The sequence below is a fragment of the Armatimonadota bacterium genome (genome assembly GCA_029907255.1).
Classification (GTDB): Bacteria; Armatimonadota; UBA5829; order DTJY01; family DTJY01; genus JAIMAU01.
In genome coordinates this window covers 230,687-344,568 of the sequence record JARYMF010000002.1, presented here as the reverse complement: position 1 = coordinate 344,568, position 113,882 = coordinate 230,687, and the positions used below count along the sequence as shown (strand labels likewise).

Below are 113,882 nucleotides of genomic sequence, written 5' to 3'. Positions count from 1 at the left end.
GATCCTGTGCAGTATGTATGGCTGATAGGATGCCTGATGGTTGCGGGATTTTTCTGGTGGCGTCGGAAGGAGATTGGGAAGGGACCGGTTGCGGCGATAGTTTTCTTTGTTGCTGTGCTATCTCCGATGCTTGGATTTTTCTCGCTTTACACGTTTAGGTATACGTTTGTAGCGGACCATTACCAATATTTAGCTTGTTTAGGGCCAATAAGTTTGGTAGGTTGGGTGTTGGCGGTTCGTTGGGGGAAGCTTTCTTTTGCAAGGCATTTGATTTCTGCGGTGATTCTTGTTGTGCTTGCGTTTCTAACATGGCGCCAGGGACATATATACAAGGATTCTGAAACACTTTGGCGTGATAACCTGGCAAAAAACCCTGCCTCCTGGATGGCATACAACAATCTTGCTTCTGTTCTTCTCGAACGCGGGGATGCGGAAAAATCACTGGAATACCATACAAAAGCCCTAGAGATATATGAGAGCCCCGAAGCTCATATTGGGATGGGCGCTGCTCTCACACAGTTGGGGCGCCCACAAGAATCATTACCCCATTATAGGAAGGCTCTTAATCTTAGGCCAAACGATCCCGATACATACTACAATATGGGCATTGCTTTTGCCGCGATGGGGAATCTAGCAGAGGCAATTGAAAACTATATGAAAGCGCTGGAGATCAACCCACATCATGTAAAGGCTAGAAACAACCTGGGAAGTGCTTTGGCAGCTCAAGGGAATTTCGAGGGTGCAGCCATTCAATATATTAAAATTCTTAATGATAACCCAAACGACGACCGAGCACATACAAATTTGGCTAACGTTCTTGCAGAAATAGGCAAACTTGATGAAGCCGAGCAACATTATCGCACGGCGCTCGCACTCAACGCCAGCAATGAGGCGGCACATTACAATTTGGCTAGGCTCCTGGCAATGAAGGGAAACCTTACAGAAGCAATCCAACATTATCAGAAATCAATTATTCTAAAGCCCGACAATGCTGACGCTCATTACAATCTTGCTGGCGTTCTCGGTGCGCGAAACTTGATTGACGAAGCGATAGATGAGTATCGAAAGGCAATCCAAATCAAGCCCGATTTTGCCGACGCCCATAACAATTTGGCAGTCATGCTTTATTTGAAGGGCGACTACGCTGGAGCATGGAAGGAAATTGCGCTTGCAAAAAAGTATGGCGGCAAGCCACACCCCCAATTTCTCAAGGCTCTGACGCAGAAGATGCCGCCGTAACGAAAACTCTAATCTAGTGCTGTAAAATGGCTAACAAGAAAGCAAAACAAAGGCAAAGTCATGCAAGCAACCAATTCTATGCCGCCATGGCAATTGTCGCAATTACATTCCTCACTTACATCCCCTCAATCAATAATGGCTTCATATGGGATGACATCGCATGGATTATTAAGAGCCCCATTATAAACACCAAAGATGCGCTTTACCGCTATTGGTGCACTATGCAGTCGCCGGACTATTTTCCTTTCGTGCATACCCTTTTCTGGATTGAATGGAAACTTTGGGGAGCTAGCAACGTTTGTTGGCATATTTTCAGTATATTTCTTCATGCTTGTACTGCCGTTCTCGCATGGTTGACATTGCGAAAGCTTAGAATTCCCGGCGCCTGGCTTACTGCAGTCATTTTTGCCGTTCATCCAGTAAATGTAGAAACCGCCGGTTGGGTATATCAACAGCGTACCATCCTACCAATGCTGCTTATGCTTGCCAGCATACTTGCTTATCTCCGATTTGAGACAGAAAACCGACGCTTCTGGTACTGCCTAGCGTTATTACTATTCATACTCGCACTCCTGAGCAAAATTTCAGTTATGATGCTTCCCGCTGTTGTTCTGCTAATCACTTGGTGGAAGCGAGGCAAGATTGAGCGGCATGATATAGTGCGCATGCTCCCGTTTATTGCGGCTTCTATAATCTCAGGCTTGCTAACAGCTTACGTCCAAACTCATCGAAACATTGGTGAAGATATCGTTCGTACTGATAGCTTCTTTGCAAGGCTTGCCGGCGCCGGCTGGGTAGTCTGGTTCTACCTTTACAAAGACCTTTTCCCGACAAACCTTCTCTTTGTCTATCCGCGATGGGAAATCAACCCATCATCGATAGTTGCCTGGATACCTCTCGCAACCTTGCTGGGTTGCTTTGCAATATTTTGGTTATTTAGACAGTCCTGGGGACGACCATTTTTGGCAGCGCTTGGATATTTTGTGTTAATGCTTTTCCCCGTGCTCGGTTTTGTGAATATCTACTTTATGCGCTATTCCTTGGTTGCCGACCACTGGCAGTATTCAGCGATGCTAGGAATTGTCGCTCTTGTTGTGGCAGGGATTTGCCGCGTTATAGAACGCCATGGAATAGTCAAACCAAGCATATTCTCTGCCGTTGTAGTCGTTCTCATCCTTGCCTGCCTAAGCTGGAATCAACAGCGAATTTATAAAGACGAAGAAACCCTTTGGAGTAATACGATTTCAAGGAATCCACACGCATGGTCGGCCCACGTTAACTTGGGCGTTGTCCTTGCAGAAAAAGGGGAAATTGATAAGGCGATATCACACTATACTGCCGCTTTACAAATTAACCCAAATTGCCCTGAAGCACACAATTCAATCGCAGCAGCCCTCATTCAAAAAGGTAAGTACAATGAAGCACTGAACCACTTAGCGAAAGCTATACATTTGAAACCAAAAAGCGCACGCGCCCACTATAATTTAGGGCGAGTATATACTGCGCAAGGAAGAATCCACGAAGCAGCTGAAGAATATGCAAAGTCACTAGAGCTGAATCCATACTTTGCAGAAGCATATACGAATTTTGGAGCCATACTCATAGATTTCGGAAGAGCAGACGAGGCGGTTGAATATCACATGCGAGCACTCAGCCTAAACCCTGATTTACCAGAAGCCCACAATAATCTGGGCGTTGCTCTGGCTGAAATGGGCAGGTTAGATGAAGCAGAGCATGAGTTTAGGAAAGCTGTTCGGCTTAACCCTGAATATGCAGCAGCAAGAAGGAATCTAAATGAGATTCTCGCCATGCGTAAAAGGCGGGGAGATTATGAAAAACACACTCGCTAGCTTGCTTATTTCACTATTATTAATTCTAACGATTACACAAACAGGAGAAGCTATGTGGAAAGATGATTTGAAAGATTTGTCAGCATGGTCACTGTCATACCTAGTTGATGAGAAAGAAATAGGCAAAGGTATTATCCGAGCAGACGGCATCCTGCATATCCCAATGGATTTTAGGGATGCTACTACCAATCGCCTGAGCCGAGATATTAACCTTATGCGTCCCAGATGGATATCATTCAAGCTCAGGACGACAAGAAACATCTCTCCTAAGAATCTAAAGCTCCGATTATGCCTCAAATCGCCTGATGCTCCGTTTTCTTTCTTTCCAAAGGTCAAGCAAACTTACAATGAGTGGACCGAGTTTGAGGCGGACATCAATCAGCCAGACTCGCTTGTGAATGTTTGGCGTTTCTACGGTCTGCGCCGACTATCCCAACTATCGTTGAGCATCGAGAAACCCCCTGGGGACTCAACCTTTGAGCTACAACTAGCCGACTTAACGTTTCGGTACGGCGAAGACATTGTCGAGAACTACAAGCCGAAAAAGATTAACCTCAAGCCAACGCAGCCGCCGACAATTGCGTTATGCTTGAACCGCGCGGGTGAATATTACCAAGCCGAGGAAATTTTCAGAATCCATTTTCCAGCTGCTAGGCTTTCAACCCATGCATTTAGGGGTCCTCACATGCCGCTAGACAACTGGCCGCCCAATCTCAGCCAACTATCGCTAGTGGTGATGGTAGACACAGATACCTACGTTCTATCCGACCAAGAGCTTGCCAACTTAGCTGACTACGTTCACAGCGGTGGCTCTCTCTTAATCTTCGCTGGGCCTAACAGCGTCAATGCCAGCCTCGACGGCCGCCCCTTGGCAAAAGACATTCTTCCAGCACTCCCTGAGAAACATACAAATGTTAGGAGTGAATTGCCTATAGTTGCTTCAAAAATAATACCTGCTGAAGAGAATAAACTAGGATATCCCGGGCCATTGCAGGAGGTTAGCCTAAAACCTGACTCGGAAGTAATACTTGAGGATGCAGGAGGCAGACCTGTTATTATCGTTCGCCCATTTGGTAATGGAAAGGTCGCGCTAGTTACTTGCTGGCCTGATCCGAGCATTGACCGAGGTAAATCTTTATATTGGTCTCAAGAATATACAAAAGTTATTTCATCCTTAATTTCTCATCTGACAAACCTTAGGACTGAACATGAGAAGGAGACGACTATTTTTCAACCGTCTGTTAGGGTCGAATTCCCATGCCACAAACGTGTGTTCAAGCCGCTAGGCGCCTTCGAGTTTACTGTTCATGGACCTGCAGGGGCAAATGTTCGGGCGTCGCTTAGAGATACTTGCGCGAGAGAAGTTTGGCAAGCGGCTGGCACACTTGACGCAACTGGTTCATTGAAAATCCGAGATATACTTCCCGACCTTGCCGACGGCGAGTATACCTTATCCGTTCAATCAAACGAGACATCAACAAATGCGCCGATTGCCATAGCCTCACCTCTTGATATGACCTGCTTTTACCCTATCATTGCCCGAGTCCCAGTCCAGCAAGGTGGTCACTGGCTTGGGCCTAAGACGCTAAAGTGGATGGTAGAGGATGTCGCCGCCCACGGAATCAACACTATCGCCATCCCGGTTCTCGATGCCATAGCGCGCGAGCCGCAGGGATTTGCTGCAGAAATGGCAGGCTTACTTGAATTTTATGCCCAACAGCAAGGAATGGCGATTATGTATGACTATGCACACTTACCGATATTTGCTCACAAAACCCGCCCGCCCATTGACGTGCGGTCTCCGAATGCTGAAAGTAAAGCTGCGGAATTGCTAAAACCTTGGATAGAAGTGGCAGACCTTGTCCCACGATTATTCGCTGTGAAGCATATTGATGAGCCTGTCGCAAACTATGCGAATCTTAATCTCGATTTCGACGGCGGCAGAGAATATCTTGAGAAATGTGGTTTTGATGTGCCCGATGCCGAACAAGAAGCGGCTTTGTGCGGCGAAAATCGGCTGAAACACTGGGTTTTTGTTGGGGATTATGCACGCCGCCAATTCCAACTCTCATATGACATCTGTCGAAAGCAAGAAAAACCCTGGGGATTGCTTCATACTTTCATGGAGCCAGGATTTGGGAGCGAATCTCCTCAGCGAAGGTTTGAGGACGTCTTCCGCTGGGGTGGCATGGCAGACTATCTCGACTTCGACATATACCCATACTGGTATCCACAATCGCATAAACGCCGCTTTGCAAAGGTTCACTACGGATTTGCTTTCCAACGTTGTGTTGCACAGTTTTATGGAAAGCCAATGGGGTTCTATGTTGAGCTGGACGATAGGAACTGGCCATTTCAACAAAACCCAAAGGAGGCAACCGGCGAGCTAGCATATACTGCTGTCGGTGAAGGCTGCCATTATTTGAATACATTTATCTACGGCGTTTTTGGCGCAGGGAATATGGCTCGACCTGAACGTTGGGAGGATGGCGGCGCAGACCTTCGCGCGATTGCGAAAACCACGCCATTTTTGCTGTCAACTGAGCGCGCTAAAGCCCACATAGCCCTCTACTTTCCATATCGCCAATGGATTATAAACGGAGCTTATTACCCAACGTTTGGCTTAGAATTATTCCGCCGCGAGTTTGGCGAGTGCGACATCCTCCACGAAGAAATTGCCCTCGACCGCGGATTCGAACCTTACCAAGCAGTCATACTTCTTCAAACCGATATACTACCGCAAAAAGTGGAATTGGCTCTAATTGAATTCGTCAGGTCCGGCGGAATCCTTATGCTCGACCACTGCCCATCAACCACCCCCGAAGGGACACCCCTCACTCAATTAAAGGCACTTGTCGGCGAGATACCGCCTGCTGAACCATGGCGTGCGGAAACAATTCAGATTGGAAAGGGCTATATAATCAAAGTTCTCGAGGGTTTGGATAATACTTACCGCTTAGCAGTAGAACATGATGATGTGAAAACCGCGGAAATGCTCGAATCTTGGGCTCGGGAAGTCTTCACCAATTATGGGATTCTACCATGGGCAAAATGCTCGGATGACGAGTTTGAAGCTAGCCTCCTGATTGGCAAAAATGCCTCGGCAGTCGTTGTGGTAAACCACCGACCAGAAACCGCAACTGCAAACATTAGCGTGAACCCAAGCCATAAAGTGGGATACATATGCGACCTAGCCACAGGCAAAGCATTTGAATTCCAAGAAGCCGGCGAAAATATAACCATTCCTGTTCGGCTAACCCAGCGACAAGGCGTCATACTTTGTCTATATCCGAAAAAACCAGAAAGACCCGAATTCGACGTTCAAGCAGCAAACGGCGAGTTTATTATAAAGCTCTCTGAACCAAGTGGATGTCCAATTCCCATTTTTATCGAAGCCATTCGCCCAGATGGCCGCCGAAGTTTTCGACACACGCGGGAAATCTTGCTAACTGGCACAGCCGAACTTCGGATACCTGCGGCGTTAAATGACCCTGCGGGGGACTGGAAATTCCGCGCTGTTATTCCAACGCTTGCAACTGAGATTGACAAAACTGTAAAATTGACGGCTCTGGATTAACGATTATCTGCAAACCAAGCGCTAGCCATTGATAATTCGCGCAAATGTGGTAAAATAATTTCGGAGTAAGCTGGATGATCGCCTCGAGTAATCGGGGAGGAAAGTCCGGGCTCCGCAGGGCACGATGCTCGCTAACAGCGAGGGGGAGCAATCCCACGGAAAGTGCCACAGAAAAGAAAACGCCCCACCTTCGGGTGGAGCAAAGCTGAAACGGTGGTGTAAGAGACCACCAGCTCCGCAGTGATGCGGAGGCTTGGTAAACCCCATCGGGAGCAAGGCCGAATAGGAAGGGGAAGAAGCTGCCCGCTGACCCTTCGGGTAAAGGCCGCTTGAGGCTCGGGGCAACCCGCGCCCTAGAGAGATGATCATCCTCGACAGAACCCGGCTTATAGGCTTACTCCAAAAATTTAAAAAGAAAGATGGCGAGCTGTGGCAAGAAAGCTCGCTATCTCATTATTGCATTTCCATTCTACTCGCGTAGCACCAATTATAGAACAGAACTTTAAAGTTTCGTTTTTCTCGTCCGAAAATTGGTGTTTTTGCCCTCGCTTTATTCGCTTGGTGATAGTTTTTCTAAGTCTCTTCTTGCAAATTACTCGGTTCAGCCGAACTCAGCGGCAGTTTGTTTTTAAACTCTCTAATATATTTTGGAAAAACCTTTTGGAATAACATCGTCTTTTCGTACAACTGCCTCAGTTTGAACAAGCTTAATATCTGCGCCAATTTCTTCGCCTAATAAACCAAGTATTTTCGCAGAGCCAAACCGAATTTCCATTCAGTATAGGGCTATCAAATAAAACAAGCAAGAAAAAAACAAAAAAACCGCCTTGGCCAAAATAAAGCTCGAGGCGGAATAATTGAAAAACTGGCGGAGCGAGTGGGATTCGAACCCACGAGCGGGATTTGTGTCCCGCTACACGATTTCCAGTCGTGCTCCTTCGACCAAGCTCGGACATCGCTCCGCGTTTTCTGATGCCAAAAAATTCTACCATGATGAGAACAAACTGTCAATGAAACAAAAAAGCCGCACTTTAATTTGTATAAGCGTGCGGCTTTCAAAATAGCAAGCAATTACTAATACTCAAATTTCAATCTGAAAAACGTGCACTATCTTTCTGGCGGCCAGCCGATATCCAAAGCAGCTATTCGCTTTCTGCCTTCTTTATCCCAGAACCAACGCACTGTTACCTTAGTCTTTGGCGTCAACGTTACCAGCTTGTTGACAATCACCGGGTCAGGAACCCATTTCCCTTCAATCAATACAAATCTCGGATTCATAGTTACCGTCCCTGGCTCATCTTTGGGCCGAATAACAAGCTGGTTTCGCGACGATGATACAACTACTCCACTTGTGGTACCCTCAAGAGCACTTATTATCTGGATAGCGTCGACTCTCCTCTTGCCCTCGACATCCATGGTCCAAGTAACACGCACTCTTTCTCCCGACTCGAGGCACGGAAATACCGTCTTTGCTGGGCCGGATGGAACCCAGTTGGTCCCATTGAAAACGTAATAAGGATTAAACGAAAGCGGCTTATTATCGGGAGTTCGGATGTAGAGGGTCCATTCCTGTACTGTAATCACCATGCCCTCAGAGACAACCGACGCGCCTGCTTCTGCAAGGATTACGCACATCAGCATGGTCATTGCAAGTAAAATAACGATTTGGCGAAAATTCCTCATTTTTAACCTCCTGCTAAGCTATTTGTTGCCCTACCATTTAATGGATGGGCGACCTTATTTTTTTTGACGAATCTTCATTAACATATGTTCAGTTCATTAGCTGTGCTGTTGATAATTTCAGTATACGAAATGGCGCTTGTCTGACGTACTATCATCTGCTAGAATACCAATCGAAACATAATATTTGGAGGGCTGCAACATGGGAAAAGCGATTGGATTGCCTGATGACGTTCGCAAATTGGAGAAAAATACGCCAGTAATTGGGGTATTCTGCGCTGGCGATCCTCGAATAGATGCCGAAAGCCGACAAAGATGCAGAAACATTGTAAAAATGACTGCGGATATTCTAGCCGATAGGGTCAAATTGCCCAACGGCTCCCCGGCGAAGGTTGTCTATGCCCCCATACTTGTTGATGGTGAAGCCCAAGCGGACATAGTGGCAAAGCAGTTCCAAGATGCTGGAGTGAAGGTGTTGGTTTGCACGCCAGACACTTGGGCATTTCCTCAGCTGAGCGTAATCTCACTTCTCCAGCAGTTCCCCCCCGACACGCCGATAAACTTCACATGTGGAAACAGCGGCCCGAAGCCGGGCGTTGTTTTCGCTCACGCAGTAAATGGTGCTTTGGCGCAATATGGAAGGCTTTCACACCTAAATGTGGGCACATGGCCAGATACAGGCATGGAACCGGTAATGACGGAAGAAACTGCTCAAGCCTTAGTAGACTGGGCGTTTGCGGCTGTTACAACGCAAGCGCTAAAAGGCAGCAGGGTTGTAATCTTTGGCCACGACTCAATGGGGATGGAAACCGCTCTGGCGCATATTCTGCCTACACGCCGACAGTTTGGTATCGAGATAACACGGCTTGACATGAAGCTACTTGCAGATATGCTTCAGAAAAAAGCCTATGACGCTGAAGAACTCAAGGCATTCCGTGCATTCATAGATAAACACCTCGGCAGTCGGCTGGAAATAAGAAACGAAGCTGATTCCGAGCGGTTCAACCAGAGCCTAGCGCTATATCTCATTACGCGCGATTTGATGGAAGATTTGAACGCTGTTGGCGGTGGATTTATGAGTCAACTTGAGTGGGGCTCAGACAAACGAGGCATACCTCTGCCAGTAGCCGACGCAATGGAGTCGTTCTTCAATTCGACATTCGACCACAATGGGCGAAAGGTGCCCATTCCATTCGCAACCGAAGCCGACGTCCAGGGCCTTCTCACCATGCTTTTCATGAGCGCATTAACTGGTGGAAATCCACCGCTGTTCATGGACTTCCGCAAGGTCTGGGAGCGATGGGAACTCGAGGCTCTTGCACAAAAAATAGGAGTGAGTCTTCCTGAAGACGAACTATGGGCACAGAAGGGCCTAGTAGATGGCGACAATTCCGGCAGTGCTTCGCTTGATTGGGCCGCAAAGCCTGGCGCAAGCATAGAGGAGATAATGTCAAAGGTTTCGATGCCGCTTGCAGATGAAGGATATTTCCCAGGCTTGGGTAATTCTGTAACTTTCGTCTCGCCTGGCGGGCTTGATGGCATTGCAGGACGGCTTATGTACAGCAGTCTGTCTGGCATATTCAGCATGAGTTGGGATGAGGCGACAACAGCCGAGGTGCCCGAAAAGCTTGCAAAGGCACTAGGTGAGTGCACAACACCAACGTGGCCGCATACGTTCGTGGTGCCAAAGTATGCAAGCATGTATGAATATAAACATTATCCGCCCGCAAACCATTTCCATATGATTCAGGGCTTATCGCCTGCAAGACTTGAATACTGGATGGACTTGAACAATGTATTATCGCAGGCAAACTGGTCGGCTCGCCCGAAGTTTATCGAGGGAGTAGACCGGCCGATTCCACTGCTTTATCTGGCAAACGGAGGAGAAGACAACGCAAAACTAATGCGACTCAGGGGCCAGTGAAAACCTAGTAATTGTAGTAAAACTCCGCCCCGCACAACCCTGCGAGGCGGAGTTTTTATTTTTTAAACCTCTGCTATTTAAATTGGCACTATAAAGTATGGAGGAAGGTTGCTGGCCTATTTTCTTCGCCGGGCCGCGCCTATCAGCGTTAATACTCCCATGCTGAGCGCCAAAATGCTTGCTGGCTCTGGAATGATTGTGTAGTTAATTGTCAATTTTGGTCGGACTCCCAGTGAACCCTCCTTGGTTGCGAACACTACAACATCGCTGCCGCCATCTTGGCTGTAAGCGCGCATCAACCAACCATTATTTGGCTTGCCTTCTTCCACCCACTTCTTTACGCTGTTAGTAACATTCCAGTTATAGTAAATACCAGTGGGCATGCCGTAATAGAAATAAACTAGCGAATCGGGATCCGCATATCTATCCCAAGTTGTATTCTCGCATCCAGGCGAAGCCCAATAAGTTGACCCTTTAAAAACATTCCAGTTCGCCTGACTTTCAACCCAATCTTTGTAATCTCTTATCATATATGGGCCAATGTACATCCAATCGCCAGATGTGAAATTTTCTAAGCGGACGAGATATAGCGAAAGCGTAGCACTAGTTATACGCAGCCAAGGATCATTTGGGAGCTGACCAGTGAGGTCAAACTTGATGAGGCCGCTATTCCTCGGGCTACTTGAGAACATCTTGACATTCATCTCGGTTGACGAACCATAGTTCGTGCTTGGATTGGAATAGTCAATCCATGTGTCAGTAGTACCATAATAACCGCCTGAGCCATGCTTAAGCACAATCTGTCCGTCGGTTTGGGCTTGTGCGGGGAGTATGAAGCAGAGGGAAGCGGCAAAAACCGCCAAAAAAATGTGCAACCTCCTCATCCCATCTCTCTCCTTTCCTTACCTTTAACCAAAGCTCAGCTTGAATTTCTAACGCCAGCTTCAATAACAGCGCCGACGCCACTTTTAAATACACTAACCCAGCTTATTGGAATAATATCTCAGAAAGGGCTAGGTGTCAAGCCAGTAAATTTACCAGTTTTTATTAAAAAATTGCAAGCTTTCCGCTTGCTTAAAGAATCTAACGAATATTACCAAACTTTTTCACTTTTCGGGAAGTCTTGGGTAGGAAAAACAGCCAATATGTGTAACTTTAGGGTATGGACTGGATAGATTTCCCCAATGATGGCTTCAACGTACACGGTCTACCATGGTTTGAAGAAGACCGGCCGGTTTTGAGACGCCTTCCTGAGCGACTAAAAGACACTTTTCGTCCGGCCGTGTGGGAGCTTGCACAATGTCCTGCAGGCGGTAGAATCCTCTTCAAGACTGACTCATGTCAGGTTGGCCTTCGTGCAAAGGTCTCGGATAATGCAGTTATGAACCACATTACCCGAATCGGGCAGAGTGGCTTCGATATTTACGTAGACGGCTTTTTCATGGGTAGCGTTTCCCCTGACGCCGCCGGAAATATAGAAGCGCAGTGGAACATCCAAAAGTCCCCAAAGCTTCGGGACATAGTAATCCACATGCCGCTATACAAGCCTGTTGAGCTCAGGCAAATCGGGCTAGACGAGGGTTCTGCCATCAAAGAACACAAGCCCTTTGCAATCAAGAAACCAGTCGTTTTCTATGGAACTAGCATTACACAAGGCGGGTGCGCCTCGACGCCGGGAACAACTTATCAAGACTTTATCTCCCGCTGGCTGAATGTGGATTTTGTGAACCTGGGGTTTTCTGGCAATGGTCATGGAGATGTTGAAGTGGCAAGGGCTATTGGCGAGATTGAATGCGCCTGCATAGTCGTTGACCATTGGGCGAATATGGGGTTGAATTATCGAGAAAATTTGCCGCTTTTCGTTGGCGAACTTAGAAAATCGCATAAACTTGTGCCAATTATCGTCATCGGACCATTCTATTACTGCCGAGACGATATTGATGACTCACTTCACGTCGAGCAACGAAAGGCAGGCGAAGAGTTCGTTAAGAAAATGAACCGCGAAGGCGACCAGAATATACACTTCTTCGACGGGCGGAAGATGATCTCTAAGGAAACTAGTTTTGGACTAGTGGACGGGGTTCATCCAAATTCTCTCGGCTTCTATCTTATTGCCAAAGGTTTCACCCCATTTTTAAAGCGGGTCCTTGGATTAAAATAAACTCTACTGCATCATCTCAACAACCTCCCGCCGCTTTTCCTGCAGGCGTTTGTTTTTTGGGTCAAGTTTGATTGCGCGGTCGAGAAGGTCAAGTATAGGAGCGAAGTCCTGCGGCGTAAACACCGATTGCCGACGCATGACCTCTGATAAAAGGATGTCTGCCTCTAACTCCAACGATTGTACGTTTGGTTTGATTTGGACCGCAGAATGTGCCGCCCGCAAAGCTGCTAATGGCTCGGTTGAGCTCAATGCTTTCGCATATTCAATAAGCATTTCAGCATCATTCGGCCATTCCATTAAATAATGTTTTAACAGCGCAAGAAGTAGAGCTAGGTGTTTCATGCGCGAATCAAGACATGCTTTAATTAGCGACCGATAATCTTCTTTACTAAGTTTACGAAAGCGCATATACCGCACGCTGAACAAGTTCTCATTACCCCATTTTCGCTCGTCATTGCTGTTCATGCATTCGGCGACTTCACCAATATAGTATGAGCGCGGCGCCTGGTATTCTAGCACGGGGAAGTCATCACAATTCACCATGCCCATGCCTGCCACCTCTTCCGCGGTCTCCGCTGACATCGTTTGCCGCGAGAGAAGGGCTATTAAAGAAGTTATTGAAATCCTCTGGAGATCTCGTTTGACGGAATCAAGTGCTATTCGCTTTTCCATCGCCTCAAAGTTAGGTGATATAGGATCGCGTGAAGCCAAAAGTATGTAATCGTTCGCTTGGGTTTCGAAGATATACACATAGGGAAAGACCTGCCTCACTGTGCGAATAATTATTGCTACAAGTTCATCTGACATTTCATAGCTATGAAACCATTGCGCTAGTATACCCCCAGGGTTGAGAATTCTGTCGAGTGACTGGAAAAACTCAATCGTGAAGAGGTTGCCCACTCCCGCCATCCAAGGATTGCTCGGCTCGCTAATTACAACATCGTATTTTTTCTGCGTAACCGCGGCCACCGTCCTCGCATCCTCGATGATTAAGTTAAACCGTGGATTTTTCCTTACCATCCAGTTTACATCATCAAAATACCGCAAAGCCCTCGCAACAGCAGGTGATATCTCAACACAATCCACAATGGTATTCGGATGTGTAAGAACGCTCCCGGCAGTAGCACCTGTGCCTAAACCGATAACCAAAACATTTCTTGCATCTGGTTTGAAGAACATAGGGATTTGACCAAGCAGCACCTGGGTCGGCATATCTCCCCATGATGTGCCATCAGGCTTGCCATTGATTGTAAGTAGTTTGTCATATCGTCCTTTCAAATTTTCAGCAGAAATAACCGCGACTCTGGCGCTTCCGTCTTCACCTACATAAAAAACCCTTATCTCCGACAGTAAAGAGCGGAAGGCACGCCAAGTTTCAGGTGGAGGAAGCATTCTCACTCGAAATGTACCTCGGCTAAAACTTGCTGGATGCCACTGGGGCAACGAGAAAAGGAGCACTGCAATTGCTACTGATGCTCCACCAGCAAAGACCCATTTGCGAGGCAACTTAGAAACCGCAAGCAAAAGTGCGCCCACAATCATATTAAGCGCAACAGCAACTTGGAGAGATCCTCGAAGGCCAAGTATAGGAATAAGAACAATGCCTGCCAGAAACGACCCAGCAAGAGTGCCGACTGTATTCGCACCGTAAACTAGTCCGCTATCTCTACCAATGTCCTCATCCCTTCGCGCAACCGCCTTTATCGCCAAAGGGAGTGTCATCCCAAAAAAGAATGTCGGCACCAACATTACAATAAAACACAGCGTATATTTCAATAGGTTAAACATTCCTAAAGTTTGTTCGGTCGGGAATAAAAGGAAGGACCATCGCCAAAAGACGTACGGCAATCTTTCATAATAAGGAATACTTATAGCCACTGAAAAAGCGATAGCTATTTCGGCAAAAGCAAACGCTGAAAGTGCCTGTGAGTTAAGGCGGCAAAGTCCCACTGCGAGGCTTCCTAGTGCCAAACCTGTAATGAATGCCGCCAACATAAGCGTAAATGAGTAGGTGGAGCTGCCAAGAGTAATGCCAAACATACATATCCAAACCAGTTCGTAAATCATTGCAGTCGCCCCTGACAAAGCGGCTGCAGTGCAGATGGGAATAACGAGGGGATGCCTTGCCGCACTTCCACTTTTTGCTAGTTCTCTAGCAGAGCATGAAGTAACATCGCACAACATGCCGAGCATCACAGCAACTAACCCCAAAGCAATATTTGCTGCTCCAATGGTCGTCATGGTCATGCGCATGCCAAGTGTCGGTATCAGCATAAAGCCTGCAAGAAGCGTTCCACCGACCGCACCGACACAGTTCGCTAGGTAAAGCCACTCAGCCTTATCATCCTTTTGCTCAGACTCTGGCTGGAAGTGCTTCATCAACACAGGAAATGTGCCGCCCATGAGAAACGTCGGCAGAATCAGCGCACCAATTGACACCGCAAGCTTCACTGCAAGCGCAACCGGACTGCCAAAGTCAGTTCTGGCCGTCGCCACAAGCGCCAAAGACTGAATAGGATGGATTATTAAAGGAAATATGATTGCATATAGACCAATTGCTGTCTCAAGCCACCCATACACTGCAAGCGGACGACGAAACTGGCGTGTCGCCGCCCCAATAACAAAGCTACCGAGTGCAAGGCCGCCCATGAATCCAGCCAATACGCACATGTGGGCTAGCGTCGTGTTGCCAATGAACAACGAAAGGTATCTTGCCCAGGTAACCTCATACACTAAGCCCCAAGCACCCGAGGCTATGAAAAGCAGATAGGGTAGAACTCGAACCGATTTGGGCATCTCGTTTGCTACCATAGCTCCTTTCGAAATTGTATGGCAAAATAGTACCTGAATTGGAAAAGCAGTGCAACCCTATGACTTGCTTTCTGCTGGGTAACCTGTTATAATCCATTGTCTCAGTCAAGAACCTTCGCGCCTAAACGGCGTGAGTATGCCTTAAACCTAATTCTTTATTGAAATTTGGGGGTGAAATCATTTGCCGAACATCAAATCGGTAATTAAAGACGTAAAGAAATCCCGCGAGCGGCATCTTCGGAATGTCGCAGAGAAGTCAAAAATCAAAACCTTTGTAAAGAAAGCTAGAGCTTCCATTGAGTCCGGCGATAAAGAGGCGATTCAGCAAGCAATCTCAGCGGCTACGAGCGTTATCGACAAAGCCGCAGAGAAGGGCATAATTCACAAAAACGCTGCTGCACGCCGCAAATCGAGGCTAATGAAAGCAGCAAACAAGGCACTACAACTAAAATAGCTATGAGCAAGGTCTTTTTTGCTTCTACACGCATGAGCGAGCTTACCTGGAAGCAAACATTGCCGGGTAAGCTCGATATAATCCTAGAGCGCCTCGACTTCGCCGGAAAGCTCAAAGACAAAAAAGTCTGCGTGAAAATGCATCTTGGCGGGAACGTAGGCTACTCGACTATCCATCCGGTATTCGTGCGCCGTGTCATCTCTTTCATAAAAGCTGCAGGCGGCAAGCCATTTATTACAGACAACCTCCATTGGGTGCTCACTGCTGCTGAAAGAGGATACACACCTGAAGTGCTTGGCTGCCCGATTATTCCAGAGGCTGGCTTGAATGACAAATATGTTTACACCCACAAGGTCAATTACAAGAATTTAGAGGAATTCCAAATCGCAGGTGAAATATGGGATTCTGATTTCTTAGTTTGCCTTGCCCACGCAAAAGGACATGGAAACAGCGGATACGGCGGAAGCATCAAGAACATTGCGCTTGGTTCAATGGTAGCAAAATCACGCCACTGCATGCATATGGTCCAGCATGCCGAGACATACTGGGATGCCAATAAGTGTACTCATTATATCGATGGCTGCAACCTGTGTGTAGAAAACTGCAAAGTCAAATGCATGCGTTTTGCAGATGACAAGAAGCTGCACGTGGGATTCCACGAATGCAACTTTTGCTTGGAATGCAACGAAATATGTCCCCAAGGTGCCCTAAGCATCCGCGAAGAAATCGCCCATGATTTTCAAGAGGTCATGGCAATTGCAACCGAAATTGTCCTAAGTAGGTTTCCCAATGGAAACGCTACATTTATTAACTTTGCAATAGATATTACACCATTGTGCGATTGCGCAGGCATGACAACGCCAAGTCTGGTTCCTGACATAGGAATTTTTGCCTCGAACGACATAGTGGCAGTCGAGAAGGCAACTCTGGACAGTATTGATTATCGCAACTTGCTACTTAACACAATTATCCCCTGGTTGATTTTGCGCAATATCGAAGGCCACTTGTTCAAGAAGATACACGGCGTTGACCCCTATGTTCAGGTTTATGCCTGCGAGCGCCGAGGCTTGGGAAGCACTAACTATGAAATAGAAGAAATATAAAAGCAAAAGCTTGCAATAGGTTTTTTCAATACCAAGTCCAACTTAAAAACAATAAAGGGAACTCCATGGGATGAGTTCCCTTTATTATTCCATCTAACCTACTCCAGCGAACCACGGCAAAGTATTATTTTAAATCAGCAGTCATAAAGCTCATCAAGCGCTAGCTAATATCAGCCAATCACTGAATTGACCTTAACGCAAAACAAAACTTATAATGAATCAAATGACTAATCTGTTTAATGGCATACGTGCTGCGCTTTTTGATTTAGACGGCACACTTATCGAGACAAACATAGATTTCGCTCGCATGCGTCGCGAGCTCATTGCCCTAGCCAGCAGGCACGGAATCTCGGAACATGAGGTTTCTGGTCTAGACCTGCTTGCCATTGTAGATTATGTCATTGCCCATTCGTATGCCCCAGCAGAAGCCATTCGCTCCGAAGCATTTAAAAAGCTTGAGGAAATAGAACTTGCACGAATAGACGAAGCCAAGGAAATACCTGGAGCCCGAGAACTCATTCAATTTTTGCAGAAAGAGCGCGTCGGTGTTGGAATTGTCACGCGAAACTCTCGGCGAGCGGTAGAGATATCCCTTGTCAAAGCTGGTATATCGGTAGATGTCCTGCTCACACGCGATGACGTTAAGAATGCCAAACCGCATCCAGACCATCTACTCCAAGCACTCAATGCCCTTGGTACCAAGCCCTCAGAAGCTGTGATGATTGGCGACCATTGGATGGATATCCAAGGGGGCAAAGCAGCTGGCACGCTTACTGTCGGCTTTCTCCGCCAAGACCGACCCGACGACTTCTTTGACAAGGAAAAACCAGACCTCATCGTTCGAAGCCTCTCGGAACTTTTGGCGTATTTTCAACGTTTCTTTAAATAGCTATCTTCTATGGATTTGTCAATTGTTATTGTGAATTGGAACACAAGAGACTATCTAGAGCGCTGTTTGAAATCGCTCTACACTTACCCACCGCACGCCAAGTTTGAGATATTGGTAGTAGATAATGCTTCAACTGATGGAAGCGCACAAATGGTCAGAGAAAAGTTTCCCACAGTCACTTTGCTAGCCAACTCGGAGAACGTAGGCTACGCTCAAGGAAACAATCAGGCGATTGAATCGGCACAGGGTGAATTCATACTCCTTCTTAATCCAGACGTCGAAGTTAAAAACGGAGCACTCGATAATCTTCTAGAATTCGGACGAGCCCACCCTGAAGCAGCAGCTGTGGGGTGCCGACTGGTTCACCCAAATGGAAAAGTCCAGCGTTCATGTAGGTCCTTCCCCGAGCCTCTTGGTCTGTTATTTGAATACACCGGCATAAGCAAACTATTTCCCAGAAGCAAACTTTTCGGTTCCTACCGAATGAGATATTTTGACTATGCGCATGAGGCTGAAGTAGACCAACCAATGGGCTCCTGCCTCCTGCTTTCTCGCCGGGCGATTGAGGATGTTGGAGAGTTTGATAATCAATTTCCAATATTCTTCAACGAAGTTGACTGGTGCTACCGCGCGAAAGAAAAAGGATGGAAGATATATTTCACTCCGCTAGCCGAGGTTATTCACCACGGCGGTGCAAGCACAAGTCAAGCACCAGCTCAAATGGCAGTAGAATCACATAGGGCGCTAAAACGCTTCTATGCAAAGCACTATAGAAATAAACTGCCTATAGTTGTGTATTGGTTCATAATGCTAGCAATCACTGTAAACTCGTTTTTTGTAGCTAGAATGCGCTCCATTGGAAGAGAGAAAAAATAGAATGCAGATAGACTTGTCAGTTGTCATAGTAAATTGGAATACTTGCTCTTACTTGCGGAAATGTCTTGCATCTGTTGAGCTCGATAGAATTTCAGCCATGGAGGTTATCGTAGTTGATAATGCATCTGTCGACGGCAGCCAAGAAATGGTGGAGCGTGAATTTCCTCAAGTAAAACTGATTAAAAACACCAGCAACTTAGGTTTCTCACGCGCTGCTAATATTGGAATTAAAGCAAGCAAGGGACGATATATCTTGCTTCTTAACCCTGATTCTGAAGTCCAGCCTGGCGCACTTTCTGTATTAGTAAAATTCGCCGATTCAAATCCCAGAGCAGGCTTGTTTGGCCCAAAGATACTAAACGCTGACGGGTCCCTCCAAAGTTCAGCAAGACGCTTCCCCACCCCGCTAGCTGCGTTATTCCGAAACACTTTCCTAGGAAGGCTATTTCCAAACAACCAGTATGTTAAGCAATACCTAATGGCAGATTGGGACCATAGCTCTCCACGCGAAGTTGACTGGCTTTCAGGTGCAGCGCTTATGCTCCGACGAGAAATGTTGGACGAGATTGGCTTGCTTGACGAACGCTTTTTCATGTATTGCGAGGATGTGGATATTGCATATCGGGCAAAACAAAAAGGATGGAAGGCAATCTACTTCCCCGAGGCTAAAATAGTCCATTTCCTAGCAAAAAGCAGTGACCAAGCGCCAAACAAGATGATATTAACATTTCATCAAAGCATGTATGCATTCTACAAAAAACACTATGCTGATAGGTGGTCGCTGCCAATCCGAGTGATTATCCCGGTGGGAATTTTCGCACGAGCTGCTCTATTCATAGCTAACAACTATATCCAGACATTTTTAAGGCTTCTGACTCTTAGAGGTAGAAGGGAAGCTACGAAAAAGGAGCAAAGTAGTGAGCCCAAAGCCAATGCCAAAGAATGAACAGCAAGACTATCTGCTGATTTGCCAAGTGTGGATTCTTGCCATAATTGCATTTCTCGCTCCCTTAATTGGGGGCAAGCTCGACCCATTTGGCACAGGGATACTGAGAATACTTGCCCTCTTTACAGGCATGATACTTTTGGCAAGGGTGTTAAAGAATTCTGCAGAAATAAGAAAAGGCGCTGTGCTTTGGCTCTCTATCATCTTATTTGCTCTAGGACTGCTTTCATTTGCAAACACAGTATCTATTCACAAAACTCTTTTTTCGGTCCTGAACTTGATGGCATATTTACTGGTATTTACAGCTACCGCAAGCCTTCCCGACCACCGCATGGCGCTTGGAATACTTGCATCCCTTTTGGCATCCGCATTCATTGTGTCAACACTCGGTGTTAGAGAATACCTTTTATCCGCAAAATCAGATTGGCGAACTTTTGCAACTTTTTTTAACCCAGATTTCCTAGCTGGCTTTATGTCCATGGTCTTACCAATAATGCTGACGTGGTATCTTTCACAAAACCGAAAAGGTATTTCTCTAGCGGCAGGAGTCGGGTTTCTTGGCATTTTAGGAGCGATATTACTTACAGGTTCGAGGCTCGGCACGCTCTGCGCAATTGGCGGGGTTGTTTTTTGCCTATTATTCGCGCTAGCTGGCAGATCTTTCAAAAAAACCCAAGCTGCAAGGCTCGTAGCGCTCATTCTACCGTCGCTGTTGGTCCTGACTTTCTTCTCAAAACCCCTCACTAGCCGCGTCTCTTCACTGCGGTCGGAGTCCTACTCAGGCGCATTTCGCGTCGAAACATGGAAAGGCACGATTCGGATTATAAAGGCACACCCAGTTACCGGCACGGGACTTGGAACATTTGAGCTGATATATCCCAAATACGCGCACGTCGGATTTACGAAGATGGCACATAATAGCTATCTCCAGCTCGCCTCTGAATCTGGCGCGGCTGCTCCCATAGTTTTAGTGCTACTTATTGGAACTGTTTCCCTCTCTCTAATGACCGCCGGGTTAAGACAACGGCAGAGGGATGAATTGACCTGTGATGATTGGCTACCGGACAAGCAATTGATGCTTTGTGGCATATTGGGCGGTGTTGCCGCGTCAGTCGCAAGGAATCTTGTTGATTCTGATTGGTATATTTCAGCAATTGGTTTCTCATTCGCAGCGATACTTGGCATCGGATTTTCGTTGGCATCAGAACCTTCTTATACTTCCTCAGGCACCAAGACGCCCAAAGCTGTGGCAGTTATTTTGTTTTGTCTCACCATCTGTGGCATTATTTTGTCGCTACTCGCCATTACGGCACATCAATTTGAGCTTAGAGGAAATGCTTTGGTGAAAAACGGCAATCTTGACGAAGCAATTTGCGCCTACCGAACCGCAATGAGTCTTGACTACCTTAACAGTGAGCACATGAGCGCACTTGGGCAAGCATACGCCGTCCGTGCGAGTATTCGGCATGATGCAAGCGACCTTCTAAAAGCAGAACAATTCTTATTGTTAGCTACCAAACAAACACCAACATCAGCTAAAAGTTATTATCAACTTGGAAAGCTATATGAGTTTGCCGGCAAAGACAAAGAGGCGTTGAATGCATACCATAAAGCGCTAGCATGGGACAAGAATGCCGTTCAAGTTCTTTACGCCAAAGCAAAACTTTGCGAACGCATGGGTCGTCCAGACGAAGCTTTAAAGACCTACCGTCGAATGGTAGAAATTGAAAACAGCCCCTACGAGCAAATTAGAGCAATGCCAGAGTTTGTTGAAACTGCGTATGTCTTCGCTCACTATGCCATTGCAAAACAACTTGAAAAAGAAGGCAACCTTGTGGGAGCCGTTCAAGAATACAAACTTTCGCTAGATAGAATAGAACGCTTTGAAAAATCGCTAAAGGAAGTCGGCGATATCCTAGAAGCAAGCGGCAAACGAGACTTTCAGCGCGAGACAGAAATTAGGGAGATTGCTTTAGATTCTCGACGGCGCCTTGATAAACTGAGCAAAGTCATTATACAATCACCAAGTCACTAGGTCAGTGAACATGCATGCCGAGACTTGATACCACTTTGCTAAAAACAATCATCGAGGCAAAACCTAAGCCAAGATATATAAAAATTGATATTTTTTCATGAGCAAACATCTCTTTGATGAGAGCAAACCCGACCGTATACAGGAAGCTCCCAGCCACGAAGCCAAGAATAACGGCTAAGAGCGTTTGCTGTACTTCAAAGAAAAGTAATAGCCCAATGAATGCCCCGAGAACGGTTGTAAGTTCTATAAGAAGCGTTACGAAAATTGCCTTTGCCCGCCCATAACCTGAAAGCCGTGCCACACTCACAAGCGCAAGACCTTCGGGGACCTTATGGTACGAGACCGCCAACAGAATCATTATTCCCACTACGGAAAATGTCCTTGACCCAGCACTAATTGCCAAGCCATCAACAGTGCTGTGGATACTCATGGAAATCATTAGGAGTATCCCCAGCCTCAAGTATCCGGTTTCATGTTCGCTTGCCGACGCAGCGCAAGCTGGGCATATAAAATATATGTACTTTCCAATAGCTGCGAATAAGAGATATCCTGCAACAAGACTCACTAGCGAAGGCCAGGCGCCAAGAATTTCAAACGTCTCAGGTATGATATGCAACACGGTAACCCCAAGAAGTGCACCAGCAGCAAGGCTAACCATGCCACACAACACTTTATGGCTGACTCGGTTCCAGGCAATGCCTATCAAACCACCAAGCGAGGCAGCAGACATCGCAACTACCGCCCGCAGGGCAATTGCATGACTAGGATCTAATAACGATTGATCATGCATTGGTTTATCGAAATCTCAATAAGCGCATGCCGTTTGCAATGACTAGCAGCGCACTTCCCTCATGGCCAAAGACCCCGAGCGAAAGTTTTAACCACCCTAAGAGTGCGGTACAAACGAGAACAACAATCACCAACAAAGAAAATGCTATGTTTTCTTTTATAGTAGCAAGCGTTCGCTTGCTCAAGCGCATTGCAAATGGAAGACGACTCAAATCTTCGGACATCAAAGCAATGTCAGCGGTTTCCAAAGCAATCGGCGACCCTGCCGCACCCATTGCGACACCAAGACTTGCCACTGCCATCGCTGGTGCATCATTCACACCATCGCCAACGACTGCAACTTTATGAAATCTTTCAACGAGCAAACGAACAATATCAACTTTGTCCTGAGGCAGAAGCTCTGCATAGTACTCGTCTACCCCCAAGTCCCTCGCCACTGCGCGAGCAGTAGCATCATTGTCGCCGGTAATCATCAAAATGCGCTCAACCCCTGCTCTTCTCAAGTCCTCGAATGCTTGCCTAGCTGATTCCCGCACAGTATCCGACAAAGCAATAATTCCCGCAAGCGTTCGATTATAGGCAATCATTACAACAGTCTTGCCATCTTGTTGAAGAGTCCTGACTTTATCCGTATATTCAGTATACTCTATGCCGAATTGATCCATTAATCGAGTATTACCAATAATGCATACATCGCCATTTAACTTTGCCGCAGCACCCATTCCGGTCAGCGCTTCGAAATCTGTAACCTCATGGGGCTTTATATTCTCCTTACGAGCCTCATGCAAGATCGCCTGTGCCAACGGATGCTCCGACCTTGACTCCACACCCGCTGCAAGAGACAACACCTGTTCGCGCGTGAAGTTGCCCGCTGGGATAATATCAGTCACCCTAGCCTCTCCAGTAGTTAGCGTGCCGGTTTTATCAAACGCCACCACTCGGATTCCACCGGCAGCCTCCAAATGCGTTCCGCCTTTAATCAAGATGCCTTTTTTTGCGGCATTTCCAATCGCCGAGACTATTGCCACAGGAGTAGAAATAACTAGCGCACAAGGACAAGCCACAACAAGAAGAGTTAACGCTCTGTAGAGCCAATCTCGAAACATTGCGTTATAAAAGAGTGGTGGAACAAGAGCAATGACAACTGCCAGCCCAACAACTACCGGAGTATAATACCTGCCAAACAATTCTGCAAATCGCTGAGTTGGTGCTTTTTCTGCCTGAGCCTCTTCAACTAGATGCAGGATTCTCGCCAGCGTATTGTCTTCAGCGGTGGCAACTGCACGAGCTTCCAATGAACCTCTTTGGTTAATTGTACCGGCAAACACCAAGTCCCCAATAGTCTTCTCCACTGGGGTAGACTCGCCAGTAATAGGCGACTGATCTACCGTGGAGCTGCCCGATATTACCTCGCAATCGGTCGGTATTTTCTCACCAGGCCTTATGATTAGAATGTCACCAACCTTAACTAAGCTTATATCTACTTGCTCCTCACCACCATTTCGCTTGACAGTCGCCTTGGTTGGGAAAAGATTAATTAATGAACGTATCGAATCACGCGCTCGTTCAATAGTTCGCGCCTCTAGCGTATTTCCAAGCGAGAAGAGAAACATCACCATTGCGGCATCAAACCATTCGCCAATGATAATTGCGCCGATTGCCGCAATTGTCATTAAAAAGTTCATGTCCAACACGAAGGAGCGCAGGCTATAGAGGGCGCCCCGAGCCGCGTAGTATCCTCCTACCACCACAGAAGCTGCATATAAAATCCGAGCGAGAATGAGCTGATTAGCTGTGGAAAGAGCAAGTGCAATTACCAACAGAAACCCCGCAATAAATGTTATCGCAACGTGTTTTGTGAAAATTACTTGCTCCGGTGCTATAATCTCGCGTTGCTCACGCTGAGGCTGTCCAGCAAGCTCAGCCTCTGCTTCCCGAACATCGTAACCTAGCTGTCGGATTTTTTTTGCAATGTCTGACGCATTCACAATCTGAGGCTCATATTCCACGGATAGTTTGGATGCAGCAAAGTTCGTTGAAGCCCAGAGAACGCCACTCATGCGGCCAACATTTTTCTCCAGCTTTATGGCACAATCAGGACAGTCAAGGCCAACAAGCGTAAGTGTCAGGTGCTCAAATCGCTCTCCGATTTCCACACCTATGTGCTTCGCCCGCCGCTCAACATCCTCCATTCTTGCTAGATGAGGGTCATAAACAAGGGTGAGTGTTGAGTTTTCCCTGTCCACCTCAACAGATAAAATGCCTTCTATTTGCAAAAGGGAATCGCGCAACCTGCCCACGCACCGGTCACATTCTTCATATCCCGGCGGCAGCAAGACAGGCAGACTTAGCACTTTTTTTTCAGCCATGGATTATCAGACTGCCCCTACGATAGATTACCAAGGCTAAGCACCTGATATTCATATCAAATGCTTAGCCTTAGCACTAATTGAGAAAGCGAATTTGATATTAGAGTGTAATGTTGAACACCCGGGTTGCATTCTTATAAAGTATCTTCTCTTTCTCTTCGAGTGTCAAACCAGCTTCTTCATAGATTCCTGCAATAAAGCCCGGGTGGATGAGGTCGAGGTCGCTACCAAAGAGGATTTTGTCTACGCCTGCAATGTCTATGGAACGTCGGACTTTGTTGTGCTCAAGCACGCTACTGCAAAACTCCATATAAAGGTTTTCCGTACGTCGGGCAGCCTCGGCTGCTTCGCGCCATGCATCTGCACCTCCATGACCCATAATAATCGGCCGGTCAGGACAGTGTTGTGCAAGCTCTTCCGCCTGACTTGGCATCCCCGCCCCATAAGTATGAATGAGGAGGGGCAGGCCAAATTCCTGGATTTTGCGCACCATTGCTTTGGTTTTAGGGGAGTTGATGCTGATGCGGCAATAAGCAGGATGAATCTTGGCGCCGACAAAATTGGGTTTCTTGGCGTATTTTTCCAGTTCACGGCATGACGCATCGAAATAGTTTGGGTTTACAGTAATATAGCCTAGAAGCTCTGGATAACCTTCAATTGCCTTTTCCATCTGTGCATTGCCCTCAACAAAGTCATAGACAATAGCATAGCTTGATGAAAGAATGACCTTCGAAATTCCGCGCCTGCGCATTAGGTCAAGGGTGAAATCTACGCCAGTACCCTTCATTGGGAACGGCCACTTGCCATAATGGGCGTGAACGTCAATAATAGGCGTGTCTTCGAATGGCTTATCAAGGTTAAGGCTAATCCCATTTCTCGCAGGAAGCTCAGGGAAGAGCCTCCGAGCATTTCCAGCGAAAATCAACGCTTTCTGTAAATCTGTAAGATATGCCTCGTTGACAGCGTTTAGCGAAGCTCTCATCGAACATGAAGGGTGGTTCGAGCCAAACAAAAATCGCTCTGCGCCGATAGCTTCAACACCGACTTTGAGGGCATCGGGTGTGTCTATAATCTGAGCTTCGATGTAAAGTTGAGGATGTTCGGCACAAACAGCCAGCGCCTCTGCAAGGTTGAAGTAACCAATGCCACACATTATCACAGGGATAGTCGTCCCTTGGACTGCCTGAAGAATTTCAGTAGGAGTTCCACTTCCCGCACCACTCACAATCAGGGGCATCTGGAGGCTTTCTAGTGTTCGAAGAATCGGACGGAACATTGCCGATGAAATTCTCCAACCCTGGGCTTCGGGGAAAACTCGCAGAGCCACAAACCCCTGCTTCTTTCGCTTCTCGATTTCCTCAATGACGCCAATATGCCTGCGAGGATCAACGGTTGCAACTGGCACAAGCTCAGGATGTGCTTGTGCTACTGTATAAGTTTCATCGTTTCCCTCCTCCGCATCATAACTAACCCCTTTAAGCGAATAGGTCAAGGCAGCAGACACACCGAATTTTCGAAGAGAGTTTAGAAGCGTACCTAGCGATACGTCAGTATCGCGATATGGCAGGAACCCAAAATGGGTGTTTATATCCACAACCGAGAAATTCATGACTTCCTCCCAGCATAATACCTGGCAACTTTATTGATTGCATGGCCAACATCTTGAATATCTTGCTCGCTAAAGAACTCGTTGCAACCCATGGTGATAATACTCCTAAGGATTTCGACTGTATTCGGGCAGTCTTCCTCACGATACTGCCTCGGGTTTGCATTAGGGCACGTGAACGGGCATCCGGATGTCCCATAGGTCATGCGTTCTTGGAAAACCGGCGACATGTATATTGGCTTGCCGATATACCCAACGCCAGCTGGCACACCTTCTGCCGTCAAAGCTTTGCAAAACTCCTGAGGGGTAACGTTAAGAATCTTCTCATTAATAGTGAAAGGATACAGCCACCACGAATGCTTGCATCCTTCACGAACAACAGGAGGATTAACACCAGGGGCATCAACAATAAGTTGAGTTATTCCTTCCGCAACTTTGCGCCTTCGCTCAACAATGTCTTTTACTTTCTCCACCTGAGCGCAAGCCACTGCTCCAGATAGCTCATTCATGCGGTAGTTAATGCCAAGAAACATGTAGTCTCGCGCACCTGGTTCGCGTGGCCAACCCTTATCCATAAAGAGCCTTGCACGATTAGCAAGATTATCATCATTTGTAATGGTAATCCCGCCGTCACCAGCAGTCATGTGCTTTGACTGTTGAAGGCTGAAGCAGCCAATGTCGCCCATAGTTCCCGCTAGGTGCCCTTTGTACTCAGCCAAGTAAGCCTGGCAGCAATCTTCAATCACCTTCAAGCCATGCTTTTTTGCTATTTCCAAGATGGGATCCATATCGCACATTTGGCCGAACAAATGAACAGGTATAATAGCCTTAGTCTTGCTTGTGATACATGCCTCAACGCTTTCTGGTAGGAGGGTGTATGTTTCTGGATCAAGGTCAGCAAAAACAGGAATGGCGTTTTGAAATAAAATTCCAATCAGCGTCCCCATATCAGTTATTGGGGATGTTATGATTTCATCGCCAGGGTTGGGATTAATACTAGCGACTGCGATGTGGATTGCTGCCGTGCCAGAAGTAGAAGCAATGCCGTGTCTTACTCCCAACATCTCGGCAAATACTTTTTCAAATTGGTCAACAAACTTGCCTCCATAGCGGAAGAGACTACCGGAATTTATCACTTCCGTAAGATTTGCGATCTCTTCCCTGCCCATATCTCGGCCCGATTTATTGCCAACACTGGGCAGTGGAGTTGTTCGCACAGGGGTTCCGCCTTCAATCGCCAGCTTTTCAGTACTCAAGACTTTTCCATCTCCTTTTCAGCAGAATAACGGTAATAGTAAAATAATCAAGTGCTTGGATTTGTAATTTTCTCAATATCCACTATATGAAGTTTAAACGCGTTACCACCCTTAACCTGCAAAATCAAATGAAATATGTCCTTAAAAATGGAAATAGCCCGGTCTTATTAAAGATTACCCCGGGCAAATTAAGCGGTGGCCTTTTCCATTTGACGGTAATTTGAAGTTATCCTTTGGTTATCTTGCTGATTTTACTCTCAGCATTTTCTATTAGCTTTGCTAGGCGTTCGGAACTAACCGCACCACCACAGAGGCTCTGAAGCGCCTCATTGAGTGGCTTGCCCAGAACTTTCCGCGCAACTTCATCCATGAGCTTTACTCCCATTTCCTCACGGCTGATATTTGGGCTATAGACGAATGGGTCGGTCTTTTTGGTTCCCGTTCTTGTCTGAGTCAAAATGCCCTTTCTGGAGAGCTTCGCCATAGTAAGCATAATAGTAGAATACGAGAGCTCACGGCGCGGATACATTATCTTGAAGACCTGGCTTGAAGTAACAGGAGGTTCAAGATTCCAAACAATATCCATTATCTGGGCTTCCAACTCGCCTAGCGAACCTCCGCCTAGACTGCGTCGTATGCCGACGTAGTCGCGGGCGCCTTCGTTGCTACTCATTAGTACCTCCTTTCTCCTACCGCGGAAACCGGCACACCGCCGGTCTTCGGATAAATTGCCTTAGTAGTATATATAAAGTTAGAAGCTTTGTCAAGGAGCAATTCGATTATGCTTTATATAATCTTTGCACTGTAAGGGCTTTTATACCTCTAAATGTCCTTATGCTTTCTTAAAAGGGAGCAAGCTTTTGGAGAGGAATTTGCCAAACAATCAGCGATTGGGTGGTACTTAACGCTTAGCCATTTATAAGCAAAAAGGGCGTCCATTTTATAGGAACGCCCTAACGATTGCCTGTAAATTTAAAGCAGAATTATGCCACCTTTTTTACCTCGAACCGCGGCTTATAGTTGCTACATTTGTACGACTTTGAATCCTCCCGAGGTGACTCTGCCTCGGATAAATAAACATAATCTTGAGTTATCGAACACCGCTGATAGGTCTTATCGTAATTCCCACAATCAATGCACCGGCGCAAAACACTCCAACAAACGCTACACTTGAGACTCCCTATCAATTCGATTCTGCCGCAAAGCGGACAATGAATATAAACTTCTTTAAAGCCATCCTGTCTTTTTTGAAGTGTAACTCTTAGCCTATTCACAAACTTCTCTAATTCATCCAAACATGTAGCACAGCTACTAAGCAGCTGATTCATTGTCTCCACTTTTAGAAATTCAAACAATCGTTCATCCAGCAATGAGCAAAGCTGATTAGCTGTTTTCTCTAAACTTGCCAAATGTTGTTCTGCAGTCTGTGGTTTGAAGGGTTTGGCTTTCCGATGGGCTTTCCCGATTTGCTTTAAGATTTCCTCTGTAACCCTAAGCGGCACTCGAAGGAATGCTTCTTTTTTCTCAGGGACGTTGCGTATTGCATCTATCAAGCGCTGAGTCTCATTGACCGAAAGGCCCTCGTTTTTTATTTTTTCAACTAGCCGCTGCTGAGTAACAGGGTCGGAGTTAAGAGCGCGCAAGACCCGCGCATGCGCTTCCGTAAAGCCACTGCAAGAATTCTTATCCCATGAAGCAACCAATTCATGCTGAACAGCTTCTGGTAGCTCAAGCAATTCAAGGTGGCGACGAAGTGTGCTCTCGCTTACTCCAAGCGTTTTAGCACATTTCTCCCAAGTCATGAAACTAAGAAGCGATTCAATTGCATGTGCGCGATCAATAGGGTTTAAGTCTTCACGCTGAAAGTTTTCAAGCAAAGCATCCGTGGATGCATCTTCATCACTTACTTCGCGGACAATGGCGGGTATCTCTGTTAAGCCTGCAATCTTACTAGCTCTATATCTCCGCTCGCCCATAATTATCTCATACTTTCCGTCCTTCGGGCGAACCACAATTGGCTCCAGCACACCTCGTTCCTTAATGGACCTGGCAAGCTCTTCCAGACTGTGGTCATAAAAAGTCCTTCGAGGTTGTTTGGCATTCGCCACGATATCTTCAAGCTTTATCAGTTGCATGTGTTTCCCCTCTGCAAGCCGGCCGTCGAATCGTCTCCTATCACAAATTATTGTCATTTTAATGCTACAAATCGAGTGTCTAGAGGCTAAAACAAGCATTTGTACGGGCAAATCTCTTGCGGTTGACAGTATTTGCAAGCAATGCTAGACTCATCTCAATCATCGGTCCAGACATAATCAGTATGCGGAGTCATTTTCACCCCTTAAAATAATTGGCGCAAAGAAAGCGAGGAATCTATGCCACGAAATAAACTAATCCCCGCAATCTTTCTCACATTCTTAATCGCAATCATAACTACAGGTTGCGGCGGAAGCAGTGGTTGTGGAACCGGCAATATTACCGAAAAATGGACATTCCTAGTTTACATGTGCGCAGATAATGACCTTGAAAGGTACGCTCTTCAGGACCTTAATGAACTAGAAACAATTGGCTCGAATAAAAATGTTGCCATCGTCGTTCAGATTGACCGATCATCTGGATTTGATTCAAGCGATGGCAATTGGACAACTACACGCCGATACTATATCACCAAAGATTCCGATACTTCACACATTGGTTCCGTACTTTTGGATGACATGGGCGAGCTTGACATGTCGTCAGAATCCGTTCTCGGAGATTTTATCCGCTGGGGTTCAGAAAACTATCCAGCAGATCATTTTGTGCTAGTACTATGGAATCACGGAAGAGGCTGGCAAACCCGCGCCACAATGTTAACCCCAGAATCTTCAATCAAAGCCATCAATTACGACCAATCGTCTATGAGGGAAATGAACCTCGAACAGCTTCACTTGGCTCTTGTTGCAGGTCCTAGATTTGACATTGTATTATTCGATGCATGTCTTATGGGTATGCTAGAGGTTGCCTATGCAATCGATGACAATGCCGACATCATGATTGCATCAGAAGATAATATACCAGCTGCGGGCCAACCTTACCATTTGCTTCTCTCAGCCCTACAATCGAAGCCTGGAATGACGCCTTACGAATTCAGCACTTTAATTGTGAACAATTTCGTTGACTATTATATCAATCGCACCTCAGGTCCTATTACTGCCTCAGCTATTGAGCTTTCAGCAATTAAAGAATTGGCCAATGCAACTGACCACCTTGGAAGCGCCATTCTGCAGAACTTGGACAATGAGCGCTCGGTCGTCAGGAGCGTGCAACAAACCGTGCAATATTTCGATAGTGAGAGAATGTACTACAACGATTATAAGGATCTCTATAATTTTGCTTACCTACTGAGCACTCAAGCAACTACTGAACAGGTCCGTACGATTGCGAAAGAAGTAACAAATGCTGTTGAAAATGCAATTATCGCAGAGAGGCATGCAGGCAATCAGGTAGCAAACGCACGCGGCATTTCAATTTATATTTCCGACCCAGGAGCTTTTTCTGCAAAATATTCACAAATCGCTTTCGCACAAGATACAAGTTGGGACGAATTTCTAATGCAGTATTAGTGCAAAGAGTATACTTTTTACTACCTAAGATCTTTTATGAAAGAATAGACTTTGCATTCACTAGGAGTTATTTTTAGGCGTATGGCACCACCATGATCCGTCCTGTAGACTTTAACTCCTACCACCTCAAGGCGGCGTAGCACATTGCCTGATGGATGGCCGAACGGATTGTTTCGACCTGCACTTATCACAGCAACTTTTGGCGAAACCGCCCGAACCCATTCTTCGCTAGTTGCATTTTCGCTTCCATGGTGCGCAACCTTAAGCACTGTACTTTTTAGCGGCAGACCAGCTGATATCATGCTTTTCTCAGCCTCAATGCCTGCGTCACCGGCAAGAAGGACGCTTTGGTGGCCGTATGTAAGACGAAGAACAATCGAGTTATTGTTTAAATCATCTCCGGTTCCTTCAAAATGTAGCTTTGGCGGATTAAGAATTTTTGCTTGCACACCGTCGCCAAAGTCTATCGTTTGTCCTCGCAACGCTTTGCGATAATCAATTTTCCTTGAGCTGATTACATTTAGGAAAGTCGTGTATGCCTGAGACGGATGAGGTACTGCGAGGTCAAGTACCATTCCAATTTCAAAATCCTTTAGAACCCTGATTAATCCCTGCACATGATCCTCATGGGGATGTGTAAGCACTACTATGTCAATCCGGTTGAGCCCGACGCTTCGAATAAAAGGAGTGACCACCCGAAGGCCAATCGTTTCGTCCTCAGGTATATCAGCTCGCCCTCCGCCATCTACTAGCATTGTACGCCCACTGGGAGTCCGAACGAAAATACAATCACCTTGGCCAACATCTAGAAAAGTTACCTCCAGCACCTTTTCTCGCGGCGACAGTGCGAGCAACCAAATCCCAAGGATAACCACTGCCACACTAAGTAAGGTTATGGCTCTTCTGTATGCGTAAAACATTCTTGTGTGCATTTTCGAGGACCCCTAACAGCACAGCATAGTACAGTGCAATTATCAATAGAGGTGGCGAACTTACTGAAACTGACGACCATGAACGTCCACCAAGTTCACCAACTACCCCCAGCGTGGCCGCCGCTATCCAGCTAGGCAAAACTGCCGCAATGTGACCAAGTGGTGGAATTAGAAAGCCAATTAAAAGCGCTGCTACACTACTAGCGGTTAGTATTAAAACTAAAATTGCAATAAAGGCATTTGCAATAAGAGAAACAAGAGAAAAATAATTGAAATAATAAGCTGTAATCGGCATAGTTCCTAAAGTAGCAGCTATAGACAGAAAAACGGCCCCACCGATGCTTTTTGCACCCAAAACCACAATCCTGTCCAAGAAAGTCCCGCGGATGACATTGCGGGTTTTTGGGCTACCGAGGACACTCTCTCCCATTGGCTCAAGCAACGGCATAACGAGTATAATTGCAATCACTGCAGCAAAAGAAAGTTGAAAATCTACATGGTAGAGGCTTAGCGGATTCAAACCCGTTACGATTAAACAAGCTAGCATTACAGCATTCGGCAGGTCGGTTGATCTCCAAAATAAATATGATGACAAATGGGCTGTTACCATAACCGCAGCTCTCACAATTGATGGACTTGCTCCTACGAGAAGAGTAAAAGCCCAAACTGAAGCTATCAAGATTAAATGCCGCCAAAACCTGGGTATCGTGAGCCGAAGCACTATCCAACCTAAGATTGTGATAATAACCACGCAATTGTACCCGGATGGGGCGAAAAGATGCATAGTTCCGCTACGCATAAACACCGTCTGTATATCCAGCGGCAAGAGTGAATAGTTGCCAAGCAGTATCCCAAGCAGGAGTTGTCCTTGTACTTGGGGAAACATTTCGGTTGTTTTGGACATTAACGCATCTTTGAACCGAGCTATAACCACCGCCAAACCGCCGGTATTTTGTTTGTTGATGGTGATGTTATCGTAATAAGTTGAAAGGCTTGAGTAAATACGCAATCTTGCCAGATAGCTGCGGTAGTCAACAGCCCCTGGATTCGAAGGTGGAGGCGGGTGGCGCAACCTACCGTATATGGTAACCATATTGCCAAAGAAGGGCACCTGCTGAGGCTTAGGCACATATTTAGTACTGTAAACGGTCACCATGATTCTCCCACGTACTGGAAACTCGCCTGCATAAGTCTTTATCCTGCTTGCTTCCAAGATAAAGCGCACTCTGTCTCCACGTGGTTCCGGGTCCGAAACTACCCTGCCCGTAACACGAACTAGCCTGCCATTAGCAAACAACGATACATCGTTATTGGGGATTCTTAGATAAAGAGAGGTTCGAATGAATCCGACAGTAAATAACAATAGCCCTAGAATAAGCGCATAGGGAGGGAAAGGCCTTTTAATGAAAGAAAACCCCAGCAACAAGATGCATACACAAATCCAGAAACCGGCTGAGCAAATCATATGCGCTTGAACAGCGCAAATAATGCCTGCAATATAAGTAATCGTAAAAATAAAAAGTGGGCGTTTATGTAAGCTCATTCGGCCTCACAAAGACACGAAAGGCCGAAGCTTCTCAAGTTTTTTAGGGCCTATTCCGCTGACCTCATTAAGCTCATCAATTGACTGGAAACGCCCATGCTCAGCCCGATAATCTAAGATTCTCTGTGCCATAGCTGGACCTATGCCCGGGAGGCGTTGAAGTTCCTCAAAACCTGCAGTGTTGAGATTTACGGTTCCCTCCCCTGGCGTTGTTAGTTTTTGTGGACCCTTCTTTTCAGCGCTTTCAGTCCTGCTGCCGACTGAAGTACTTTGTTTTGTAACTTTACCACTGCGGACGATGGAAATCTTTGGGGCGGGAATCTCGCCTTTCGCCGCAAGATACAACTGCTGGCCATCTTGAAGCTTCTCGGCGAGGTTTATGCTATCAAGGTCCGCTTTCCCAACAGGACCGCCGGCTGCTTTGATTGCATCATTAACTCTGCTGTCTGGTTTCAGGAAATAAACGCCTGGTTTCTTTACATTACCGGCGACATGAACGCATATTTTGGCGCTAACAGGGAGTTCGGGCTTAATATTCTCGCTAGGTTCTGCTGTTTTCGACCCAGCTTCGATAAATTTAATTCCTTCGTTTGAACTAAACGTTCCCGACCTCGCCACGAGAATGCCTGTACCCAAAAGTGCAAGTCCCACGATTAAATACGCAGCAACAAGCTGGCCCCTGCTGAAGTTGAACACGGATTGCCCCTCTCCTTTCAACCTTGCCAATGGCTAAAATTATACCAGATTCTATTGCAGACTGCTTGAACTTACTGACCAGGAACAGGAATCGGAGGCAATGAAGTCGGCTCGTTAGGAATTTGCGTCTGAGTCCTTGCGCCGGGAAGCCTTCGAGAGAAATTTTCCCAGAACTTCGAATTCTGCTCTGGCTTGAGGAGCTTTTCGAACGCAGTCCATGTATCAACTTCGATTAACAGAATTGTCTCCTCTTGCTTTGCAATTGCTGTTGCTAATGTTTTTACTCTTGTCGCATCGGTCGAATCAGCCTTCAACTCATTCACTAAAGCAGACATCTGAGTTCCAGACTGGGTGATTTGTTGGATTTTCTGCTGTGCAGACTTGAAAAGCTCTTCGGTTTTTCGCAATTGGTCTTCGTCGAGGTTGAGCTCCTCACCAAGTCTCTGGAGAGACTGCAGAGAAGGTAGTGAGAATACCCTGACAGGGCATGGCCCACCTTGGAGAACCGAACGGTCGAGAGGCAGAATAGGCGGAGCAGACTGAACTCCTGGTTTATTTCTAACCTGAGCAAGAACAGAAGAAGCGATGATAACAAGAGCCGCAATAGAGACTAATACAATCACAAGCAAAGCAAACCTTTTTCGCAACATAGTTATTCCCCCTTTTGAGCTCACATTGCTAACGCTGACTTCAATAATACACTAGGATAAAAAATGAGTCCAGGACGAAGGTTAACTTTCACCCTCGCCCTGGACCAGAAGATTAAAAATTGATGCTTTAATTCAAACTAGGGCTTTGCAGGAGGTTGAGGCGCACCTGGCGCTGGCGGTCGCGGACCTCCTATCTCTCTCTGCACTTTCTGATGTAAATACTGCGCGAAGCCTTGCTGCTGCTGAGCATTCAGTATGCCCCTAAATGCCAACCAGAAATCAAACTCAGCATCTAGAATAGCGTTCTCTGCCTGAGAAACCTTATTCGCAGCCGCATTCAGCGCGCCCTTGTTCGGCGATGGACTCTGCAGTATGTCTAACACTTCTTTCGTTCCGGCTGCTTTCTGTTCAAGTAAGGGTCTAACCTTTTCCATGAACTGCTTGCAGAGCTCAAGAATTTTCTGCTTCTGCTCCTCGGTCAACCCTATGGTAACAGCGAGCTTTTCAATCTCGCCTCTTCCGGGCGGTAGCAGATACCTCTGAAGGTAGACATTGCGATAGAACCAATAAGTTTTATCCATGGGTCTCCGCCCTATAAGACCCTGCGGACCAGCAAATCCGCTTACAACCGGCTTCTGTTTCGCTGGCTTGACCTGCGGCTGATTCTGGGCATATGCCATCAATGCAAACACAAAAACCAGAACCAAAGCTACTGCAACCACTTTTCTAACCATTAGTTTTATCCTCCTTTCATTGGATTATGTCGTTCGGAATGTGCTGTGCTCAGCAAATTCCAAACGCTTTAGACGGAGATTTTGGAAAATTGTTCATTTGAATCGCCATTTTGCATATGATAAAGTAATATAACAATACGCTTTTTATGGGAAGGCAGAATTGTTTATGAAACGAAAGCCAGACTTTGAACAATTCCTAAAAGTCCTCCGCAGACAAGGAAAACCCAATCACCTACCATTTTACGAGCACATCGCTAGTCCAGGGTTCATTACTAGAAGAACCGGAAAGCCGTTCGACAAAATGAACCTCGATGACACAGAGTACTGGCGTACTTATGTTGATTTCTGGCTTGGAATGGGTTTCGACTGCATCCCAATGGAAATCAGCCTTAATTGCCCCCTTCCCTCCACAGGCGGTGGGCTGTCGCATGGAAGCGAGGCACAAGTGGTCATACGTACACTTGAAGACTATGAGAAATACCCATGGCCTGAAGAATCGCACCCGATTGAGTTCAAATATTTCGAGACAGTGGCCAGCTTACTTCCAGATGGAGTTAAAATTGTCGGCGGAGTTTGCGCAGGCCCCTATGAGTGGGTATCTAGGATGATGGGCACAATCGGATTATCGTATGCGCTTGCAGATAATCCTGAACTTGTTGCGATGGTTTTCCAAAGGATAGGACGACTCCATATTAGCGCCGTCCGCCAGCTTGCTACTTTGGATGCAATAGGCGCACTCCGTCAAGGTGATGACCTTGGTTTCAAAACATCAACGTTCCTGAGCCCAGCCGACCTCCGCCGCTTTGTATTTCCCATCTATAAGCAAATGGTCGAAGAAGCACATAAAGCTGGCAAGCCGTTTATACTTCACTCTTGCGGCAATTTATCGGAAGTTTACGAAGACCTAATTGAATATTGCCGAATAGATGCCAAGCACTCATTCGAAGATGCCATTATGCCTGTCCAGGAATTCAAGCGAAAGTATGGAAGAAGGGTTACTCCCCTGGGGGGGCTTGATGTAGACGTCATCTGCCGAAGCTCAGAGGAAGACCTTCGCACATATGCTAGGCGAATGATAGAGGAATGCTTCTACGATGGCTACTGGGCTCTTGGCACCGGCAATTCTTTAACCGACTACATGCCGGTCGAAAACTACCTAGCTGTCCTTGATGAAGGCATTCGCATAGCTGGCTGAAAATTCGGCGCCAAGCTATTTAAAACTACACCTTGCATCTGACATCCCCAAAAATGCCCTCTTGCTGAGAATTAAAGGCTTTCCGCATGCCCTATGGCTTGCTTTAGGCAATTGGTTCCAATGGTAAATGGAGTCAATATGCTACAGGCACAATTTGTCTACAACTCAATTGTCTGCTCTCGGCTGGGACCAACGCTGATGAGGCTAACCGGAACGCCGACTAATCGCTCGATATGTTGAATGTATCCCTTCGCGTTTGCCGGAAGGTCATCAAAATGAGTGATTCTTGAGATATCCTCCGTCCAGCCAGGAAGTTCATCGTAGACTGGCACACATTCGCGTATAGATTCCCAGTCGCTGGGAAGCCGATCAGTCTCAGAGCCATCGCAAAGATAGGCACGGCAAATCTTCAAAGTTTCAAGCCCGGTCAGCACATCCAAAAGAGTAATTGCAAGATCGGTAAAGCCGTTCACCATTGCTGAGTATCTGATTGCCACGGTGTCACACCAGCCGCACCTTCTTGGTCTGCCTGTGGTCGTGCCATATTCGTTTCCCCGCTCCCGAATATATTCACCTGTCGCATCGAGCAATTCCGTAGGGAAAACGCCAGCGCCAACACGTGTTGTATACGCCTTAGCAACACCAACTATCCTATCGAATGCACGCGGCCCAACCCCAGTACCAAGCGACGCTGCACCTGCTACCGTGTGGGATGATGTGACGAAAGGATATGTGCCATAGTCTATATCCAGGAGGGTACCCTGAGCCCCCTCGAATAATAACCTAGCTCCTTTTTGCGCCGCCTCTGCTACAAGGTAATTCGTATCGGTTACGTAAGGCCTAATACGGTCTGCGTACACAAGATACTCTTCGAGGATTGCATCCAAAGGGAAGCCCTCTGCTTCGTAAATTTTGGTAATAATTGCATTTTTTAGCTTGAGGTTTTCGGATAATCGGCTGCGAAAACGCCCGGGGTCTATGAATTCGGCCATGCGAATGCCTATCCTCGACGCTTTGTCTGCATATGCTGGTCCTATGCCGCGAGCTGTGGTACCTAGTGCATTTCTGCCCTTTCGCTCTTCTTCAAGGCGGTCAAGAAGAACATGATACGGCATAATGACATGGGCATTCATGCTGACTTTTAAGTTTTTTGTAGATATCCCTCGCCGCTCGAGTTCATCCAATTCACTTACCAATACACCTGGGTCAACAACCTCGCCATCACCTATAACAGAAACAACATTACTCCGAAGTATACCGCAAGGGATAAGGTGAAATTTATAAACCTCAGACCCTATGACAACGGTGTGGCCAGCATTGTTTCCGCCATTGTAGCGAATAACATAATCAGCATCTGCGGCAAGGACATCCACAACCTTGCCTTTTGCTTCGTCGCCCCATTGGGCACCCACGACAACCGTATTTGCCATCTCCTCGTTCCCTCTTCATTGTTCACAAAATAAGGAAGTGGATAGCCTTATTGCTATCCACTTTTCCTAAACTCCAAGCTCAGCCAGTATACCAACCGACAAGCCATTTTGTCAAGAAATGCCGTGCATGTTTTTAGCGTTGGAATAGCAAAGCATGCCAAGCCCAGTTTTTTAGCAAAAGCAAACTTTACATTAGTAGACGCCAAGTTTATCAACGAGTCTTCGCAGGGCTTGGTGTCCTGGGAGGCTGATATCCCGCGCCCTCGATGCGGCCATCCTTGCGGAGTCTTATCACCTGCGGCGGCTGGCCTTCAATCAGGATATGACGGCGACATTCCAACACGACGGCGCTATCTGGGGTTTTTGGCGATGGCGGGTAATAGATGTAACTGCTCTCGCCTGAATGCGCTTTGTCCGATGGACAGTAAAGAATCTTTTTGTCCTCCAAATAGTCTGGATAGAGTTCGCCCAGCGAAGAAGGATATTTGCCATTCTTTGCATAATATCTCTCTAACGCTCTGTGAAGCTCCTGAAGCTGTACTGTACATTGTGCCATTGCTTTTGCTTCCTCTATCCCCTTCTTGAAAGCAGGATTGCTTGCAATAACCCTATACAGCCAATAACTTCCAACTATTATTACAAAAACAAGCACCAAACACGAAATGGCTCCTATCTTCAGGCAGCTCATTTTTCTTTCTGGCCTTGGTGGAGGATATTGGGATTCCTGGTTGAACATGACTATTCACCCCTAAAATTGTCTTGCGATTTCACCCATATTATCTACTTTAATGCCAGGAGTCAAGCAATCAACCTGAGTTGCTATCTTATATGGCGTCTGGTATAATCTGCGCATGCGAATATTAAACACTGAAAACTGCAAACCGGAAGAATTATCAACAATCCTAGATAAACCGCTTCTTCAGGAAAACCCTGAGGTTGAAGCCACCGTTCGTGCAATAATCGCCGATGTAAAAGCTAGGGGCGACGAAGCAGTACTAGAGTACACGAGAAAGTTTGACTGGCCAAACGCAAATACAATTGCCATTCCACAAAGTGAGGTCAATAGCCTAGCTGCTCAGGTTCCAAGCAAACTTATTTCTGCAATCAGGGTTGCAAAAGAAAATATAGAGCGATTTCACCTCAAGCAAGTTCAGACCACATGGTTCGATAGCGAGCGGCCTGGGATTCTCCTTGGGCAAATAGTAAACCCTGTAGAAAGAGCTGGGATACACGTTCCCGCCTTCGCCGCGCCTCTCCCAAGTTCGCTCTTGATGTCGGCAATCCCAGCAAAAGTTGCCGGCGTACGGGAGGTCTATGTCGCCACCCCGCCAAGAAAAGACGGAACAATACACCCTGCTGTTGCGGCGGCAGCGGTCGAGGCAGGAGTTGACGGCATATTCAGAATGGGCGGTGCACAGGCGGTCGCAGCGCTTGCGTATGGCACACAAACCGTTCCCAAGGTGGACGTAATTGTCGGGCCTGGAAACATATACGCAACAATGGCAAAGCGCTTTGTCTTTGGCGAAGTAGGCATTGACATGCTAGCTGGACCAAGTGAAGTGCTTGTGATTGCAGACGAAACCGCCAACCCATGCTATGTGGCGGCGGACATGCTTTCGCAAGCAGAGCACCAAACCGATGCCCGGGCCATTCTAGTCACCACTTCGGCTCTCATTGCAAATGAAGTCAAAGCCGAACTTGAAAAACAACTAAACTTGCTCTCCAGAAGCGAAACGGCACGCAAAAGCATCGAAGAAAACGGTTTAATAATCATAGTTCCGGATATCGAAAAAGCAATCGAGATTGCAAATAGAGTCGCTCCCGAACACCTAGAACTTATGGTTAAAGATGCCCGCCAATACCTAAAATCAATCAAGAACGCTGGGGCGATATTCCTTGGTGAATACTCCACCGAGCCGATTGGAGATTACATCGCCGGGCCAAGCCACGTACTGCCTACCAGCGGAACAGCTCGCTTCTCTTCACCGCTAACCGTAGCCGATTTTACCAAGGTTTCGAGCGTAATCATGTATTCTAAAGAAAGCTTGGAAGCCGAAGGACCAACCGCTGTTGAACTTGCCGAAGCGGAGGGCCTTGATGCACACGCAAATGCTATTCGACAAAGACTTAAAAACGACTGACAGTGATTCTCAATCAGAGGTGATTATTGAAACTGGTGATTGACAACAGAACAAGCAAGGTAATTGGAGACTATAAAATAATTGGAACAAAGGCTGGAGAAACGCTAATCCATCATGACTCAGTGAAATATTTATCAAGTATAGATGGGATTATTTTCGACGTAGACGGGGTGCTCATAGATGTAAGAGAATCTATCCAGCTAGCGCACGGAAGAGTCGCTGAGATTTACTTTGGCATGCTTGGTTGGACCGATTGCGAAGGCATGATTACCCCAGAAGATGTGGATGCCTTTAAACTCGCTCGCGGTTTCAACAGCGACTGGGATCTTGCCACAGCGTGGGTATTGCTTTACCTACTAAAAAGCGTGCGATATTCGAGCACTAAGGGGTCTGAACTAAGAAGCAAGCCGCCAACAATTATGGATTTCACTGCATGTGTGGCAAAACTTGGCGGCGGATTGGAAAATGCTCGAAAGGTATTACAAAAACTTGCCTCGCAAGAGGAATGGGATGTGCTTTCGGCTTGGTCTGACAGAAAGCTACTTGAAAAGGTATTCCAGGAAACCTACTCTGGTGATCTCTGTCCAGAGGTATACGGATACAAAGCAACGATAGTCGAAGGATTGGGATTGATTCACCGTGACCGGTGCATTCTAAATAAACAGCTAGTGCCAAATGGGTTAAAGCTGGGGATTGCTACTGGGCGTACCCTTGGCGAAACTATCACGGGACTTCGGCTGATGGGCCTGTCCGATTTGTTTCCGCCTGCAGTGCTCGTAACAGAGGACGACCACCTTTGGAAGCCCAATCCCGAAGTACTCAGGCTTGCAGTCGAACGTACAGGCTGCAAACTTCCAATGTACGTAGGCGACACTCCAGACGACTTGGCTACCGTTCGCAACTATAAAGATTTGGGTTATGAAATAGCATCTTGCGCGGTGCTGACGGGTTTGAGTGACCCAAACTTGCGTGAAGTTTTCATCAGCCAAAGGGCCGATATGGTAGCAGATAACGTGAACGCCGCCCTCTTGGCATTAAGCATGTTACTATAGGAGGTGCATCATGCCCAGCCGAAAAGCAGAGTTGGAGCGGAAAACAAAAGAAACTGAGATCAAGGTAAGCCTAGACCTTGATGGTAGCGGAGAATCAAACATCCACACAGGGATAGGATTTTTTGACCACATGCTTACAGCACTGGCAAAACATGGCTTATTTGATTTGCAAGTACAAGCAAAGGGCGACCTAGAAATTGACCCGCACCACACAATCGAAGACGTTGGTATCCTTATTGGGAAAGCCATAGACAAGGCGCTCGGCAATAAGGTTGGAATAGCAAGATACGGCTGGGCGATCGTGCCAATGGACGAAGCCCTGGTGCTAACATCCATTGACCTAAGCGGGCGTGGCCTCTTATGTTATGATGTTGTCATTGAGCAAGAAAAAATTGGCACGATGGATTCAATCTTAATTCCCGAATTTTTTGAGTCAGTCGCTCGCAATGCCGGCATAACTTTGCACATTCGCAAGCTTTCCGGTGAAGACCCACACCACACAGCCGAAGCAGTTTTTAAGTCTTTTGCCAAAGCGCTTGAAGCCGCGACACGAATCAGCGAGCGAATCCATGGGGTGCCTTCAACAAAAGGCGTGCTATAGATTCAATCGAAGGAACAAAGGCTAAACTACTTGCACTCGTCACTGGGAGCTTCTAATGATTATTATTCCTGCCGTCGACATACGAAATGGAAAGTGCGTAAGGCTTCTTCAAGGAGATTTCGACCGTGAGACAGTGTTTTCGGATGACCCAATAGCGATGGCTGAGCACTGGGCATCTCTCGGGGCCGAGCGCTTGCATGTTGTTGATTTGGACGGCGCAAGAACCGGCAGTCCGCAAAATGTCGAGGTTATCGCCCGCATTGTTCGAACGTTGAAAATTCCAGTTCAACTAGGTGGCGGCATTCGAACTTTTGAAATTGCGCGCAAAATGCTCGACCTTGGTCTTGACCGCATTATAATCGGCACTACCGCGGCGCTTGACAGCAACCTTGCAGAGGAAATGTTCCGCAAATTTGGAGAACGTGCAATCCTCGGCTTGGACGCCCGCGATGGCTATGTCGCTACTCATGGATGGCAGGGTAGTACAAACCTAAAAGCTGTCGAATTTGCTAGGCATATGGAATCGCTGGGCGCACGGCGGATTATTTATACCGATATCAAGCGCGACGGGATGCTTGAGGGCGTAAATATAACTGCAATGGAAGAAATGGCTCGAGCAGTTAGCATACCCGTCATTGCATCTGGCGGCGTCTCAAGCATTGCCGATATTAAGCAACTCAAAAACCTCGAATCCATCGGCATCGAGGGCGTTATTGTTGGCAAGGCGCTATATACTGGTGCGATTGACCTAAGGAAAGCTATTGCCGTTGCCAAGTCGGGCTAATGACGTCATGCTTTACGGCTTATTTGACTCCTCCATGCAGCAACAACACCACGCTGGGCCGCGCCTTGCTATTCGTGGTGCACCAACTCTGTGAATGTTCACACCATTGCACTTTGGACACCCATCGGGCTTTGGCGTTCCAAAAGGAACTTCCCATACATAACCGCAGTCTACACATTTAAACTCGCGCTTTGCCATTTCGTACACGCCTCCCCGGATTACAATACTTTTCCCGCTCACAAGTGCATCTGCAACTTTTGCTCTGGCCGATTCAACAATACGCCCGAACGTCTGGCGGGAGACTCTCATAGCACCAGCGGCTTCTTCGTGTGTCTTGCCTTCAAGATCTGCAAGCCTGAGGGCCTCAAGCTCCTCCACTCCGAGAATTACTTGCCCGCTGGACGGCCTCCCGCAGGGGTGAAAATGGTCTACAATCGGAAGCGCTCGAACACATCTGCAAATTCTTGGCCTAGGCATTTGCTTTCTCCATTATGAGCATATGCCCATAATATCACTCAGAGAAAACCTTATCAAGCAAATTTTACTCTCGAATAAGAATGCGCAAGTCAATGACAAGCCGGATTATGGTTGTTCGACGGCAGCGACGTACCTTCGCAGGTTCTCAAGGCCAATTTCTAGGGCAAGGTGATTATCTTCCATACCCTCAAATTCAATCGAAAGGTAGCCATCGTACCCAGCCGATTTAAGAGCAGCAATACACCCGCGGACATCTATATTTCCATGGCCAATTATTGCGCCCCGATATAGATCGCCTCCTCGCGAGCGTCCCCACCCTCGGCCAGGGTCTTCATATCCAGGCTTTCTATGAAAATCCTTGGCGTGAACATGGAATGCATAGGGAGACATCCGAGTGACTGCACGCACGGGGTCATCGTCAGCGCAAATAAAGTTCCCGATATCTACAAGCGCACCAAAGTTAGGATGATTAACAGCAATCATTAGCGCCTCACACCGATCGCTATCCTGCACAAACCGTCCATGGTTCTCAACCATCGTCTTGATACCCTTATCCGCCGCGTATTCGGTAACGGCTCTGCAACCTCTCTCAAGAATTGGAAGCACCTGGAAAAAGTCCCATGTGCTTAAACGCTCAGGCGCAGGTCCGCGCGTGGCATCATGTCGCATGCGAGGTGCGCCAAGGACGGCGGCAATATCCACTTCGCCCTTCAACCGCTCGACCTCTGCTTCCCAACCGCCCTGTGCATTTAAAAAGTCCGCGCCAATTGTGTAGCTTATGATAGGAAGCCCTGCCTCAGCGCAAGCTTCTTTGATTTTTTTTGCAAAATCCACAAGGTCAGTAGTTCCCTCCGGCGCATTAAGCCCTGAGAACTCAATGCCATCGAACCCCATTGCGGCAGTTTCCTTAATGACGCCAAAAATATCCAGCTTGCCCTCTCTAAGATAGCGCGCCCAGCTGTATGAACTAACCCCAATTTTCATTGCTCTGCCTCCTTTACTTTTCCTGATTATCCCACTTCACGCATAACTTGGTCAAGGATTTGCCGCAAGCGAACTAACGTAGAATTTGAGCGTCTATTGCATTGGTAGCCATTTTTGGCTATCCTGAGAAAGGTCTTAGAAAGCCAAGGAGGACAAACCATTATGGCGGAAAACGCAATGAACAGGCGCGAATTTTTGAAAATCGCAGGTATAGGTGCGGCAGCACTTGCTCTACCAAGCTGGCTTCCAAATACGGCTGTGGGAGACAATAAACCAAACATAATTGTAATTGTCTCCGATGACCAGGGCTATGCCGAATTGGGATGTCAGGGATGCAAAGATATCCCTACGCCAAACATTGACTCCATTGCGAAAAATGGGGTCCGCTTCACCAACGGATACGTCTCATGTCCAGTCTGCAGTCCCACTAGGGCGGGGCTACTCACAGGAAGGTATCAACAAAGATTCGGGCATGAATTTAATCCAGGTCCGGCTAACGTAGCAGACGCCCAATTTGGGCTTCCTCTTACTGAAACCACTTTGGCTGCACGGCTCAAGACTGCCGGCTACAAAACAGGAATCGTCGGGAAATGGCACCTCGGCTACAATGAACCTTATTGGCCGATAAACAGAGGATTTGACGAGTTTTTTGGATTTCTTGGTGGTGCTCACCAATACTTCGGCGAGGGCAAAGAGGCTCGGAACCGCATAATGCGGGGAAAAGAACCAGTGGAAGAGAAAGAATACCTAACCGATGCTTTTGCCCGCGAGGCAGTTTCGTTTATTAATAGGCATAGCAAAGAAAAATTTTTCCTCTATCTAGCGTTCAACGCAGTACATTCGCCTCTGCAGGCACCCGAAAAATACCTTAGCCGTTTCGCCTCAATCACCGATAAAAAGCGCCGGACATTTGCTGCAATGCTTTCGGCGATGGACGATGCGGTTGGAAAGGTTCTCGACGCTCTTCGGAAAAATGAGATTGAGGAAAATACGCTGATCTTCTTCATAAGCGATAACGGCGGGCCAACGCTAAATACAACTTCGAGAAACGACCCGCTAAGGGGGTATAAAGGCCAAGTTTATGAAGGCGGAATTCGCGTGCCCTATTTGGTTCAATGGAAAGGCGTGATTCCCGCAGGTAAGGTTTACGACAAGCCAGTCATATCGCTAGATATTGCGCCAACCGCGTGTGCGGTAGCGGGCGCCGACACAAAAGGAGCCAAGTTCGACGGTGTTAACCTGCTTCCGTTCCTGACAGGCAAATCGAAAGACAATCCCCATGATGTTTTATACTGGCGATTTGGTGCTCAATCAGCAATTCGAAAAGGCAATTGGAAGCTTGTGAAATTGGAGGATGGCTACACCGAACTTTATAACTTGGAAGAAGATATCGGTGAGAAGAATAATCTCAATTCAAAGAACCAAGAGAAAGTAAAGGAACTTAGTGATTTGCTGGCGAAATGGGATTCTGAGCTTGCCGAGCCCTTATGGAAAGGGCGCGGAGCAACTAAAAAACGCATGGCAAAACAAAGAAGAAAAGCCGCAAATCAATAAAGTTTTAAATTAAAATATGGACAGACTATCTAGGAGGATAGATGGGTGGAAGTTAGAGTTGTACAAGGGTCTATTACTGAAATACCTAGCGATGCATTAATAGTAAACCTTTTTGAGGGCGTCACCGCTCCCGGCGGTGCGACTGGGGCGGTAGATCGTGCACTTGATGGAGCTATCAGCGAGCTGATCGCCGCAGGTGAAATCAAAGGCAAAATTTGTGAGACTACGCTCATTCATACGCATGGGAAGATTGCACCGAAACGGGTTCTGGTGGTTGGCCTTGGGAAGACCGATGAATTCGACTTGTATGCCGTCCGTAAAGCTGCTGGCGCCGCAATCCGCTTCTTGAAAGGCAAAAGCTTGCGGAGCGTCACTACAATAGTCCATGGAGCAGGTATTGGTGGACTTAACCCCGCCGAAGCAGCGCGGGCCACCATAGAGGCTACAATCCTTGGCATGTATGAACCTGATCTTTACAAGAAAGAAAAATCCCAACGGATTGAGACCTTTACATTAGTCGAACGAGACCCCCAGAAGGCTTCCGAGTTCGAGGCAGCTGCAGCCGAGGGACAAATTCTCGCCGAAGCAACCAACTACGCACGTGACCTGGCAAACGAGCCAGCGAACAAGATGACGCCAACTATACTAGCCGAGAAGGCACAGGAGATAGCACAAGAATATGGTCTGGAGATAGACATTCTAGATGAGAACCGCATGAATAATTTAGGCATGGGAGCAATCCTTGCAGTCGCTCAAGGTAGCGCGCAACCGCCAAGGTTAATTGTCATGCGATATCAAGCTGGCGACGACAAGCCGACAATCGCATTTATTGGCAAAGGGCTGACCTTCGACAGCGGCGGCATTTCCATAAAGCCAAGCGAAAACATGCGTGACATGAAGTTCGACATGGCCGGCGGTGCCGCAGTACTCGGCGCCATGAAGGCTATTGCTCAGCTTAAACCAGCAATCAACGTTCTGGGTGTTGTTCCTGCATCAGAGAATCTTCCCGACGGGAAAGCATATAAGCCTGGCGATGTGATTACCTGCATGAGTGGCAAAACTGTGGAGATTATCACAACCGACGCCGAAGGGCGAATGCTTCTTGCAGATGCAATTACTTACGCAAAACAGCTGGGCGCAGACTACCTGGTGGATATCGCCACGCTGACCGGTTCATGTGTGATAGCCCTTGGGATTGAAATTACGGGTCTCTTCGGAAACAACCGCAAGCTGATTGAGTATGTTCTCGACGCTTCAAAGTCTGCAGGCGAAAAAATGTGGGAACTTCCACTCGAAAAGGATTACATGCGGCAACTCAAAAGCGATATCGCCGATATTGAAAACGCTGGCGGCAGGTTTGGCGGTGCAATCACTGGCGCCCTTTTCCTGAAGGAGTTCGCTGAGGATACGCCGTGGGTCCATCTCGACATTGCCGGAACCTCAGACGTTCCAGGAGCAGAAGCAGAGTCGTACCGAGCTCCAGGTGCAACCGGCGTGGGAGTGCGCACTTTTTACCACTTAGTTAAGAAAATAGCCGGCTAATGTCCATGCCTGACGAAACCGCCTACATGAGACTCGAGTCTCGCGTTTTCCCGGCTTAGTACTCTACGATTACCTCCAATGCCTCTTGCAGAGGCATTGAAATCGAAATTATCTCAGTTGCCATATCAAAGTTTGACCATGGCATTCCGTTAATTTTGACAGATTTAATCGGCAGTTTGCTTGGATGGCGCAGTTTAAGTTTCAGACTTGCCGGCGGATTCCTGCGGGGCGGAGTAATCTCAGCAAAAATGCGGCCTTTTGAGGCTTCAGATACCACACGGTAGCTTATGGGGCCAAAGTATGTAGGAGCTTCAGTAATTTCAATCTCTTTGCCGTCGTCTAACCATTTCCTGGGGGTTCCAGGACACAGCAAAAGCGCATCCTCACGCTCCATTAACAAAAGGTACCTAAACCAGGTGAGGAACGCTGACTCATCAGGTGTCTTATAAAATGGCCCTGCGCCCCAGCCATAAGCTACGACAGGATGCTCTGTAAAACAACGTACATCAGCATAGAGATTAGCTGCAAAACTATTATAGAAAGCCCGAAGCGCATGCTCGACCTGCCCGCGAACAAGGTAAACAAGCGGATTCGGTAGTAGGTTTGACTGGATGGTAATTCCTCCATGGCTGAACCAGAAATGTTCAAGGTCGACATCCCTGCCTAACGACCTTGAGACAAAGACATTATCTTCGTAATCCTTGAGAATCCAAGTTGCCTCAATGGAATTTGGCTCAATCAAGCCGCAGTCAATATTGAAAATCGGGCCATAGAGCGAATCTCGAATCCAGCCGACATCACGGCCCCTCAGGTAGGCACGCACCGGCAAATGTGGAATCCAGCTGCCGTCCAAAAGCTTCACGACAGGAGAACGCTCCATCGAAACCGCTATTGCCCGCCGGATATCCTCGCCATATGCCCTTGCTTCGCAGGAAATTCGCTCAGCTTCATGGTGGCCAATCTCTTTTAGCACATCCGCTGTACTTTTCATCCCTTTGTAGCAGAGGGCATTCACTATGTACCAATACTTCCACTCAGGGTTGTCATCTAGGTGGCACGGCGGCAGAAGTCCATATTCCCACACTTTCGAACCGTCAGGTGCTGTGCGCATTGAAGCTTGTCGTTCTCTGACCACATAATTACAAGCATCAACCATATTTTGCGCAATCTTGGACAGCCATACCTTATCTCTCGTAAGGCGATAATGTTCGCCCAGCATCCAAAGAATCGTCCCGTGGTCAAGGCTGTAATCACCTACCTGGTAGTCATAATCCTCGCTTACTCGCAATCCATGAAGTGCGCCTTCTTGCGATTTAAACCGTCCGTCCATCCGGCGGCTACCTTGCAGTTCAACAAAAGGCATGATATATTTGCGCGCACGTTCGTGGTAACCTCTTAAATCAAGGGATCTAACTTGGTCAACTGTCTCAGTGCCAAATACCTGATAGTCCCAAGTTCCTGCACCTAACATATAAAGTCCTGTATCAACATCCTTATCTGCTGTGATAGCGATATGGCATAGATTGGCACGGTTGAAATCATTTAGTAACTGCTCTGGCACATAGAAAGCGGCGCCCGAGTTAATCTGAGCCTCCCAGTACTCGATTGTCTCTTCGAGCTTAAGTTCATAATTAAGAGCCCCGACTGCCTCCACGCCTTCATTGCCAGTAAACGTTATAAATGGAATACGAAACTCAATTTCGTGTTCCTGGCCTGGTTCAAGCTCAACGTCATAGGCAATTGCATTGTTGATGCCAATAACATCCAATGGAGAATATGAACAACACGATGGTGCCGCCACCCCCTTGCACCTTGTATCTATAAAAGCCCTCATCCGAGGCGAATCGTATGGCTCAACAATCCACTTTTTTGGTTTGCTTGGGTCATGCGAATTAGCATCCCTTGCCCGGCCTGTTGCATAAATAAAACCTTTGTCTATGACAAGCAACTCAGGGTTCTCGATTACTAGCCATAAACGACTAACCTGGCGCCGAGCTCCCACATTGCGAATGGCAACTCTAGACAATGCAACAACCGGCTCGTCTCCACGCTTGCTTTCCTCCTGCCAAGGGCTTTCGTACAAAAGAGCAGCAAATGTTGTTTGCTTATACTGGATGTCTCCGCTCATCCATTGGCTCAAGTAGATTGGCAGATAGCCCCTCAGCGGCGACTGGCTGGTTGCATCTTCGCGCTCACGGAAGTCAGGTGGTTCGCCAGAAGGAAATTTGAACCAAATTGCTTTTCCTGGCCAAAGGAGCCTTGCAGCGTCCCTACCGACCAGTTTCAACAAACTTTTGTCCGCAAAGATGTCACCATTATATCGAACTGCGAACTCCTGACGGTTAGCATCGCATCCAATTGGACAGTAACGGCCATATGGGCCCTGGCGAGTTTTCCAAAGCCGAGGTATCTCTGCGCTGGCACGCTCGTATGTTTGCTCCGGTTCAGCAGCGACCCGGTCGTAGATTGAGACCACTCCTTCTCGACGCCATTGCTTAAATCCGCCTGAGCCCTCTTTACCAACAAATACCCCAAAATCGGGGATATATACGCCGCTGTTGAGTGCATCGGTCACTTGAAATGAGAAACTCCGTTCCCTACACTTAACGGTTACCACTGTCGCATCGGGATGCAAAGGAGCCGCCTTCTCAAGAAAGTCAGCATCCACATCGGCATACAAAACCTCAATGACAATTGCCTTCGGATTCGACTCATCCATTGAAAGTAGATAGCCATTGTAAACCTCCACATTGCCTGCAAAGGTAATACCCCCGCTATTTATCCCAAATTCCACGCGTAGTGTCGCCTTCCGCCAGATTGAATCAGAAAAGACGCTGATATGCTCAATACGTGGACCAGTATCATGAAAAAGCAGACGGAGTTTGAGCGATTGGCGGAACTTTACCGAAAAGTCCTCCGCATGCGGAAGCTCAACAATGTCAAGTGGGTCGAAGGTATGTCTCCAAACATCTCCTACTACTTCAACATTATCGTGGGCTGTTACCCATTTGCCATTATATGCATCCTCGACAGCAGTCCAACCACCTGCCCATTGTTCAGGCCAGGTATGATTCCAATATTGGAGCTTCACCATGCCTGGCGAAGGAGCTTGCTGTTTGGCATACCTGACTTCGACCATCGAAAAACGGCGTGGGCATTCCCATTCCAACCCAATATGCGGTCCACCATGCTCCGGTGCATCAACTGGAAGCCATGCCGTTCCATCACTCGGAGCGTCACGTCTTTCAATTGTAAACCTATCTGAGCCAATCCAATAGCTAATTATGCCAAAAGGCGCAATGTCAACACGAGAGCCTACAACGTCTGAAGAAATGTGCATTGGTAGAATCCTTGACTTCTAGTTCGAGTGCAATCCCATGGATATCTGGCCTATCTGTTCGACAACCAAAGATGGCAATCCTTTAGGAGGAGATGAAGAATCATCGCTTGCAAAATAAATACTTTGACCTACTTTCATACAGCCCCATCTTCCATTTTTTCATCCTCTTGACCCATATTCGAAGGCAGTGGTAACATACCTCTGCAACCAACTTATTAGGAGTAATAGTATGAAAATCGCTCGCTTTGCTGCACCAGATCTTGGGCCAGAAAATATTGGAATCGTGCTCAACGGTGAAGTATTCAATTTCACAGGTGCCTTTCAGGCATATCAGCTCTTTGAAAAACAAGTGTGCGAATGCCCCGTTCACTCACCAATGGAGCTAATGGAAAAGGGATTATTTTCCGTCGAGACATTCCAAAATGTTCTTGATTTCTCCAAGAAACACGGAATGATGGAGCGCTTCACTGTGAAGCAGTACAAGCTTCTTGCGCCAATTAAAAGGCCTTCGAAGATTATCGCCCTGGGGCGAAATTATATGGCGCATGCTCTCGAAAGCGGCATGGCGATACCGACCGAACCAATTATATTCGCAAAGGCGAACTCGGCGGTAATTGGTCCAGATGAGCCGGTTATTTACAAAAAATTCCTTACTCGTGTTGATCCTGAAGGCGAACTTGCAGTAATTATTGGCAAGGAAGGCTCAAGCATTCCCGAGAGCGAGGCGGAATCGTATATTGCTGGATACACAATAATGAACGACGTAACAGCTCGTGATTTACAAAAGCATGATTTAAGCATTTCAAGCCCATGGCTTAGGTCGAAAGGGATTGATACCTTCTGCCCTCTCGGACCTTGGATTGTGCTTCCAGACGAGATTCACGAGCCCGTCGAGCTTGACATTGAAACTCGTGTGAATGGCGAAGTTCGCCAGAAAGACAACACACGAAGCCTGATGTTCAAGATACCATACCTTATTCACTGGATATCCCAATATCATACGCTATTCCCTGGCGACGTTATTTCAACAGGCACCCCTGAAGGGATGAAGCCAGTGTTTCCCGGGGATATTATGGAAGTCGAGATAGAAAAGATTGGAATTTTAAGGAATCCAGTGGTGAGCGAGTAGGACACAGAAAAATAAGGCAATGGAAGTTTGAGAGTTTTCCACCACACCATCTTTTGCACTCAGCTCAATTAATTAAAGATGCGCATTGACGATAAGTATTTAATCAACCTGCATACTAAGCTTGTGAATATACCAAGCGTCTTTCCGAACGAAAAGGAAATCATGCTTTTTCTTGAGGATGAACTCAAGTGTTTGGGATTTACCCCGCACCGCCTGACGGTAACGCAAGACCGCTTTAACCTTCTAGTACGAATTGGAAATGGAAGCCCCATACTTTGCCTGAACGCTCATTCTGACACAGTTCCTCCTAGTGGAAAGTCAGTGCCCAAAGCAAAGATTAAGAATGGACGCATGTATGGGCTGGGTAGTGCAGATGATAAAGCATCAATTGCCGCCATGGTTGCCGCAATTCGGGCAATCTCCGAAGCGGATGTCAAACTTAACGGCACACTAGACCTGTTTATTTCCGTTGATGAAGAAGGCGATGCGCAAGGCGTTCGGTCGGCAATCGAGAATGGTTATAAATGCGATATGGTAATTACAGGCGAGCCAACCAACCTCCAGATGGTGCCAACCCATTGCGGCTTGCTTATTTTGGAGATCACCACCTACGGAAAATCCACCCACGGTTCAATCCCAATGCAAGGCGTCAATGCGATTGACCGAATGTTTGAGCTTATTTCCGGACTTCGCAAAGTAGCGACAGAATACCCATCCCATCCGCTAATTGGGCCAGGAACAATGAACTTAGGGATAATAAAAGGAGGCGACCGACCAAACCGCGTACCCGACCGATGTGAGGCGGCAGTAGACATTCGATTAGTGCCACCAATGACCGTTAAGGAACTTCTTAATCGCATAAGACAGTACTTCGACGATTGGAAGGGGAAGGCAGACTATAATATTGCAAAACAGGGCGAACCGCTTAACACACCGCATGACTCAAACCTTGTGTGCGCGCTTGCTTCTGCGGGCGAGAAGATTCTCGGGCATGCACCTGAGATTGTCGGCTGGCGCGGATGGACAGACGCAGAATCATTCCAAACGGGCATTGGGGTTGATGCGGTTGTATTTGGGCCAGGCAAGCTTGAGCAAGCACATTCGGCAAACGAATACGTTGACCTGGAGCAGGTATGCCTTGCGGCGCGCATATATGCTGAAGTCACAACTAGACTATTGGCAAAATGACTATCAAGAGTAATTTTTTAATAAGGATTTTACGATGTTTCGACCTACGGTTGCCGAAATTGATTTAGAAGCAATTGCGTTTAATTTTCGACAGGTCCGAAATCTAGTTGGACCGGAAGTAAAGATATGTCCAGCTGTGAAGGCTGACGGCTATGGGCACGGTGCAATCCCCGTAAGCCAAGCAGTCCTCAACGCTGGCGCCGAAATGCTAGGAGTAGCCACCCTCGAGGAAGCACTTGAACTTCGGAACGCTGGTATTAATGCGCCAATATTAATCCTTCAATGCGTTCTTCCAGACAGCATTCCGGAGATTATTGCACACAACGTGAGCACAATGGTGTGCGATCTTGTATTTGCCGCTGAGCTTTCAAAATGCGCTGTAGAAGCAGGCAAGCGGATGAAGGTCCATATCAAGGTTGACACTGGCATGGGACGCCTGGGCATTAGTCCAGCTGAAACAGTGGGGTTCTCAACCCAACTCTCAGGAATGCCTGGGTTGGAAATCGAAGGGATTTTTACACACTTCCCCTCTTCTGGCGACCCAGATTTAAGTTTTTCTCATGCACAGATTGAGGAATTCCGACGACTCACAGATGAAATCCGCAAAGCGGGCATCCGCATCCCTCTTCGACATATGGCAAACAGTGCGGCAATTTTAAACTTACCCGAGTCATACTTCGACATGGTGCGGCCAGGAATAATGCTATACGGTCTTCACGACACAAAGCACCTCGTCCGTGATGTTGAGCTACGGCAAGCGATGACCCTAAAGACCAAAATTGTTTTCCTAAAGGAGCTCCCTCCTGGTAAATCGGTGGGCTATGGCCGAACTTTTGTTGCTAAGAGGCGCACTCTGGTTGCCACAATTCCCATTGGCTATGCTGATGGATACAACCGGTTGCTCTCAAATCGAGCACCAGCTTTGGTTCATGGAATAAGAGTACCAGTCATCGGAAGAGTCTGCATGGACCAAGTGATGCTTGACGTAACCGACGTCCCTGGAGTTTCCACAGGCGACGAAGTTGTCCTCTACGGGCGGCAGGGAAACGAGTTTATTTCCATAGAAGAAATTGCCGACCTTCAGAACACGATTGCCGACGAAGTCATATGCTCTGTCAGCAAGCGGGTCCCAAGGGTATACGTCAACGCGAAAAACCATCAGACTGCCTAATACCATCCTTTCACTGAATCTCTTATTCGGCCTGTGGTCAAAAAGTTACCACCAAACAAATATCTCGGCGCAATGCGCAGTGCAAGCGCTAGGGCGCAGACGCAGTCGTCAGTATATCCCCTCCGTGCGCTAGTTCTCACGTTCCCCGATTCCGTTAGCTCATATTCATAAAATTGGAGCTCCTGGATAAGATGTTTAATATACGGAAACCGAAGCTCATTATGGGCAAGACGGACAGCTAAGTTATCAATTAATTCGCGCTTGGTCTTATTCGTAAAGATTACGCCCTCAAGTTCTGCGTCTAGCCCATGCTCTTCCCAAAGCACATGCCCCAGGTTTTCCAAAAGCGGGTCGCCAATAGAAGACTGGTCTACAGCAATTCCTCGAACTCCAAATTGGCAAAGTATGTCAGCAACTCGCTTAACCTGCAACTTCCATTCCATACGGTTGAAACGGTCTAGGGCAACTACGTGGAATCGGTGGGCGCCATGCCCAACGCCATTTACTGGCGATTGGTAGCCTACAGCCAATACAACCACTGCGGTGTAGTCTGAGTAACGTGCCCAATCAACACCCGCCACAAAGGCCGTCGGTTCAAAGTTGATTTGCTCAGTGCAAATCGCCTTTTGAATGTCCTCCCAGGCGAATACTGAATTTTGGTCATCAATAAACTCCGCTTCATATTCGATTTTAAACTGCCGCTCGGTCAATATTTCTCGCTGGTTTTCTATATACTGTCTGCTGATGTATGGATTTGCCCACGACGGGAAACGGAACGAACGATATGAATATCTGGCATTGGAAATCGGATGTTTGCCGTCAGACTCTGCTATTGTTGGCTGACAATTGCTTCCTCGGATGAAAGCACGATAAAAATGGTTTTTGCCAAAAGGCGTTGATATCAGCGATAATTGGCCATTTCGATCGGCTAGCATTGGCCCAATAACCTCTTCGACTACTTCATCACGCACAAACGCAGCTTCATCCACCACAACGCGGTCGGCTGAATGGCCTCGGAGATTTCTTCCATCCTCATCAGCTGTCCGAGCCATGATTCTGCTGTTTCGCAGGCAAATTTCAGTATAAGGCGTTCGAGTAATCTTGGTATACTTTCGGATTTCAGAATGGGAGAGGAGCAGCCTCTCGACTGTCCGCGAAATCAGCTTGCTCTGGTCATAAGTGGGAGCGACTATCATTTGGATTGAGCCGTTGTTTGAAATAGCATATGTTGCGACATCAATTGCTGCGGCTACGGTCTTTCCCCAACGTCTCCCACATGCCGCCACCTTTACTTGATGATTGTCCAATAACCACTCCTTTTGCGTGGGATGGGGCTTCCACCCCCAAAGCAAATCCGCAAGTTTAATCCTCTTCGCTGGAGTCATCATCTTCACCTAATTCTTTAGCCTCAATCTGCTGGAGAATTTGTTCGATTGAATCATTCTCATGAACATCCGCGTCCTTTAAAAGATTGCTTGCCTTGAGGAGGTCAATAATTGCTTTGTATTTTATTTTTTCATCCTTCGATTTGATGAGGCTCTCGAGTTCGCGGGCAGCCTCTACATAACGCTCAGAAAGTAACCTAAGTGCCGTACGGCGATTTTCTTTGACATAATCGCATATGGCGCTGGCAAAATCAGGGCTCCTTTTCCACTCATCAAGTGTCCTTTTGCTTATTCTCAACTTCTCTGCAATCTCCTCATCTGTCAACCTAAAAAGCAGGGGAATAGCCCTACGCTGGTTTGTAGTAAGCATATAATTACCTCTAAATAACAGTATTTAGGAACGAATGTTCACTAATTTCTCAGCATTCGCAAATTGGAACGTTTGCCGAGGTCTTCCCATTATTACAAGACCTCAGCATATGGGAGAATAAAAGAACAAAAAGTGAAGATTTCGTGAACCTTTAGTTAGACAACCAATTAGCAAAAAGCTTTATTTTCTGTGCTCAAGTTCATTCCTGCGACTGCATACTGGAAACACGGGGAATATAAATACTAATGGCACCAAGTCTGGGAGGATTAAAAAGTGAAAAACCATGATTCAAGATTACTAGAGGTGACTTTCATCGAGGCGCCAAGCATCTTTGAAACAAGAACCAAGCAACCCATTATCATAATTATTAAGAAATAACCAACCGCATTGACTATCAAAGATTATTTGGTATAATTAACCAGAATTTTTGAAGGAAGAACTCTAAAAACACAAATTGATACAACAATGCAATCCTCTTAGAAGAAGTTGTCATAGAGGAGCAAAGAAGTTAATTCCAAAAATTGCTGAACGCTTTGCGGATAAAAGCGTTTAGTTGATAAATTAAGGACTGCTTAGCAGTCTAACATCGCTCATAAGTTTTAGACAAGGGATATTTGATGAACGAAAAAGTGGAGCAGATTCAGGAAGTAAGAACAGAAAACTGGCACGCAATTACCGTTAATGAGGTATTCGATCACCTAAAGAGCACTCCGGACGGCCTCTCAACTGCTGAGGCGCAAGCAAGGTTAGCAGAATATGGCCAAAATGTGCTTCCCGAAGCCAGGCCGGTTTCGCCCTTCATAATCTTTATGCGCCAATTTCGAAGCCCCCTAATTTACATTTTGCTCATTGCGGCCTTATTCTCATTCGTCACAAACCATCCTATCGATGGCGGCGTGATAATGGCAGTGCTAATCCTAAACGCACTCATTGGATTTTTTCAGGAATACAGGGCGGAACGAGCACTCGAAGCTCTGAAAAAGTTGGGCGCACCGCGAGCAATCGTACTGCGCGATGAAGAAGAGGTGAATATTCCCGCCAGCGAGCTTGTGCCAGGTGATGTGATACTTCTCACCACGGGCGAACGCGTGCCAGCCGACGCCCGGATTTTCGAAGCGATAAACCTTAAAGTGGACGAGTCCAACCTAACTGGCGAATCATTTGCAGTTGATAAAAGTATCGAACCGCTTCCTCCAGAAACACCTCTAGCAGACCGAAAGAACATGGTTTATTCGGGAACAACAGTTGTTTATGGCCGCGGCAAAGCAATTATCACAGCCACTGGTGTAAACACCAAAATCGGCCAAATTGCATTGAACATAGCAACCGAGCCAGGAGAACTGACGCCGGTTCAAAAGCATCTTGCAACTCTTGGGTCGAACCTCGGAATTGTAGGAATTGCCATTGCTGTGATTATTATCGCCGCCGGGTTGATAAAAGCATTCAGCCTTTACGAGATGCTCTTCACTGGCGTTGCAGTAGCCGTGTCGTTTATTCCCGAAGGTTTGCCAGCAGCTGTAACTATCGTACTTGCGGTTGGGGTTCAGCGGATGGCACAGCGGAACTCACTTATCCGCAAGCTCCCAGCAGTCGAGACTCTGGGGTCTGCAACCGTAATCTGTACCGACAAGACGGGCACGCTAACAAAGAACGAAATGACAGTCCGGGCGGGCTATACCCCAGAGGAGGCGTTCACTGTCACTGGTGAAGGTTATGCACCGATTGGCAAGTTTCTCATTGGAAACCAAGAAATTGATAAAAACCACATAGGGATTCGAAGGCTTTTTGAGGCACTAGTTTTGTGCAACGATGCACGGCTACATCATGAGGACAATGGATGGCGCATTGTTGGCGACCCGACCGAGGGGGCACTTGTCGTCGCAGGCGAAAAGCTTGGCTTGCGGAAGCATGAATTAGAAGATGAACAAAAGAGGATTGCCGAACTACCATTTGACTCCCAAAGGAGATATATGGCTACGCTCCATCTACTGCCAGATGGGCGAAAAATCGTATATGTCAAGGGCGCTCCCGAAAAGATACTTGCAATGAGTGGAACCTACCTAAAAAGCAATGATGTGCTGCCACTCACCTCCGATAAAGCCGCCGAATTTGTAGCTCGAAATGCTGAAATGGCAGAGGAAGCTTTAAGGGTCCTTGCTGCTGCCTATAAAGAACTACCGCGTGAACAGGAAGTAATCAGTCATTCGGATGTAGAGTCAGGCCTTGTTTTCCTTGGAGCAGTTGGCATGATGGATCCCCCAAGAGAAGAAGCACCAATGGCAGTCAAGCAAGCAAGGGAAGCTGGAATTCGTGTCATAATGATAACCGGCGACCATGCTAATACCGCACGCGCCATAGCGGAATCGATAGGCCTTCTAGAAAGAGAAATGATGGTTGTAGAGGGCAGGGCGCTGGACAGAATGAGCGACGAAGAGCTTGCCCAAGCAATCGGACGCATTGCTGTAATTGCACGTGCTGAACCTGAACATAAACTTCGAATTATTAAGGCATTAAAAGAGCGCGGTCATGTTGTGGCTATGACAGGCGACGGCGTAAATGATGCTCCAGCGCTCAAATGTGCTGACATCGGAATAGCTATGGGAATCAGCGGCACAGACGTAGCAAAAGAAGCAGCAGATATGATACTTCTTGATGACAATTTTGCAACAATCGTATCAGCTGTCGAAGAAGGCCGCGCTATATTTGCAAATATCCGCAAGGTTGTTCAATATCTGCTTTCAACAAACACCGGTGAGGTATTCATATACCTTACTACAATTCTCTCAGGTCTCCCATTGCCTTTATTTCCGGTGCAAATTCTTTGGATTAACCTAGTCACTGACGGCTTTTGCACAGCTCCACTGTCGTTTGAACCAAAAGAACCAGGCTTGCTAAAAGAACCACCTAGAGATCCAAAGGAGCGCATAGTTAACCGCTATGTGGTTAGCAACATAGTTTTTGTGGCACTTTTCATGCTAATTGGAACCTTCTCGCTTTACTACTGGGGGCTTGGAAGCATAGGCATATGGAAAGCTCGAACCTTCGCCTTTGTGGTTATGGCGCTTTTCCAAGCATTTAACGCATTGAACGTTCGATCGAGTCGCTACTCATTGTTCAAAATTGGCGTGCTAACTAATCCATACTTGCTGGCTGGCGCAACCGCGTCTGCAGTTGCCCAGATTGCATCAGTCCATTTACCATTTTTCCAAACAATATTTCGCACAGTGGCTCTAAACCTATCGGAGTGGACAATTATGGTGGCGGTTTCCAGTAGCGTCTTTATCGCTGAAGAAATCAGAAAGGCGTTTTTACCACACTTATTCATGCCATCACAAACTCGGCACGCTCCTGGAAATCAACGCACTCAGTAGCAATCAAGTGGATATACGCCGAAGCACCTCTTCAGATTGAATACCAGTTGCAATCAGTTCAAAACGGCGAGCTGAATTCTCCTCCGAGATATATATTTCCAATCGGTCGTCTGGTAGTATGCTTGGAATCTTCTCAGCCCACTCTATAATTGTAACACCCTCGCCATGAAAGTAGCTCTCATAATCGAGATCTTCCATCTCCTCACGACTTTCCAAGCGGTAGAGGTCGAAGTGGTATACTGGAACGCGCCCTTTGTGCTCGTGGATAAGTGTAAAAGTAGGACTATGGACAAGATCGGTGACACCAAGACCCCGCGCAATTCCCTTAGTGAGCGTCGTCTTGCCTGCACCAAGTTCTCCGATTAGCGCAACAACTGCCCCAGGTCTCAGCGCCCGACCGATTTGTTCACCAAGTAGCTCTGTTTCCTCGGAAGAATATGTGTAAAACGTCTTGGACAGATGTGTCATAAATCAAAAGGAAACCCATAGAAATCGTCAAGTTAGATGTTATTTTTTGAAGTGCTCCCATCCTCCCCACAAAGGCCTTTTTGAGCCATCAGGCATGACAATCTCAACTGTCTTGTCTTCTGTGAACTCTCCAATTTCGGTTACGCGAGTTCCAGTGCCTTCTTTAATAGCCTTAATAACCTTCTTAACGTCATGTGGTCCAACTGCCATGAGGAGTTCAAAGTCTTCTCCGCCGCCGACAACGAGCTCCAGCGTATCCATTCCCAGTCTTTCTGCAGCCGACTGGAGATCACTGCTTATCGGTAGTTTGCTAGCATATACTACTGCGCCAACGCCGCTTGCTTTGCACAACTTTGGAAGGTCAGCACCCAATCCATCGCTTATATCCATCATCGCACGAACCGCATTGGTTGCAACAGCAGCACGGGCTTCGAGCACGCGTGGAATTGGCGTCAGATGCTGGCTCACAAGCCATCCATGCAACTGCGCTGCTTCCTCCATACCAAACCTTAGCAAGAGTTCCAAGCCTGCCCTTGAATTTCCAAGCCAGCCCGTTACAAGAATGCGGTCGCCAGGACTTGCACCGGACCGTCGTGCGATGAGGTTTGGCTCAATTTTGCCCATCTGACATATCCCAATCACCGAATCCTGCCTTACGGAAATAGTATCTCCTCCGATAATTTTGCTTTCGAATCTCTCGGCACATTCAACAAGCCCTCGGTAAATTTCATCTACGAAGCCGATGTCGGTATCGGGCTTCAATCCGAGAGATATCAGCGTCCAGGTTGGAAGCCCTCCCATCGCCGCAATATCGCTTATGTTGCTCGCCACCGATTTCCAGCCTAGCTGATATGGAGTGACTAGGTCAAGGCGATAGTGAGTGCCCTCAGCAAGCATGTCAGTGGTAATAATCGTATGCATCGGACCGCCGAGGTCGAGCACAGCCGCATCATCTCCGACGCCAACAACAAGCCCTTCCGAAGATGTGGGAAGGCTAAACTCCTTCATTAGATGCTCAATCAGAACTTCTTCACCGATATCTGCTAGGTTCATATCAACCTACCTTCCGGCGTTAAATTTGACTGGCTGTCTTCTTTACCAAAGAAACTACGTAACTTCTATAGTCATCATACCATTTTTTCGCCTCGGGACCGAGAACTGGTCGGCAAAATTCACGATAACCCCATGTAACAATACGCTCTGAGTACTCTGCTGCAAGCATTAGCTTCTCTTTTAGGCGCTCTATTGGCACGGGCCTCCATGGAAGCCCCTTTGCCTCCGAATGATGCACGCGTCCATACAATCTAATGTACTCTTCTTTACTTTGACAAACGTACTCAGCAGTTTCAACGTTTCCCCAAAACCTTGCATTCGAATCACGACAGGCGTTATACATAGCCTCAAAAAAAGGCCTGCGCTGGTCATTTGTAACATAAGAAAAATGCTCACCGCTGTCTTGAAGCATTATCACGTCAATGCCACTCCGCTTTATTAGCTTAGTCCAATATTGACGGTACTCATCAGGTTCGTTATACCTAAAATCGCCAAAAACTTTCTCACGGTCAAGGATGAAAAAGGGCGAAAGCGTAACAGGAAGATTTGCCGCCCTTTTGCAACTTTCAGTTAGCTTAGAGTAGAAACTTTCAATCAATTCAGCGAACTTGCCCCAACACATATAAATCTCGTGGGGTATGTACCATGCATAAAATGCAGGATGACCTGCAAAGCGCTCACCAATTTGCCTAACATTTTTTGTGCAGAATTCTAGTTCATCTTTCAGGTCGGATTTCAGGTACCACTTCCCTGTAGAACCGGTATCAAGAATGACTTTTACCTTCCGCTTGGCGCAAAGATTCATGAGTTTGTCCAAAGGATTGTCCTGATGGGCGAGCGCCGAAGGCGCATTGGTAAGCCAAAGAAGGTCAAAGCCGATTCTACGTTGGTGGTCGAGTTCATCCCGCCAGCCTGATATTCCCCATTTCGCAGACTCGGCAGGATTCATCCACCAAAGCGGACCTAAAATCAAAGGCGCGCACTTAAGCTTAGGCGATGCCATCAGGTGTTCGCCAACCAACAATCCTGCTACTGAACCAAAGATACATCTGCCGATTGCAGAAAGTACCTCACGACGGTTCATTTTATATGGTTTTTCGAAAAACCAAGCGCAATTCCCTTTTACTTTTTACCCTAACATGCCAAAGTCAATACCCACTTTTTGCTTGGAAGAATAGCATAAACGCTAAAGTGGGTTAATAGCTGAATCGCGTTGTCTTGCCAGAAGAAATCAAAGGTTGGTTGTATAATTTCAAAGCAGACTTCTGTGGTTGCCGAGGTTTTTCCTTGCAGCTTGGTAAAAGTCATTAACTTTTTATGTTCTGAATGCCTTGACTACTCAGACCAGACGCGAAGCACGCCGCCAACAAAAAGCACACACATTCCACCAACAGCCATCACGGTTGCCAGCGAAAAACCCCAAGATGCCGAGATAGCTCCAAAAAGAAATGCTAAGAACCCAACGATTACTAATGATAAACCAATCTTGCCGCGGAAACTGTTTGGAATCAGCAGAAAAATATCTTTCTCATCATCGGCGCTTTTGCGAAAATACGTCCAAATTCTGACAGACCCTTCGCTTTGCACAGGCTTCGTTAGGAGGCTAACGATTGGCGTAACAATTAATGCCGTTCCCGAGCTAACAAAAGGAGCAATATTCCTGAGGGCGGGCTCTAGATGCTTCAATCTTTCATGCCAGCCGACCGCCCATACATCAACTTTGCCAGGGATAGCACTCATCAAAGGATATAAAATATTGTGGAAATACGTTGGAGTTACCACCAGGTATGTAAGAATGCCAGCCAAGCCACCTATAAAAAATCCCGCCATTGCCCCCTGCCAGGTTGTACGTTTCCACATCAATCCCCAAATTACTGTTATAACAAATAACGGCAGGTCCACTATTCCAACGACTGTCAGGTTAGCTCTGACAGCACCGGAAACAGAATGCATGAGTAGATAATATGCTACCCAAAGCATAAGCGCTCCACAAACAAGAGAGCTAAATCTAGCTGCATATATTAACTGGCGCTGGCTTGGCTCCTTTCGCTTCATCGCTCGAAATACATCATTTGTGAATAAAGTAGCGACCGAATTGATATCCGCTGTGATGGTTGAAACCTGTGCAGCAACCAATCCACAAAGCACAAGGCCGAGTATCCCCCTTCCCACCTGCGGTAGATACGTGGCCAAGAACCATGGAATCGCATGATCGGGGTTCTCTATAGGTCCGGGATGTATTTTTGCCAAAGCGACGCCTGGAAGTATCCAAAGAAAAGCAAGCGGAGTTGTTATCAGCCCCGATAGAACCATTCCTTGTGCTCCAATTCGAGGGTTCCTTGCTCCAAGTGCACGCTGCAATATTACTTGGTCCACGGTTGCCCACTTTGTAGAAATTAAGAGTATCGCAAGTATAAACAACCAATTGAACTCGCCTGCTCCAGCAGGCACCAGTTGGACATGTACTGGCTTACCATGGGTTTGAAGCCAGTTAATCAGCGTTGGCGTACCTCCCGCCAAGTGAACAGCGATTGGAAGAGTGATTAATCCACCCAGAATAATCAGCGCAAACTGGAGGGAGTCCATAATTGCAACCGCCCATGCGCCGCCAATCGCCGAATACATGATTGCAATTAGTGAGAAAACCATAAGCCAACCCCATGGATTGTTCCAGCCGGTGATTTGAATGCCTGTTGTCGTTGCAACGTATAGAAAAATTCCAAGAAATATGCAAAGCCTAATTCCCCAAAAGGCACCAACCAATACACGCAGAGAGCGACTGTATCGGATTTCTAGAAACTCTGGAATTGAACGTACTCGCAAGCGGCGCATGATTGGTATGACAAAAAGACCCGACAATACCAACGCCATATTGCCAGTCCAATTCTGCCAGATAATCGAGATACCCTTCTGAAATGCGATTCCTCCCATGGAGATGAAGTGAAACATGCTAAGATTAGTAGCGGTTATCGTAGCCCCGAGGATGAAAGGAGTCAACTGCCGACCAGCCACAAATATGTCATCCGAGTGCCTGATAAGCTTCGATAGCGTCAATCCTGCCAACGCAAGACCACTTAGGAATATGCCGATAATAGCATAGTCAACCCATGTCATAATCTAAACCTTGTAATAAAAATTTACTTCTTCGTCTCAGCGCTCTTCCTTGAGTCGTTTAGCAATCTGCCTGAATTCACTTATAGGTACAGCAATCCAGATGCACAAAATGAGAATACCGCATCCTTCAATCGCCCATAGCATCCAATCCATAGATACCTCCTTAATACTAGCAATGGAATATGATTACACCTTTTCAATCCGTTATCACGAATTCAAATGGCGCCTGGCGGGTATATGCGCCTGGTATTGCTTGGCCCCCATGGTACACCGCCATACCCAAGTAATTGCCAAACACTTCATGAAGCACATTTCCAACACGCCCACGGGTAACCGCTATATGATGTGTAAAATGGTCAAGTAGAATGTCGCGATAAATATGCTGGAGCCGTGGAATCCTACACCACGCCCCAGCACCAAAAGTCGCCGCTGGTTCCTCGAAGAATCCCTGTGCGATAAATGCTTTCCAACCCTCTCCTGGAAGTCCCTGTGCTACCCGGCACAAAGTTACTGGTCCTGGCTTCACTCGAAGCTCTAGCACACCGGTTGATATCTCTGAACCTATGTGCTTGCTCATAATTCCCTGCACGTTCATTTTTGGCTTTTCTTCGGCAAAAGAGGGTGGAAAAACGCCACAATGCCAAAGATTCACCAATTCCGGGTCGCTGTTGTGTAAATTGTTCCAGTCGAGCAGTGCCGCTGATGAACCTGAGGCAAGCGTAAGCGCATACATTGAGAGTGCACCGAGGACATCCGCCTCACATGCAACCGGTATGCCAGCATCTCCTATCCGCGCAAGCACTCCACATGCGACTATGCCGTAGTTAAGCTGAAGCGAATTCCAACATTGGATTGCCACTGCATTCATATCGAATTGGACGATCATATCTTCAAGCGCTCGTTCGAACTTTGCAATCTTTAGAAGTATCTCAGGCGAAATGAGCGATGTATCTATCTTTGCCTGGATGTCTTGCATCTTTGCCTGCACTCCAGGCTCGTCGTCATTAAGCCTATTCGCCGCACCCAGGAGCTCCGATAGATCTTTCGGAACGACTGTCACACCTATCTGTTGAAGCATTTTCTCATCATAGCGGCAGGTCCAGAACGCCTCCGGGCGCGGTCCTATCTGGCCAATGCGTGCTCCGCGCATCCCCTTTATTACTCTGCAGATACGCACAAAATGGTCAAGCTCTGTAAGAAAACCGTCCTCGCTGGGATAACAAATCGGGGTTTGAGCAATGGTGTATTTTATGCCTGCTTGACGTAGCGCCTCGGCTATTGAGAGAAGTCCGCAGAAGGCATCGCGTCTTGGAAGATTGGGGCGAAGAACTTCTTCCTCATGACAACCAAAGATCATTACCGGAACGGCTTTGCCGGTGCCCTCGACCGCTGTGACACATGCTTGTTCATCACCGAAATTCATTGCGCCGACGACTATACCATCAACTCCAGCTGAGCGGAAAAGTTCGCCGCACTTACGTCCCTCATCCCGATTCTTGACGCACCCAGCCTCCGTCACATTCTTGTCAGGGACAACTACCTCAACACCAAGCCTTCCAAACGCATCGAGAGTCTGGTCCCGCATTTTCAGCGCAAGCTCGGTTGAAAAATAACGCCTGTTTGCGGGAACAAAGCCAATCTTTACAGGCATGCTCATTTTCGTGCTTCTCCTTATCGCTTAATTGCAAATACAATACCAAATAAGAGAGTTTTGGTCAAGTAAGGTTTCAATAAGAGGAAATAATGGCGTCTAGCATACATTTTTCGAATATGATATAATATTTGAACTTATGTTTTCTTAGCATGTTCGATTGCTTTTGGGGCTTTATCGATGCAGAACAATTACGCATATATTGGGCTATTGCTAATAATCGGAGTTGCGTTCTGCGTTATAGCCATGTGGATCTCATGGGCACTAAGGCCTACGCACAAGTCCGTGGGCGCAAAAAGAGAAACATATGAGTGCGGAGAGGTCCCTTTTGGTGATGCATGGAAGCAATTCCGCATCGGCTACTACATATTTGCGCTAGTATTTGTCATCTTTGACGTCGAAGCCGTATTTATTTTCCCTTGGGCTGCGGTTTTAAAGAGCCTAAAGGCCATGCAATTTGGACACATAAACATGGCTGTATTTGCATTTATTGAAATGATGGTCTTCATTGCAATCCTGTTAATAGGGCTCATATATGCGTGGTGGAAGGGAGTTTTGCGGTGGGAATAGCTGAGAAGCTGCCAGAGGGAAACATAATTACTACTTCATTGGATACAGTGTTAAATTGGGCACGCACATCTTCCCTTTGGTACATGCTCTTTGGCCTCGCATGCTGTGCAATTGAACTGATGGCAACTGGAGCAGCCAGGTTTGATTTCGACAGATTTGGCATGATGTTCCGAGCATCGCCAAGGCAGAGCGACCTAATGATTGTCGCCGGCACAGTCACAAAAAAAATGGCACCTAGAATACGCCGCCTATGGGAGCAGATGGCGGAACCGAGATATGTGATTGCTATGGGAGGATGTGCAATATCAGGTGGACCTTTCTATGATTCGTACAGCGTCGTGAAGGGCGTTGACGAAGTAATACCGGTTGATGTTTATCTTCCTGGCTGTCCGCCAAGACCAGAGGCGCTCCTCCATGCGTGCATAAAACTCCGCGAGAAAATCCGCAAGGAGACTATCGCAACCAAAAAGCATAATGTGGAAGCAACAAAGCAATAGAACTGAAAATCGCTTCAAAAGCAGCTGTTGGCAGTTGCTAGCAAGTTCTGAGAAGTCTTTTATTTTCAATTTATCACTGAACTTTTCGAAAAATGACTTTGGAAACTATAAAAAACATAATTGAAGAACATTTCCCTAACTCAATTGAGGCATTCGAGGAAGTCTTTGGCAAACCAACGTTCACAGTCAAGGCCAGCGACATTGTAAAGATATGCCGATTCCTAAAAGAAAATCCAGACCTCTACTTTGATTATCTGATGTCGCTCACAGCTGTCGAGTGGCCCGACCGATTTGATGTCGTTTACCATCTCTACTCAATTGAAAAGAAGCACTTCCTAACCTTAAAAATTAAAACTGACAAGGAGAACTGCGAGGTACCATCGGTTACGTCCGTCTGGAATGCAGCTAATTGGCAGGAGCGAGAGGTCTTCGACATGTTTGGCATTCGATTTGACGGACACCCAAACCTCAAGAGAATACTTCTCGAACCCACTTGGGAAGGTTTCCCATTAAGAAAGGATTATGTAGAACAATAAACAAAAAGTAATTTAAGTATCAAGAAGATGGTTTAAGATATGCCTACAAGCACGCTAAAAACTGAAGAAATTCAAATAAGCATGGGTCCCCAGCACCCTAGTACACATGGGGTGCTTAGGGTAGTGCTTACACTGGATGGGGAGATAGTTGTTGACGCCCAACCAGATATAGGCTATCTCCACAGGGGCATCGAAAAATTAGCCGAAAAGCGTTCATACCTTCAATTTGTCACCCTTACCGACCGAACGGACTACCTCTCCTCAATGCTGAACAATGAAGTCTATGCCTTGGCAGTCGAAAAGCTCATGGGCATCGAAGTCCCTGAACGTGCTGAGTTCATCCGGGTTATTATGATGGAGCTAAATCGCATTGCTAGCCATCTTGTATTTGTAGGAGCTTTTGGACTCGATCTTGGAGCCAGCACACCGTTCATTTATGCCTTCCGCGAAAGAGAAGATATCGTTGACCTGTTCGAGATGACCTGTGGGGCGCGCTTAACCTACAACTACATCCGACCCGGAGGCGTGGCGCGTGACCTGCCGGCTGGTTTTGACAAAAAATGTAGGGCTTTCCTAAAAAAGATGCCTGCTCGGATGGACGAGATAGACGATCTCTTCAGCAAAAATGAAATAGTTTTAATTAGGACACGCGGAGTCGGCTGCATCTCAGCCGAAGATGCCGTTAATTACGGAATGAGCGGACCAAATTTGCGCGGTTCAGGCGTACCATTTGACGTCAGAAAGGATGACCCATATTCAGTATATGATCGTTTGGACTTCAAAGTAGTAACGCAAACTTCGGGAGACTGTCTAGGAAGATATCTAGTTCGAACTGGCGAAATTAGGGAAAGCCTGAAAATCGTTGAACAGGCACTCGACATGCTCCCCGAAGGCGAATATACTGCCAAAGTACCCAGGGTGCTAAAACCTCCTGCAGGAGAAGTCTACACCCATATCGAATCATCAAGGGGAGATCTTGGCGTATACCTGATTAGCGATGGTTCAACTAACCCATATCGTCTCCATTGGCGTGCACCATCATTTATTAATCTGGCCGCCCTTAGAGAAATGATGAAAGGCTGGAAAGTAGCTGACACTGTTGCAATCATTGGCAGTCTTGACATAGTCCTAGGTGAGGTTGATAGATAAGGGGGTGAAAACTTGTCAGCAAGGCCATTTTGGATTCTTCTTGCAATAGCCGCAATCATACTTGTCCTCTGGTTAGTAATTAAGCCAATAGCTGACATGCGCATCACCGACGACCTGTTGGGAATGCACCAGCCTGGTCTAGGCCGTGCAGAGATTAACCAAATGACGTTCATACAGCGCTGGCTCCAGTGGTACGCATTCCATCAGGTTAGAGCCATAATAATCACCACAGCCCTTGTACTAATGGGAATTTTTGGTGGAATCCTCATAGCTTCGGTGGTTTTCCGCAATCTAGTCAGCTTTAGCAAGAAATTCGAGCACATGGACGGCATCGATAAGATTGCATTATTCCTAGGGCTCTCCATTGGCTTATTGCTAAGCATCGTATTCGTACCATTTATATCCAGCCGAGCAGGTGATGCTTATTGGTTCCTGGCTATAGTCGTCTTTGTCGCCCTGATGTACATATCGGTATGGACAACCATGAGCATCAAAGACGAGCTTAGGCATTACTTTCCTGGGCTGGCGCGAGTCAGCGAACTAGGCACCAAGGAATATCAGAAGCCAAAAGTTCTTGACACAAATGTCATAATTGACGGTCGAATTGCGGATATCTGCCGCACAGGCTTTCTTGAAGGAACAATTTACGTTCCGAACTTTGTATTAGAGGAGCTAAGGCATATCGCCGATTCGGAAGACTTCCTCAGGCGAGCTAGGGGCCGCCGAGGCTTAGACATTCTCAACCAAATGCAAAAAGAGCTGAACTTGGTTGTAAAAAGCTTTGATACGGTTGACCCAACAGATGCTGAGGAGGTTGACGAAAAGCTAGTAAAAGTCGCAAAAGACATCGGCGGTTGCATTGTCACCAACGACTTTAACCTAAACAAAGTGGCTGAACTCCATGGTGTCACCGTTCTCAATGTAAATGAATTAGCTAATGCGCTAAAGCCGGTAGTGCTTCCAGGTGAGGAACTAACGGTCTCTATAATTAAAGAGGGCAAGGAGTCTAACCAGGGAATCGCTTATCTCGACGATGGCACAATGATTGTTGTTGAAGGCGGAAAAAAACATATCGGCGAGACCATAGACGTAGTTGTCACTAGCGTTCTACAGACTGTAGCGGGAAAAATGATTTTTGCAAACCTCAAAGCCGTTCAGGAAGAAGAGGATGAGTTGATTGAGCGAAATATCCGCAATTATTCCAGCATCCGGCCTCGGAAGAAGATTAAGTAGGGGGATAAGCAAAGCTTTCGTCCCCCTACTAGGTAAACCACTCATTGTCTTTACACTTCGCCCTTTTGAACTCTCCCCTTCTGTTAGTGAGGTTATACTCGTTGTCGGAGAAGACGACATTCCCAGTGCAAAACAAATTCTGAAGAACTATGACATCAAGAAAGTTAAACAAGTAGTTGCAGGTGGGAAAGAGCGGCAAGATTCTGTCCGCAATGGCCTTAGCTCAATCTCCCCTGATGCGGAAATTATAGTTATCCATGATGGAGCACGTCCCTTAGTAAACTCTGGGATTATTGAAGATTCGATTAAAGCTGCAAAGGACTATGGCGCCGCGGTGGCAGCAGTACCCGTTACGGATACAATCAAAACCTCTACTAACGGACTATTGGTTGAATCCACACTTGACCGCAGCAAACTTTACGCAGTTCAAACCCCTCAAACTTTCAAACGTGAGGTAATTACTGCCGCTTACGAGCGCGCATATGCCGATGGATTCTACGGCACGGACGATGCCTCCCTGGTTGAGCGCATTGGCATCCCAGTCGTCCTTGTCGCTGGCTCACAAGAAAACATAAAGGTCACTACACCAACAGATCTCATAATTGCGGAGGCAATCTTGAGTAAGAGAATTCCATGTCATTTTCAAACCAAAGTTGGCTATGGATATGACGTCCATCAACTCAAAAAGGGTAGAAAGCTATACCTAGGTGGCGTCGAGTTTGAAAGTGAGGAAGGACTGATTGGTCACTCAGACGCAGATGTAATGCTGCACGCAATAATGGATGCCGTTCTCGGAGCCGCTGGCCTTGGGGACATTGGAAAATTATTTCCAAATACCGACCCAAAGTACAAAGACATCCGAAGCACAACATTGTTGGCAGAGGTCGGCAAGTTGATTGCGAATGAAGGCTTGGCGGTAGGAAATGTTGATGTAATGCTACTAGCCGAGCGTCCGAAAATTTCGGCTCGTATTGCCGAAATGCGCTCAGAAATCGCGAAATGGCTTGGAATCAGTCCCAGCCAAGTGAATATAAAAGCCTCGACATCCGAAGGGCTCGGTTTTGTCGGCAGAGGTGAGGGCATAGCTTGCCATGCGGTGGCGACAGTATATCCATCCGCAAATCATGGAGGGATTCCAAAGTGAGAAAATACTTGCCAACAATTACTCGTCTTCCAAAGGGAGAGATTTCCCACCGCCAATTCTTTTTTTCCGAAAAGCTCCTTGCCAGCGCATTTGGAGTACGGCATGTCTACGCACCGGTAAAGAAGGTAGAATGCCAGATTGAAAGCCCTGGACCGAATTTCGAAAATATAATGCTGTGCGACCCAATCCCTATAGAAGACGGCACATATCGGACTTATGGTATGACTAATATTATGGGACAATCGGGGATGCGCATCGGCGTCTGGGAATCGCTCAATGCTTTCCACTGGACTCCAAAACTACTAGGTCAAGTAGAGATTGACGGACATGACACTAATCTTATCTGCTTTGAAGGCATCCGCGACCAAACATTCCTCACGCATCCAAAAGTTCTACAGCTACCAGACGGGCGATGGCGTATGTACTTTTGGAAGCATCGAGAAGGGCATCTGCGCTACCTAATCGCTGAAAGTGAAGACGGCTTACGCTGGCGCGTGCCAAACATTGAGAAGCCAGTCCTATACCATCCGCATGACGGCGGCCTATGGAAGCTAGCCGAAGGACTAAGTCCTGAAAAGATGATAGAAATTTCGCTCCCACAAAGCGAAGTTCTGGCACGCAAACGCCTTTGGACAAACGACTCGACGCATGTTTATTTCAACGACCAGCTTGGCCGCTTTGAGTGTTATTCCGTCTGGCTTCATCCAGCAATACCAGACCGACGAGTAGATGTGGATAACGCGCCGGGGGTCCACCGTCTTATCCACCGACGATTAAGCGAAGATGGCATAAATTGGAGTAACCCTGAGCTAATTCTAATGCCCGACGACCGCGACCCATGGGACCTGCAGTTCTATTTTTTAGCCGTCCAATGGCATGAAGACTTGATGATAGGCATGTTAGGTTACTATCGCGTTGAAGACGGGCAGCAGACGATGGACACCGACCTTTGCTTTTCGCGCGACGGAAGCTACTGGGAGCGCCCCGTCCGCGGAGGCTGGATTCCTCGCTCGGAAGAAGGCTCAGGAGCAATGGATACAAAGGGCATTTATGCCGCAAACTCCTGGGTAGACCTGGGCAACCAATGGTTGGTGCTCTATTTTGGAACGCCTGACCCACACAATGCAAAGGTCCATAGAGTTAAGACTATGGGGTCTTGCTTTGCAAAAAACCGTTTTGTTGGTTTAAGTGCTGGACGCACGCTAGGCGGGTTCATTACCGACCCACTCTTCCCGTCCCGCGAAGAAATATGCGTTGATGCAAACATCCGCGGCTGGTTGAAAGCTGAATTATGCGACGCTTTTGGCAGAAAGCTTCCTGGCTTTCACCTAAATGACTCGATACCAGTCCAAGGAGATTGCGAAGAGCACATTCTTAGGTGGAAAAATGCATCAATTGCCGACCATCGCTACGAATGCGTCCGCCTTAGGTTCGAGTTCGTGGACGGCGAGATCTATGGTGTTAATTTCTGAAATTGTCGACCACTCATATTCAGCGGCAACTTAAATCAGCAACCAAGGCTTTTAACTATCTTCAGCGAAGCAAACAAGAGGCAATGCGGATTTATTTTCACACCAAATCTATTAGGTGGTCCAAACAACTTTATACAAGTAGCTAGTTAATTTCAACCTCTAACTTTGTGGACGCCGCATTACCAGCTTGGTCGATTGATTTAATCTCAACAGTGTGCTTTCCTTTGTCAAGAGGCTGTGTCACCACTACGAAAGTTTCGAATTGCGTATCGAATATGCCATCAGAGGCAGCCGCCGCCATCCAATCTCCAGAGTCAACCTTAAATTGGACACCAGCGACCCCCACTACGTCGTGGAACGTCACACCCTCTACCCTCACAGACCTGTCCGCCAAGATGGTGAGAGTCTTTTTAAACGCATAAACCTTCGGAGCTTTGTTCGTTACTATAAACGGCTCAGAAATCGCTTCGACCGTAAGAGGGTCTATAGGATTGCTTGTTCGGTCTGAAGCTACAATTTTGATTAGATATGTTCCGTCAGGATACTTCGAAGTATCCCATGTAAAGCTTGTTTGCTTAGTTGAAGAAGTATCCGTCTTGACCTCTGCCTTGCTGTCCTCTTCTCTTGAATCTGCATTTTCTTTAGCCTGCCTGCTTCCCTCTGCAATAATTGATGGCGCTTGTTCCATTATCTTGTCTTTCACGTCCTGCGGAATTTCGGGGTGCTTTTCAAGCTCGGCAGCCATCTCCGCAATCATTTTCTCAGGGTCATCGTTTTTTATGCTAATCGGCGCAGTTGCCTTTCGATTGAGCTCCTTTTTCTCGGACGACTGCTCTCTCGGCGAGTTGTTAGTCGTTTCTGGTGAAGACTTAACTTTATCGCTCAACTTCTGCCAAGTCGCACCATTATCGGTAGAACAAAAAAGCTCATAAGTTAGAGTATCGTTATCTGGGTCAGCGCCCGTCCACTTGATTGTCTTTTTCTTTGACCACTTCTCTCCTCCCTTAGGCGAGACAAACGTAACCTTTGGGCTTTGATTCTTAGGGAGAAAAACGATTTCAACATCCCTCAGCTTGGGGCTAATTGAGGCATCTTCGGTAGCAAGCGTTGCTATATACTGAATATATCTTCCCGGCGGACTGGCAATCTTTGAACCAGATGATAGATAGGGTGATGACCACTCGCTCCATGTGGAATCAGGTTCGGCCACCCACCCTGTGCGTGTTCGGAGCGTAACAGATGAACCCTTGGGAGTCTCCGCAGTCCAAGTAATCACACCCCACGAGGAAGCTTGCCCGCAGTCGTGCACCGGCGACTCATATGTACCTTCAGTCGTTTTGCCTACATCTGCCCGGTAAATTGACCCTATATTTCCAGTGCCTGCGAACAGAGTACCATTTGAAACCGCTAGCGATAGAAATTGCACATCATGCTCGTTGTTTAAAGTGCAGACTGTTTCGTCCGGAAATATCTTGAAGACGTTAGATGCATTGAGCGCATAAACATTCCCAGAAGCTTCGGCAACAATGCCATATATTCCCGTACCTGCTTTGTCGTAAAGTACTCTTGAAGGTGCATCTGGCGCTAGCTTGTAAATGACGCCCTTGGGCGATGTGCCCGCAAAAACCACGCCACTCTCATTAACGGCAAGCGCTGTCACAGATTCTTCGGCAGCATCATAAAATACGCTAACCCTGCCGGCTGGTGTAATTTTGTAGATTATACCGTTGAGGCCAGTGCCAACGTACACATTATCGTTTCTGTCTACAGCTAGCGATAGAGCATGGAATTCTGAAGTATCGAGCAGGACTTCTACCTTTGAGTCAGGCGATATTCGGTAAACCTTGCATTTATCGCCAGTCGCTGCATAAATGTTGCCTTTGCTATCGAGTGAAAGAGCCGATATATATTTTTCGTCAGCATCGAAAAGCGCGGTAGCCTTGCCATCGGGGGCAATTTTCAGAACCTTCCCATTTGGAGAAGTTCCAGCATAGACATTGCCAGCGGAATCCAACGCCAAGCTGTGGATTGCCAGCTCATCGGAGTCATAATAAACAGACGCCGTTCCATCCGCAGCCACTTTATATATGATGCCGTTATTACCTGTACCCGCAAAAATGTTTCCATTGCCGTCTGGAAGAAGGGACCATACGAAAGTCTCGCTTGACTCGAAAAACGGCTTGATGGAGCTTGCCAATAATAGAAGGTCGCCAGAAGTTGCGGCAGTGTTTACAAAGGTGCCTAGCATAAAATCGCTACGCGTGGTTTGCTTCCAAACTGATGCCGCTCTGCCCACTGGCTTCTCTTCAGTAGATGCTGTAGAAGTAGTAGGAGAAGTAGTCCCCTTGGGAGATTCGGTCTTGCTCCCCAGCATCTCGGTTTGTTTATCTGTTTTCTGGGGCTCAGACTTGGCGGGAGGCTCAGTCGTCGAGGATAGAACCCTAGTTTGAATATCACCATACGACGGTATGCCAAATTCCGAATAATCCGTCTCCGACGGCTTGCCTTCACTACGTCCTGGAGCCGAACCTTCATCCTGCTCTTCCTCGCCTCCTTGAGAGCTAGGTGGTTGTGCACTTTCAGGGCCCTTTGGCGACGTGGACTTCTTCTCGCTCTTTTCCACCTTCTGTACGGATATTGAAAGCATTTGCATACCCTGAATGATCCAATCGGTTGAAACAACGGTCTTGACCTCATCGCGCTCTGTGGCGAGGGCGCTGGATTTTGAAGATCTCATTGCATCGGCGATAGAAGGTGGAAGCCCAGAGAGTTTTTCTCCGCCAATGCTTGGCACAAGCTTTGGAAGCGTTATCTTTGCTACCAATTCGTTGTTCTTTTCACGCTCCAGAAATTTCCTAACCATTTGCTGGAGGTTCTCAAATGCAGGCCTCGAAGGCGAAATAACCGACTGCCCACCAATAATCAAAGACTCCTGCACGCCTTCCTCAGAAACAACCATCGCCACGCCGCTGCTGGCGCCGCCTCGGATTTGTATTTGGTAATTTCCCGACTGCATATTCTTCGGAAGCTCTAGCTTGATGGTTTTTGTCTGTTTTTCGCCTTTGAAAGGTTTAAGCACAACGCCAATCTCAACTGTATCGCCTGGCTTATACTTGGCTTCTTTTAGGAATACGCGATCGATTTTAGCCGTGGGATGCTTTGGTGTTATATCTGCCCATACTTCTACTTTCTGAACTGCTACCGGATAGAAGGGGTTGAAGCGAAGCATGCTCAAAATTTGTATAAGCTCATTTACCGATTCCATGTCTATCGAGACAGGATCGAAAAAGACATTTTCCCGTGTAATTGTACCTAACTCTTCTGCGGTTACCTGGACCTTCACATTTGCAGTAGCATCGCCTGGGCTGCCTCTTAATTCAAAAATCGCCTCTGCGGTTGCTGCCACAATGAAATTCATTGCAAGCAATGGATGATTGATTACTTCGACGCGAAAATCCCTCTTTCGGTCGGTTGCCTTGTCAGTGACGTGAACAATTACTGGGATGGTTTCTGCTTTTCTACCAATCTCACCAGCAATAGCCCACGGTCTATCCTGAAAAACGCATCCAATCGTCTTAACCGGAGCCGCAATCTTACTCGAGACCATAATACTTGGAAATATATCATACACATATGCAGTGGTGAGTGGGGCGGCCATTGGGCCAATGCCGTTCATCAAGCCATCTGAGAACATTGGATGTCCGAAGGCAACTATTTTATTTCCTCGCCGATAAGTCACCGTTCCAATCCCTGTGGCATCAAGGTCACCAGTAACGAAAGAAACTCCGACAGCAGCGCCTGGCTGGATGTCTATATCTAGATTTGCTTTGTCAACCGCTCTGCCTGGACCAGCGATTGGAATCACATTTAATGGCTTGAGACTTTCGCTAAGCCAAGCCATAATTCTAGGCGACATGCTACTAACTAATATATGCGTGGCAAGCGGACGCATGTACAGAACGCCTGGCTCTGGCGCCAATTGCGTACCAGCATAGTCAATGCTTATTTTCGAATAGGATTTCCCATTTAGAGTAATTGGCCGCTGTAGACCAGTGGTACTAAATGGGAAGAATGAGGACGGCTTGCTTGGCAACTTGGGGTCCCACGCCTCTAGCATATACTGGATTGGCGTTACCATGGCAATGGGCTCTTTTCCAAAAGCCTCGCCGTAAGCCAACGCCCCAGCAATTTTGCCGTTCAGATAAATGGGGCTTCCACTCATTCCCTGGATTAAGTTCGCACCTCGAGCCGTAATCGGCCCGCCCGTCATTTTAACCAAGATTAGGTCGGTGCCGAAGTTAACCTTTTTCATTATGCCGAGAACTTCAACCTGAAAGGTCTCGATTTTAGTTCCTCGGAAGACCGTCTTACCATAACCCTTCATACCTGGCTTAATTTCATCGACGAGTATTATGTTCTTCGCATCAACCAGGTCAATAGGAGGCATTACTTTATTTGCCGCATTGGCAGAAAAGCCAACAAACAGACCAAATAAAATGGGGAGAATCCAGAGCCTTTTGAGAGACATGCGCCGAATCCCTTTCATTAAAAGAAGCGGTAAATAGTGCGATAAATCTCGATTTCGGTTTTGTTACTAGTTTATATCACCTTCTAGGAATTAGAGTCAAGAGAAATCAAAGCCAACAACTTTTTAGGAAAGGCTTTGGACCTAAAAACGAAAGGCAATTCCTCTCACAAAGGTTATCTTTGCACTTCAGACAAACCCAATAGGTTTACTTGACTTTTCTAAAAAAAACCTATAATATGCCCTCAATGAGAGCCTCTTTCGAAAAAACTTGCAAGGAGAAATCATGCCTAAAACCTTTGCTTCCTTTGCACCGATTCTAGCAATTATACTTCTCTCATTATCGGCAATGGCAGCCTCTGCGCCTACAGTAGATATCATTCGAGTCGAAGGACCCATAGGTCCTGCCATTGCTCAATATATTCACCGAGCAATCGAAATTGCCGAGCAGGATAACGCGCAAGCGCTTATCATCAAACTGGAAACCCCTGGTGGCCTAGATGACTCGATGCGCGCCATAGTCAAAGACTTTTTCAACAGCCGTGTACCAATAGTGGTGTACGTTTGGCCCCAGGGTGCACGGGCGGCTTCGGCGGGTGCGATAATAACCCTCGCCTCCCATATTGCGGCAATGAGTCCAGGAACAGCCATTGGTGCGGCACACCCGGTCAACATCGGAGGCGAGCAGGTAGACAAAACCATGGCTACTAAAATTGAAAACGATGCCGCAGCCTACGCACGCTCCATTGCAAAACGACGTGGGAGGAATGTTGAATGGGCTGAGATGATTGTGCGCAAGAGCATTTCCTCAACAGAGGAGGAAGCTATAAAAAAGAATGTTATTGACATTATCGCCAAAGATATGCGCGACCTGCTCAATCAGCTTGATGGCCGAAAAGTCAAGACAGCCGATGGAATGCATACCATAAACACCAAAGGTGCAACTTTAAAAGAGATTGCGCCTTCAATTCGTGAAAAATTTCTCCATATAATAAGCAACCCCAATGTCGCTTATATACTTATGCTAATAGCAATATATGGAATTATTTTCGAATTAAACAATCCAGGTTCAATCTTCCCTGGAGTAATCGGCGGCATCGCCCTTTTACTGGCTTTATACTCGTTCGCCATTTTGCCAATCAACCTAACGGGAATTTTGCTAATCGCCTTTGGGATAATCCTTTTTGTAACAGATCTCTTTGTTCCAGGACACGGGATACTCACAGTAGGAGGGATTATTGCGTTTATTATAGGATCTTTAATCCTTTTTGAGACCAGGACGCCTGCCATGCGAATCTCGATGACACTTGTAATAACAATGACAATTCTGACTGCCGGATTCTTCTTGTTTGCGTTAGGTGCAGGCGCACGCGCCCAAAAACTCAAAGTAGTTACAGGTGCTGAAGGCTTAGTTGGCCAGGTAGTGGAAGCCAGAACCGACCTCAACCCTAAAGGCAAAGTGTTTATCGAAGGTGAATACTGGAACGCTATTGCTGAAGGCGACCCAGTAAAAAAGGGCGAGCGAGTTCGAATAGTTGCAGTTGATAAGCTAACACTTAAAGTTAGAAAGGAGAGCTAGCTATGACAGCAGATGTAACGATTACGGTAATAATTGTCGCACTTTTCTTTTTTGGTGCAATAGTAATGCCTTCTGCGGTGCGGGTAATCAAAGAATACGAACGAGGAGTTGTACTCAGGTGGGGACGCTTCAGTCATGTAAAATTGCCTGGCTTACGATTTATTATTCCGTTTGTAGACACTCTGTTTCGTATTGACCTACGCATTGTGACGATGGACGTACCCAAGCAGGAGATGATGACGAGGGATAATGTTCCAGTCACCGTTGATGCAGTTGTATACTTCCGCGTTGTAAATGCTCAAGACGCCGTTTTGAAGATTGAAAATTTTGTAAAAGCGACGGCTCTTATTGCCCAAACGACCCTTCGAAGCACCGTCGGTCAAGCAATGCTCGACGAGCTCCTATCCGAACGCGAAAAGATAAACGAACACCTTCAAACAGTCATTGACGAACAAACCGAGCCATGGGGTGTCAAGGTTACAAGCGTCGAGATTAGAGACGTTATCCTACCTGACGGCATGAAGCGCGCGATGGCAAAGCAGGCAGAGACCGAACGCGAGCGCCGCGCAAAGATCATCAATGCAGAAGGCGAATTCCAAGCAGCTGAGAAATTGGCTCAAGCCGCGGCGATTATTAGCAAGGAACCTGCAGCGATTCAGCTTAGATTCCTTCAGACACTTACTGAGGTCGCGAGCGAACATAACAGCACAACCATTTTCCCAGTACCAATAGATTTATTTGAACCCTTTATCAAGAATCTAAAAGAAAATAAATAGGAATCAAAGCTGGGGCATCCTGGGCCGAATCCTGTTAAATTTGCTTGTTTTTACAAACTAGCATATTTAATCCCTGAAGGCTTCTTATCTGCGTGCCATAATCAGTATTAGCTCAGGCACGCGGCAAGCAGACCTCCGAGAAGGTCGTTGCAGAGGCGGACCTGATTATGCAAAAGGAGCGCTAGCAGACTACACCAGTTTCAGCCAGCGCTCCTTTTTGACATCCACTCCACCAAAGGCTTGACACCTCGTGCAATTTTCGCTATTCTCGGCGCATGAGCAATGAACTCAGAGAAGCAATCCAAGTTGGGAGGATTCTCCGCAATTCCTGGCCCCTTTGTTTAAGAGAACATGTTAATCTCTATATTGGCAGTGGCCGCGCTGGTGCATGCTTTGATGCATATGGCTTGATGAACAATGGATTTCGTGGGAAGCCATCCGAGACAATAAGCAACACGCGTCTAATGCATGCTGACCACTGGCATCGAGGTGCATGGGGGCTCGACTACTGGCTACCGGTCGCCCGCATTGCCTGGGCAACTACACCGCATGAACCGCCGTTGAAGTATCGGCAAGAACTTGACATTTATGAAGGCAAGCTTCGAACACAAATATGGCGGCCAAGCTTGCGGTATGACATCACCTCCTATTTTCATCCCTACCGTCGGGATCTTCTCGCCATAGACTTGCGATTTGAATCTATTGGAAAGCAAATACCAGATATAATCGTATCGCCTGAAACGGACGTTTATACTCACTACAGCCAACATCTGATTGGAAAAGCTCAAAGTATAATCTTTGATTCGGAAGCAAAGAGATGGGTTTGCCGCATAAAAGTAGGCAATGCGGACAGCTTCCTATGCTTGCGGATTATTAGCACCCAAGGGGATTGCCATATCAAAGCCGGCACTGACGGCTTGAATATTAGATTCGAAGGGGAAAGTGGAAGTCACTTTTTGTTAGTTGGCGTCGGCGGCGCTCACCGCAAGCAAGAAATTGAGCATGAACTTGATTCGATTCGCTCGCCTGAGCAATTCGCCGCAGAAGCAGCGCAAGCCTGGCATCGGCGATGGGGCGATGCATTTATAAACATTCCTGTGCCGCAGTATCAAGCACTTTGGGCAAGGTCACTATTCTACGTGCTGTCAAGCTATGCGCCAGATGTTCGAGCCCCAGCGCCACCGAACGGTTGGTCTGGTAACTGTTGGCCATTTGGATTCCCACAGGATCTCTCATTTATTCACCCCGCTCTCCTAAGACTAGGACATCTCGACATTGCCCGCTCGTGGGTTGAATTCTACCGCCAAAGGCTTCAGAACATGCAGGAGTATACTAGGAGGGTTTATGGTGCCGAGGGTGCAATGTGGGCATGGGAATTCCCAATCGGTCCTGATTCAAAACTCTTAAGCGATGGCTACCCAAACTATTGCCAATTTGAAATCCACAACGCCGCATACCCAGCAAGAATGGCGCGTGAAGCTGCCATGCATATTCGAAATCGAGAGTGGACATTAGAGGTAGCCTGGCCTATTGTTAGAGAATCGGCGCGGTTCTTCGGCTCAATCCTAAAACAAGAAGATGATAGGACTTGGGGCATCCAAATCAAACCTTCGATGGGACAGGACGAAATGGGCGGAATAAATGCGAAAAATTACCTTTGCGCTCTTTTTAGCGCTAATTATGCGCTCAAGATTGCACTAGAAATGGCTGAGGAACTTGACCAGCACGAGCCCGAGTTTGACCGCTGGAAACAGATTCTCACCGATGGACTTGCCTTCAATCGGCTATATGATGAAACAGCTGGTGTATGCGCTACTTGCGAAGGGCAATTGGGAAGCGAGCAAATAGGCAAAGAAAAACATCCTGTCCAGCTTAACCCACTAATTTTCCTACCAATGGGACGTGTGGGTGACCATGTGCTCCGCGCCTACGAACGACGTTACGATATCTGTGCCGGAGTTAGAGAGAACATATATTACGGGTGGACACTTGCCGCATATCTCCTCGCCGCGTCACACATGAAGGATGCCGATGGTTTGCTTCACGAGCTTGGCCAATTCCTGCGAGGAAAATATGTTGACCCAGATTGGATTCAGATATACGAAACCTCAGGGGCAGTCGGAAGTCCTTTCTACGTCACCAGCCATGGCCTTTACCTGCAAGCACTTAACGATGCCCTGGTTTCCGACTACTGGGGGAAGACCCAGATTGGAGCATCATGCCCTAAGGACTGGGTTGATGTGTCCTTCCACGGTCTTCGCACGGCAGACGGACGCATTCATTCCGGCCAGAAAGTGGGTGATGACTGGAAGGTGTCCACAGAGGAATGTTCGGTATGAAAAATTCCAGAATTTTGCTCTGCTTTGTTCTAATTTCGCTTAGCTTGACATGTTGCGCAGGAGGCAAAGAATTGAACCTATCTTTTTGCTCAAGCACTAAAAATGACCTATATTTGGCACTAAAGAGCTGTGGTTATAAATGCCACAGATTCGATACGGCGATAGATGCTGTCAAGCATGCCAAGCCAGGGTCGGGAGTCCTCGTACTCGCTGATGGTTACCCAAGCGTGCGAACCCACATCGACCCTGCAGTTTTTGACATTGCCGCCAATAAAGGGCTTAAGCTTTATATTGAATATCCAGAGGCTTTACCGGATATAGAGCTAGCCGAGCCACGAAAGGCGGGTTGGGAACGCATAGTCGTAGCATCAAGCACATTCGGTGAATCCTTGCCAATGCTTCAAATCCTTACTGCTCACGAATGTATCTTTATACCATGCAAAGCAGAAAAGCCGCTTCTTGTTTTTGCCAGGGTGGCAGGATTTGACAAAGCAGTCTTTGGCCTCCCACAAGAAACACATCCCGCCCTTTTTGAAAAAGAAAACCTTCTAATCGCAACGACCAAATTGAGCAGTTTCATCACCAGCAGGTATGCTCCAACCAAAGCTTGGCAGGCTGTCTGGGAACATATACTTTCCGTCCTTGACCCTGAGAACCGCCCAACCATTGAATGGACGCCCATTGTGAGACCAATGTTTGGGCCAAGTCAACCGCTACCAAAGGACTTCGAAGCACGGGCTTTCAAAAAGGCAGTAGAATACTATCATCATTCTCGCCTTCTTATACACCCATCCGAAGAAGCAGAGATACACCAGCTGTTGAAAGCAGGAGTTGAAACCCGACCCGTTCCCGGACCCAATTCTCCCGTCGGCGATGGCTCGCACGGCATTCTAGAAGGCTATGCCTCTCAAATTCGATATGATGGAAGCCAAGACCAAAGAATACCTATTCGCTCAGATTGTAACGCAGAGGTAGCAATGGCACTTGCGCTCAGCTGGGCAGTAAATGGGGATGCGAAAAGCCGAAATGTTGCGCAGAACTTGCTCGACTATTTTTACTTCACATCGGGCATGCACGGCCGAGAAAGAGGTAATCCCGAGCACCCAGCCTTCGGACTCATCAGTTGGGGGAACATCGCCCCAGCGTGGGAGATTGCAAACTACAGCGATGACAACGCGCGCGTTGCACTAAGCACCATGGTCGCCGCCGCATGCCTAAATACAGATAGATGGGATGAGAACCTCCTGCGTATCCTTCTCGCAAACTTGCGTACTACCGGCACACTCGGCTTTCGAGGCGACCGTATTGACATGCCAAATATTGAAGCACAAGGATGGAAAGCATATAATGACTCGCCGACAATCAACTATTCACCTCATCACGAGTCATATCTTTGGGCGTGCAACCTTTGGGCATATAAGCAGACCGGCTATAAGCCATTCATCGAACGAACAAAAACGGCAATCCGCATGACAATGGAGGCATATCCCAATGGTTGGCGATGGAATGACAGCATTGAGCGCTCGAGAATGCTTCTCTGCCTTGCCTGGTTAGTTCGACTAGAGGATACTCCTTTACACCGACAGTGGCTGGATCAAATTGCAGACGACCTGATTGCTAGGCAGGACAAGTCGGGAGCAATTCAAGAACTCTTCGGCAGCGGCCCAACTGGCTTCAACATACCTCAATCAAACGAAGCATATGGAACGACCGAGACTCCACTAATACAAGAGAACGGTGACCCAGCAAGTGACCAGCTTTACACAACTGGTTTTGCGCTTCTTGGATTCCATGAAGCATATGCTGCTACTAGAGACAAACGGTTAAAGCAAGCCGAGGATAAGTTGGCAGAGTTCCTCTGCCGCATCCAAGTCAAAGCACCGAAAATTCCCTATTTAGATGGGACTTGGTTCAGAGCCTTCGACTATCGCAAATGGGACTATTGGTCGGCATCAGGCGACATTGGCTGGGGAGCATGGTGTGTTGAGAGCGGCTGGGGGCCAGCTTGGATAACTACAGTCCTGGGCCTTCGACTGAAAGGCATTTCAATTTGGGACCTTACCTCTGGCAGCCGGATAATTGAGAAATTCCACATAGTCCAACAGCAAATGTCAGCAAACAAAGGTGGACCTTGGGCAAAAACTGGCAATTGATATCAAAAAACCTTCGCCAGCTTCGAAATGGGAATCGTCTCAGAACAATTTTCGCTGATAACTGCGTTTGCCTGGCCGCCAGGTTAGGCTTACGGTATCGCGAAGGGCTACCTCAAGTACAGCATTCCTAAGACCAGCTTTAGAAAGCTGGCGTTGAACATATTTGCGAGCCAAGCGAGGAGAGTTGTTCGTTTCACTAAGATGCGCAAGCCAATAACATGTAGGGCGGCCGCTCGATGCATGCTCTAATATCAGATTCGCCGCCGCTTCATTTGAAAGGTGGCCGCGATTGCTCAATATTCGAGATTTGAGGAACCATGGATACGGGCCGTTAATTAATTTTTCAACATCGTGATTTGACTCAACAATCGCTAAGTTTGCACCTTCAACCTTCTCAAGGATATCTTTTCTGGCCACCCCTGTATCTGTTACCAACGACACTTTCCAAAACTTGTAATAAACGTTATATCCCACTGGCTCGACCGCGTCATGGGAAACGGGGAATGACTCGACAAGAATGTCCTTTAATGCTAAGGACGAGCCGGTCTCTATAACCAACCAATTTGAGGGAATTTGACCGAAAGCAATTTCTGATAAAGTAGCAAAGTTCGCAACAACCGGGATATTGTAAAAGCGAGATAATATATAGGCGCTTTTAGAATGGTCACCGTGTTCGTGGGTAAGAAAGATAGCGTCTAGGTCGGCCAGCGATACGTGGAATTTCGACAGCCTCTTTTGGAGCTGCCGCACAGACAAACCCGCGTCAAGCAGAATTTTTGTACCCCCGGCCTGGACCAGCATGGAGTTTCCCGAACTCCCGCTGCCCAGCGAATGAACAGAGAAATCCAATTTATTTTAGTCCCGTCTACCGCGGTCTCAATTTTGAATAAATTATAACATATTACGATTGGGATTACAAGCTGTAGGGGACCATTAACCAAATCGTGGCAACGTCTTGCACGCCATAGCGCTTATCTGGTAATATAGAACTACGAAATCTCTATTCAAGGAGCAACGCATGGCACGAGTATACAACTTCAATGCCGGACCTGCCGCCCTCCCTCTCCCCGTTCTTGAGAAGGCACAGGCGGAAATGCTCGACTGTGGTGGCGAGGGCATGTCTGTCATGGAAATGTCCCATCGCTCGAAGTTCTACTCAGCGCTAAACGACGCGGCAGAGGAAAACGTCCGAAAGCTTATGGGAATCTCGGACGACTATGCCGTCCTCTTCCTCCAAGGAGGAGCAAGCCTCCAGTTCGCTATGATTCCAATGAATCTGCGCAGAAAGGGAAAGACGGCTGACTACATCCACACAGGAAGTTGGTCATCAAAAGCAATCAAAGAAGCTAAAGTTACAGGAAGTGTTAATATTGCTTGGGACGGCAAGGACGAAAACTACATGCGCATCCCGAAAGAGAGCGAGCTCAACTTGAGTCCTGATGCCGAATATGTACACATATGCTCAAATGAGACGATAGGAGGCATCCGCTATCCTACATTCCCAAAAACTACAGCCCCATTAGTCGCCGATATGTCTAGCGAGATAATGTCCAGAGTGATAGACGTAAATCAGTTTGGATTGATTTACGCTGGGGCGCAAAAAAATCTAGGGCCATCAGGATTAGCTCTCGTTATCATCCGAAAAGACCTGATGGATCGCTGTCCAGAAGACGTTCCCATATTCCTACGATACAAGACGCACGCAGAGGAAAAGAGCCTTTACAACACGCCGAATACATGGGCGGTCTACATTCTAAAGCTCGTGACCGATTGGGTAACCTCTCTCGGTGGCATAAAAGCAATACAAAAAATAAACGAAGCAAAAGCAAAGGCAATCTATGATGTGCTAGATTCAAGCGACTTTTGGATTACCCCTGCTGACAAGGAAAGCCGCTCAATTATGAACGTAGTTTGGCGCCTGCCAAGCGAGGAACTCGAAGAAGCCTTTGTCAATGAAGCTAAGAAAGAAGGATTAGTAGGTCTAAAAGGTCACCGATCTGTTGGTGGGCTCCGTGCAAGCATTTATAATGCCGTAGGTCAGGATGCTGTGGACGCCCTCGTCTCGTTCATGAAAGAGTTCGAGCGTAAGAACGGATAAACTGACAAATGAAAAACTGTTGATGAAAGGCCCGGGGAATGCCCCGGGCTTTTGTTTTTGGTAATTAGATAAGAAGGATTCCAAAACTTCGTGTTGCTAAATCAATAGCAACATCGATTTTCTTTTAATCTTAAGCTACCAAATGGCGAGAACAAAACCTATTTCTTGGTCTTTGACGCTAAGCCCCAACTGCTAATAGTCTTTCAAGGGAGAAAAGAATCAGCAATGATAAAGATAACTTACGTACTCATCGCATTGACAACGGCATCATTAGCCGCCGCTGAGTCTATAGCAAACAAGCAAAAGACGAATCTGCCCATCATAACTGGCAATTTCAGCGTCTTATGGATTCAACATTCACCAGTTGGAGCATTTCCGGATCCTGCGTTCAACGGCGAACCCGTGCCGCCGGCGGAAAACTGGTCAACATACGCCAAGACTGGCATAAAGGCATACGAAGACTATGTGGCATGGGGTGCGGTTGAGCGCGAACCTGGCAAATGGGATTGGAGCAGACAGATAGAAGTCGCCGAGAAGCAAAACGCAGGAGGTTTGGAGTACGACCCATATCTTTGGCTCCAAAATCCGCCTGCCTGGATGCGCGAGGGAAAGTTACCAAACGAACCTGATGCTCCTAGTCATTTCACAATGATGAAATGCCTTGAGCATGACGAGGAAACATATACATTTTCAATATGGGATCCTGCAACGCTTAAATGGTTCGAACGATTCTACAAAGAAATGTCAAAGGCGCTTGGTGAGAAAATCGGAAGAACCTACGTTGGGCTTGTCGGCCCTTATGGGGAAGGGAATTACCCGCTTCCAATTCCCGATTGGTTGAAAATTGGCCACTGCCACGAAGGGTATTGGTGTGGCGATAAATTCGCCCGCAAAGCTTTCCGCGAAGATTTTCAAAAGCGCTACCGCAGTCTAGAGTCATTGAACAAAGCTTGGGGGACCAATTTCCGTAAATGGGAAGACCTAGAGTTCCCACCCGAGATAAAAGCAGGAAGAGTGCTGAAAGCCGAAGAACGCAACGACCCAAAGTCACGACGGCGCTGGGTGGATTTCATCAAATGGTATCACCAATCGCTCATTGACTTCTCGGTTGAAGTAACAAAAATTGCCTGCAAATATTTCCCTCTTCAGAAGCTTAAAATGAAGCCAGGCGGCTCTGCAGGTGGTGTTAACCCAATCGCCTGGGGAACATACTGTCCAGGGTATGCAAAAGCTATTGGAGAGCTGAAGGTGAGAAGCTCAAATGGCAAGGTTAGACTCCAACCAGCCGACTGCCATGGGAGGCCGTTTGGCGACAGATGGTATGGAACTGCTTATCGGTTCTACGGCATTCCCCTCACCACTGAGCCTGCTGGAGGTCTAGATAGGAGAACCTTCCTTCGCCGGGTCTTCATGGACGCTAGCAATGGCGCAACCGAAATGTTCAGCTATGAATGGGACAAGCACAAGCTAGATGGTTTGAAGTGGATACATCTCTATCGCGGCATACCGTCGATTACCGACGTTGCCGTCTATTGCCCGACAACATGGTACCGAATGAATGGCGACCTGTGGCCCGCAATTCACACTGCTGACTCTCTACGCGACATCACGGACTTTGAGGTGGCAGACGAACTTCTAATTGAAGATGGCTATCTTGAAAATGGCAAAATTCGTGTGCTCATATGGCTACAAGGTTCGGTTGTGGAGCGCACGGTTATGCAGAAAATTGTAAAATGGATTAAAAGCGGCGGCATACTCGTCGCTGGAATGCCAAAACCCCCAACAGATGTTGAAGGCCGAGATGACTTAGGAATAATTTTATCTGCCGGAAACCACTCATCATCGACGACTACAGAAACCACCATATTCTCGCTAGGCAAAGGCTTGATAATCAGATATCCAAAGGAACCAAAGCCAGAAGATCAAACCTTTAGAGAGTTGGTTTATAAGGCAGTTTACCATCCTGAACAGTTCAAACCAGGCCTAAAAGGCGCTCCAGAAATCGATGGCAAGTCTGACGGTGTCTGGACCGCAGTCTTCCCTGATATGCTTCTTCTATATAACAACAACGATAAACCCGTGGACGTTGAGCGCCATTGGTGTGGGCAGATAATCAAGTGCCGCATTACTGAAGGTGAGCTAATCAAAATCCCTGCTAAGAAATAGTAAAATATCTCGAGTACCAAGGCAGAAACAGCCTTGGTACTGCAGACACCGGATGCACCGTTGAATTTGGTTTGGAAAGTTATAAATACAAAGAGGAAAGAGAACCCAGGTTGTCTCTTTCCTCCGCTGTTTCATGTTGTTCGGTTGTTAGCTCTGGCTGAATTAATTAATCACCGCTTGCCGCCGCTGCGATTAAGCCCTTGGAGATTTCTTCGCGCTGTATTTGATTGGTCCCCTCGTATATTTGGGTTATTTTTGCGTCGCGCATGTATTTCTCGATTGGATATTCCTTCATATACCCATATCCGCCGAAAATCTGGAGGGCATTAGTTGTGACCTCCATCGCCACGTCAGATGCAAAGCACTTAGCCATGGCAGAATACATTGCGGCTTTCTTTGGCTTCGCTTGGTCAATCCATCTGGCGGTTGCATAGATAAGTGCCCTTGCCGCCTCAATCTTCATTGCCATATCCGCCATCATCCACCGCAACCCTTGGAAAGCACAAATCGGTTGGCCAAACTGATGTCGCTCACGAGAGTATTTCACTGCGAGGTCCAGCGCCCCCTGAGCAATCCCAAGCGCTTGGGCGGCGACGCCGGGGCGTGATACGTCGAATGTCTTCATTGCGATGAAGAAACCCATGCCTTCCTTACCGAGGAGATTCTCCTTTGGCACCCGGCAGTCTTGAAAAATCAACTCGCGGGTAGCGGATGCTCGTATGCCCATCTTGTTCTCTTTCTTTCCGAAGGAAAAGCCCGGCGTGCCCTTTTCTACGATGATTGCAGAGATTCCACGTGGGCCTCTGGTGGGGTCGGTAACGCAAAAAACGGTGTATATTTCGGCCTCACCACCATTGGTAATCCACTGCTTTGTGCCATTGAGGATGTAATGGTCACCATCCAGAACTGCCTTTGTCGCAACGGCGCTTGCATCTGAACCTGCATTTGCCTCAGTTAGTGCAAAAGCAGCCAGCGTACCCGAAGCAATCCTAGGGAGATACTTCGCCTTCTGCTCCTCGTTTCCGGCAATGAGTATCGGCATAGTTCCTAGACCAGTTGCCGCAAATCCTAGGGATATGCCGCCGCAAGCTTTGGAAAGCTCCTCGGTTACTATGCACATGTTTGTGATGGGCATGCCTAGGTCCATGCCCTCGTATTCCTCGGGAATAAAAACGCGGAAAAGGTCCGCATCGGCGATTGCCTTGGTTATTTCCCAAGGGAACTCGCCAGTCTCATCAAATTCGGCGGCAACGGGACGTATGCGCTTCTCTGCAATTTCACGCGCAACTTCGCGCATCATTTGCTGTTCTTCCGTGAAAAAGTAATCCATATTCGGTACCTCATTCCTCGTGCTTTAAACTTGAAGGTTATGGATTCAGAAATCCATAATCTGAAACTTTGCCCTGAAAATATACCATCTGAAGGTGTTGTTCAGCGCCATAATCAGGCTCTACAACCAAGGGGATTTTCGCCAAATTCCAACGGTGTTCCTTCTTCAAAATGGGCTCGAAGCTTTGTAATAGAATAATTTTTGTAGAAAATACTTACTTTAGACCATATGCAGGAAATTAGGCTAGTTGCTTAGAGGCTTTCAATTCTTAAAAACTAACTTTTAGGACTTGATTTCTTCCTCAGCAACAATCTCCTCGAATTGCATATCATAAAGGCGTTTGTAGAGACCGCCTAATGAGAGGAGTTCTTCGTGCGTGCCGACTTCCTGAACACGGCCATCTTCGATTACCATGATTATATCTGCCTCGATGATGGTTGACAGCCTGTGCGCAATAACAAAAGAAGTTCTGCCTTTCAACAGCTGTCTCAGCGCTTGCTGGATAAGCATCTCGGTTTGGGTATCAACGCTAGAGGTGGCCTCATCAAGTATTAAAATCCTGGGGTCGGCAAGAAGCGCACGCGCAAATGAAATAAGCTGCTTTTGTCCAGCCGAAAGCTTTGAGCCGCCCTCACGAACATCGGTATCGTAACCCCTCGGCATCTCAATAATGAAATCATGCGCACCAACTGTTTTTGCCGCCGCCTCGACCTCTTGATCGGTAGCGTCCAGGCGCCCATAGCGTATATTCTCTTTAATGCTTCCAGGAAAGAGAAATGGATCTTGGAGGACCACACCCATTTGCTTTCGCAACGAACGCATCGAAACACTGCGTATATCAATGCCATCTATCAAAATTGCCCCATCTGTTACATCATACTGCCTACTCAAGAGATTGATTATCGTTGTCTTTCCAGCACCAGTTGGACCCACAAAGGCTACCGTCTGCCCAGCTTTGACATAGAAACTCACATCTTTAAGAACTAGCGTCTCGTCGTATGCAAAGTTTACGTGTCGGAACTCAACATCCCCGCGAATTGGCGGCATCTCAATGCAATTTGGTTTGTCATAAACATCCGGTTTAGTTTCCAATATTTCAAATATTCGTTCAGCACCAGCCATCGCCGACTGCATAGTGTGATAGAGGTTGCTTAGGTCTCGAATAGGTTGAAAGAACTGATTCATATACTGCACGAACTCCACCAATATACCTATGGTGAGTACTCCTGCTGCAACCCTAAGTCCACCATACCAATAAACCATACAGACTGCTACCATACTGAGTACAGATATTATAGGAACAAAGGTTGCGTGCACACGGGCAGCGTTCATAAACGCCCGGCGATTCTCCAGATTTACCTGCTTGAAACGGCGCAAGTTTTCTTTCTCCCGCGAAAACGATTTGACCACGCGAACGCCCGAGACGTTTTCGGCAACAGTAGCTGTAACGGTTGCCACCTTCTGGCGAACGTCCCTGTAAGCAATTCTAGCTTTGGTGCGAAATACTGAGGTTACTATCCACATAAATGGCACAAGGCTGAACGTCATCAATGAAAGCTGAAGATTTTCCCGCACCAGGATTATGATAATCCCTATAAGCATTCCAACGTCAGCAATTATGGATAAAGTCCCCGAAGTTAACAACTCATTTACCGCTTCCACATCGCTTGTAAGCCTGGCAATCAATCTACCAACCTCGCGCCGGTCGAAGAAGCTTAGGGACATGTTCTGAATATGAGAAAAGAGACGATGTCGGATATCATGAAGGACGCTTTGGCCAAGCCGCGATACAGATAACGTCTGCCAATAACTTGCTAACCACCTGACAAGATATGTAACAACATAAAGAATGGCGACAATTTCGAGCACACGCAAATTCTTTGCAGATATGCCCTCGTCTATTGCAGCTTTCCATAATTTAGGTATTATTAGTCCCAAGCCAGAGGTCATCAGAACCGTCAACGTTGCAATTACAAGTTGGCTCTTGTATGGCCTCAGAAATACAAGCATTTTCCTTGTCAACTTGGGGTCGAAAGCTTTTCCCAATACTTCATCGTCGTAATATGGCTTAGGCATATTGTTCCTCCTGAGCGCGGAATTGGAGGTTGTAAATCTCAGCGTAAAGGCCGCCTTTCGCTAGAAGCTCCTCGTGCGTGCCTACCTCGACGATTCTGCCTTTATCAAGCACGACAATCTTGTCTGCTCTCTTGACCGTAGATATGCGCTGGGCGATGACAAAAGTAGTGCGTGATTCGGTCAGCGATACAAGCGCCTTTTGAATGAGCATTTCCGTCTCGGTATCCACACTTGAAGTTGAGTCATCCAAGATAAGTATGGGCGGATTCATAAGAAGTGCACGAGCGATTGCTACCCTCTGCTTCTGACCACCCGAAAGGTTTACCCCGCGCTCGCCTATTTGTGTATCGTAGCCATCGGGTAAAGAATCTATAAAATCATGGATGTTCGCAGCCTTAGCTGCCTCAATCACCTCCTCCAGCGAAGCATCGGGTTTCCCATAAGCGATGTTTTCCCTTGCAGAATCGCCGAAGAGGAACGTTTCCTGAGCAACAATTCCGATATTTCTCCTGAGCGATTCCAGCTTGTATTCTCGGATATCCACCCCATCTATAAGAATTGCGCCCTCTGTCACGTCATAAAACCTTGGCAAAAGGTTAATGATTGTACTCTTCCCCGAACCTGTTGGTCCAACAAGGGCAACCATTTCTCCCGGCTTTACTTCCAAGTTGATGTTGCTCAGTACGCGGCTACCGTCGCTGTAGCTAAAAGAAACATTTCTGAATTCGACATGCCCACGACAGTTTTTGAGCTCCTTCGTCCCATCTTTTAAATGGGTTTCCGGATGTGTATCCAGTATTTCAAAAATCCTATCCGCAGCGGCGACAGCATTTTGCGCCATATTCACAATCCATCCAGTCATGCGCACCGACGAAATTAGCCGCACAAGGTATGCGTTAAACGCCACAAGTTCACCAAGCTTCAACGTCCCATTGATTACTTGGGAGCCACCATACAAAAGAACCAACGTCGTCCCCATTGCGGCAAGGAAATCCATCATCGGCATATAAACTGCAGATACTTGGGCCGCCTCTAGGTTCCGCTCAAGCAATGCATAAGATTGTTTGTCGAACTTTGCGATTTCATGGTCTTCACGAGCAAATGTCTTTACAACGCGGATACCGAGCAAATTCTGCTGAATTGCTGTGGTCATATCGCCCCTTTGGTTTTGTATTGCGGTGTAAAGAGGACGGATACGTCCACCATATCTAAAAACGGCTGAGATTAAGAAGGGCGTTGTGGAAAGGGCAATCAGGGCAAGCTTCCAGTTCATGTAAATACACATAAAAAGCACCCCGATGAAGACCAACCCATCGCTAAGCAAGTGCATTAAGCCGTGGCCAAGAAACCGCCTTAGCATGTCCACATCCGAAGTTGCCCTGGAAATCAGCTGACCAGTTTCAGCCTCATCATGATAGCTAAATGACAGCCGCTGGATGTGGTCAAATAAGCGGTTGCGAATATCATATATAGTTCGATGAGCGATGTACTCTGTAAGATATTGCTGGCCAAACCAGAAAAACCCACGGATTATTGCTATCCCTACTATTCCAAGGGATAGATATGGTATCAAGTAATACTTACCACTCTTTAAGCCTTCATCGATTATCAATCTAATAAATTGGGGGTTTAGCAGGTCGAAACCAGTCACAGCAAATAGGCAAATTGTTGCCAGAAGTATCCAATGCCAATATTTGATAGCAAAGGCAATTAGTCTTCTGACCGTTTGCATGATTCTTATCCCCCGTTGGCGGCCAAAATTTCCTTAATATTGCCGCACGCCTAATAACTTGTTCAGCATAAATGCTCGTTCATCCTCCCCATTATGTATCCGAGGTTGACATTCACTCTTTAGTGTGATACCATTTCGCCGGCTTTTTTCATTACTTACTGACTTTTGAGGATTTGCAAAAATTGATTTCCCAACTTCCAATAGACAAACAAATGGAAATCATTCGGCGCGGGACGCTTGAAATTGTTCCCGAGGACGAACTTCGCGCAAAGCTTGAGAAAGCCCAGAAGACAGGCAAACCCCTCAAGCTCAAGCTCGGCCTCGACCCAACAGCGCCAGATATTCACCTTGGACACACAGTTGTTCTGCGAAAGATGCGGCAATTCCAAGAGCTGGGCCACGAAGTAGTGATAATCATCGGCGACTTCACTGCAAGCATTGGCGACCCATCCGGCCGCTCGGCAACCCGTCCAATGCTTACTCCCGAAGAGATTGCCGCCAATGCGAAGACCTATGAGGACCAGTACTGCCTAGTACTTGACCGAGAGAAGACAAAAGTTCGATTTAACAGCGAATGGCTCAGTCCCCTTACTTTTGCGGATGTAATCAATATTACATCCAAAATTACAGTTGCACGTATTTTAGAAAGGGATGACTTCCAATCGCGATTGGCAGCTGGAGAGCCAATAGGTATGCATGAGATATTGTATCCGGTATGCCAAGCATATGATTCGGTAGCTTTGGAATCGGACGTCGAACTTGGCGGTCTAGACCAGAAGTTTAATATACTAATAGCTCGCGATTTCCAACGCCAATTCGGGCAGGAACCTGAAGTCGCTATATTTATGCCCATCCTGGTAGGTTTGGACGGCGTCCAGAAAATGAGCAAGTCACTTGGCAATTATATCGGAGTCTCCGAGCCGCCAAATGACATGTTCGGAAAGATAATGTCAATTCCTGATAATCTAATGATTCAATATTTTGAACTATTGACAGACGTGCAAATGTCGGAAATAAAAGAAATCGAAGCCGGTCTTGCAAGCGGAAAGCTTCACCCGATGGAAGTCAAGAAGCGATTAGCACGCGAGATAGTGACAATTTATCATGGGGCAGAAGCAGCGGCGGCGGCTCAAGCAGAGTTTGAACGCGTGTTTAGCGAGCGCGAGCTCCCATCTGAGATTGAACCTATTAACGTACCGGCGTCGATATTAAAAGACGGAAAAATTTGGATGCCAAGGCTTATCGTACTAGCAGGATTCGCGCCTTCAAACAGCGAAGCAAGACGGCTCATTCAGCAGGGTGCTGTCACCCTCGACGGCAAGCGAATCGATGATCCAAACGCCGAAATCTCTATCCAAACAGGCCAAGTGCTCCGCGTTGGGAAGTTAAGATTCGGAAGAATTGTAATAGTATAGGGTAATTTCCCTCTTCCCATAGTAAGATTGTGAGGTTAAACCTTCGTCAACAATCTTCAAACCAAATATCCATTGAAGGGGGAAAGGGAAGCAATATTGACTATTACAAATATATTGGAATATAAACTTAGTATTTGCTAGACTTTTGACCGCCAAGCAAATTCTTAAAACTGGCAAATGCTAAATGAAGAGCTCCCTCCTCGATGGAGGTAAACGTGGTGACATTGACAGAGATAATAAAATGGTTTTTCAAGCTGCTACACATTCCGCTGGACTATGTTCAGCCGGCGGTTATGTTTGTAAGCGCCATAATCGTACTTTTCTTCATACTATTTGTAGTCCTGTATTTGGTTTATGGCCTTAGGAAAATTATGGGGTGGATTCAGGCAAGGATTGGGCCAAACCGTGTTGGACCTGAAGGATTAGCACAGACAATAGCAGATGCGATAAAACTCCTAACCAAGGAAGACACCATCCCAGCATGCGCCGACAAATGGCCATTTATCATCGCGCCCATTATAGTCTTTGTCCCTGCGTACCTTGTTTATCTGGTAATCCCGTTTGGCGACAAGGGGTGGATTCTTCAAGACCTGAACATCGGAGTGCTTTACTTGGTTGCAGTGATGTCCATACCAATCGTCGGCATTATTACAGCAGGCTGGGCGTCAAATAACAAATGGTCGCTTTTAGGCGCATTTCGAGCGGCAGCTCAAATTATAAGCTACGAGATACCGTTAGTTCTTGCAATGATTCCGCCAGTAATGTTGGCTGGCACACTAAGCACACAAGACATTGTCAGAGCCCAATCTGGCACATGGTTTGGCATCATACCCAAATGGTTCATAGCAAGTCAAATTTTGGGGTTCCTAATTTACCTAGCCGCCGCACTTGCGGAAACCAATCTAACACCATTCGACATCATGGAGGCAGAATCTGAGCTTGTCGCAGGCTATAACACTGAGTATAGCGGGATGAAATTCGCACTATTCTTTCTAGCAGAGTTCGCTGGAATGTTCTCAATATCAGCAATTGCGACTACGCTTTTTCTAGGCGGATGGCTACCAATTCACCCAGCACTGTCGTTTATCCCATCCGTGGTGTGGTTCTTTGCGAAATCGCTATTGCTGGTATTCGTGCTCATGTGGATAAGATCTACTCTCCCAAGAGTAAGAGTTGACCAACTTATGAGCTTTGGTTGGAAGGTGCTCATTCCACTTGCTCTGCTTAATATTGCTTGGACTGGCGTGCTGATACTTGCTTAACACAAAAGACCTAAAGCGTTGTTGCGCAATAAAATCAATATGCAAAGTCTAAAAATTATAAACTCATACTTGAAAGAAGCCTGGTATACGCTCTACAGTATCGCAAAGGGCCACATTGTTACCATCAGGAACCTCTTCCGCAAAAAAGTAACGGTCCAGTATCCTGAGCAAAGACTAGAGTTGCCCGAAGGATACAGAGGCGCTCCATGTCTGCCAGTAGACCCTGAAACTGGAATTGATCGCTGCATTGGCTGTGGAGCATGCGCGCGAATTTGTCCCACACAAACAATCACCGTGGAGTCCCATATGGGTGAAGACAAGAAGCGCATAGTCGATAAATTCGTTATCAACATTGGCCTTTGTATGTTCTGCGGCTTATGTGAGGAAGTATGCCCAGTGGGTGCAATCAAAATGAGCCGTGAGTATGAGCTAGCAGATTTCTCTCGCGACTCACTAATTTACGACCGCAAAAAATTGAACAAGATTGGTGGGGTCCAAGAAACGAAAGAGGAGCCACAAAAGAAAGAGAAGGTATCGACTTTGGCAAAGGAGGGCGAATAGGTGACAATATCATTACCTGAATTGCCAACTTTATCGCAACTAGCCTTTTTGTTTATTGCCGCAACCGTGGTCTTTTCCGCCTTGCTAGTCGTTACACTACGCAACATATTCCACTCACTTCTCTTTCTGGTGCTTACGTTTCTTGGAGTTGCCGGAGTATTTCTCTTGCTTGCTGCCGATTTTCTCGCGGCCGTGCAGGTGTTAATCTACATAGGAGCAATCATTGTTCTAATGATGTTCGCGCTGATGCTCACGCACCGCGTGATGTCGGCTGATGTAACTCAGACGTCAGGACAATGGGTGATAGCGATACCGGTAAGCGTGGGGCTACTTACTTTCATGTTCCAAGTATTCGTGAAGCACCCTTGGGGTATGAAAGCAGCCTACACAAAACCAACAACCGCCGTGATTGGCACGCAGTTGCTAACGAAATACGTTCTCCCATTCGAATTGGCATCAGTTATACTGCTGGTTGCCATGGTTGGAGCAATAGTCCTTGCCAAGGAGGAGAAAGATGATCCCGCTTGAATGGTATCTTGCACTCTCCGCAATTCTTTTTTGCATAGGAGTTTTCGGCGTAATGAGCCGAAGAAATGCAATCGGTATCCTAATGGGAATTGAGTTGATGCTAAATGCGGCGAATATCAACCTTGTCGCATTCGGCAGCTTTCACAAACCAGCAGTATTGACTGGACACATATTTGCAGTTTTTGTTATGACGATCGCCGCAGCGGAGGCTGCGGTTGGTTTGGCAATTATTATCGCCGTATACCGCAGTAGACTGCACATTAATGTAGACAAGATTCACGAGATGAAGTGGTGATGAATCACATTTACGATACAATACTTGGATTGACATGGCTGATACCCATTTTGCCCCTGGCGGCATTCGGTTTGGTCTTACTAACCGGCAGGAGGGGGCCTGGGCAAGGCGCATATGTCGCCATAACAGCAATTGTATTGTCATTCATTCTAGCTGTCCTAGTTAGTGGAATTACGATAGCCCGCTATTTTGCAGGAGGACACGAGTTCGAACCATTTGCCCGAAGTGTAGAATGGCTAACCGTCGGCGGAGTCACTATCCACATGGGATTCGTTGTGGACCAGCTCACGGTAATGATGCTTCTAGTAGTCACCATCGTGGCGATGCTAGTTCAAATATATTCGGTCGGCTACATGCATGGTGATTCTAGATATCCAAGGTTCTTCGCCTACCTTTCTCTGTTCAGTGCCGCGATGCTTGGACTTGTAACCGCCGACAATCTTATCCTCCTATTTGTCTCGTGGGAACTAGTTGGGCTAACGTCGTACTTGCTTATTGGTTTTTGGTTTGAGAAACCCGAGGCGATGCGAGCAGCAAAAAAGGCATTCATCGTGACCCGCGTTGGCGACCTGGGTTTCCTGCTCGGAATACTGCTGCTTTTCCAATACACTGGAACGGTCCAGCTTAGCGAGATATTTGCACGTGTACCCACGCTAGTGGAAGCAACTTACAATATCGGAAGGCTAGCATTCTCATTCCTACCACTAGTAGGGATTCTGCTATTCATGGGAGCTGTCGGCAAGTCGGCGCAATTCCCGCTTCATGTCTGGCTGCCGGATGCAATGGAAGGTCCTACTCCAGTCAGTGCTCTAATCCACGCAGCAACAATGGTCGCAGCTGGCGTCTACCTAGTAGGGCGAATGTACCCGATTTTCCACTACCAAGAGGGGTCAGTCTCGCTGGCAGTTGTTGCAGTAATTGGCGCAATAACGGCATTCATGGCGGCAACGATTGCAACTGTGATAAATGATATGAAGCGCGTGTTAGCATACTCGACAATAAGCCAGCTCGGGTATATGATGCTTGGCTTAGGCGTGGGCGGATATACCGCTGGCTTGCTTCATCTCATGACTCATGCGTTCTTTAAAGCAAACCTATTTCTTGGAGCCGGCAGCGTTATCCATGCAACTGGTGTGCAAGACATTCAAGAAATGGGCGGCTTGAAGAAAAAAATGCCTGTGACTTTTTGGACATTCGTAATAAGTGCAGCGGCACTCGCAGGCTTACCACTGACAGCAGGATTCTTCAGCAAAGATGAGATTTTGCTTGAGGTATTTCATGCAAGCAAACCGCTTTTTGTGGTCGGCGTTCTTGCGGCGTTCCTCACAGCGTTCTACATGACCCGCTTAGTCGCCCTTGCATTCCTCGGGAAGCCAAGGAGACCCGATATACACGCACACGAGAGCCCAAGGGTAATGGTTCTGCCGCTTGTAGTGCTCGGCATTCTCTCAATAGTCGCCGGATACGTGGCTTGGCCATGGAAAAACGTATTTCACCAATTCATCCACTTTGGTGAAGGCGAAGCAACTTTCAGTTGGCTAGTAGCGTGCATTGCGACACTAGCGGCAGTCGGTGGAATTAGCCTCGGAGCAATGATGTATGTAAAGCCTGTGATATCTCCAGCGGCTTTAAAGGAGCGGCTTCATCCTATTTATGTTCTATTGAAAAACAAGTACTACTTTGATGAGATTTACTGGGCTTTGATAGTTGTACCATTCTTAGAAATCTCAAGATTCCTTGGGATATTCGATCAAAAGATCATCGATGGCATAGTCAACGGAATCGCCTGGCTTACTGTTTGGCTTTCCATACTCTACGGCTGGTTCGATAAATGGGTCATAGATGGCCTTGTGAACGTCATTGGGCTCATCCCAAAAGTAACCGGGCGAACATTGCGCTTTGTTCAGACAGGTGTGCTACAAAATTATGTGCTCGTTGCATTCTTAGGAGTCCTAGTTATGGCTTGGCTCTACCTACATAGAGCTTGGATACTTGTATATAGATAACGTGGAGGCAGAAGCCTTATGGATTCGTGGATACTGACGCTAATAACCTTTGTACCGTTGGTTGGAGCATTGGCGGTTCTATTCATCCCAAAGGAAAAACATGGGGCGATTAAATGGACCTCGCTGTTATTCAGCCTGGTGCCACTGGCGCTGTCAATCATGCTTTGGACTGGCTATGACGCGTCTAAGGCAGGAATGCAGTATGTAGTCAAGATTCCTTGGATTCGGGTGCTTAACGTTCACTACTACATGGGCGTTGACGGAATCAGCATCCCGTTTATATTTTTGACAGCGCTTTTGACCACACTTTCGCTAGTCTACTCCTGGATAGTAACCGAGCGGCCAAAGGAATACTTCCTATTATTCCTTTTCCTTGAGACGGGAATGATAGGGGTTTTCACATCGTTGGACTTCTTCCTCTTCTACTTGTTCTGGGAGATAAGCCTCGTGCCGATGTATTTCATCATTGGTGTATGGGGCGGACCGAGAAAGGAATATGCAGCTATCAAGTTCTTTCTATATACCCTTGTCGGAAGCGTTGCAATGCTTCTCGCGATAATCGGCGTATATTTCTACACCGACCCACACACTTTCAGCATTCCAGAAGCCATTCAGCAGCTTCCTTTTGCCGGCAATTTTGCCTTGCAATCGTTAGCATTTTGGGCGTTTTTCCTCGCGTTTGCGATCAAAGTGCCAATGTGGCCGTTCCATACATGGCTTCCGGATGCACACGTTGAGGCGCCCACTGCTGGGAGCGTGATTCTTGCAGGCATTCTCCTGAAACTTGGCGGGTACGGCTTTTTGCGCATACTACTTCCAATGCTACCTGAAGCATCACATGCTTACGCAACATGGGTTGCAATACTAGCGCTAATTAGCATCATATACGGCGGACTTGTAGCAATGGCGCAAAAAGACATGAAAAAGCTCATCGCATATTCCTCGGTGAATCACATGGGCTTTGTCATGCTCGGAGTAGCAGCGGCGATGGCTGCTACAAACGCAAGCAAGATGGCAGATAAGGTAATCGCATTGAACGGGGCTACCTTGCAAATGTTTAGCCATGGGCTGCTTACTGGCGCATTATTCCTTTTGGTTGGTGTGATATATGAACGAACACACAACCGCGACCTTGACCAGTTTGGTGGCTTAGGCGCGAAAATTCCAATTTACGCCGGCCTCTTAAGCTTCATGGCGTTTGGCTCTCTTGGCCTTCCGGGGCTGTCCGGCTTCATATCCGAATTTCTTGTATTTCGAGGGGCAATCCCCATCTTTACAATCATCTCCGCTTTAGGCGTAATCGGCATAGTCATCAATGCCGCATATTTGCTTTGGATGCTCCAAAGGGTTCTTCTTGGGCCACTAAACCCTAAATGGGCTGAAATCACAGATACCGATGCAAGGGAGATCATAAGCCTCGTGCCGCTTGCCGCACTCTCGCTTTTGGTAGGAATTCTCCCTTCCTTGGTAATCCGAACATTTGATGGCTCACTCCAACAGATTGTGCAACTAGTATCAAGGAGCGCCGGAGGTTAACAAGTGGATTTTAAGCTTGCTTACATAGCTCCTGAGTTGATTTTAACCATTGGCGGGATGCTTGTTCTAATAATCGGACTTGCAATACGAAACCGCATGACCGCCGAACGGGTGGATATCTTGTCACCAGAAACGGCAAGTATCACCGTTCTGCTTGCAGCGCTTGCCTCCTCGATTTGGCTTATGGCGCACGTGGGCCAAGGCAAATGGCAGTTTGGGCAAATTTTTGCTGTTGATGGTTTCGCTATCTTTTTCAAGATAATCGCTTTGGTTTCAACAATTCTGGTCATCTTAATGTCGATAGACTTTTTCAGAAAAGTGAGATTCCACCGAGGAGAATATTACGCGCTGCTTGTGTTCGCAACGCTAGCCATCACCACAATGGCAGCTTCAGCCGACATGATTATGATATACCTGTCGCTGGAGTTCCTAAGCATCACGTCGTATATCCTTACGGGTTACCTGAAGCATGACTTAAAATCAAACGAAGCCGCTCTTAAATTTTTCTTATACGGGTCAATTGCAGCAGCTGCAATGATTTACGGCATGTCAATCCTCTATGGCTTGACAGGAACAACCAATTTGCTTGAGATGCATGCAAAGCTTATCTCGCCCGTAGAACCGATTCCCTCGACTTACCTTCCGCTGCTATTCCTAGCAATCTTGCTAGTAATGGTGGGATTTGGATTCAAAATAGCAGCCGTGCCGTTCCATCAATGGGCCCCAGATACTTACGAGGGAGCACCAACTCCAATAACAGCGTTCCTATCAGTCGGATCTAAGGCTGCAGGATTTGCAGTATTGGCCAGGGTCCTTTCAATTGGAATCACTGCAGGGTCGTTCCATTGGACCTCGTTTATCGCTGCATTATCCGCCGCAAGCATGACGCTTGGAAACTTGACGGCTATACCTCAGCTAAACATAAAAAGAATGCTCGCATACTCAAGTATTGCGCAGGCGGGATACATCCTTGTCGGCGTTGCCTCAATGCCATTCAGCGAGCGATATGGGCTGCAATCTGTGCTTCTCTATGTGTTTATTTACTTGTTCATGAATCTCGGAGCGTTTGCAGTTGTGACAATCATCTCGGCAAAACTTGGGTCGGATGAAATAGATGACTACTCAGGGCTAATCAGCCGCTCGCCATTTGCCGCAGCCTCTCTTGCATTCTTCCTGCTTGCTTTGGCTGGCATACCTCCGACTGCGGGTATCTTAGCCAAATTCTATATTTTTCTAGCAGCAATCAACTCTGGAATCGACTACCTTTTCTGGCTGGCTGTAATAGCGATTGTGAATACCGTAATATCGGTATACTACTACATGAACGTAGCCCGAGTAATGTTCTTTGTGAAGCCAAAAAACAACGAGCCAATTCGCACATCTCGGCCACTGGCATTCGTGCTTGCGATGACCTTAGCAATGACGGTGGTGGTGCTATTATACCCCCAGCCTTTCATCCTTATGGCTCATGCCTCAACGCAAATGCTAGGGAAGTAGCTGCTTCTTTGATAATTGGGTTCGAAGCTCTCCACATTGACTACCACACATAGCTTGCGGAGTAAACATGAGTCTGCAGATTGAGCAGATAACAAAATTGGGAAAAAATAAAGCCTGTTCAAAAGAAGAATACATCGAGTGTTTGTTTGCTAGCATTGCCAAAAGATATGACATAGCAAACACAATTCTCAGTCTGAACTTGCACAAGTCCTGGAGAAGATTTGCACTCAAGCAAACCAAGCTAGCCGAGGGCGATACAGCCGTTGATATTTGTACAGGAACCGGCGACTTAGCAATAGAAATTGCACGTGCAGTTGGAACAGGCAAAGTTATTGCAGTTGACTTTTGCCGACCCATGCTCGATTTATGTGTCCGCAAGCTCGACCGATTAGGAATAAGAAATATTAGCTTAATTCAGGGCAACGCTGAAAACCTACCACTATCATCAAATACTTACAAAACCGCAACAATTGGCTTTGGCATTCGAAATGTGAGTAATGTTGAGCGCACGTTTTCCGAAATGGCTCGCGTTGTAGCACCTGGAGGAAGTGTAGTATGCCTTGAATTCTCACGTCCCAGGGGCAAGCTTTTTGCCCAGATGTATAACTTATACTCCCATAAAATCCTTCCACTAGTTGGCGGCCTGCTAAGCGGCAGCCGTGAAGCATATGAATATCTTAACCTGTCAATCGATTCGTTCCTTTCAAGAGAGGAACTTTCGGATATAATGAAAAAAGTTGGGTTGCAAGATATCAAAGTGTTTGACCTTACGGGCGGCATAGTAGCCGTTCATGTTGGAGTTAAAAAATGAGTATTTCAAGCACCGCTGGAGCCGAAAGCCTGGCACCAAGGCTTAAGTTTCTTGCCATAATAGAAGATGACTTGCAAAAAGTCGAAAACCGCCTTGAAGATGAACTTGAATCACGCATTGAAACCGCGTATGCAGCCTCAAATCACATCCTTAAGGCAGGTGGGAAACGCCTTCGGCCAGCTCTTGTGCTCCTATCTGCTCGCGCTTGTACAGGCAAATCGGCTTCCGACCGCCTAGTAGATGTTGCCGCTAGCGCCGAGCTGGTGCATATGGCCACCCTATTACACGATGATGTGATAGACGAGGCGGAATCAAGGCGCGGGCGCACGACGGCAAATTCAATTTGGGGAAACAAAGCTTCTGTCTTAACAGGCGACTACATGCTTTCCAAGGCATTTTCCCTTCTAACGCGAAGTGCAAGTCCGAGAGTATTGAGAGCAGTCGCAGAGGCAGCCGTTAAAATGTGTGAAGGGGAGATTATGCAAATAGAGCTTCGACGGCGCCAAGACCCCACAATTGAATCTTATCTGGAAATGATTCAAGATAAAACCGCTGCCTTTATGTCTATGTGTTGCCGCATTGGTGCACTATGTGTATCCGCATCCACAAAAACCGAAGCCGCTCTTAGCTTATACGGTCGAAACCTTGGTCTTGCATTTCAAATCACCGATGATCTTTTGGATTTGATTGGTAACCCAAAGGTTACTGGAAAACCTATTGGCGGAGACATTCGCGAAGGAAAGGCAACTTTGCCAATTATCTTAGCGACCATCAGAGCATCTCAACAGGAACGCGTCTCTATTTGGCAAATAATTGCAAGCGGTTCGGCATCTACGAAAGATATTGAGTTTGTCCGCCGAGTTGCTGAGGACACAGGCGCACTAGAGGAAACCCGTTCGGTAGCAGAAAAATTCGCAGCTGACGCTGTTGAGAAACTCAAGGAGCTTCCAGACTCGCCAGCATTGGCATCCCTCAGAGAATTGGCAGAATACATTCTTTCTAGGGACCGCTGACCTAAAGTTCAAATAATTATCAGAATATCAACAATAAGGGCGAAGCGTGGCGGGCGGTCAAACTAATTTGGCGCCAAAACTTCGCCCCTATTGTTTAAGCGAAAGGTAACTCTATATTTTTAGGATCTGCGTCTTATTCCATTGCATAGCCGCCTTCTAAACATCGTGGCTGCACCTGCCAGCATAGCTGATAGGCTGAGCAACGATCCAGGCTCTGGCACAGGCGTCAAAGTAGATATAACCCCAACTGTGTCTCCGCCAATCAGCACTGACAAACTGTTGTCGAGAGCTGAATACCTTAGAGTAGTAAGATAATGACAAGGGTTATGCACCGACGCAAAACCGGTTGCTACTCCTGAACCATTCGCCAGCTTGTAAAGTGTGCCGCCGCTAGTGAAGAAAATATTACCCAAGACATCTAGCTCCATATCATATGGAGAACCGATAGAGCTTGCCAAGACCTGGCCGTCAGCCTGGGTTAGACTGGTTGGGCCAATAGCGCTTGCTACATCTGCAGCGCTGAACAACAAAATAGAGTCGCCACCGCGAGCCCAAGCAGTTGCATATAACAAATTGTCCGAGCCATCGAATGCCAAAGGACCAGAATAGCCACTCAATCCAATTACTATTTCATCAGCGGTGCCATCAAATAAAAATACCTTTTGTCCTGCCCATCCAGGATTTGCCGAAACGAAAGCTTGGCCTAAGGAATTAAACTCCAAATCGAAATTATTCTGAAGCGTCCCAATCAGCTGTGGATTGCTACCATCCAAACCCATCTGCCAAATGGTGCCATTTGAACTCTCTCCAAAGTAAATAGCTTCCCCTCTCACTTTGACAAATGAACCATAGACCGGCGAATTGAATGTGTAGAGTGTACTCACGTTTCCATCACTAGTCACCTTTACGATGCGACTCCCCGAAAAAGCCACAAAGTTGCCATCCGGTAGCCTATCAAAACCAGCAACATATTCGCCAGGTTGTATTTGGAACACTATGTCCTGAACGGCATAACCATTAGGCCCATCCAAGTATGCCGCATAAGCAAGTCCAGCAAAACTTAATAGAGCAATTGTCGCAATTAATAAGAAACTTTTTTTAACCATTAGCGATCTCCTTCCCTCGAATTTGTTCAGTTTTTTATTAAAATGGGTTGTTTCAAACAAAGTAGTAATGAGAATATACTTTGCCCATACACCTCCTAACTACTAATTACTAAAATATCGCCCTGCCTGCGAACCTTGATGATAGCAATTATTCCCTTGCCTTCTTCCTGTTCAAAAGAAGCAATACCGGTCACTATCACATACTGTCCCTCAGCTGGCGATGTTAGACCCGCACAACGAACTTTGAGTCCCAGACCATCCAGTGAGCCGTCGTTGAGGAAAAAGTAGCCATCGCCCGTGGAAGTTACTCTACCCCAAGTAGTAATAAGAAGACCAGCGTTGCTAAGCCCAGCACTGTTTCCCACCCTAGAGTTGGGCATTCCTAATGGCTTTGGTGGCAAACCTGCTGACATTTTATAAATTCGCGCATTATCTATGAAACAATCGTTGTTCTCTATACCGAGTGTACCTATGACAGCGACACGGTCGCCCTCCGAAACCGAAGAGGCTGTTGTTCGCACACATATCCCGCTAGAGCGGTTCTCTTCTTGGATATAAACCTCGCCGGCAAAGACGGCGCTGACGACTTTGCCGGCGAGCGCGACAACCGTTCCCGTGGGCTGCCTTTTCACCTCACCGACGGGGGTGGTACCGGTGAGTGGTGAAACACAGGAAACGGCATCAATTTCAGCGGATATTTCTCCTAGGATTCCGGCATTGTCACCCACCAATGCATCGGTAATCCTAATGAAGTGGAAACATGGGAGATTTGCATATTCAAACGGCTGTATAGGCACACCGGGCGATATCTCCTTCACAGCTTCAGCAATGTCAAATGCGTCTCCACCACCCGAACCATCGTCTATCAGCAAGCTTTGCGCGTCACCCTCAATGCTTCTACGATCGGGCACGGTATAAAACTCCTCAGGCGTTTTGCCAGGTGGAAGTGCAAGGGTCGGCGTATACTCCGCATAGTTCCTCAGAATGGTTGCCGAGTAGCCAGTATCGGAGTTCTCTGCCGGCGAGCCGATTAACTGAGAAGGTAGTTTATTTGGCAGAACCAGATACCATTCGTCATCCGCAAGGCCGTTCCCGTTTTTATCCATGCTAATCTCAATGAAAGCTGGTTCTTGCCACCTATATGTTGGGTCGCCACCCACCCACACCGGATTGCCAAAAACAATGCAGTCCAACCCATGGAGGTTCCTAGGATCATCCCAAACAGGGTGGTCGAACGCAAGCACTATACGCCCGCCATCACCAAGGCTTACCAACGACTCATTGCATGGCTCGGAAACAGTTCCTCCCTGTGGAGGACCCAAAGCTTTTAGGGGATTGTTGAACTTTGGATTATTCACCCACTGGCCAGGTCCGGGCGAATACTCAATCACGCTTGAAGCAAACCGCCCCGCAAACACGCGCCCCGAAGCCACACAAGCGCAAAGGAGACAAAGCAAGAAGGAAAGCAAAAAGAGTAATGGGCAAGACCTCCCATGCTTTTTCTCTGACATCTTATGTTTTGCGTTCATCTTGCTACCCCCATTGAATATTCTCATTCAAGGTCAAATAACTCGTTGCTATCAGGACCAAACCAGCCAACCTTGAATCTCCTATTGTCGCCTCTATAGTTGTTTTTTGGAATAGTAAACGTCATCGCCTCAGACGACACATGCCCATCACACCAGGCTACGTTCGCCCGCCCGTTGTGTCTAAAATGGATAGACGGCATGGTGTGGGTTTTGGATACGCCTCTCGCATCAACAAAATAAGGAGGTTCGCAGAAGGAATACTCAATGAGATGTTGACTTGGATAGCCCTGGGGCATCGCAGTGTCTGTGAACATGACAGTGCGTTCTGGATGCTTGACCATATGTATTGCCGCTGTCGTCTGAGCAGCCTGGGGGGTCATGCCGTAAAGCCAATAACTTCCCCCAATGTACATAGCGTTGTACCCGTAGCCGCCACCACCTGACTCAAAAGCATTTCCGGTCCTATCAAGCAAGCCTACCAAGGGACATTCTTTGACTTCTGCGCTTTTGCCTAAATATGGAAACAGCGGGCCCTTCTCAGGCTGGAATTTTGTCCTGCCATCTGATGTCTCTCGCCATCCATGCCAACGCCAATGTCCTCCAGAACCATCGAAAATGTCCACAGCCGCAGGAACGAACCTACCGTCATAGTCTTGGGCATAAAGTCGGTTGGCTAGAACAAGTTGCTTAAGGTTTGCTGCACACTTCGCCTTGGCTGCTGCCTGTCGTGCAGATATAAAAACGGGGAATAAGATTGCGGCCAGCAATGCAATAATTGCAATGACAACGAGAAGCTCGATTAGTGAAAAACCATCCTCTCTTATTTGCAGAGAAGATGAAAGCTTATTATAAACAAAACGGGCTCTCGTCTTCGCCCAGATGCCTTTTTCAACGAGAGCCCGGCAAGTTACGCCGAACAAACGCTCTGCCATCTTTGCCTCCGAAGACGGTCGAAAGCTGCGAAACAGGCAGGTCTTCTGACTTACGGATCAACCGAGTGCCAGCCCCTTCCCATCCCGATTCTCTCGGAACAGTGGTTTGCGCCGGCCTCGTCCCCGATTACAGCGGCGGGCCCGTGACGGACTTTCACCGTCTTCCCTCTTAGGTGCCCTTCTGTTTGTAACAGACAAGGCACAACCTGCTCGCAAGCATATTCAGTTGTCAGCCATAATCATAACAAACCTTTGCTAGGCTGTCAAGCAATTTAAAGTAATTTTGCAGATATTTTTTCTAGTTCTACTTTGCTTTCTCTGGCAGCAGGTTTAAATTGCATTTCATCTGCACATTCATCTTCATCTGGCTTGGGCCACCATTCTGTCCTTTAAAGGACATATTCATTTGCATAGTCCCATCTCCCTCTGCCTTAAGCAAACGCCCCTGGTCGGGTGAGAAATACATTAAGAAGTTAGTTGCAATGTCTGCTTTGCCACTAACTTCGCCATTCGATTTTTGGAGGGCTAGCATAGCCTGCGCTATATCCATTTCTCCGGTGCTGTTCTGCTGGATTACCGCCGCACGCTCCTTCCCAATCTCGGCATCCAAACGCAGTAGTTTCATCTCAGCGTGAAAAGTCCCCGCGCCTGGAAATGGAGAGGGTATGTCTTGCTTCCAAGTTTCACCAATTTTTACTGGCTTTGCAGGGAAGAAAGCATGCTGTGAGAAATTAGCCAAATCACCAAACGGAATTTCGTTAAAAAGGGATTTTAGGTTCTGCATATCAATTGACTTGATCATTCCTGACTTTGACATTACATATGTAAATGGGGGCATTTTTTCAGCAGGGAGGTCAGTAGATTGGCCCATCATTTCTATTTTCATAGATTCAATTGCCGCTATAATCTCAGCGTCACCGTTTTCCAATATACGTTTTGTCTGTTGGCTGACTATTCCTGTCATTCGCCCATACATTGGTGGAATGGCAGATGCTTCGGGGATATCGGCTTGCATGACCACGTCGAAAGTCAATTCCAAATTATATCTTAGAAGCTCTTTCTCTTTGAACTTGTACTCAAAAAGAATCCCCGAGGCATTAGGCTCTGGTGATTGGACAACTCCCTGCCCCAGCGCTTGCGTTCCAACAGCCAAAAGCACCGCACAAAAAACTAAAGCAGCAAAAAGGCGTGACATTTCATCTAACCCCCCATTTTTCTAAAGATTATAGCAACTAAACCTCTTTTTATCCAGTGATTCACTTCTGCTAAAAAGCACTTGACAGAATACAGTATAGCAGGGTAGACTTGCCCAAAGGAACAGATAAACGATCTCCGTAGAAGAGCATAATTGGTGGAGGAATAATGGGCGAAACTACAATTACCGAATCAAGTGTTTCTAAGAATAAACCAGCCAGTGAAGGCAATCTGTGGTTGATTTTACTGGTTGCATGGCTTGGTTGGATGTTCGATGGAATGGAGATGGGATTCTATTCCGTACTGGCTGCTCCAGCGCTGAAGGAGCTCCTAAAAATTGAAGATGCAACCGCAATTGCTCCCACAGTCACCCATATGTTCGCGCTTTTCCTCCTGGGAGCGGCGTTGGGTGGCTTTATCTTTGGACGGCTTGGTGACAAGATAGGCCGCACCAAGACGATGATCCTTACCATAGGCTTATATTCGCTCTGTACAGGATTAACAGCGCTTACGCAGAACGTTTGGCAATTCGGTTTGTGCCGATTCATCGGCGCAATGGGCCTTGGTGGTGAGTGGGGACTCGGCATAGCACTCGTGATGGAGACCTGGCCAAATGCTCGGCGTCCTGTTCTAGCTGGGCTTCTTGGGAGTGCTGCTAATGTTGGATTTTTAGTTAGCTCGCTTATTAATTTAGCAATTGGCGGCATGGTAAGCTGGCGTTACATATTTGCAATTGGACTCGCGCCTGCCCTGCTTACTTTAATTATTCGGATTGGCGTAAAAGAGCCTGAGCGGTGGATGCGCGTGCGCGAGCGCAAGGAACGTCAAGATGTCCTCCAAATATTCGAAGGTCCCTATCTCCGCAAGACTGTTGTCTGCCTCATTTTATCCTCGATAAGCATTGTGGGAACTTGGGGCATTTTCCAGCTCATACCTACTTGGGTAAATGCAATGGTTGGCGGACTAGCACCTGACGAGCGCGCTCGGTCGGCAATGTACATGGCGTTTGGGCAAATATTTGGCTCATTCATTGGCGGCCCTATGGCGGAATGGTTTGGACGGAGGATATCGTTCAGCTTATACTGCATTGGAAGCCTGGCATCTGGTTTAATAATGTACAGCATGGTACATGAGTACGGACCATTCCTTCTTGGAATGGCTGTTGTAATGGGCATCTTCACAACCACTTTTTTCGGGTGGTTCCCACTCTATTTGCCTGAAATCTATCCGACTCGCATTCGCGCTACCGGAGAAGGGCTTACATTCAACTTCGGGCGAATTCTCGCGGCAGTGGCTGTGTTTAACACGGGGTATATAGTGAAGGCACTTGGCGGTTACGCCCAACAAGGATTCTGGATGTCTTTTGTATTTGCTCTGGGCCTTATACTCATTTGGCTCGTCCCAGAAACCAAAGGCTGCGAATTGCCAGAATAAAAAGCATTACGCTAGAATCAAAAGGGCCGGCGGAAAATCAGCATCCATCCGGCCCTAAAAATATCACCAATCAACCTAAACTCCCCACGGGGACAGCACAGCCCTTTTCGGCTGACTTCCAAGCAGCCTCGGTGAGCTCGATTACCCGCAAACCACAAATCGGGGGTGCCCAGACCTTATCTCTGCCCAAAATTGCGTCAACGAAGTTTGTATCCGGGTCCGAAGCGGGTGGAAGATCCTCAGGTTGGAAGATTTTGCCATCAGCGCCGCATTGGCTGAGCTGGCCGTTACGATAGAAGAGTATCCCTTCCTCGCCCCAAATTGTGAAGTCTTCGTAAAATGTAGGTGCATCGCCAACAATGCTGACAGTTCCTTGGGCACTTTCTTTAAACTTGAGAGCAAGGGCGGAGTTTATGTCCACTGGTGTGCCGCAGTTGTCAATATAGGCAAAAACTTCTTCAACCGCTAAACCAGTTGTCCAAAGAATAATGTCAATAAGATGGCTGCCGGAATCGTTCAGCTGACCACCGCCGCTAAGCTCTGGGACCTGCCTCCACTTGCCTGCTGTGCCTTTTTTCCAGTTCTGGCACTGCAGAGCTGAAACAAATGTAACCTTCCCAATCCCGCCTTCGTCGACCACCTTCTTAATATAGCGATATTGAGGTTGATAATGACGCTGGTATGAAACAACAATTATGCGTTTCTTTTCTTCGGCGTTGGCAATTAGCTTATTTGCATGCTCAACACAGCAAACCATTGGTTTTTCCAAGCACACATGAAGGCCACGGTTGATAGATTCCATTGCTTGTTCAAAGTGAAGGGTATGTGGAGTTGCAATCTCCACCGCATCCATTTCAACTTTGTCGAGCATTTCGCGGTAGTCTTTAAACACGGGAACATTATCGAGAGCCTTCTTTTGCTGTTCATCGAGACCGCCGTGCCCAGCTTGAATAAATTCCTTTAGGCGAGCAATGCTTTCCTCGCTTGGGTCTGCAAGAGCAACAATTTCTGCATCCGGATTCTTGATTAGCCGTGCTGCATGACCTCGTGCTATTCCGCCACAGCCAATCATGCCTACTCTAACTTTTTCCGCCATTGATTTTTAACTCCTCCCTAATTCAAAGCTTTTAGAATGAAAGACATATACTCAGATGCTGTATATATTTTCAATTTTGCCTGACATTCTCCAACAAGATTTTAACACGCCGTCTTTACAAGCTTATCAATTGCTTTCGCCTGCTCCAAAATCACCTTCAGCGAGTCCAACTGTAGCATGGTTGCGGCATCAGAAAGCGCTTTGCTTGGGTTGGGATGCACCTCCAAGAAAAGGGCATCAATGCCTACTGCGCACGCAGCCCGAACGAGATGCGGCACGAATTGTGGATCCCCACCTGACGCTGTCCCAAGGCCTCCTGGCCGCTGAACGCTGTGCGTTGCGTCGAAGACTACTGGGTAACCGGTTTCCCTCATGATGACCAAACTTCGCATGTCTACAACTAGATTGCCATATCCAAAAGTTGTCCCGCGCTCGGTAAGCAAAATGTTCTCGTTTCCCGCCGATTTCGCTTTTTCTACGAGGTTTCCAACGTCGGATGGAGCAAGGAACTGTGCTTTCTTGATATTCAGCGGTTTCCCAGTTTTCGCAGCAGCTACAAGCAAGTCTGTTTGGCGGCAAAGGAACGCAGGTATTTGAACGATGTCCACTACTTCAGCCACAGGTGCCGCCTGCCAAGCTTCGTGAATATCAGTTAGAATAGGGATTCCAAACTCTGATTTGATTCTTGAAAGTATCTCAAGGCCTTTCTCAAGCCCAGGCCCTCGAAACGAAGATATTGAAAGACGATTTGCCTTGTCAAAAGAGGCTTTGAATATGTATCCCATACCCAAGCCCTGGCAGATGTCCTTCACCTGTCTTGCTATCTCGCGGCAAAGATCTTCACTCTCAATCACACAGGGGCCTGCAATTAGAGCAATGGGCTTGTTACCGCCGATTGTTACGTCTCCAACGTTAACCTCTCTCATCATTTTTCTCCTCCAAGCAACCGCCTGACCTTTTCAAGGTCCTCGTGGGTATCAACGCTAGTCGGGGAAAAGGCGGTTTCAATCATCTTTATCTTATATCCATGCTCAAGTGCTCGAAGCTGCTCAAGCGATTCAGTCTTCTCGAGCGACGTGGGAGCCAAGCTGGCAAAGGTAAAAAGAAAGTCGCGCCGATATGCATAAATGCCGATGTGCTTGCGGACCGTCGAGTGCTTAGGATGCCTAGGGTATGGTATCCATGACCGCGAGAAGTAGAGCGCAAAGCCTTGCTGGTCTGTTACAACTTTAACTACTGCAGGATTCTCCGCCTCTTCGGGAACAGCCAATCTACACATTAGGCTTGCCATTGGAATTGTTGGGTCATTGACCATCGCGCAAACAAGCGCATCAACAGCGCTTGGGTCGAGAAGCGGCTCATCTCCCTGAATATTAACTATTATATCAGCAGCGATATCTTTAGCCGCCTCAGCGATTCTATCTGTACCCGAACGGTGTGCTTCAGACGTCATTACCGCCTTGCCGCCAAACGATTCTACGCATTGTTTTATCTCATCATCGGGCGTTGCGACAATTACATCGTTAAGGAGATGAGCAGTGGAGGCTCTTTCATAAACCCACCTAATCATGGGCTTGCCGCCTATATCTAGAAGTGGCTTATTTGGAAGGCGAGTTGCAGCAAGGCGAGCCGGAATTATACCAACAGCGGTTTGTGGTTTACACTTATCAATAGTTGGTTCTACTGGTTTTCTAGCCTGAACTTCTGCAATAAGGCGTGAGGTAGACTTTCCTTCTACCAAAGGAAGAATCACAATTCGTCCGCCATAAGAACGCACCGCCTCGGCCTCGGGAAGCTGGTCGGCGGTATAATCCCCCCCTTTGACGTGGATATCTGGCTTCAATTCAAGTATTAGATTGGTGGGAGTAAGCTCCGAAAACAGCGAGACGTAATCCACAGATTCAAGTGCAGCCAATATTTCGGCGCGTTCGAATTCCGGCACCAACGGCCTTTCAGGTCCTTTGATTTGTCGAACTGATTCGTCAGTATTAAGGCCGACGATTAGGCAATCCCCCAAAGCTTTTGCCATTTCAAGATAGCGAACGTGGCCAATGTGGAGTAAATCGAAACAGCCATTGGTGAACACAATTGTTTTGCCTGCTTGCCGAAGGTTATCTATAATACTTTTGAGCACTGAGCGGCGGACTATTTTTGTCTTCACTCCATTGGCCTCCGTTCGCAATCGAGCATAGAGCGGATTTCCTCTCTTGATACAGTAGCCACGCCCACCTTCCTAACAACCGCGCCGCCTGCACAATTTGCAAGCACACTAGCTTCAAGAACGGTGGCACCTGCTGCGAGTGCAAGCGCAAGAACACTCACAACAGTATCTCCAGCACCTGCAACATCGTAGACCTCAACCAAGTGCGCAGGTATCGCTTCCATTTCACCATTCGGGCCAAACAAAGCCATGCCCAGTGGACCCCGAGTAACCAGCAGGTTCTGGGGCTGAAGCATTGAGAAGAGCCGCTTCGCTGCACGCAAAAGTTGACGTTCAGAAGTGATGTAAATCCCTGTAGCGGCTTCCGCCTCAGACTGATTCATTGTAATAATATTTGCAAACTTGAAGTGCT

At 47.2% G+C, this 113,882-nt stretch carries 86 protein-coding genes, 1 tRNA gene, 1 other RNA gene, 1 pseudogene and 1 riboswitch (1 of these 90 cut by a window edge); of the genes and pseudogenes, 48 read left to right on the top strand and 41 right to left on the bottom strand.

Annotated features, from left to right (window positions below):
- The 4 genes from QHH26_02740 to rnpB all read left to right on the top strand — a co-directional run.
- A partial coding sequence (locus tag QHH26_02740; GenBank protein ID MDH7480878.1) for a tetratricopeptide repeat protein occupies window positions 1–1,239 on the top strand: 1,239 nt, incomplete at its 5' end.
- Window positions 1,240–1,265: 26 nt separating this feature from the next.
- Window positions 1,266–3,089, top strand: a complete 1,824-nt coding sequence (locus tag QHH26_02735) for a tetratricopeptide repeat protein (protein ID MDH7480877.1) — start codon at window positions 1,266–1,268, stop codon at window positions 3,087–3,089.
- Window positions 3,070–6,666, top strand: a complete 3,597-nt coding sequence (locus tag QHH26_02730; GenBank protein MDH7480876.1) for a hypothetical protein — start codon at window positions 3,070–3,072, stop codon at window positions 6,664–6,666. The genes QHH26_02735 and QHH26_02730 overlap by 20 nt, the downstream gene beginning before the upstream one ends.
- Before the next feature lie 62 nt (window positions 6,667–6,728).
- Window positions 6,729–7,071, top strand: an RNA gene (gene rnpB / locus QHH26_02725) — RNase P RNA component class A.
- Between the two features lie 461 nt (window positions 7,072–7,532).
- Here rnpB and QHH26_02720 read toward each other — a convergent pair.
- Both QHH26_02720 and QHH26_02715 read right to left on the bottom strand, forming a co-directional pair.
- A tRNA-Ser gene (locus QHH26_02720) sits at window positions 7,533–7,628 on the bottom strand.
- A gap of 145 nt (window positions 7,629–7,773) precedes the next feature.
- On the bottom strand, window positions 7,774–8,349 hold the full coding sequence (locus QHH26_02715) for a hypothetical protein (GenBank protein ID MDH7480875.1): 576 nt from the start codon (window positions 8,347–8,349) through the stop codon (window positions 7,774–7,776).
- Window positions 8,350–8,548: 199 nt separating this feature from the next.
- On the opposite strand from QHH26_02715, the gene QHH26_02710 reads away from it, so the two are divergent.
- Window positions 8,549–10,270, top strand: coding sequence for a hypothetical protein (locus QHH26_02710; GenBank protein ID MDH7480874.1), 1,722 nt, complete (start codon window positions 8,549–8,551; stop codon window positions 10,268–10,270).
- Between the two features lie 116 nt (window positions 10,271–10,386).
- On the opposite strand, the gene QHH26_02705 is transcribed toward QHH26_02710, so the two are convergent.
- Window positions 10,387–11,154, bottom strand: a complete 768-nt coding sequence (locus QHH26_02705; GenBank protein MDH7480873.1) for a DNRLRE domain-containing protein — start codon at window positions 11,152–11,154, stop codon at window positions 10,387–10,389.
- A 278-nt stretch (window positions 11,155–11,432) separates the two neighbouring features.
- Here QHH26_02705 and QHH26_02700 point away from each other — a divergent pair, with 278 nt between their 5' ends.
- On the top strand, window positions 11,433–12,431 hold the full coding sequence (locus QHH26_02700) for an SGNH/GDSL hydrolase family protein (protein MDH7480872.1): 999 nt from the start codon (window positions 11,433–11,435) through the stop codon (window positions 12,429–12,431).
- Between the two features lie 3 nt (window positions 12,432–12,434).
- On the opposite strand, the gene QHH26_02695 is transcribed toward QHH26_02700, so the two are convergent.
- Window positions 12,435–15,242 (bottom strand): fused MFS/spermidine synthase, encoded by a 2,808-nt coding sequence (locus QHH26_02695; GenBank protein MDH7480871.1) that lies wholly within the window; start codon window positions 15,240–15,242, stop codon window positions 12,435–12,437.
- 181 nt (window positions 15,243–15,423) lie between these two features.
- Here QHH26_02695 and rpsT point away from each other — a divergent pair, with 181 nt between their 5' ends.
- From rpsT to QHH26_02665, 6 genes are all read left to right on the top strand, one after another.
- Window positions 15,424–15,696 carry a 30S ribosomal protein S20 gene (rpsT, locus tag QHH26_02690; protein ID MDH7480870.1) on the top strand — a complete coding sequence of 91 codons (273 nt, stop codon included), beginning with the start codon at window positions 15,424–15,426 and terminating at the stop codon, window positions 15,694–15,696.
- Between the two features lie 59 nt (window positions 15,697–15,755).
- On the top strand, window positions 15,756–16,799 hold the full coding sequence (locus QHH26_02685) for a DUF362 domain-containing protein (protein ID MDH7480869.1): 1,044 nt from the start codon (window positions 15,756–15,758) through the stop codon (window positions 16,797–16,799).
- A 223-nt stretch (window positions 16,800–17,022) separates the two neighbouring features.
- Entirely contained in the window at window positions 17,023–17,688 is a 666-nt protein-coding gene (locus QHH26_02680; protein MDH7480868.1) for an HAD-IA family hydrolase, read from the top strand.
- 9 nt (window positions 17,689–17,697) lie between these two features.
- The gene (locus QHH26_02675; GenBank protein ID MDH7480867.1) at window positions 17,698–18,564 is read left to right on the top strand and encodes a glycosyltransferase family 2 protein; all 867 of its coding nucleotides are present in this window, start codon (window positions 17,698–17,700) and stop codon (window positions 18,562–18,564) included.
- A gap of 1 nt (window position 18,565) precedes the next feature.
- Window positions 18,566–19,510: a glycosyltransferase family 2 protein gene (locus QHH26_02670; protein ID MDH7480866.1), complete on the top strand. Its 945-nt coding sequence runs from the start codon at window positions 18,566–18,568 to the stop codon at window positions 19,508–19,510.
- Window positions 19,482–21,545 (top strand): O-antigen ligase family protein, encoded by a 2,064-nt coding sequence (locus tag QHH26_02665; protein ID MDH7480865.1) that lies wholly within the window; start codon window positions 19,482–19,484, stop codon window positions 21,543–21,545. The genes QHH26_02670 and QHH26_02665 overlap by 29 nt, the downstream gene beginning before the upstream one ends.
- Before the next feature lies 1 nt (window position 21,546).
- Here QHH26_02665 and QHH26_02660 read toward each other — a convergent pair whose 3' ends face one another.
- From QHH26_02660 to QHH26_02635, 6 genes are all read right to left on the bottom strand, one after another.
- Window positions 21,547–22,335 (bottom strand): ZIP family metal transporter, encoded by a 789-nt coding sequence (locus tag QHH26_02660; GenBank protein MDH7480864.1) that lies wholly within the window; start codon window positions 22,333–22,335, stop codon window positions 21,547–21,549.
- Window positions 22,336–22,339: 4 nt separating this feature from the next.
- Window positions 22,340–24,703: a cation-translocating P-type ATPase gene (locus QHH26_02655; protein ID MDH7480863.1), complete on the bottom strand. Its 2,364-nt coding sequence runs from the start codon at window positions 24,701–24,703 to the stop codon at window positions 22,340–22,342.
- Window positions 24,704–24,803: 100 nt separating this feature from the next.
- Entirely contained in the window at window positions 24,804–26,312 is a 1,509-nt protein-coding gene (locus QHH26_02650; protein ID MDH7480862.1) for an amidohydrolase family protein, read from the bottom strand.
- Window positions 26,309–27,565: a DegT/DnrJ/EryC1/StrS family aminotransferase gene (locus QHH26_02645; protein ID MDH7480861.1), complete on the bottom strand. Its 1,257-nt coding sequence runs from the start codon at window positions 27,563–27,565 to the stop codon at window positions 26,309–26,311. The genes QHH26_02650 and QHH26_02645 overlap by 4 nt, the downstream gene beginning before the upstream one ends.
- A 226-nt stretch (window positions 27,566–27,791) precedes the next feature.
- Window positions 27,792–28,238: a BlaI/MecI/CopY family transcriptional regulator gene (locus tag QHH26_02640; GenBank protein ID MDH7480860.1), complete on the bottom strand. Its 447-nt coding sequence runs from the start codon at window positions 28,236–28,238 to the stop codon at window positions 27,792–27,794.
- Between the two features lie 310 nt (window positions 28,239–28,548).
- On the bottom strand, window positions 28,549–29,757 hold the full coding sequence (locus QHH26_02635; GenBank protein ID MDH7480859.1) for a ParB/RepB/Spo0J family partition protein: 1,209 nt from the start codon (window positions 29,755–29,757) through the stop codon (window positions 28,549–28,551).
- Between the two features lie 180 nt (window positions 29,758–29,937).
- On the opposite strand from QHH26_02635, the gene QHH26_02630 reads away from it, so the two are divergent.
- Window positions 29,938–31,164, top strand: coding sequence for a clostripain-related cysteine peptidase (locus tag QHH26_02630; protein ID MDH7480858.1), 1,227 nt, complete (start codon window positions 29,938–29,940; stop codon window positions 31,162–31,164).
- Between the two features lie 20 nt (window positions 31,165–31,184).
- Here the strand turns inward: QHH26_02630 and QHH26_02625 are convergent, their stop codons facing one another.
- The 5 genes from QHH26_02625 to QHH26_02605 all read right to left on the bottom strand — a co-directional run bounded on the left by QHH26_02625 (window position 31,185) and on the right by QHH26_02605 (window position 35,719).
- Complete coding sequence (locus QHH26_02625) at window positions 31,185–32,096, bottom strand: ComEC/Rec2 family competence protein (GenBank protein MDH7480857.1); 912 nt, start codon at window positions 32,094–32,096, stop codon at window positions 31,185–31,187.
- Window positions 32,047–33,639 (bottom strand): ComEC/Rec2 family competence protein, encoded by a 1,593-nt coding sequence (locus tag QHH26_02620; protein ID MDH7480856.1) that lies wholly within the window; start codon window positions 33,637–33,639, stop codon window positions 32,047–32,049. The genes QHH26_02625 and QHH26_02620 overlap by 50 nt, the downstream gene beginning before the upstream one ends.
- A gap of 6 nt (window positions 33,640–33,645) precedes the next feature.
- Window positions 33,646–34,335, bottom strand: coding sequence for a helix-hairpin-helix domain-containing protein (locus tag QHH26_02615; protein MDH7480855.1), 690 nt, complete (start codon window positions 34,333–34,335; stop codon window positions 33,646–33,648).
- Window positions 34,336–34,406: 71 nt separating this feature from the next.
- Window positions 34,407–34,985, bottom strand: a complete 579-nt coding sequence (locus QHH26_02610) for a hypothetical protein (protein MDH7480854.1) — start codon at window positions 34,983–34,985, stop codon at window positions 34,407–34,409.
- Between the two features lie 137 nt (window positions 34,986–35,122).
- Window positions 35,123–35,719 (bottom strand): periplasmic heavy metal sensor, encoded by a 597-nt coding sequence (locus QHH26_02605; GenBank protein MDH7480853.1) that lies wholly within the window; start codon window positions 35,717–35,719, stop codon window positions 35,123–35,125.
- A 166-nt stretch (window positions 35,720–35,885) separates the two neighbouring features.
- On the opposite strand from QHH26_02605, the gene QHH26_02600 reads away from it, so the two are divergent.
- The gene (locus tag QHH26_02600; GenBank protein ID MDH7480852.1) at window positions 35,886–36,914 is read left to right on the top strand and encodes a uroporphyrinogen decarboxylase family protein; all 1,029 of its coding nucleotides are present in this window, start codon (window positions 35,886–35,888) and stop codon (window positions 36,912–36,914) included.
- 158 nt (window positions 36,915–37,072) lie between these two features.
- Here QHH26_02600 and QHH26_02595 read toward each other — a convergent pair whose 3' ends face one another.
- Both QHH26_02595 and QHH26_02590 read right to left on the bottom strand, forming a co-directional pair.
- Window positions 37,073–38,344, bottom strand: a complete 1,272-nt coding sequence (locus QHH26_02595) for an adenylosuccinate synthase (GenBank protein ID MDH7480851.1) — start codon at window positions 38,342–38,344, stop codon at window positions 37,073–37,075.
- A 211-nt stretch (window positions 38,345–38,555) separates the two neighbouring features.
- Complete coding sequence (locus QHH26_02590) at window positions 38,556–39,080, bottom strand: hypothetical protein (protein MDH7480850.1); 525 nt, start codon at window positions 39,078–39,080, stop codon at window positions 38,556–38,558.
- A gap of 115 nt (window positions 39,081–39,195) precedes the next feature.
- On the opposite strand from QHH26_02590, the gene hisD reads away from it, so the two are divergent.
- Genes hisD through hisA form a run of 4 tightly spaced genes read left to right on the top strand, consistent with a single transcriptional unit; the run spans window position 39,196 to window position 42,922 of the window.
- Window positions 39,196–40,485, top strand: a complete 1,290-nt coding sequence (hisD, locus tag QHH26_02585) for a histidinol dehydrogenase (protein MDH7480849.1) — start codon at window positions 39,196–39,198, stop codon at window positions 40,483–40,485.
- 35 nt (window positions 40,486–40,520) lie between these two features.
- Window positions 40,521–41,537: an HAD hydrolase-like protein gene (locus QHH26_02580; protein ID MDH7480848.1), complete on the top strand. Its 1,017-nt coding sequence runs from the start codon at window positions 40,521–40,523 to the stop codon at window positions 41,535–41,537.
- A 10-nt stretch (window positions 41,538–41,547) separates the two neighbouring features.
- On the top strand, window positions 41,548–42,138 hold the full coding sequence (gene hisB, locus QHH26_02575) for an imidazoleglycerol-phosphate dehydratase HisB (GenBank protein ID MDH7480847.1): 591 nt from the start codon (window positions 41,548–41,550) through the stop codon (window positions 42,136–42,138).
- A gap of 55 nt (window positions 42,139–42,193) precedes the next feature.
- Complete coding sequence (hisA, locus tag QHH26_02570) at window positions 42,194–42,922, top strand: 1-(5-phosphoribosyl)-5-[(5-phosphoribosylamino)methylideneamino]imidazole-4-carboxamide isomerase (GenBank protein MDH7480846.1); 729 nt, start codon at window positions 42,194–42,196, stop codon at window positions 42,920–42,922.
- 12 nt (window positions 42,923–42,934) lie between these two features.
- On the opposite strand, the gene QHH26_02565 is transcribed toward hisA, so the two are convergent.
- Both QHH26_02565 and QHH26_02560 read right to left on the bottom strand, forming a co-directional pair.
- Window positions 42,935–43,399, bottom strand: a complete 465-nt coding sequence (locus QHH26_02565; protein ID MDH7480845.1) for a DUF134 domain-containing protein — start codon at window positions 43,397–43,399, stop codon at window positions 42,935–42,937.
- Window positions 43,400–43,504: 105 nt separating this feature from the next.
- Entirely contained in the window at window positions 43,505–44,383 is an 879-nt protein-coding gene (locus tag QHH26_02560) for a sugar phosphate isomerase/epimerase (protein ID MDH7480844.1), read from the bottom strand.
- 162 nt (window positions 44,384–44,545) lie between these two features.
- Here QHH26_02560 and QHH26_02555 point away from each other — a divergent pair, with 162 nt between their 5' ends.
- Both QHH26_02555 and QHH26_02550 read left to right on the top strand, forming a co-directional pair.
- Window positions 44,546–45,937 carry a sulfatase gene (locus QHH26_02555; protein MDH7480843.1) on the top strand — a complete coding sequence of 464 codons (1,392 nt, stop codon included), beginning with the start codon at window positions 44,546–44,548 and terminating at the stop codon, window positions 45,935–45,937.
- Window positions 45,938–45,982: 45 nt separating this feature from the next.
- Entirely contained in the window at window positions 45,983–47,479 is a 1,497-nt protein-coding gene (locus tag QHH26_02550) for a leucyl aminopeptidase (GenBank protein ID MDH7480842.1), read from the top strand.
- Between the two features lie 55 nt (window positions 47,480–47,534).
- Here the strand turns inward: QHH26_02550 and QHH26_02545 are convergent, their stop codons facing one another.
- The gene (locus QHH26_02545) at window positions 47,535–50,819 is read right to left on the bottom strand and encodes a hypothetical protein (GenBank protein ID MDH7480841.1); all 3,285 of its coding nucleotides are present in this window, start codon (window positions 50,817–50,819) and stop codon (window positions 47,535–47,537) included.
- Window positions 50,820–51,048: 229 nt separating this feature from the next.
- Between QHH26_02545 and QHH26_02540 the strand changes: the two genes are divergently transcribed.
- The 3 genes from QHH26_02540 to alr all read left to right on the top strand — a co-directional run bounded on the left by QHH26_02540 (window position 51,049) and on the right by alr (window position 54,307).
- Window positions 51,049–51,948 carry a fumarylacetoacetate hydrolase family protein gene (locus QHH26_02540; protein ID MDH7480840.1) on the top strand — a complete coding sequence of 300 codons (900 nt, stop codon included), beginning with the start codon at window positions 51,049–51,051 and terminating at the stop codon, window positions 51,946–51,948.
- Between the two features lie 78 nt (window positions 51,949–52,026).
- Entirely contained in the window at window positions 52,027–53,136 is a 1,110-nt protein-coding gene (locus tag QHH26_02535) for a M20 family metallopeptidase (protein ID MDH7480839.1), read from the top strand.
- Between the two features lie 34 nt (window positions 53,137–53,170).
- Window positions 53,171–54,307 carry an alanine racemase gene (gene alr / locus QHH26_02530; protein MDH7480838.1) on the top strand — a complete coding sequence of 379 codons (1,137 nt, stop codon included), beginning with the start codon at window positions 53,171–53,173 and terminating at the stop codon, window positions 54,305–54,307.
- On the opposite strand, the gene QHH26_02525 is transcribed toward alr, so the two are convergent.
- Together QHH26_02525 and QHH26_02520 are read right to left on the bottom strand one after the other, a co-directional pair.
- On the bottom strand, window positions 54,304–55,614 hold the full coding sequence (locus tag QHH26_02525; GenBank protein MDH7480837.1) for a terminase family protein: 1,311 nt from the start codon (window positions 55,612–55,614) through the stop codon (window positions 54,304–54,306). The genes alr and QHH26_02525 overlap by 4 nt on opposite strands.
- A 55-nt stretch (window positions 55,615–55,669) precedes the next feature.
- Window positions 55,670–56,062: a phBC6A51 family helix-turn-helix protein gene (locus tag QHH26_02520; GenBank protein ID MDH7480836.1), complete on the bottom strand. Its 393-nt coding sequence runs from the start codon at window positions 56,060–56,062 to the stop codon at window positions 55,670–55,672.
- A gap of 617 nt (window positions 56,063–56,679) precedes the next feature.
- Here QHH26_02520 and QHH26_02515 point away from each other — a divergent pair.
- Window positions 56,680–59,433: an HAD-IC family P-type ATPase gene (locus QHH26_02515; GenBank protein ID MDH7480835.1), complete on the top strand. Its 2,754-nt coding sequence runs from the start codon at window positions 56,680–56,682 to the stop codon at window positions 59,431–59,433.
- Between the two features lie 3 nt (window positions 59,434–59,436).
- Here QHH26_02515 and tsaE read toward each other — a convergent pair whose 3' ends face one another.
- The 5 genes from tsaE to QHH26_02490 form a co-directional block, all read right to left on the bottom strand.
- Entirely contained in the window at window positions 59,437–59,901 is a 465-nt protein-coding gene (gene tsaE / locus QHH26_02510) for a tRNA (adenosine(37)-N6)-threonylcarbamoyltransferase complex ATPase subunit type 1 TsaE (GenBank protein MDH7480834.1), read from the bottom strand.
- Between the two features lie 39 nt (window positions 59,902–59,940).
- Entirely contained in the window at window positions 59,941–60,954 is a 1,014-nt protein-coding gene (gene thiL, locus QHH26_02505; protein ID MDH7480833.1) for a thiamine-phosphate kinase, read from the bottom strand.
- 19 nt (window positions 60,955–60,973) lie between these two features.
- Window positions 60,974–62,038, bottom strand: a complete 1,065-nt coding sequence (locus tag QHH26_02500) for a DUF4434 domain-containing protein (protein MDH7480832.1) — start codon at window positions 62,036–62,038, stop codon at window positions 60,974–60,976.
- A 251-nt stretch (window positions 62,039–62,289) separates the two neighbouring features.
- A complete protein-coding gene (locus QHH26_02495) occupies window positions 62,290–64,068 on the bottom strand; it encodes a sodium:solute symporter family protein (protein MDH7480831.1) in 1,779 nt (592 codons plus the stop codon).
- Window positions 64,069–64,264: 196 nt separating this feature from the next.
- A complete protein-coding gene (locus QHH26_02490) occupies window positions 64,265–65,725 on the bottom strand; it encodes a hypothetical protein (protein ID MDH7480830.1) in 1,461 nt (486 codons plus the stop codon).
- Window positions 65,726–65,899: 174 nt separating this feature from the next.
- Here QHH26_02490 and QHH26_02485 point away from each other — a divergent pair, with 174 nt between their 5' ends.
- The 7 genes from QHH26_02485 (at window position 65,900) to QHH26_02455 (ending at window position 72,320) form a co-directional block, all read left to right on the top strand.
- Window positions 65,900–66,289, top strand: a complete 390-nt coding sequence (locus QHH26_02485) for an NADH-quinone oxidoreductase subunit A (GenBank protein MDH7480829.1) — start codon at window positions 65,900–65,902, stop codon at window positions 66,287–66,289.
- A complete protein-coding gene (locus QHH26_02480; GenBank protein ID MDH7480828.1) occupies window positions 66,280–66,786 on the top strand; it encodes an NADH-quinone oxidoreductase subunit B family protein in 507 nt (168 codons plus the stop codon). The genes QHH26_02485 and QHH26_02480 overlap by 10 nt, the downstream gene beginning before the upstream one ends.
- Window positions 66,787–66,884: 98 nt before the next feature.
- Window positions 66,885–67,322, top strand: coding sequence for an NADH-quinone oxidoreductase subunit C (locus tag QHH26_02475; protein MDH7480827.1), 438 nt, complete (start codon window positions 66,885–66,887; stop codon window positions 67,320–67,322).
- Between the two features lie 39 nt (window positions 67,323–67,361).
- Window positions 67,362–68,471 carry an NADH-quinone oxidoreductase subunit D gene (locus QHH26_02470; protein ID MDH7480826.1) on the top strand — a complete coding sequence of 370 codons (1,110 nt, stop codon included), beginning with the start codon at window positions 67,362–67,364 and terminating at the stop codon, window positions 68,469–68,471.
- 12 nt (window positions 68,472–68,483) lie between these two features.
- The gene (locus QHH26_02465; GenBank protein MDH7480825.1) at window positions 68,484–69,704 is read left to right on the top strand and encodes a TRAM domain-containing protein; all 1,221 of its coding nucleotides are present in this window, start codon (window positions 68,484–68,486) and stop codon (window positions 69,702–69,704) included.
- Window positions 69,649–70,848 carry a 2-C-methyl-D-erythritol 4-phosphate cytidylyltransferase gene (ispD, locus tag QHH26_02460; protein MDH7480824.1) on the top strand — a complete coding sequence of 400 codons (1,200 nt, stop codon included), beginning with the start codon at window positions 69,649–69,651 and terminating at the stop codon, window positions 70,846–70,848. Before QHH26_02465 ends, ispD begins: the two co-directional genes overlap by 56 nt.
- Entirely contained in the window at window positions 70,845–72,320 is a 1,476-nt protein-coding gene (locus QHH26_02455; protein MDH7480823.1) for a hypothetical protein, read from the top strand. The genes ispD and QHH26_02455 overlap by 4 nt, the downstream gene beginning before the upstream one ends.
- A 142-nt stretch (window positions 72,321–72,462) precedes the next feature.
- On the opposite strand, the gene QHH26_02450 is transcribed toward QHH26_02455, so the two are convergent.
- A complete protein-coding gene (locus tag QHH26_02450; GenBank protein MDH7480822.1) occupies window positions 72,463–76,848 on the bottom strand; it encodes a SpoIVB peptidase S55 domain-containing protein in 4,386 nt (1,461 codons plus the stop codon).
- A 283-nt stretch (window positions 76,849–77,131) separates the two neighbouring features.
- On the opposite strand from QHH26_02450, the gene QHH26_02445 reads away from it, so the two are divergent.
- The 4 genes from QHH26_02445 to QHH26_02430 all read left to right on the top strand — a co-directional run bounded on the left by QHH26_02445 (window position 77,132) and on the right by QHH26_02430 (window position 83,692).
- Window positions 77,132–78,424 (top strand): nodulation protein NfeD, encoded by a 1,293-nt coding sequence (locus QHH26_02445; protein MDH7480821.1) that lies wholly within the window; start codon window positions 77,132–77,134, stop codon window positions 78,422–78,424.
- A gap of 2 nt (window positions 78,425–78,426) precedes the next feature.
- On the top strand, window positions 78,427–79,200 hold the full coding sequence (locus QHH26_02440) for an SPFH domain-containing protein (GenBank protein ID MDH7480820.1): 774 nt from the start codon (window positions 78,427–78,429) through the stop codon (window positions 79,198–79,200).
- A gap of 275 nt (window positions 79,201–79,475) precedes the next feature.
- Entirely contained in the window at window positions 79,476–81,539 is a 2,064-nt protein-coding gene (locus QHH26_02435) for a hypothetical protein (protein MDH7480819.1), read from the top strand.
- A 71-nt stretch (window positions 81,540–81,610) separates the two neighbouring features.
- Window positions 81,611–83,692, top strand: a complete 2,082-nt coding sequence (locus QHH26_02430; protein ID MDH7480818.1) for a hypothetical protein — start codon at window positions 81,611–81,613, stop codon at window positions 83,690–83,692.
- A 39-nt stretch (window positions 83,693–83,731) separates the two neighbouring features.
- On the opposite strand, the gene QHH26_02425 is transcribed toward QHH26_02430, so the two are convergent.
- Window positions 83,732–84,541, bottom strand: coding sequence for an MBL fold metallo-hydrolase (locus QHH26_02425; protein MDH7480817.1), 810 nt, complete (start codon window positions 84,539–84,541; stop codon window positions 83,732–83,734).
- A gap of 169 nt (window positions 84,542–84,710) precedes the next feature.
- Between QHH26_02425 and serC the strand changes: the two genes are divergently transcribed.
- Both serC and QHH26_02415 read left to right on the top strand, forming a co-directional pair.
- A complete protein-coding gene (gene serC, locus QHH26_02420) occupies window positions 84,711–85,790 on the top strand; it encodes a 3-phosphoserine/phosphohydroxythreonine transaminase (GenBank protein MDH7480816.1) in 1,080 nt (359 codons plus the stop codon).
- A 225-nt stretch (window positions 85,791–86,015) separates the two neighbouring features.
- Entirely contained in the window at window positions 86,016–87,956 is a 1,941-nt protein-coding gene (locus QHH26_02415) for a beta-galactosidase (GenBank protein MDH7480815.1), read from the top strand.
- 166 nt (window positions 87,957–88,122) lie between these two features.
- On the opposite strand, the gene QHH26_02410 is transcribed toward QHH26_02415, so the two are convergent.
- The 3 genes from QHH26_02410 to QHH26_02400 form a co-directional block, all read right to left on the bottom strand.
- A complete protein-coding gene (locus tag QHH26_02410; protein MDH7480814.1) occupies window positions 88,123–89,286 on the bottom strand; it encodes an acyl-CoA dehydrogenase family protein in 1,164 nt (387 codons plus the stop codon).
- A gap of 282 nt (window positions 89,287–89,568) precedes the next feature.
- Window positions 89,569–91,362: an ABC transporter ATP-binding protein gene (locus QHH26_02405; GenBank protein ID MDH7480813.1), complete on the bottom strand. Its 1,794-nt coding sequence runs from the start codon at window positions 91,360–91,362 to the stop codon at window positions 89,569–89,571.
- Entirely contained in the window at window positions 91,355–93,094 is a 1,740-nt protein-coding gene (locus tag QHH26_02400) for an ABC transporter ATP-binding protein (protein MDH7480812.1), read from the bottom strand. Before QHH26_02400 ends, QHH26_02405 begins: the two co-directional genes overlap by 8 nt.
- A 212-nt stretch (window positions 93,095–93,306) precedes the next feature.
- Here QHH26_02400 and tyrS point away from each other — a divergent pair, with 212 nt between their 5' ends.
- The 10 genes from tyrS to QHH26_02350 all read left to right on the top strand — a co-directional run bounded on the left by tyrS (window position 93,307) and on the right by QHH26_02350 (window position 104,018).
- Complete coding sequence (gene tyrS / locus QHH26_02395; GenBank protein MDH7480811.1) at window positions 93,307–94,509, top strand: tyrosine--tRNA ligase; 1,203 nt, start codon at window positions 93,307–93,309, stop codon at window positions 94,507–94,509.
- 254 nt (window positions 94,510–94,763) lie between these two features.
- Entirely contained in the window at window positions 94,764–95,771 is a 1,008-nt protein-coding gene (gene nuoH, locus QHH26_02390) for an NADH-quinone oxidoreductase subunit NuoH (GenBank protein ID MDH7480810.1), read from the top strand.
- Window positions 95,772–95,810: 39 nt separating this feature from the next.
- Window positions 95,811–96,332 carry an NADH-quinone oxidoreductase subunit I gene (locus tag QHH26_02385; GenBank protein ID MDH7480809.1) on the top strand — a complete coding sequence of 174 codons (522 nt, stop codon included), beginning with the start codon at window positions 95,811–95,813 and terminating at the stop codon, window positions 96,330–96,332.
- Complete coding sequence (locus QHH26_02380; GenBank protein ID MDH7480808.1) at window positions 96,333–96,860, top strand: NADH-quinone oxidoreductase subunit J; 528 nt, start codon at window positions 96,333–96,335, stop codon at window positions 96,858–96,860.
- The gene (gene nuoK / locus QHH26_02375) at window positions 96,847–97,155 is read left to right on the top strand and encodes an NADH-quinone oxidoreductase subunit NuoK (protein ID MDH7480807.1); all 309 of its coding nucleotides are present in this window, start codon (window positions 96,847–96,849) and stop codon (window positions 97,153–97,155) included. Before QHH26_02380 ends, nuoK begins: the two co-directional genes overlap by 14 nt.
- Window positions 97,155–99,161: an NADH-quinone oxidoreductase subunit L gene (gene nuoL / locus QHH26_02370; GenBank protein MDH7480806.1), complete on the top strand. Its 2,007-nt coding sequence runs from the start codon at window positions 97,155–97,157 to the stop codon at window positions 99,159–99,161. The genes nuoK and nuoL overlap by 1 nt, the downstream gene beginning before the upstream one ends.
- 18 nt (window positions 99,162–99,179) lie before the next feature.
- Window positions 99,180–100,697 carry an NADH-quinone oxidoreductase subunit M gene (locus QHH26_02365; protein ID MDH7480805.1) on the top strand — a complete coding sequence of 506 codons (1,518 nt, stop codon included), beginning with the start codon at window positions 99,180–99,182 and terminating at the stop codon, window positions 100,695–100,697.
- Window positions 100,698–100,700: 3 nt separating this feature from the next.
- Window positions 100,701–102,194: an NADH-quinone oxidoreductase subunit N gene (locus QHH26_02360; GenBank protein ID MDH7480804.1), complete on the top strand. Its 1,494-nt coding sequence runs from the start codon at window positions 100,701–100,703 to the stop codon at window positions 102,192–102,194.
- A gap of 67 nt (window positions 102,195–102,261) precedes the next feature.
- The gene (gene ubiE, locus QHH26_02355) at window positions 102,262–103,005 is read left to right on the top strand and encodes a bifunctional demethylmenaquinone methyltransferase/2-methoxy-6-polyprenyl-1,4-benzoquinol methylase UbiE (GenBank protein MDH7480803.1); all 744 of its coding nucleotides are present in this window, start codon (window positions 102,262–102,264) and stop codon (window positions 103,003–103,005) included.
- Window positions 103,002–104,018, top strand: a complete 1,017-nt coding sequence (locus QHH26_02350; GenBank protein MDH7480802.1) for a polyprenyl synthetase family protein — start codon at window positions 103,002–103,004, stop codon at window positions 104,016–104,018. The genes ubiE and QHH26_02350 overlap by 4 nt, the downstream gene beginning before the upstream one ends.
- 119 nt (window positions 104,019–104,137) lie before the next feature.
- Here QHH26_02350 and QHH26_02345 read toward each other — a convergent pair whose 3' ends face one another.
- The 4 genes from QHH26_02345 to QHH26_02330 all read right to left on the bottom strand — a co-directional run bounded on the left by QHH26_02345 (window position 104,138) and on the right by QHH26_02330 (window position 108,780).
- Window positions 104,138–105,124, bottom strand: coding sequence for a PEP-CTERM sorting domain-containing protein (locus tag QHH26_02345; protein MDH7480801.1), 987 nt, complete (start codon window positions 105,122–105,124; stop codon window positions 104,138–104,140).
- A gap of 95 nt (window positions 105,125–105,219) precedes the next feature.
- Complete coding sequence (locus tag QHH26_02340) at window positions 105,220–106,653, bottom strand: hypothetical protein (protein ID MDH7480800.1); 1,434 nt, start codon at window positions 106,651–106,653, stop codon at window positions 105,220–105,222.
- Window positions 106,654–106,676: 23 nt separating this feature from the next.
- Window positions 106,677–107,585, bottom strand: a complete 909-nt coding sequence (locus QHH26_02335) for a prepilin-type N-terminal cleavage/methylation domain-containing protein (GenBank protein ID MDH7480799.1) — start codon at window positions 107,583–107,585, stop codon at window positions 106,677–106,679.
- A gap of 17 nt (window positions 107,586–107,602) precedes the next feature.
- Window positions 107,603–107,810, bottom strand: a riboswitch (cobalamin riboswitch).
- Window positions 107,811–107,889: 79 nt separating this feature from the next.
- Window positions 107,890–108,780, bottom strand: a complete 891-nt coding sequence (locus QHH26_02330; protein ID MDH7480798.1) for a hypothetical protein — start codon at window positions 108,778–108,780, stop codon at window positions 107,890–107,892.
- A 167-nt stretch (window positions 108,781–108,947) separates the two neighbouring features.
- Here QHH26_02330 and QHH26_02325 point away from each other — a divergent pair, with 167 nt between their 5' ends.
- Window positions 108,948–110,213, top strand: coding sequence for an MFS transporter (locus QHH26_02325; GenBank protein MDH7480797.1), 1,266 nt, complete (start codon window positions 108,948–108,950; stop codon window positions 110,211–110,213).
- 70 nt (window positions 110,214–110,283) lie between these two features.
- Here the strand turns inward: QHH26_02325 and QHH26_02320 are convergent, their stop codons facing one another.
- The 5 genes and pseudogenes from QHH26_02320 to rfaE1 form a co-directional block, all read right to left on the bottom strand.
- Window positions 110,284–111,309, bottom strand: a complete 1,026-nt coding sequence (locus QHH26_02320) for a Gfo/Idh/MocA family oxidoreductase (protein ID MDH7480796.1) — start codon at window positions 111,307–111,309, stop codon at window positions 110,284–110,286.
- A gap of 101 nt (window positions 111,310–111,410) precedes the next feature.
- The gene (gene kdsA, locus QHH26_02315; protein ID MDH7480795.1) at window positions 111,411–112,235 is read right to left on the bottom strand and encodes a 3-deoxy-8-phosphooctulonate synthase; all 825 of its coding nucleotides are present in this window, start codon (window positions 112,233–112,235) and stop codon (window positions 111,411–111,413) included.
- A complete protein-coding gene (gene kdsB, locus QHH26_02310) occupies window positions 112,235–112,981 on the bottom strand; it encodes a 3-deoxy-manno-octulosonate cytidylyltransferase (protein MDH7480794.1) in 747 nt (248 codons plus the stop codon). Before kdsB ends, kdsA begins: the two co-directional genes overlap by 1 nt.
- 36 nt (window positions 112,982–113,017) lie before the next feature.
- Window positions 113,018–113,443: pseudogene (rfaE2, locus tag QHH26_02305) on the bottom strand (D-glycero-beta-D-manno-heptose 1-phosphate adenylyltransferase).
- A gap of 23 nt (window positions 113,444–113,466) precedes the next feature.
- Window positions 113,467–113,882: the 3' end of a D-glycero-beta-D-manno-heptose-7-phosphate kinase gene (rfaE1, locus tag QHH26_02300; protein MDH7480793.1), read on the bottom strand. The gene runs 580 nt beyond the window's last position; the window shows 416 of its 996 coding nt (coding positions 581–996); its start codon lies off the right edge, out of view; it ends in the stop codon at window positions 113,467–113,469.

Bases quoted from the DNA above. Each gene is read 5' to 3' on its own strand.
- QHH26_02735 (MDH7480877.1), top strand. From the start codon at position 1,266: ATGGCTAACAAGAAAGCAAAACAAAGGCAAAGTCATGCAAGCAACCAA.
- QHH26_02730 (MDH7480876.1), top strand. From the start codon at position 3,070: ATGAAAAACACACTCGCTAGCTTGCTTATTTCACTATTATTAATTCTA.
- QHH26_02715 (MDH7480875.1), bottom strand. From the start codon at position 8,349: ATGAGGAATTTTCGCCAAATCGTTATTTTACTTGCAATGACCATGCTG.
- QHH26_02710 (MDH7480874.1), top strand. From the start codon at position 8,549: ATGGGAAAAGCGATTGGATTGCCTGATGACGTTCGCAAATTGGAGAAA.
- QHH26_02705 (MDH7480873.1), bottom strand. From the start codon at position 11,154: ATGAGGAGGTTGCACATTTTTTTGGCGGTTTTTGCCGCTTCCCTCTGC.
- QHH26_02700 (MDH7480872.1), top strand. From the start codon at position 11,433: ATGGACTGGATAGATTTCCCCAATGATGGCTTCAACGTACACGGTCTA.
- QHH26_02695 (MDH7480871.1), bottom strand. From the start codon at position 15,242: ATGGTAGCAAACGAGATGCCCAAATCGGTTCGAGTTCTACCCTATCTG.
- QHH26_02680 (MDH7480868.1), top strand. From the start codon at position 17,023: ATGACTAATCTGTTTAATGGCATACGTGCTGCGCTTTTTGATTTAGAC.
- QHH26_02675 (MDH7480867.1), top strand. From the start codon at position 17,698: ATGGATTTGTCAATTGTTATTGTGAATTGGAACACAAGAGACTATCTA.
- QHH26_02670 (MDH7480866.1), top strand. From the start codon at position 18,566: ATGCAGATAGACTTGTCAGTTGTCATAGTAAATTGGAATACTTGCTCT.
- QHH26_02660 (MDH7480864.1), bottom strand. From the start codon at position 22,335: ATGCATGATCAATCGTTATTAGATCCTAGTCATGCAATTGCCCTGCGG.
- QHH26_02655 (MDH7480863.1), bottom strand. From the start codon at position 24,703: ATGGCTGAAAAAAAAGTGCTAAGTCTGCCTGTCTTGCTGCCGCCGGGA.
- QHH26_02650 (MDH7480862.1), bottom strand. From the start codon at position 26,312: ATGAATTTCTCGGTTGTGGATATAAACACCCATTTTGGGTTCCTGCCA.
- QHH26_02640 (MDH7480860.1), bottom strand. From the start codon at position 28,238: ATGAGTAGCAACGAAGGCGCCCGCGACTACGTCGGCATACGACGCAGT.
- QHH26_02635 (MDH7480859.1), bottom strand. From the start codon at position 29,757: ATGACAATAATTTGTGATAGGAGACGATTCGACGGCCGGCTTGCAGAG.
- QHH26_02630 (MDH7480858.1), top strand. From the start codon at position 29,938: ATGCCACGAAATAAACTAATCCCCGCAATCTTTCTCACATTCTTAATC.
- QHH26_02625 (MDH7480857.1), bottom strand. From the start codon at position 32,096: ATGCACACAAGAATGTTTTACGCATACAGAAGAGCCATAACCTTACTT.
- QHH26_02620 (MDH7480856.1), bottom strand. From the start codon at position 33,639: ATGAGCTTACATAAACGCCCACTTTTTATTTTTACGATTACTTATATT.
- QHH26_02610 (MDH7480854.1), bottom strand. From the start codon at position 34,985: ATGTTGCGAAAAAGGTTTGCTTTGCTTGTGATTGTATTAGTCTCTATT.
- QHH26_02605 (MDH7480853.1), bottom strand. From the start codon at position 35,719: ATGGTTAGAAAAGTGGTTGCAGTAGCTTTGGTTCTGGTTTTTGTGTTT.
- QHH26_02600 (MDH7480852.1), top strand. From the start codon at position 35,886: ATGAAACGAAAGCCAGACTTTGAACAATTCCTAAAAGTCCTCCGCAGA.
- QHH26_02595 (MDH7480851.1), bottom strand. From the start codon at position 38,344: ATGGCAAATACGGTTGTCGTGGGTGCCCAATGGGGCGACGAAGCAAAA.
- QHH26_02590 (MDH7480850.1), bottom strand. From the start codon at position 39,080: ATGTTCAACCAGGAATCCCAATATCCTCCACCAAGGCCAGAAAGAAAA.
- hisD (MDH7480849.1), top strand. From the start codon at position 39,196: ATGCGAATATTAAACACTGAAAACTGCAAACCGGAAGAATTATCAACA.
- hisB (MDH7480847.1), top strand. From the start codon at position 41,548: ATGCCCAGCCGAAAAGCAGAGTTGGAGCGGAAAACAAAAGAAACTGAG.
- hisA (MDH7480846.1), top strand. From the start codon at position 42,194: ATGATTATTATTCCTGCCGTCGACATACGAAATGGAAAGTGCGTAAGG.
- QHH26_02565 (MDH7480845.1), bottom strand. From the start codon at position 43,399: ATGCCTAGGCCAAGAATTTGCAGATGTGTTCGAGCGCTTCCGATTGTA.
- QHH26_02560 (MDH7480844.1), bottom strand. From the start codon at position 44,383: ATGAAAATTGGGGTTAGTTCATACAGCTGGGCGCGCTATCTTAGAGAG.
- QHH26_02555 (MDH7480843.1), top strand. From the start codon at position 44,546: ATGGCGGAAAACGCAATGAACAGGCGCGAATTTTTGAAAATCGCAGGT.
- QHH26_02545 (MDH7480841.1), bottom strand. From the start codon at position 50,819: ATGCACATTTCTTCAGACGTTGTAGGCTCTCGTGTTGACATTGCGCCT.
- QHH26_02540 (MDH7480840.1), top strand. From the start codon at position 51,049: ATGAAAATCGCTCGCTTTGCTGCACCAGATCTTGGGCCAGAAAATATT.
- QHH26_02535 (MDH7480839.1), top strand. From the start codon at position 52,027: ATGCGCATTGACGATAAGTATTTAATCAACCTGCATACTAAGCTTGTG.
- alr (MDH7480838.1), top strand. From the start codon at position 53,171: ATGTTTCGACCTACGGTTGCCGAAATTGATTTAGAAGCAATTGCGTTT.
- QHH26_02520 (MDH7480836.1), bottom strand. From the start codon at position 56,062: ATGCTTACTACAAACCAGCGTAGGGCTATTCCCCTGCTTTTTAGGTTG.
- QHH26_02515 (MDH7480835.1), top strand. From the start codon at position 56,680: ATGAACGAAAAAGTGGAGCAGATTCAGGAAGTAAGAACAGAAAACTGG.
- tsaE (MDH7480834.1), bottom strand. From the start codon at position 59,901: ATGACACATCTGTCCAAGACGTTTTACACATATTCTTCCGAGGAAACA.
- thiL (MDH7480833.1), bottom strand. From the start codon at position 60,954: ATGAACCTAGCAGATATCGGTGAAGAAGTTCTGATTGAGCATCTAATG.
- QHH26_02500 (MDH7480832.1), bottom strand. From the start codon at position 62,038: ATGAACCGTCGTGAGGTACTTTCTGCAATCGGCAGATGTATCTTTGGT.
- QHH26_02495 (MDH7480831.1), bottom strand. From the start codon at position 64,068: ATGACATGGGTTGACTATGCTATTATCGGCATATTCCTAAGTGGTCTT.
- QHH26_02490 (MDH7480830.1), bottom strand. From the start codon at position 65,725: ATGAGCATGCCTGTAAAGATTGGCTTTGTTCCCGCAAACAGGCGTTAT.
- QHH26_02485 (MDH7480829.1), top strand. From the start codon at position 65,900: ATGCAGAACAATTACGCATATATTGGGCTATTGCTAATAATCGGAGTT.
- QHH26_02470 (MDH7480826.1), top strand. From the start codon at position 67,362: ATGCCTACAAGCACGCTAAAAACTGAAGAAATTCAAATAAGCATGGGT.
- QHH26_02450 (MDH7480822.1), bottom strand. From the start codon at position 76,848: ATGTCTCTCAAAAGGCTCTGGATTCTCCCCATTTTATTTGGTCTGTTT.
- QHH26_02445 (MDH7480821.1), top strand. From the start codon at position 77,132: ATGCCTAAAACCTTTGCTTCCTTTGCACCGATTCTAGCAATTATACTT.
- QHH26_02440 (MDH7480820.1), top strand. From the start codon at position 78,427: ATGACAGCAGATGTAACGATTACGGTAATAATTGTCGCACTTTTCTTT.
- QHH26_02435 (MDH7480819.1), top strand. From the start codon at position 79,476: ATGAGCAATGAACTCAGAGAAGCAATCCAAGTTGGGAGGATTCTCCGC.
- serC (MDH7480816.1), top strand. From the start codon at position 84,711: ATGGCACGAGTATACAACTTCAATGCCGGACCTGCCGCCCTCCCTCTC.
- QHH26_02415 (MDH7480815.1), top strand. From the start codon at position 86,016: ATGATAAAGATAACTTACGTACTCATCGCATTGACAACGGCATCATTA.
- QHH26_02410 (MDH7480814.1), bottom strand. From the start codon at position 89,286: ATGGATTACTTTTTCACGGAAGAACAGCAAATGATGCGCGAAGTTGCG.
- QHH26_02405 (MDH7480813.1), bottom strand. From the start codon at position 91,362: ATGCCTAAGCCATATTACGACGATGAAGTATTGGGAAAAGCTTTCGAC.
- QHH26_02400 (MDH7480812.1), bottom strand. From the start codon at position 93,094: ATGCAAACGGTCAGAAGACTAATTGCCTTTGCTATCAAATATTGGCAT.
- tyrS (MDH7480811.1), top strand. From the start codon at position 93,307: ATGGAAATCATTCGGCGCGGGACGCTTGAAATTGTTCCCGAGGACGAA.
- QHH26_02385 (MDH7480809.1), top strand. From the start codon at position 95,811: ATGCAAAGTCTAAAAATTATAAACTCATACTTGAAAGAAGCCTGGTAT.
- nuoK (MDH7480807.1), top strand. From the start codon at position 96,847: ATGATCCCGCTTGAATGGTATCTTGCACTCTCCGCAATTCTTTTTTGC.
- nuoL (MDH7480806.1), top strand. From the start codon at position 97,155: ATGAATCACATTTACGATACAATACTTGGATTGACATGGCTGATACCC.
- QHH26_02365 (MDH7480805.1), top strand. From the start codon at position 99,180: ATGGATTCGTGGATACTGACGCTAATAACCTTTGTACCGTTGGTTGGA.
- ubiE (MDH7480803.1), top strand. From the start codon at position 102,262: ATGAGTCTGCAGATTGAGCAGATAACAAAATTGGGAAAAAATAAAGCC.
- QHH26_02350 (MDH7480802.1), top strand. From the start codon at position 103,002: ATGAGTATTTCAAGCACCGCTGGAGCCGAAAGCCTGGCACCAAGGCTT.
- QHH26_02345 (MDH7480801.1), bottom strand. From the start codon at position 105,124: ATGGTTAAAAAAAGTTTCTTATTAATTGCGACAATTGCTCTATTAAGT.
- QHH26_02340 (MDH7480800.1), bottom strand. From the start codon at position 106,653: ATGAACGCAAAACATAAGATGTCAGAGAAAAAGCATGGGAGGTCTTGC.
- QHH26_02335 (MDH7480799.1), bottom strand. From the start codon at position 107,585: ATGGCAGAGCGTTTGTTCGGCGTAACTTGCCGGGCTCTCGTTGAAAAA.
- QHH26_02330 (MDH7480798.1), bottom strand. From the start codon at position 108,780: ATGTCACGCCTTTTTGCTGCTTTAGTTTTTTGTGCGGTGCTTTTGGCT.
- QHH26_02325 (MDH7480797.1), top strand. From the start codon at position 108,948: ATGGGCGAAACTACAATTACCGAATCAAGTGTTTCTAAGAATAAACCA.
- QHH26_02320 (MDH7480796.1), bottom strand. From the start codon at position 111,309: ATGGCGGAAAAAGTTAGAGTAGGCATGATTGGCTGTGGCGGAATAGCA.
- kdsA (MDH7480795.1), bottom strand. From the start codon at position 112,235: ATGAGAGAGGTTAACGTTGGAGACGTAACAATCGGCGGTAACAAGCCC.